The sequence below is a fragment of the Kitasatospora sp. NPDC036934 genome (genome assembly GCF_055608425.1).
This window is the reverse complement of the sequence record NZ_JBVJQR010000002.1, coordinates 109,711-222,628: the sequence shown is the minus strand read 5'-3', so window position 1 is coordinate 222,628 and position 112,918 is coordinate 109,711. Positions and strand designations below refer to the sequence as shown.

The window sequence follows — 112,918 nt, the reverse complement described above, 5'->3', positions numbered from 1 at the left end:
CTCCAAGACCCTTGCGGGCCTGGCCGTTTCGCTCGGCGAGCTGGTCGAGACCGCCCGGCAGGGCAAGACCTCGCCGGCCGACATGCAGGGCGGCACGGTCACCATCACCAACGTCGGCGTCTTCGGCGTCGACACCGGCACCCCGATCCTCAACCGGGGCGAGGCGGCCATCCTGGCCTTCGGCGCGGTCCGGGAGCTGCCGTGGGTGCACAAGGGCAAGGTGGTCCCGCGGCAGGTGACCACGCTCGCGCTCTCCTTCGACCACCGGCTGGTGGACGGGGAGTTGGGCTCCAGGGTGCTGGCCGACGTGGCCGGGCTGCTGGAGTTCCCGAAGCGCCTGATCACCTGGGGCTGACGCCCCGGGAGACGTGACGAAGGGGCCCTGTTCCGCACCGCCGTGCGGAACAGGGCCCCTTCGCCGTACCCGCCCGTCGACTACCGCTGGCGGCGCAGGCGACGGACGGCGAGCAGGACACCGGCCCCCAGCGCGAGCAGCGCGGCGGCGGAGGTGGCGAGGAAGGTGTCGGTCTCGGCGGCGCCGGTGTGGGCGAGTTCGGCGGTGCCGGCCGGGGCGGTGGTCGCCGGCGCGCTGGTCGCCGGTGCGGCGGTGGGCTGGGCGGCGGGGGCGGCGGTCTTGTCGGCAGCGGGCGCGGCGGGCGCGGCGGGCTTGGCCGGTGCGGGCTTGGCGGCCGGGGTCTGCCGGTCGGCCTTGGGGTGGGTGACCTTCACGGTGCGGTTGCCCCAGTACTCCAGCGTGGCCTTGTCGGTCTCGGCGTCCGTGACCAGCGTCATCGCGTTCAGGTCCTTCGGAGAGTCGGGGGAGAGCGAGACCCGGAACAGGAAGTCGGCGGCCCGGCCGTTGGCCAGCGGCTGCGCCAGCGAGGCGGTGTCGGCGTCGAGCCCGATGCAGCCCGCGTTGAGCTTGAGCGGCTTCCAGGCACCCTGCTGCATGACCTCGACCCGCACGTCCTTGGCGCGCAGCGGGGTGCCCCGCCCGGCGGACGACAGGCCGAAGCCCGGCGTGGCCGTGGCGACGTCGGCCCCGGTGAAGTTGGTCATCCCCACCCCGATCTCAATCCAACTACCGTCCGTGGCAAGGCTGTTGGCAAGGGGGGCGCGGAAGTCCGCGTTCGGGACGGTCGGCTGCCTGGTGGTGGGGTCGACCACCGGGGAGGTGCCGAACCGCGCGTCGCCGCAGGCCCAGGCGGTGTCGGTGGCGAGGAGCTGGACGCCGCCCGCGAGGACGGTGGTGGCGGCCAGGAGGGCGATGCGGCGGCGGCTGGACAAGGCGCGGTCGTTCTTCGCAGAACGGGTGATAGCGGACGTGCGCATGACGTGACTCCCCAGGGTCATGGGTCTGACGGTGTGTTGGGTGAAGACGACCGGCCCCGCTCCTCGTGAGCGGAAGCGCCCCCCGGCTCCGCCGGTCTCGCTCTCCGTGCCTTCATCCGTACAGACGCGCATCCTCCGCAGGGGTTGCAGGTGGCTCGAAAAGTTTTTTCGGGAGTCTTCGGCCGGGCTTCGGGATACTGCCGGAATGACGGATGAGCTGACGATTCGACCGGAGAAGACGGCGGCCGGGAGCGACGAACGCCGGTCCCTGCGGCGGGACGTGTCGGCGCCGGCGCTGCTGGCTGGGCTGGTCTGCGTGGTGGTGTCGTTCTCCGGACCGCTGGTGGTGGTGCTCGCGGCGGCCGCCGCCGGCCGGCTGGACCAGGCGCACACGGCGTCCTGGATCTGGGCGGTGGCGATCGGCAGCGGGGTGAGCGGCTTCGCGCTGAGCTGGTGGACCCGGACGCCGGTGATCACCGCCTGGTCCACCCCGGGCGCCGCGCTGCTGGTGACCAGCCTGGGCGACTACCCGTACCGGGAGGCGGTCGGGGCGTTCCTGGTGAGCGCGGCGGCGGTGACGCTGTTCGGGGTGACCGGCTGGTTCGGCCGGCTGATCGCGGCGGTGCCGGTGGGGATCGTGAACGCGATGCTGGCGGGCATCCTGTTCTCCTTCGGCGCCGGGATCTTCGGCGCGGTGCACGGTGCGCCGGTGCTGGTGGTGGGCAGCTTCGCGGCCTTCCTGCTGGCCAAGCGGTTCGCGCCGCGGTACGCGGTGCCGGTGGCGCTGGTGGTCGGCGGGGTGCTGGCGGCGCTGACCGTGGGGCTGCCGCTGCACCTGGGCTCGGGCGGGCCGACCGCACCGGTGCTGACGGTGCCGGCGTTCTCCTGGTCGGCGCTGGTGGGGCTGACGCTGCCGCTCGGCATCGTCACGCTGGCCTCGCAGAACGCGCCCGGGCTCGGGGTGATGCGGGCCTTCGGCTACCGGGCGGACGACCGGCTGCTGATCGGCTCGACCGGCGCGGTGTCGATGCTGATGGCACCGTTCGGCTCGCCGGGGGTGAACCTGGCGGCGATCACGGCGGCGATCTGCTCGGGCCCGGAGGCCCATCCGGACCCGCGCCGACGGTACGTCGCGGGGATGTCCTCGGGGGTGCTGTACGTGGTGGTGGGCAGCTTCGGCGGGCTGCTGGTCAGCCTGTTCACCGGGCTGCCGAAGGAGCTGATCGCGGTGATCGCCGGGGTCGCGCTGCTGGCCTCGTTGCAGGGCAGCCTGACGGCCGCGGTGGCCGAGGAGCGGGGGCGGGACGCGGCGGTGGTGACCTTCCTGGCGAGCGCCTCGGGGATGAGCCTGTTCGGCATCGGTTCGGCGTTCTGGGGGCTGCTCTTCGGGCTCGGGACGCACCTGGTGCTGGAGCTGGGGAGGCGGCCCCGGACGTGAGGCGCCGGGATTGATTGGTATCTCCGGCAGGACAGGGATCGTTCGGCCAGGTCGGTGACATTTTCTTCGGCCGGTGGGGGCGACACGCCGGTCCGGGTACGTCTCCGCTCCACCACCCGGGCGACACCGGGTGACCGGAGCCCCGAGGACGCACCCGTATGCCTGCTGGCAACCCTGGCCGTCTCGTCCGGAGTCTGGCCGCCCTCGTACTGGTGTCCACCGCCGTACTCCCCGCCGCCCTGGAACTCGTCGGCCCCTCGCCGTTCGGCGTGATCGGAGCCGGCACCCCCGCCGACCGGGCGCTGCCGCCGCACACCGTGCTCCGCGCCGACCAGCGGCTGCCCGCGGCCGCCCCGACCTTCGACATACGCCGCACCGGGGACCCGGCCAACCGGATCACCCTGGTGCTGCTCGGCGACGGCTACACGACGGACGAACAGGAGGCCTTCCGGCAGCAGGCCGACAAGGCCTGGCGCGCGCTGATGGATGTCGAGCCCTTCCGCACCTACCAGGGGTTCTTCAACATACGGCGGGTCGAGGTGGTCTCCCCCGTCTCCGGGATAGCCGAGACCGAGGGCCGAGGCCGCCACCCCGCCACACCGCTGGGCATGCACTTCTGGTGCGAGGGCACCGCCCGGCTGCTCTGTGCCGACGAGGGCGCCACCGCCCGCTACGCCGGGGACAGCGCCGGGCCGCAGTACCTGATAGCGCTGGCCAACTCGGTCGAGTACGGCGGCGCGGGGGGCACCGGGGTGACCACCCTGGCCGGGGGCAGTCCGGACGCCGGGCGGATCATCCAGCACGAGATCGGGCACACCGTGGGGGACCTCGGGGACGAGTACGACAGCGCCCCGGACGACGCCGACTACCCGAACCTCTCCACCCTCAACGCCGACGACATGCGCAAGAAGCAGACCAAGTGGTGGCGCTGGCTGGGCGCGGTGTCGCCCGACGGCGCCGGCACCGTCGGGGCGTACCGCAGTGCCAACGGCCTCTACCGGCCCACCCCCGACTCGGTGATGCGCACCCTCGGCAGCGCCTACAACCTGCCCTCCCGGGAGGCGATCATCGAGGAGCTGTACCGCAAGGTCCGCCCCACCGACGCCCCCTCGCCGCCGCCCGGCGAGGTCACCGGGCGCCCTCGGCTGGACGTCCGGCCGCTGCCGCTGACCGGCACCCGGCAGCTCCAGGTGGACTGGAAGGTGGACGGCGCCCCGGCCGCCCCGCAGGCCGTGGACGGCGGCCGGCTGGACACCGCCCTGCTGGACCTGCCCCCGGGCCGGACGGCGACCGTGACCGCGACCGTCCGGGACTCCACGGACTGGGTGCGGGACGAGGCCTTCCGGGACCGCTACATGACCCGGTCGGTGTCCTGGACGGTCACCGGCTGAGCGTCGCCGGCGCGGGTCCGTCGGCCAGGGCCGGCTGAAGGCCGGGGACGGCCGGGGTCGGAGTCCGCGAGGTCACACCCCCCGGATCTGGGCGTCCAATCATGGGATGACTAGTCTGGACGGACTATGACCGTGGAGCCCGCCCGTTCAGCCCCGCCCCTGCCCGTCCCCGCTCCCCGAGCCACCGCCGAGTCCCCGGCCACCGCCGAGTCCCCGGCCACCGCCGGGCTCCCCGCCGCCACCGCCCCCGCGCCGCCCGGCGGCCGCGCGGCCTGGCTGGCCTGGTCCATCGGCGTCAGCGTCTACATCCTGGCCGTCATCCACCGCACCAGCCTCGGCGTGGCCGGACTGGACGCCGCCGAGCGCTTCGGCATCGGTGCCTCGGCGTTGTCCACCTTCTCCATCCTCCAGGTGCTGGTGTACGCGGCCATGCAGGTCCCGGTCGGCCTGCTGGTCGACCGGTTCGGGCCGCGCCGGGTGCTGCTGCTGGGCGTGCTGCTGCTGAGCGCCGGTCAGCTGGCCTTCGCCTTCAGCTCCTCCTTCGCCCCGGCACTGGCCTCCCGGGCGGTGCTCGGCTGCGGCGACGCGATGACCTTCATCAGCGTGCTGCGGATCGCCGCCCGGTGGTTCCCGGCGGCGAAGAACCCGTTCGTCGCCCAGCTGACCGGCCTGGCCGGGATGGGCGGCAACCTGGTCACCACCGTGGTGCTCGCCCAGGCGCTGCACAGCGAGGGCTGGACGCACACCTTCGCGGCGATCGCGCTGCTCGGCGTGGCGGTGTTCGCGCTGGTCGCGCTCTTCCTCCAGGACACCCCGGCACAGCAGGAGCCGGTGCGGCCGGCGGGGGAGCGGCGGGAGCGGCCGAAGGTCCGCCGTCAGGTGCTGGACTGCTGGCGGGAGCCGGGCACCCGGCTGGGCCTGTGGATCCACTTCACCACCCAGTTCCCCGGCAACGCCTTCGGACTGCTCTGGGGCCTGCCCTACCTGGTCGAGGCCCAGGGGATGACCCGGGGCGAGGCCGGCGGGCTGCTGACCGTGCTGGTGCTCGCCAACATGAGCTGCGGCTTCGTCTTCGGCCGGCTGATCTCCCGGACGGCCCGGGCCCGGATGCCGATCGTGTTCGGCGTCCTCGCGGCCACCGGGCTCGGCTGGGCGCTGGTGCTGGCCTGGCCGGGCGGGCACCCGCCGTTCTGGCTGCTGGTCGGGATCATCCTGGTGATGGGGAGCAACGGCCCGGCCTCGCTGGTCGGCCTGGACTACGCGCGCGCCCGCAACCCGGTGGAGCGGCTCGGCACCGCCTCCGGGATCGTCAACATGGGCGGCTTCATCGGCACGATGATCACCCTGTTCGGCATCGGTGTGCTGCTGGACGCGCTCTCCCCGGCCGGCGCCGGGGCGTACTCGGCCGAGGCCTTCCGCTGGGCGTTCTGCTGGCAGTACGTCCCGCTGGCGCTGGGCACGGCGATGATCCTGCGGCTGCGCCGGAAGGTCGCAGCCGCCTCCTGAACCCCGGGCCTCAGACGGTGACCGAGAAGTTGGCCAGCACCCGCTCGGCCAGCTCCTTGTCGCCCTCGACGCCCACCGGGCCGGGCCGACCGCGGCCGCAGGCCAGCCGGACGTACGTCTCCCAGTCCATGGTGAGCTGGACGTCAGGGGCCAGGCTGATCGACTCGTCCACGACGCCGCGGCCGGCCGCGTCCACCCGGACGGTGCGCAGGAACTCCACCGGGCCGGTCACGTCCACCACCACGGCCGTCCCGGCCGGGGCGCCGGCGTTGTGGGCGACTGCCTTGGGCAGGAACTGCAGCAGGTAGTCCCGGGCGACCAGGGCGCCCGGGGAGTCCAGGTCGCCGGGGGTGTCCAGGGCCCGGCGGAGGTCCTGCTCGTGCACCCAGACGTCGAAGGCCCGCATCCGCAGCAGCTCGTGGTACGGGATGTCCCCGGCCAGCGGGCCGCCCGGCCAGCGGACCGGCTCCTGCGGCGTCTGCTTGGCGTTCCGCAGCGCGCGGGAGCGGCGGATGATCGTGTACTCCAGCTCGCTGGTCATCTCCAGCGCGGTGTGGCAGCGGCGCTTGTCGACCGGCAGTTCGACGTAGCGGGCGAACTCGGTGGTCACGTGGCGAAGGTCACGCGGCAGCGAGTGGATCGGGCGGGGATCGCCGAGCAGCTCGGACTCCACCGCGATCACGTGCGAGACGACGTCGCGGACCGACCAGCCGGGGCACTCGGTGGCCCGGTTCCAGGAGCCTTCGGGCAGGGGGGCGACCAGCTCCGATATGGCCTCGATGCTCTGCGTCCACGCCTCCGTGTAAGCCTGCACGGTCTGGTTGTCCGTCACGGGAATCTCCGGCCCTCCGTCAGCTTTCCTACGCTCCGCGCCCGGCCGTCGCTCTCGGCCGGGATGGCCGGCTTCCGGGCGCGCACGCTAACCGCACGTTACGCTGCCGGGAGACAGCTGGGCAGCGCTTTCGGGTGACGATCGTAGGTCTCTTGCCGTGGACGGTGGTACTGTGCGCGCTTCATTGATCCAACTCGCCGTCTCCGACGCCGAGCCGCCCGCCGAACGGCGGGCCCGGGCCGCGGCGCTGGTGCGGGCCCAACAGGGCGCCGACCTGGTGGTGCTGCCCGAGCTGTGGCCGCTCGGCGGCTTCGCCCACGAGCTCTGGTCGGACGGCGCCGAGACGCTGGACGGGCCCACCTCGGACGCGATGGCGGCCGCCGCCCGGGCCGCCGGGGTCTGGCTGCACGCCGGTTCGATCGTCGAACGCGACCCGGACGGTCCGATCTACAACACCTCGATGCTGTTCGCCCCCGACGGCGAGCTGGTGCACACCTACCGCAAGATCCACCGCTTCGGCTTCGACAGCGGCGAGGCGGTGGTGATGGGGGCCGGACAGGAGATCGTCACCGCGCCCACCGAGTTCGGCACCCTGGGCCTGGCCACCTGCTACGACCTGCGCTTCCCGGAGCTGTTCCGGGCGCTGCTGGACGCCGGCGCCCAGCTGCTGGTGGTCCCGGCGGCCTGGCCGGCCAAGCGGCGCGAGCACTGGACGCTGCTGGCCCGGGCCCGGGCGCTGGAGGAGCAGGCCTTCGTGCTGGCCTGCAACACCGCCGGGACGCACGCCGGGGTCGAGCAGGCCGGGCACAGCCTGGTGGTGGACCCGTGGGGCCGGGTGCTGGCCGAGGCCGGGCCGGACGAGCAGGTGCTGACCGTCGAGTTCGACCCGGCCGAGGTGGGCCGGGCGCGCGAGGACTTCCCGGTGCTGCGGGACCGCCTGCTGGGGATCCCGGCGCCGGTCCAGCGGTAGGCGCGGGCGGGGGCACGGCTTTCCGGAGGGTTGGTTCGTACCTGCTCCGGGCCGGTTTGAGAAGATGAGCACTCGTCGTGTTCCCCGCCGCCGGTCGGCCGGTCCGTCGCGGGTCGGCACGGCGGCCCGCCCGAGGAGGTCGCGCGCATGTCCGGCACCGGCGCCGGCGACACCCCCCGCCCCGTCATCCACCGCAACAGCCTGCGCGAGCAGATCGCCGGCGCGCTCCGCGAGGAGATGATGGCCGGCCGGCTGGAGGCCGGCCGGAACTTCACCGTCAAGGAGATCGCCGACCTGTACGGCGTCTCCGCCACCCCGGCCCGCGAGGCCCTGGTCGACCTCGGCGCCCAGGGGCTGCTGCGGGCCGAGCACCACCGCGGCTTCACGGTGCCGGAGCTGGACTGGGAGGACTTCCTGGAGATCTTCGAGTCCCGGGTGCTGCTCACCGACAGCTTCTACCGCCAGTTCTCCACCCGCCGGGCGCTGCCCGACCTCAGTCGGCTGCCCTCGCTGAGCCGCCGGGCCGACGCGGCCGTCCGGGCCGCCCGGGCCGGGAACCTGGACGTGATGGTGGGCTGCGACCGCCGGTTCTGGCAGGAGGTCTCCGCCCTGCTCGGCAACCGCCGGATCGGGGACTACCTGGACTGGCTGCGGGTGCAGTCCTGGATGTTCGCCGCGCCCTACCTGCGGGCGATGCCCACCCTGGCCGGAGTCTGCTGGGACCGCCACCCCGACCTGGTCGACGCGATCGCGACCCACGACCTGACCGGCGCGCACCGGATCGTCTGCGAGTACAACCTGTTCACCGTCCGGCTGCTGGCCGGGCTGGCCGGACGGCCGCTGGAGTCGGTGACGGTGCTCGGGCTGCTCACCGAGGTCGCCGACGGGGAGCCGCTGCCCGTCCCGGTCGAACCGCCGACGTCGCAGCCGGTCCAGCCGTCGGCCCAGTCGCCGGCCCGGCCGTCGGCGGAGCCCACGCCGGGTACGGGTACGGGTACGGGAACAGCGACGGGGACGGCCCGGTCCGGGCGGCCCCGGCGGAGCGACGAGGTCGGCCGCGAGCTGGGCCGGGAACTGGGTCTGGGCCTCGGCCTGGTGCCGCAGCCGCGCTGGGCGCCGCCGCACACCGGGTTCGGCCGGAAGCTGCCCGAGCCGCCCCCCGAGGCCCCGCGGGGACGGCCCGATCCGCACCCGGCTCCGGGCCGGTAGGGTGGGCGGGCGTCGAACCGGGCGCCCGCACGGGCCGTCCGGGTACCGACTCCGCCCCCGTCGTCGCCCCGCTCCCGCGGGCGATTCCCGCCGCCCGGAGAGGAACTGCCGGCCATGGCCTGCGACCTCTGGCTCGTCCCGCTGGTGGACGTGCTGAGCCACAGCCCCGACAACCCCTTCCGGGACGACCTCGCGCTCTACAACGCGGTGCTGACCTCACGCGGGCTGCCCGAGGTGCCGGTCTACCAGTTCGTTCCCGGGCTCAGCGGGGCGGTCGAACCGATAGCCGCCTTCGACTACGACTCGCTGCACTTCCTGCGCCGCGCCTACCTGTTGGGCCTCACCGGCCTGGACATCACCCCGGTCGACGCGCTCGGCGGCGACTACGAGCAGCTGCTGGAGATGTTCGAGAGCAGCGCCGAACAGTCCCACCTGGTCTGGCACTTCGACCACGCCGGCGCGTACGTCCCGATCGAGTTCCCGGCCCCGCTGGTGGACGACACCCTGCTCGCCTCCGGCGGCCCGCTCGGCTCCAGCCACGGGCTGCTGCGCGAACTCCAGGCCGTGGCACCGGCGCTGGGCATCGACCCGCTCAACCCGCCGGCCCCGACCCGGCCGCTCGGCCCGACCGGCCTGGAGCAGCCGTTCGGACCGCCGATCGACGACCTGCACCCCTTCGCCCGGGAGCGGCACGCCTGGTCGGGCCTGTACGCGGCGGCGACCCGCAGCCTCGCCCAGGGTTCGATGATCGTCTTCGCGTAGCGCGTCCCCGCTCCGGCCCGACACGCCCTAGCGCAGCGGCCCCTCCGGCGGCCGCTGGCGCGGCATGGTGGGCCTGGCCCCCGGCGGCGGCAGCACCCGCACCTGGGCGCCCACCCCGGGCTCGGTGCGCCCGCCCCACGTTCCCGCGGACTGGGTCGGCAGCTGGGTCATCGACGCGCGGAACTCCAGCATCCATTCCGAGGTCTCGGTGCGGACCATGTCCGAGACGTCCTCGCAGAACCGGCGCAGCACGCCCAGGCAGCGCTCGGCGGCCTCGCCCGCGGTGCCCTCGGTCGGGCCGAGCACCTCGCGCACGCACTCCGACGCCCAGTCGAACTGGAAGGCCTCCAGGCGGCGTTGCAGCGCCTGCGCGGTGGAGACGTCCCGCATCCAGCCGGAGGTGAGCCCGAAGACCCGGTCGGTGCCGTAGCAGGCGGCGGCGAGCGCGAGGCCGACGTAGCCCCAGCCGGCGCCGTGCGCGACGGTGCCGGTGAGCTGGACCAGCGGGGCGGTCACCCCGCCCACCGCGAAGCCGGCCGACCCGAACCGCAGCAGCCGGGCCCAGCGGCGCTTCCAGATCCGGTCCCGGCGGTACCACTCGATCGCCTCGACCGCCCGCTCCTCGGACCAGCGGTAGAGCTCCTCCAGTCGTTCGGCGGGCTCGCCCCAGTCCCCGAGCGGGAACTGGCGGGCGCTCAGATCGGTCCGGTGGCGGGTGGAGGCCCGCCGGGCCACGGCTGCGGCGGGCTGGTCCTCCTCACCGATCTCCTTGCCCCAGGCACTCTCCTCGGGCTGCATTTCCGGCTGGCTCACCTGTGGGGCTCCCTGTGGCGGGCGGGCGGCTGGGTCTGTCGGCGCATCGGCTGACATGACGTCTGCCGGTGGTTCTCCAACAGCACTTCTTACCGCCAAATGGCTGACCGTGGGTGCCCTTCATCGCTGATCGTTACCGGTTTCGGCCACCGGAACCCGAGGTGGGGCGGTTGCGGGGGGCGGCGAGATTTCACCCGTCCGAGCGAGGCGCCGGTGACCCGCCGTCCTGACCCGGACACCCACCGAGCACCAGGGGTCATCCTGATTTGGAGGATCCTCCTACGTCATCGGTGTACGGAGGGCCTTTCCTGGAGGATCCGACGGGACCGGAGAGCGGCCGGAACCGGCCACCGACTACGCTGCCTGGCGTGAAGGTCCTCGTCATCGGCGGCGGCGCCCGCGAACACGCCCTGTGCCGCTCCCTGTCCCAAGATCCCTCCGTGACCGAGTTGCACTGTGCCCCGGGCAACGCCGGTACGGCCCAAGTGGCGAAGGTCCACCCGGTCGACCAGCTGGACGGCGCGCAGGTCGCCGAACTGGCCGCGAAGCTCGGCGCCGACCTGGTGGTGGTCGGCCCGGAGGCCCCGCTGGTGGCCGGCGTCGCCGACGCCGTCCGCGCGGCCGGCATCCCGGTCTTCGGCCCCTCCGGTGCGGCCGCGCAGCTGGAGGGCTCCAAGGCCTTCGCCAAGGACGTGATGGCCGGCGCCGGCGTGCCCACCGCCCGCTCCTACGTCTGCACCACCGCCGAGGAGGCCGCCGAGGCGCTGGACGCCTTCGGCGCCCCGTACGTGGTCAAGGACGACGGCCTGGCGGCCGGCAAGGGCGTCGTGGTCACCTCCGACCGTGCCGCCGCGCTGGCGCACGCCGCCTCCTGCGAGCGCGTGGTCATCGAGGAGTACCTCGACGGCCCCGAGGTCTCGCTGTTCGCGATCACCGACGGCACCACCGTGCTGCCGCTGCAGCCCGCCCAGGACTTCAAGCGCGCCCTGGACGGCGACGAGGGCCCCAACACCGGTGGCATGGGCGCCTACTCGCCGCTTCCCTGGGCCCCGGCCGGGCTGGTCCAGGAGGTCCTGGACACCGTCCTCCAGCCCACGGTGGACGAGCTGCGCCGCCGCGGCACCGAGTTCTCCGGCCTGCTGTACGCGGGCCTGGCGCTCACCTCCCGCGGCACCCGGGTGATCGAGTTCAACGCCCGCTTCGGCGACCCGGAGACCCAGGTCGTGCTGGCCCGGCTGCGCACCCCGCTGGCCGGCGTGCTGCTGGCCTCCGCCACCGGCACCCTGGACCAGCTGGAGCCGCTGCGCTGGGACGAGGGGGCGGCCGTCACCGTGGTCGTCGCCTCCGAGGGCTACCCGGCCGCGCCCCGCACCGGCGACCCGATCGAGGGCCTGGCCGAGGCCGAGGCGGACGGCACCGCGTACGTGCTGCACGCCGGCACGGCGACGGACCAGGACGGCCGGGTGCTCAGCGCCGGCGGCCGCGTCCTGTCGGTCACCGCGACCGGCGCCGACCTGGCCGAGGCCCGCGACCGCGCCTACGCGGCCGTGGACCGGATCTCCCTCAAGGGCGGCCAGCACCGCACCGACATCGCGCTCAAGGCGGCCACCGCCTGAGGCCCCGCGCCCCTCGCGGCCCCCGTGCGAACCCCTCGCACGGGGGCCGCGCCATGGGGCCACGACACAGGCCCCGCGTCACGGGTCCTGCGCCATCGGGCCCGCGCTACGGGTCCTGCGCCACGCACGGCGCGGGCGAGCCCAAAAAATACAGCCCGGCAACCCACAGGGCGCAGCGCCCCCGGCGTTTCCGGGGTGGGGGTGGTCCGGCGGGCCGACTCACCGTTCGGCGGGCGGATTCCAGCCCATCGGGTGATAGCACCCGCATCCAGCTGACGTAACCGGGCGCTCGGCCTTATGGTGCGCTGGATCGCCGTGCGACGGGCCGTGCGCCTGGGTCGCCGCCGGGTAGCGGCGCGCCCGCGGGGGGATGCTGGACGGCGATCGGCCAGGCGGTCGCCCGGTGCTTCGCATCGGACCGGTCGTGGGCGTCCGGAAATCGGACGGCGTCACCGCAACGACCGGGCGGCGTCACCGGGACGAGTGGAAACCGGGCCGATCCGGAACACCCGCCCGGATCGGGGCGTCGAAAATGTCAGTAGCGCCACACAGCATGCACTGCCGGGGATCGGACACCTCCGCTTCCCGGTCGGAACTGATCGTTTCGAGTCGGCTCAGGGCCCGTAAGGGGCGCCCGAGGGCTCCGAAGGGGGTGCCGCACCGTATGGCCGTCGACACCGCGCGCGCTCACGCCCAAGCGGTCCTGCGGATCCGGGGCCTCGCTCTGGCCGCGGCCGTCCTGCCCGCCGCCGTCGCGGTGGTCCTGCTCGCGGGCCGGTTCACCGGCCGGATCGGGGCCGCCGGTTCCTCCGACGCCGTCGGCTGGGACGCCGCCCGCTGGGTGATATGCGTGGTCGCCGCGCTGACCCTGCTGGTGGCCGGGCTGACCGCCCGCGCCCTGCGCCGGGCCGTCCCGCCACGGACCCCGGCCGTACCGGTCGAGCGGGGCGCCGCCCCCGAGCTGTACCGGCTGATCGACGAACTGGCCGACCGGCTGGACGTCCCCGCGCCCTCCGCGGTGGCCCTCACCCCGGACTGCGACAGCTGGCTGGAGGACGTCGCGCCGCCCCGGCGCCCCCACGGACCTCGGCCGCACGCCGGGCCGCCCGCGCCGGTGCTGGTGATCGGCTCGCCCTTCCTGTGGTGGATGCGGGCCGGCGAGCTGCGCGCCCTGCTCGCCCCCGTGGTGGCCGGCACCGCCGCCTCCGCGGATCCGGAGATCGCCGCCGCCCGCCGCTTCCTGCGCAGCCTGGACGCCTGTCTGGACTCCGGCGCGGGCACCGCTCCCGGCTTCGGCGGCGGCACCCTGGCCGGGCCGCCCGCCCCGCCCCGCCGCGGCCCGGCCGGGTTCGCCGACCGGATCACCCGGCGGATCACCCGCCGGCTGCTGCGCGCCTGCCGCGGCCACTCCGCCGAGCTGGAGCGGGCGGTCGCGAGCTGGGCCTCCGAGCAGGCCCGGACGGTCGACTACGGCCTGCGGATCGCCGCCCAGGAACAGGTCGGCCTGGCCTACGCCGGCTGGGACCGGCTGCTCACCCGGGTCGCGCTGCCCGCCTGGCGGCTCGGCCGCCACCCGGTGCACCTGAACGCCGGCGTGGTCGCCGCACTGACCGAGCTGTCCCGCCGCGACCGGCTGGCCGACGGCTACGGCACCCGGCTCGGCGACCGCCCCGCCTGCGACCTGCTGGAGGAGCCCGGCGAGGTGGACCGGGCGGTCTCCCGGCTCGCCGCCGAGCTGTTCTTCGGCCGTCCGGCGGCCGGCGCCTGGCACGAGCTGGAGTGGGCCGACTACCCGGCCGGGGTGGTGGACGTCGGCTGGCGGGCCCGGGCCACCGGCCTGCAGTCCGCGCTGGACCGGCTGGCCCCGCAGTCCCGCCCGGGCGCCCCGACGCTCACCCGGCTGCTGCTCCGGCTCGCCGAGGGCGACGGCGAGCAGCTGGCGGCCGCCCTGGCAGCCCAGCTGGCCCGCACCACCGCCCCGGCCCCGCTGCTCGAACCCGACCGCACCGGCCGCGACCTGCTGGTCGACCACGTCACCGCGATGGTCTGCTGCGCCGCCGTGGACACCGCGGGTGGCGCGCCCGGCCTGGACTGGCTGGACGGCCCGGTGCTGCTGCTCGGCGGGGTCCGCCGCACCGACCTGGCCGGCCCGGTCGCCCAGGCCGTGGAGCAGGGCCAGGACGGTCCGCTGCGCGCCTGGCTGGACGCCGCCGAGGTCCGGCTCGAAAAACCCGTCCGCCTCTGACGTCGCAGCCGTCCCGGGCGGCGCTCGGAGCGCAGGCACGCGCCCCCGGGGGCTCCGGCCGCCGACCGTATCCGCAGGCCGGAGGCCCTGTCCTGACGGGCCGGAAGATTCCCGACACCAATTGCTACCGTGGGGTGACGGAGCGCCAGCGCCGTGTGGTGTATTAGACCGCACGCACATCCGGGGGGCACGTGCCAACCGGACGGAAGTGCACCTGGGAGGGGCGCGTGGGGACGGAACTCAACCGCCGCTGGGAGTCGGGCACGCACGCTTACAGCGTCTCCGACCCCTTCGGCCAGGGCCCGCTGCCCTGGCTGCGCAGCCCCGACCAGTACCTCGCAGGGGCCGAGGGCGCCGTGCCCTGGTACGTCTCGGTGGACGCGCCCGGCCAGCAGCCGCTGTCGGCCGGCGCGCGGACCAAGCCGCCGGTCGGCACTCCGCAGAGCTCCAACGACGTGGACCAGCAGATCAAGGGCTTCGCCTCGGCCGGGGTGGTCCGCCCCGGCGGCTCGGTGGACTTCCGGGTCACCGTCAACCCGCCCCGCGACTTCACCGTGAGCGTCTACCGGATCGGCCACTACGGCGGCGACGGCGCCCGCCACATGACCGACAGCCCCTTGGTGGCCGGCCTCGCCCAGCCCGCCCCGCTGGTGGTCGAGCGGACGGTCTCCTGCCACCACTGGTGGCACTCCTGGCGACTGCAGATCCCGGCGCACTGGCAGCCCGGCGCGTACGTCGCCGTGCTGACCACCGCCGACATGCTGCACCGCAGCCACATCCCGTTCACCGTACGGGACTTCGCCGACCAGGGGCGCACCGCCGAACTGCTCCTGGTGCTCCCGGACGTGACCTGGCAGGCGTACAACCTGTTCCCCGAGGACGGCCGCACCGGCGCCAGCCTCTACCACGCCTGGGACGGCCGGGGCGGCCTGGTCGGCGAGCCCGAGGCGGCCGTCACGGTGTCCTTCGACCGCCCGCACGCCACCGCCGGACTGCCGCTGCACGTCGGCCACGCGTACGACTTCATCCGCTGGGCCGAGCGCTACGGCTACGACCTCTCCTACGCCACCGCCACCGACCTGCACGCCGGCCTGGTGGACCCGGCCGAGCACCGCGCGCTGGTCTTCCCCGGCCACGACGAGTACTGGTCCGAGCCGATGAGACGGGCCGCCGAACGGGCCCGGGACGGCGGCACGTCGCTGGTCTTCCTGTCCGCCAACACCATGTACTGGCGGGTCGAGCTGACCGCCGCCGCCTCCGGCGAGCCCAACCGGCTGCTCAACTGCCGCAAGCGGCAGAAGGCCGGGCCGGGCAGCCCGGCCGCCGGGGTGCCCGGCGCGGCCAGCGCGCTGTGGCGGGACGCCGGCGAGCCCGAGCAGCACCTGCTGGGGGTGCAGTACTCGGGTCGGGTCGCCGCGCCGGTGCCGCTGGTCGCCCGGCACACCGGGCACTGGCTCTGGGACGGCACCGGGCTGCAGGAGGGCGACGAGCTGCCCGGCCTGGTCGCGGGGGAGGCCGACCGGTACTACCCGAAGGTCGCGCTGCCCGAGCACACCGAGCGGGTGCTGCTGGCCCACTCGCCGTACCGGGACCTGGCCGGCCGCACCCGCTACCAGGAGACCTCGCTGTACCGGGCGCCCAGCGGCGCGTACGTCTTCGCGGCCGGCACCTTCGCCTGGTCGCCCGCGCTGGGCCGCCCCGGGCTCACCGACGAGCGGGTCCAGCGGGCCACCGCCAACCTGCTGGACCGGCTCTGCAAGAACTGAGCCCCGGCTCCGCAGGAACCGGGCCCGGGCGGGCGTGAAAGACTGCGGGAGCAGTGACCTCCCCTTTCGCGGTGCCCCACGCCCGTGAACGACCCCTGAGGACTGAACACCTTGAGCGGATTTGTCACCAAGCCCGAGCCGGTGCTGGTACCCGGCCTGGTCCACCTGCACACCGGCAAGGTGCGCGACCTGTACCGCACCGAAGCGGGCGAGCTGGTGATGGTGGCCAGCGACCGGACGTCCGCCCACGACTGGGTGCTGCCGAACGAGATCCCGGACAAGGGCCGCGTCCTCACCCAGCTCTCGCTGTGGTGGTTCGAGCGGATCGCCGACATCGTCCCCAACCACGTGATCTCCACCGAGGTCCCGGCCGGCGCCCCCGCCGACTGGAAGGGCCGCACGCTGATCTGCAAGAGCCTGGAGATGATCCCGGTCGAGGCGGTCGCCCGCGGCTACCTGGCCGGCTCCGGCCTGACCGAGTACGAGCAGAGCCGCACGGTCTGCGGCATCGCCCTGCCGGAGGGCCTGGAGAACAGCTCCGAGCTGCCCGCCCCGATCTACACCCCGGCCCTCAAGGCCGAGGTCGGCGAGCACGACGAGAACGTCCCGTACGAGGAGACCGCCCGCCGGATCGGCGCCGAGCTGGCCAACCAGGTCCGCCGCACCACCCTGGACGTCTACGCCCGGGCCCGGGACATCGCCCGTGACCGCGGCATCATCCTGGCCGACACCAAGTTCGAGTTCGGCCTGCTGGACGGCGAGCTGATCATCGGCGACGAGGTGCTCACCCCGGACTCCTCCCGCTACTGGCCGGCCGACGACTACCGGCCGGGCCGCTCGCAGGCGTCCTTCGACAAGCAGCTGATCCGTGACTGGCTGGTCTCCCCGGCCTCCGGCTGGGACCGCTACAGCGAGCAGCCGCCGCCGGAGCTGCCGGCCGAGGTGGTCGAGCGGACCCGCGCCAAGTACATCGAGGTGTATGAGCGGCTGACCGGCACCAGCTGGGTCTGAGCCGCCCGGACGGCCCGCGGGTACGGCGTCAGATCCAGCCGTGCTCGCGGGCGATCCGCACCGCCGCGTGCCGGTTCTCCGCACCCAGCTTGGTGGCGGCCGAGGACAGGTAGTTGCGCACGGTGCCCTGGGACAGCGCGGCCCGCTCGGCGATCTCCGCGATCGGGGTGCCGTCCGCGGCCAGCTCCAGGACGTCCGTCTCGCGCGGGGTCAGCGGGGTCTCCCCGGCGCTGATCGCGTCCGCCGCCAGCTCCGGGTCCACGTACCGGCCGCCGGAGCGCACGGTGCGGATGATGCCGGCCAGGTCGGCCGCGGAGACGGTCTTCGGCAGGAAGCCGCGCACCCCGACCTCCAGCGCCCGCTTCAGGTAGCCGGGCCGGCCGTGGCCGGTGACGATCATGCAGCGGCAGTCCGGCAGCAGCCGGCGCAGCTCGGTGGCCACCTCGATGCCGTCCTTGCCGGGCATCTGCAGGTCCAGCACCGCGATGTCCGGCCGGTGCGACTGGGCCATCGCCAACGCCTCCGGGCCGGAGCCGGCCTGGGCGACCACCTCGATGTCGTCCTCCAGCGAGAGCAGCGCGGCCAGTGCGCCGCGGATCAGGTGCTCGTCGTCGGCGAGCAGGACGCGGACGGGGGCGGTGTTCTCGGTCATCGGGGCCTCTCTCAGCCTGGCAGCGGGACGGTGGCGAGCATCCGGAAGGTACCGGGCGCGGCGGTCGGGACGCTCAGTTCGCCGTCGTGGGCGGCCAGCCGCTCGCGCAGGCCGCGCAGTCCGGTGCCGCCGCCCTGGGAGGGCAGCGGCACGGCGGGCACCCCGTCGTTCTCCAGCTCCAGCACCGCTTGGCCGTCCCGCTGCCGCAGCCGGATCAGGCAGTGGGCTGCCTCGCTGTGCCTCAGCACGTTGGTGGTGGCCTCGCGGATCACCCAGCCGAGCACCGACTGCACGGGGTGCGGCAGCCGGTCGAGGTCCTCGCCGAGGTCGATCTCGCAGCTGACGTCGGCGGCGCGCAGTACGGCGCGGGCGCCGATCGCCTCGGCGTGCAGGTCCGCGGTGCGGTAGCCGCGGATGACGTCCCGGACCTCGCGCTGCGACTCCTGGGCGATCTTCTGCACCTCGGCCATCTGCTCGGCGGCCTCCGGGCGTCCTCGCCGGGCGAGCTGGACGGCGAGTTCGCTCTTCAGCGCGATGGTGGTGAGGTTGCGGCCCATCACGTCGTGCAGGTCGCGGGAGAACCGCAGGCGCTCCTCGGCTACGGCCAGCCGGGACTGCGCCTCGCGGGCGACGTCCAGCTCCCAGACGATGGCGGTGAGCCAGGCGAAGCTGCGGCAGGTGCCGACCAGGAGGAGGGCGCCGAAGACCGAACCGCAGACCCATCCGCAGGTGGTGGCGAAGCCGATTCCGGTCAGCAGCATTGCCGGGGCGATCGTGAACGGCAGAGCGATTCCGACGAGCGAGGCCCACCGCGACCGCAGGCCCACCCCCGTGGGGCCTGCGGTCGCTCCGACCAGGGCGGCGGCGATCACCGCGGTGAACGGCGGGCCGGGGTGGGTCGACAGCCCGTCGGAGGCCGGGCCGAGCAGCAGGACGATCCAGGAACCGGCCACGCTCAGAGCGCCGTTGACGATCAGCCACCGCCGGTACGTGCTGGGCCGTCCCAGGTAGTGGTCGAGCGAGGTCCGGTACGCCCGGAGGGTGACCAGCACGGAGGCCAGCGACAGGACCAGGCCGACCTGGGCGGTGGACGTGGCCCCCTGGATCCGCACGGCGGAGGCGCTGGCCAGCAGGTTCAGCGGCAGCATGAACCAGGCCATCAGGTAGAGCGACCAGCGGAAGTACAGCTCGGCGCGCTGCGGCTTGCCGTAGCCCCGCCAGCGTCGGATCGGCCCCCGGACCATCGAAGTGCTCCCCGTCTGATCACGATCGTGTCGCTGCCTTCATATCAGAGGTGGAACAGGGGGCCGATCATCTGGTTTCCCTCTCCCGCCCCAGGTCAGCGGCGCGGTTCCCAGCGGAAGTAGCGGACCGCGCCCCAGACCGCCAGGCCGAACCAGACCGTGCCGGTGACCAGGTGCGGTGCGGCGGCGCTCCAGCTGCCGAGGAAGTCGGTCGGGGAGGCCGAGCCGTCGGTGCCGAACCAGCCGACCCGGATCAGCTGGAAGGCCGGGGTGGTCGGCAGCAGGCGGCAGACGTCGGCCAGCTGCGAGGGCATGACCTCCAGCGGGACGAACAGGCCGGAGCCGAACTGCATGACCAGCATGACCGGCAGGGTGGTGATGCCCGCGCTCTCCACGGTCTTGGTGAAGGCGCTGGACAGCGCGGCCAGCGCGATCATGGTGGCCAGGGTGAGCACCAGGCCGGCCAGCATCAGCAGCGGGTTGACCGGCGCCGTCAGGTGCAGGCCGAGGCTGCCGCCGACCCCGATCAGGGCGGCCATCAGCAGGCCGAGGAGGAGCGAGGGGACGGCGGTGCCGAGCAGGATCTCCAGGTCCCCGGCCTCGCCGGTGCGCAGCCGCTTGAGCACCAGCTCACCGCGCCGCCCGACGTACGCGGCGGTCAGGTTGTAGTAGACGACGAAGGCCAGGATCATCCCGACCGAGCCGTAGACCAGCATCGAGTCGACGTCCAGCCCGGGGGTGTTCTCGGCCTGCTTCTTGAGCATTCCGCGCAGGGTGCCGATCAGCACGACCGGCATCACCACGGCGGTGAACAGCGCGGTGCGGTTGCGCAGCAGCAGGGTGGCCTCGGCGCGGCCGAGGGCGAACAGTCGGCCGGCGGTGGTGCTCGGGGCACCCGTGGCGGTGGCGGTGGCGGTGGTCATCGGGCGGATCCGATCAGGCGGCGGCGGGCGGGACGGGCGGCGGCGGGGACCTGCGGCGGGGCCTGGTGGGCGGCCTCGGAGGCGATGGCGAGGAAAGCCTCCTCCAGGGTGGCGCTGCGGGCGTCCAGGGCGCCGAGGGCGATCCCGTGGTGCCGGGCCCAGCCGAGCAGGTCGGTGAGGGTGTCCTGGAGGCCGGTGCTCTGCACGGTGACCTTGCGGCCGTCGACGGTGACCTCGGCCCCGGGCAGGACGGGCAGCGCGCTGCCGGTGAACTCGGGGAGCTCGAAGGTGATCCGGGAGGGCCGGCCGGCGATCACCTCGGCGACGGTGCCGGTGGTGACGACCCGGCCGCCGTGCATGATGGCCAGCCGGTCGGCGAGCTCCTCCGCCTCCTCCAGGTAGTGGGTGGTGAGCAGCACCGTGGTGCCCTGGGCGCGCAGTTCGCGCACCAGCCGCCAGACGGCGGCGCGCGCCTCCGGGTCGAGTCCGGTGCTGGGCTCGTCCAGGAACAGCACCTCGGGGCGGCCGAGCAGGGCCATCGCGAGGTCGAGTCGGCGCCGTTCGCCGCCGGACAGCTGCTTGACCCGGACGTCGGCGCGGTGGCCGAGGCCGACCAGTTCCAGGGCCTCCGCGACCGGGCGGGCGCCGCTGGTCATCCCGGCCCAGGTGCGGCCGGTCTCGGAGGCGGTGAGCTCGCCGGGGAAGCCGCCCTCCTGGAGCATGATGCCGATCCGCGGTCGGACGGCGGTGCGCTCCTTGAAGGGGTCACGGCCGAGCACCCGGACGGTGCCGCCGCCGGGCGCGGCCAGACCCTCGATGACCTCCATGGTGGAGGTCTTGCCGGCGCCGTTGGTGCCGAGCAGGGCGAACAGCTCGCCGCGGCCGACGGTCAGGTCGACGCCGCGGACGGCGTGGTACTCGGTGGCGCCGGTGCCGTAGCGACGGTGCAGGTCGGTGACCTCGATCACGCTGTCGCCGGGGTGGGCGGGCTGGCTCTTCTCCATGCCCCGAGCCTTCCGCGGGCCCGGCCGCGCGGGCAGTGCGCGCCGTCATGAATCGGCGGTGCGGATCCACGGGTCGGCGATGACAAATGTCATGGGGAGAGCGGGGAAGGAAGTGCGGGAATACGTCGAAGGCCCCCTCGATCGAGGGGGCCTTCGTGCTGGAGCGGACGACGAGATTCGAACTCGCGACCCTCACCTTGGCAAGGTGATGCTCTACCAACTGAGCCACGTCCGCAGGGTCAAACTATTGAGTTGTGCTGTGCTCGCGCACTGCGAGCGGACGACGAGATTCGAACTCGCGACCCTCACCTTGGCAAGGTGATGCTCTACCAACTGAGCCACGTCCGCATGGTGCCTGGTGGGGCACCCGCCGCCTCTTCGGATCTCTCCGTTGCGGCGACGAGGATTACTCTACAGCATCGTTCGGGGTGGTCGCCCCACCCTTTCGGTCCAGGCGGGCAGGGCGACCGGGGGCGGTGCCCCGACGGGATCAGTTCGCCTCGGCGAACGCCTCGTACACGTGCTTGGGGATGCGGCCGCGGGCCGGCAGTTCCATCCCGCGCGACAGGGCCCAGGCGCGCACGGCGGCCGGGTCCGGGGTGAGCGCGGTGCGGCGGAAGGACTTTCCGGTGCGGCTCTGGCGACGGCCGGCCGCAACGAACGGAGCGAGGGCCTCCCGCAGCTTTTCCGCGTTGTCCACGGACAGGTCGATCTCGTACGACTTCCCGTCGACGCCGAAGTGGACGGTTTCTGCGGCGGCGCCGCCGTCCAGGTCGTCGGAGAGCGTGACAACTACACGCTGAGCCATGGGTGTCAATCCTCTCGGGCAATTCGGCCGCCGGTTCGCGGAGTGCGACGGGTGGCCTGATGTGCACCAACTCGCGCAAGCGCATACGGGCAGGCCTGGTGGCCCGCCGGATACGCAGCACTTGCCGCGACAGGTGGCCCTATTCTGCACCCGAAGGGGGTCGAAATCGAAGAGTTCGACATTCTTTTCCGGATATTCACGAGTCTTCGCGGGACTGCGGGATACCGGAGTGCGGGACGGGCGGATCTGTCCCCAAGTGCCGTATTCGGGTGTTCTTCGCGCGTCGTGGTTCGGGCCCGCGAATCACCGGAAACGGGCCGGGTCTTGCGGGGGGTGGGGGTGCTGGATCCCTTGTGCCGTAAGGGTCCTGGGTCTACGCGCGTCACCCGCCCCGGCCAGCAATCCTGCCCCGAACGGCCGGTAGTCTGGAGTTCCCCCCGCCTCACCGAAGACACCACCGGGAGTGCCAGTGGCACGCGTCGTAGTCGACGTCATGCTCAAGCCGGAGATCCTCGACCCCCAGGGACAGGCGGTGCAGCGAGCACTGCCCCGTCTCGGATTCACCGGGATCGCCGACGTCCGCCAGGGCAAGCGTTTCGAGCTGGAGCTGGAGGGCCCGGTCGACGACGCCGCGCTCGCCCGTATCCGCGAAGCCGCCGAGACCTTTCTCGCCAACACCGTGATCGAGGACTTCACCGTCCGGGTCGAGGAGGCGGCGAAGTGACCACCCGCGTAGGCGTCGTCACTTTCCCCGGATCCCTCGACGACCGCGACGCCCAGCGCGCGGTCCGCCTGGCCGGCGCGGAGCCGGTCGCCCTCTGGCACCGTGACAAGGATCTCCACCAGGTCGACGCCGTCGTCCTGCCCGGTGGATTCAGTTACGGCGACTATCTGCGCTGCGGCGCGATCTCCCGCTTCTCGCCGGTGATGGACACCGTCATCGAGCAGGCCAGGCTCGGAATGCCCGTGCTGGGTATCTGCAACGGCTTCCAGGTGCTGTGCGAATCGCACCTGCTGCCCGGCGCGCTCACCCGGAACGACTCGCTGCACTTCATCTGCCGCGACCAGAAGCTGCGCATCGAGAACGCGGAGACCGCCTGGACCCGGGATTACGCGGCGGGCCAGGAAATCGTCGTCCCGCTGAAGAACGGCGAGGGCCGCTTCGTCGCCGACGCGCACGTCCTGGACGAACTCGAGGCCGAGGGCCGGGTCGTGGCCCGGTACCTCGACGTCAACCCGAACGGTTCGTACCGCGACATCGCCGGCATCACCAACGCCGCCGGCAATGTCGTCGGCCTGATGCCGCACCCGGAGCACGCCGTGGAGCCGCTCACCGGTCCGAGCACCGAGGGCCTGGGCTTCTTCACTTCCGTCCTGAAGCAGCTGGTGAACGCCTGATGAGCCTCGACACCGTCAAGAACGCCGAGCAGACCCCGGACGCCGCCCAGCCGTGGGCCGAACTCGGCCTGAAGCAGGACGAGTACGCGCGCATCCGGGAGATTCTCGGCCGCCGCCCGACCGGCGCCGAACTCGCGATGTACTCGGTCATGTGGTCCGAGCACTGTTCGTACAAGAGCAGCAAGGTCCACCTGAAGCAGTTCGGCGAGAAGAAGCCGGATTCGGACGCGATGCTCGTCGGCATCGGCGAGAACGCCGGTGTGGTCGACGTCGGCCAGGGCTACGCGGTCACCTTCAAGGTCGAGTCGCACAACCACCCCTCGTACATCGAGCCCTACCAGGGCGCGGCCACCGGCATCGGCGGCATCGTGCGCGACATCCTGGCGATGGGCGCCCGCCCGGTCGCCGTGATGGACCCGCTGCGCTTCGGTGCGGCCGACCACCCGGACACCCGGCGCGTGCTGCCCGGGATCGTCGCGGGCATCGGCGGCTACGGCAACTGCCTGGGCCTGCCGAACATCGGCGGCGAGGTCGTCTTCGACTCCTGCTACCAGGGCAACCCGCTGGTCAACGCCCTGTGCGTGGGTGTCATGAAGCACGAGGACATCCACCTCGCGCAGGCCTCCGGGGCCGGCAACAAGGTCATCCTGTACGGCGCCCGCACCGGCGGCGACGGCATCGGCGGCGTCTCGGTGCTGGCCTCCGAGACCTTCGACGACACCAAGCCGGCCAAGCGCCCGGCCGTCCAGGTCGGCGACCCGTTCCAGGAGAAGCTCCTGATCGAGTGCACCCTGGAGATCTTCCGGGAGAAGCTCGTCAAGGGCATCCAGGACCTCGGCGGCGCCGGCCTGTCCTGCGCCACCAGCGAGCTGGCCTCGGCCGGCTCCGGCGGCATGCGGATCGATCTCGACACCGTGCACCTGCGCGACCACACGCTCTCGCCGGAGGAGATCCTCATGAGCGAGTCGCAGGAGCGCATGTGCGCGATCGTCGAGCCCGACAAGGTCGCCCGCTTCCTGGAGATCTGCGAGAAGTGGGACGTCATCGCCAACGTCATCGGTGAGGTGACCGACGGCGAGCGCCTGGAGATCTTCTGGCACGGCGAGCTCGTGGTGGACGTGCCCCCGCGCACCGTCGCCCACGAGGGCCCGACCTACCAGCGCCCCTACGCTCGCCCGAGCTGGCAGGACGCGCTGCAGGCCGACGCCCCCACCGCCGAGCGGCTGGCCCGCCCGACCACCGGCGAGGGCCTCAAGGCCGATCTGCTGAAGGTCGCGAGCCACCCGAACCAGGCCTCCAAGTCCTGGATCACCGACCAGTACGACCGCTACGTGCTCGGCAACACCGTGCTCTCGCACGGCGAGGACTCGGGCATGATCCGGATCGACGACGAGACCAACCTCGGCGTCTCGGTCGCCACCGACGGCAACGGCCGCTACACCAAGCTGGACCCGTACACCGGCGCCCAGCTGGCGCTGGCCGAGTCCTACCGCAACGTCGCGGCCGGCGGCGCCAAGCCGCTCGCCGTCTCCGACTGCCTCAACTTCGGCTCCCCCGAGGACCCGGACGTCATGTGGCAGTTCGCCGAGGCGACCCGCGGCCTGGCCGACGCCTGCCTGGTGCTCGGCACCCCGGTCACCGGTGGCAACGTCTCGCTGTACAACCAGACCGGCGACGTCGCCATCCACCCGACCCCGGTGGTCGCGGTGCTCGGCGTCATCGACGACGTCACCCGGCGCACCCCGGTCGCCTTCGCCGAGGAGGGGCAGCTGCTCTACCTGCTCGGCGACACCGCGGACGAACTCGGCGGCTCGGCCTGGTCGCAGGTCGTCCACGACCACCTCGGCGGCCTGCCGCCCAAGGTGGACCTGGAGCGCGAGCGGCTGCTCGGCGACATCCTGATCGCCGCCTCGCGCGACGGCATGATCGACGCCGCGCACGACCTCTCCGACGGCGGTCTCGGCCAGGCGCTCGTGGAGAGCTGCCTCAAGGGCGGCCACGGCGCCCGGATCGTCGTGCCCGAGGGCACCGACCCGTTCGTCCTGCTGTTCTCGGAGTCGGCCGGCCGCGCCGTCGTGGCGGTGCCGCGCAGCGAGGAGCTCCGCTTCAACGACATGTGCACCGCGCGTGGCCTGTCGGCCACCCGGATCGGTGTCGTGGACGGCGACAGCATCGACGTCCAGGGGCAGTTCAGCGTCACGCTGGCCGAGCTGAAGGACGCCCACACCGGCGTCATCGAGGCCCTGCTGGCCTGATCGGCTGTTCCGAGGGGCGGGCGGTTCGTTCTGAACCGTCCGCCCCTCGGCGTATGTTGGGCCCCATGCCTGTCAAGTCCCGTACCTACCAACCGCAGAAGGTCCGCGCCGCGCTGGCCGCCCAGACCGGGGCGTTGCGTGCCGCCGTGGCGGGCCTCGCCGACGGGCAGTTGGACCTGCCGACCAGGCTGGGGGACTGGCGGGTGCGGGAGTTGCTCGCGCACCTGGCCGTCCAGCTGGAGTACCTCCCCGCGCACCTGGACGACCCGCTCCAGGGGCGCCCGCCGCTCGACCTGACGGGCTGGGTGGCGGCGGTCGGCACGGTGGCGCCGCTGCTGGACGAGCAGGCCCGGGAGCGGGCCGGGGCGGAGTTCGACGGGGACGCGGCCGCGGTCGCGGAGGCCTTCGGGCGGGCCGCCGACGCCCTGACCGGACTGCTCGCGCGGCCCGAAGCCGCCGACCCGGCGCGGCGGTTCGAGATCCGGCTGGGCTCGATGACGCTCGCCGACCTGCTGGTCACCCGGCTGGTCGAGACCGTGGTGCACGCCGACGACCTGGCCGAGGCCCTCGGCCTGGCCGCCTTCCCGCACGACCGCCAGGCCCTGGCCGCCGTCACCCGGCTGCTGGCCGACGCGCTGGCCGCCCGGGCGCCCGGCGGGGCGGTCGAGCTGCGGATCCCGCCGTACGCCGTCGTCCAGGCCGTCGAGGGCCCCCGGCACACCCGCGGAACCCCGTCCAACGTGGTCGAGACCGACCCGCTGACCTGGATCCGGCTCGCCACCGGCCGGGTACCGTGGGCGGCCGCGGTGGCGGACCACGAGGTGTCCGCCTCCGGCGAGCGCAGCGACCTGGGGGAGTACCTGCCGGTCCTTGGCTAGGACATGGTCAGCGCAGCTGCCCGGCCAGGTTCTCGGCGGTCTTGCGCAGGGGTTCGCCGGCCAGGGCAGGGTTCCGGTCGTCCTGGGCGGTGGTGTTCTGGTCGAGCATCAGCACCAGGTCGCCGTCGCCGTGCAGCGCGATCCGGGCGACGGCGGCCGTTCCCTGGCCCGGCGTGATCCTGGTCTGCCCGACGGAGGGGCGGTCGGTGGAGAACTGGGTGAGCTGATCCACGCTGAGCAGTCCGGCGCGCTGGATCGCGGGGAGCATCATGCTGACGCCGTAGTCGTTCTTCGGCACGGCCAGCAGTTCGAGGTCGACGGTGGACGGGCCGACCGTGTACGAGCAGGTGATCTGGGCGTTCGGTGGCGTGGCCGGCATCTCGGTCATGGTCGGCGGGTGGCTGACCGCCGACGGCCAGGGCTGGGCGGGCACGCCGTCGCCGGTGTTGCCGGTGACGGAACGCCCGTCCGTCACGGCGGGGGCGACGGTGCCGCTGATCCCGGCGGCGGCCGTCGCCTTCGCGAGGTCGAGGCCGAACGGGCAGCTGGTGGACTTGTTCTTCACCAGGTCCAGGGCGGTCGACCGGACCCGGTCGTAGGACAGTGGCCCGCCGCCCGGTCCGGTGCCGGACGAGGACGAGCAGGCGGCGGCGCCCAGGGCGATCCCGGCGGCGGCGAACACGGCGGTGAGCTTTCGGCGTTGGGCAGCGGTCATGACCGCAGGGTAGGCGCTGGTTGTGCCGGGGGATCGCCGAAGAGGTCTCAACTCCGTTCCGGTCCGTACCCCCTGGGGTCCGTCCGGCACGGTCCGCCGGACGGCCCCTAGGGGACGGCCGGGCCGCTCAGGTAGGTGCCCTCGGCCGAGTACGGCCAGGCGTTCGGCGCGCAGCCCTTGAGGCCGTAGATCTGCTGCATCATCGCGGGCGCGGGCTTGCCGGGGCCGGGGCAGGTCTCGTGCCCGTGGCCGATCCGGTGGCCGACCTCGTGGTTGATGATCAGCGCCCGGTAGTCGTCCAGCGGGCCGCTGAACTGGGGCGAACCGGTGTTCCAGCGCTTGGAGTTGACGAGCACCTGGTTGCCGACGTTGCAGTTGACCTCGCCGTGGGTGTCCAGGCCGGAGGCGCCGCAGATCTTGTCCACGGTGACCGGGGAGGCGATCTTCACGGTGAAGTCGTACGAGCCGCCGGCGACCAGCTGGAAGCCGTTCTTGCGGTCGTTGGTCCAGCCGCGGCGATCGCCGAGGATGCCGTGGATCTGGGCGGCGGCGGATGCGGCGTCGATGCCGATGCCGTCCTCGACCTCCACCCGGTAGCGGCGCACGGTGCCGCGGCCGACCGCCTTGGCGCTGGCGGGGGCGATGCTGAAGGTGCCCGAGCCCTTGGTGGGGCCGGGGTCCGGCGCGGTGGGCGTCGGGGTCGGCGTCGGGGTCGCCGTGGGCGCGCTGGTGGGTGTCGCCACCGCCGACGCGGTGCCGGGCGACTGTTCGGCGGGCGGGGCGACCCGGGCCTGGGTGGTGGCGGGGGTCGGAGTGTCCGTGGAGCCGTTCAGCGCGAAGGCCGCGACGCCCAGCAGGACGACGGAGGCGATCATTGCCGCGAGCATGCCAGGGCCGATCCTGCGGCGTGACCGGCGGCGTCTGTTGCGAGCGTTCTTGGGTGGAGTGGCTCGCCTGCGGGCGGATCTGGCTGCGGGCACGAGCCACACCCTGGCATGGCGAACGGGTGAATGTCCATATACCCGGTATGCAACCTCCCGGGCGAGCCGGGCGTTGCGCGGACCCCGGCCCCGTACCGGTCGAGCGGGCGCCCGATCACGGCCGGGCGGTTGACCCCAGGGCCCCGGATGGCAGACTGCACTCCATGGCGATTCACAAGAATCTTCTCGACGGCCCCGAACCGACCCTTCTGCCGGAGGACGAGCAGCCCTACCGGATGCTGGCGGAGGAGTCGGCCTCACCGACCCAGGTGGTCGCCGAATTCCCGGCCTTCTGCCTCGGCTGGGCCATGCTCGCCGACGACGCCTACGTGGCCGGCCGCCACGTCGAGTCCTACGCCTACGCCCGCACCGGCTACCACCGCGGCCTGGACGCGCTGCGCCGCGCCGGCTGGAAGGGCCACGGCCCGGTGCCGTGGGACCACCGCGGCAACCGCGGCTTCCTGCGCTGCCTGGCGGCGCTCGCCCGGGCGGCCGGCGCGATCAAGGAGACCGAGGAGGAGGCCCGCTGCTGGCAGTTCCTGAAGGACAGCAGCGCGGAGGCGTACACCGAGCTCAAGCAGTCGTCCGAGCTGTAGGGACCCGGACACGACCGTGCCCCCGGTGGATCATCCACCGGGGGCACGGTCGGTTCAGGCGCTGGTGACCTCAGGCGCCGTCACGTCAGACGCCCGTCACGTCAGACGCTTGTCACTTCAGGCGCTTGCCGGCCGAGCGCAGCTGCTCGGCGGCCTCGAACACGCGGGCGGCCATGCCGGCCTCGGCCAGCTTGCCCCAGGTGCGCGGGTCGTAGGTGTTCTTCTTGCCGACCTCGCCGTCGACCTTCAGCACGCCGTCGTAGTTGGCGAACATGTGGCCGGCCACCGGGCGGGTGAAGGCGTACTGGGTGTCGGTGTCCAGGTTCATCTTCACGACGCCGTTCTCCAGCGCGGTGGCGATCTCCTCGGCGGTGGAGCCCGAGCCGCCGTGGAAGACGAAGTCGAACGGGTCGGTCTTGCCGTACTGCTTGCCGATCGCGTCCTGCAGCTCGCGCAGCAGCTCCGGCTTCAGCACGACGTTGCCCGGCTTGTACACGCCGTGCACGTTGCCGAACGAGGCGGCCAGCAGGTAGCGGCCCTTCTCGCCCAGGCCCAGCGCCTCGGCGGTGCGCACGGCGTCGTTGACGGTGGTGTACAGCTCGTCGTTGATCTCGTGGGTGACGCCGTCCTCCTCGCCGCCGGTCGGGGTGATCTCGACCTCGAGGATGATCTTCGCGGCGGCGGCCTGGGCCAGCAGCTCCTGGGCGATCGCCAGGTTGTCGGCGAGGGTCTCGGCCGAGCCGTCCCACATGTGCGACTGGAACAGCGGGTTCTCGCCCTTGGCCACGCGCTCGGCGGACACCGCCAGCAGCGGGCGGACGTAGCCGTCCAGCTTGTCCTTCGGGCAGTGGTCGGTGTGCAGCGCGACGGTGATGTCGTACTTGGCGGCGACGATGTGGGCGAACTCGGCGAGCGCGACCGCGCCGGTCACCATGTCCTTGTTGTGCTGGCCGCCCAGGAACTCCGCGCCACCGGTCGAGATCTGGATGATCCCGTCGCTCTCGGCCTCGGCGAAACCACGCAGCGCGGCGTGCAGGGTCTGCGACGAGGTGACGTTGATGGCCGGGTAGGCGAACTTGCCCGCCTTGGCCCGGTCCAGCATCTCGTTGTAGACCTCGGGAGTTGCGATGGGCATGCGATCCGCTCCTGTCGGGTTGCGGCGTACGGACGGTGCTGTCCGACGCTGTGTACGCCTTCGTGACGACTCCGTGCCGGCCCGCCGACGCGCGGCGCTGCGGTGTGGCTCTCCGGCACCAAGGTTCGAGGCGACCTCCGCGGTAGGGCCCTGAGGGTGGTGGGCCGCCGCGGACCGGACGCCTGGGCCATCTTCCCAGACTCGTGCCCGCAGGTCAGCAGGAGCCCGCCTGTCGGGACGTCGCAGGGGACGGCTCGGCCGGAACCCGTCGGCCCGCCCGGACCGGGCCCGCGGGGCTTGGCCGGAAGTCGCCGGAAAGGTACGCCCGCTATCCTGCGCCCGTGGACTACAACCAGCTGGCCGTCAATCTGCTCGACGCCAAATCCCTGATCTCGTCCCTCGGCGCCATCGGGCTGATCGCGATCATCTTCGCGGAGACCGGCCTGCTGGTCGGCTTCTTCTTCCCGGGCGACTCGCTGTTGATCCTGGCGGGCGTCGCCGCCTCGAACGCGGCCTCCTCGGTGCTCGGCGACGGCGCGAAGCTGCCGATCGCGGTGCTGCTCGTCGGCTGCCCGATCGCGGCGGTCGCCGGAGCCCAGCTCGGGCACCTGATCGGGGCCAAGGTCGGACCGAGGATGTTCGACAAGCCCGACTCGAAGATCTTCCGCCGCGAGTACGTGGTGAAGGCGGAGGAGTACTTCAACAAGTTCGGCTCGGGCAAGGCCGTGGTACTGGCCCGCTTCATGCCGATCATCCGGACCTTCCTGAACCCGGTGGCCGGCACCCTGGAGATGCCCGCCCGGACCTTCTTCGTCTGGAACGTCATCGGCGGCGTGCTGTGGACCGAGTCCATGCTGCTGATCGGCTACTTCTTCGGCGACGCCCTCGCCCCGGTGATCGACAAGTACCTGATCCCGGCGGTGCTGCTGATCGTGCTGCTGTCGATCTCGCCGATCCTGGTCGAGGTCATGCGGGAGCGCCGGAAGAAGAAGGCCGGCCTGGTCGAGACCCCTGCCGCCGACGTGGCGCAGAGCGGCAGCGGGCGGCACCGGCGCGGCTGAGACCCCTGCTGCGGCCTCGACGGCCTTCGCAGCGTTCACGGTCTGCGCAGCGTCGACGGCCTCCACGGCGTTCACGACAGAGGGCCGGGCCCCGTTCCACGTGGTTTCACGTGAAACAGGGCCCGGCCCTTCGTGCTGTCCGGAGTCTCCGTACAGGTCAGAGGCCCAGGTCGTCCAGGGTGTACGCGGTCACGTACGCCAGGCCCTGCTCCTCGACGGCGGCCGCGCCACCGCGCTCGACGATCACCGCGACGCCGACCACCTCGGCGCCCGCCTCGCGCAGCGCCTCGACGGCGGTCAGCACCGAGCCGCCGGTGGTGGAGGTGTCCTCGACCGCCAGCACCCGGCGGCCCTTCACCTCGGGGCCCTCGATCCGACGCTGCAGGCCGTGCGCCTTGCCCGCCTTGCGGACCACGAAGGCGTCCAGCTTCCGTCCGCGCGCGGCGGCAGCGTGCAGCATCGAGGCGGCCACCGGGTCGGCACCCAGGGTCAGACCGCCGACGGCGTCGTACTCCAGGTGCGAGGTCGCGTCCAGCATCACCCGGCCGACCAGCGGGGCGGCCTCGCCGTCCAGCGTGATCCGGCGCAGGTCGACGTAGTAGTCGGCCTCCTTGCCGGAGGAGAGGGTGACCTTGCCGTGCACGACGGCCTTGTCCTTGATCTGTGCCAGCAGGGCGTCGCGGTCGTTGCTCATGAGCGTTCAGTCTAGGGCCTGAACGCTCGGGGGGTGCTCGCGACGAGGTCCTGTCGGCCGGACAGGGCCTAGCGTCGTCGCAGTGCCCTGACCAGCACCACGGCGCCGCCCAGCAGGGCCACCGAGCCGCCGATCACCCACGGCACCGCGCTGCGGCCACCCGCACCCGGCACCACGATGCCGCCGACCTCGCCGCCCCAGCGGGACGCCGCTCGGGCCCGCGCGCTGCGGGCCGGCAGCGCCGGGGCGTAGCGGCCCCGCGGCGGGGCGTGGTCCACCTCCTCGGCCGAACGGCCGACGATGCTGCGGCGGACCGGGCCGCTGAGCTCGGGCTCGTCCTCGTAGGCGAAGAGCGGCTCGACCGGGAGCTCCTCGGCCACCCCGTCCTGGGGGCCGCCGTCGCCGGCGTCCGCCTCGTCGTGCTCGTCGACGTCGTCCGCGTCGTCCTCGTCGTCGGCGGCCGAGCCGGTGGGGAGGCCGAAGCGCTCGGCGTCGGCGTCGGAGAAGGCGATCAGGTCCGAGAGGTCGTCGTCCAGGTCGTCGCCGGGCTGGTCCTGGCGGTCCTCGATGAAGACGATCTCGGCGTCCGTGTCGGTGTCGGTGTCGTTGTCGGTGTCGGCCGCGTCCCCGGCCTCGTCCGTCGTCCCGTCGGCGGGCTCCTCGTCGCCCTCGACCGGGGCGTCCGGGGAGGTGAGCGCGGCGGCGAAGCGCTCCAGCAGGCGGCGACCGGTGGCGTCGAGGGTCTCGGCGTCGAACTCGGTCAGCCGGCCGGTGGCGCTCAGGTCGCCGGTGAAGCGGATCGTCGCGGTGCCGTCCTCGGCGCCCTCCGCGACGCTGACCCGCACGGTGGCGGTCGCCTCGCCGTCGCCCCGGGCCTCCTGCCCCTCGGCGAGTACGGTCAGCACGCCGCCCCGGCCTTCGATCAGCGACAGCACACCCTTGTAGGTGATCGTGGAGCCGCCGATCCGCAGCTTCAGCCGCCCGCCGATCTCCTCCGCAAGCCCGGCCCCGACCGCGGCCGGCTCGGTGCTCAGCCCCGGCACACTCCGCGCCAGCAGCGCGGGATCCTGCAGGGCCTGCCGCACCAGCTCTGCGGACATCGGGACGACAACCTCATGCTCCATGCCACGGAGCCTACCGACTGCACCCGGCCCGGTCCCTACCCACCACCGCCCGACTTTCCCCACCCCACCAGCGCCCTCCACACCCCTGCGCCCCACGCCACCCACCCCGAACCCCGCCGGGGGTGTCCACCCGCCGCACCGGCCTCCCTCCGCTGCCAGACCCACCTCGGGCGGTCCCGTCAGCGGGGGCTCAGGAGGGTGAGTGGGGCCGGGGGGTGGGGCGGGCGGAGGGCGGTGAGGCGGGTGCTGGAGGCGTGGAGGGCGTCGGGGGTGAGGGCGCGGGGTGATGGGGCGTCGGGGGCGAGGGCGAGCGGGGGCGGGGTGGCGGCGGCGAGCAGGAAGTCCTGGGCGGTGTCCGGCGGGTCGGGGCGGCAGTCGGCGGTGGCGCTGCCCGGGACTGCGTACGGGGTGGTCCGCAGTCCGGCTGCCCGGAGGCCCGACTCGATCCGCCAGAGGCCGTCGTCGGCCCCGCCGTTCCCGCCGTTGACCTCGCCCTTCCCGTCGTTGACCTCGCTGTTCCCGCTGTTTCCTCCGGCGCGGACGGCGATCCGACCGCCGGGGGCCAGCAGCCGGGCGGCGAGGCCGTAGAACTCCTGGGAGTGGAACTTGACCGGTCCGCCGTCCGAGGGTGCGGGCAGGTCGGCGAGCACCACGTCGTACTCCTCGTCGGGGGCGCCGCGCAGCCAGGCCATCGGGTCGGCTGCGGCGGTGCGGACCCGGGGGTCGTCCAGGGAGTGGTCGCCGAGGGCGGCGAGCCCGCGGTCGGTGCGGGCGAGGCGGGGGAGTGCCGGGTCGGCGTCGACCAGCCGGACGCTGCGAACGCCCCGGTGCTTCAGCACCTCCCGCAGGGCGAGGCCGTCGCCACCGCCGAGCAGCAGGACCCGGGTGTCCGGCCCGGCGGCCATGGCGGGGTGCACGAGGGCTTCGTTGCCCCGGTACTCGTCGGGCCCGCAGACCGCGAGCCGTCCGTCCAGGTAGAGCCGGAGCGGGCCTTCGGCGGGGCCGGTGAGCACGATCTCCTGGTAGCGACTGCGGGTGGCGTAGCGGACCTGGTCGCCGTAGAGGGCGTGCCGGGCGGCGCGTTCGATCGCGTCGGAGCCGACGGCGGCGGCCGCGAGCAGGGCGAGGACGAGGGTGCAGCCGGCCCAGAGCAGCCGTCGTATCCGGGGGGCGGGTTCCTCGCGGAACAGCCAGAGCGCCACGGCCGCCCCGGCGACGGTGTTGACGGCCCCGGTGAGCAGCGCGCCGTCGCCGGGGCCGAGGAGGGGGAGGATGAGGAACGGGAAGGCGAGGCCGCCGATCAGCGCGCCGACGTAGTCGGCGGCGAACAGGTCGGCGACGGCACGGCCGGCGTCCTCGCGCCGGATCCGCTGGATGAGGGTCATCAGCAGGGGGATCTCGGCGCCGATCAGGATGCCGATCAGGCAGGTGAGGCCGACCATCGCGGCCTGGTAGCGGCCGATCCAGGCCCAGCAGGAGTAGAGGGCGAGGACGGAGAGTCCCCCGGTGAGCGCGAGGGCGCATTCGACCAGGGCGAAGGCGGTGGCGGGCCGGCTGGTGAGCCGTTTGGCGAGCAGGGAGCCGAGACCCATCGCGAACACCATGACGGAGAGCACGACGGACGTCTGGGTGACGGCGTCCCCGAGCAGGTAGTCGCCGAGCGCGACGAGTTCGAGTTCGTAGACGAGTCCGCAGGCCGCGCAGACGAAGGCGGCCAGCAGGACGGTCAGCCGGGCGAGCCGGGGGCGGGAGCGCAGCCGGGATCGACGGCGGGTGGGCAGGGGGGTGAGGCTTCGCCCGGGCCGGGGTGGGGTGCCGTCGTCGAGGTCCACTCGCGGGCGTGCGGGCGGACCGGCCGGATGGTTGATCACGAACAAACGCTAGGGGACGTGCGGGACGGATCGCTGCGCCCATCCGGCGGACAGCGAGGGCCGTCGGATTGACGAATCGTTCCTGCGTGCGATTCATAGGCTTGTGCCGGGTGGTGTATGACCCGATCGGCGATGCCGCCCTGGCTCTGGGCGCCCGGTCCGTCGGTGGTCACGCCCTCGACACCACCAGCGAGGAGCGGGTGCAGACCAGCTGCCCCTCCTGCGGGTAGGCGTGCCAGGTCCGCCAGAGCAGCCGGTCCGTACCGCCCTGGGTGACGAGCGCGGTGAAGGCGCTCGGGTCCCCCGGGAAGACTCCGGCGAGGCCGCGCGGGTGCCCTTCGACCAGGGCCAGCAGTTCCTGGGCGCGGGCCGCGAAGTCGTGCGGCGGCAGGGCCTCGATCCGGGCGGCGAACTCGTACTCCCAGCCGCCGACCTGCTTGGCCACCCGGGCGGGTAGCGGGGTGCGGCGGCCGGGCAGGCAGGCGACGGTCTCCAGGCACTCGCCGGGGCCGGCCGAGATCACCACCTGGTGCGAGGCGCCCAGCAACCGCAGCTGGAGGGTGCCGGAGGTGCCGGGGCGGTCGGTGTCGAGTCTCAGGTCGCGGACGGCGAGAGCGGGCAGCGGCTCGCCGCCGAGGCACCAGGCGAGGTCACCGGCGCGGGTGTCCGTGTAGGAGGTCTGCAGTGTGGTGAGCATGCTCGGCTCCGCGTTTCAGCTCCGTGCGCGCCCGCCGAGCAGCATCGAGTAGGCCTGGGCCGATGGCGAGGCTGTTCGTGGCTGTGCGGCCCTGGGCGCGGCCGACCGTGGAAGGAAGGATTCCGGCTGGAGATTCAGCAGCAGAGAAGCATGAATACGCCGGGTCCGTCGGTGATTTACCCAACTTTGTCAAGCATTCACCGTTTCGAGCACACCTGCTTCCCGGCTCTGATCGACCCGGTGTGCGACTCTGCACAGCGCGCGCCCCTGCAACCGGCCCGTGCGCCGTGTGCGCCGGTAGTGCGCTGTTCGCGCGCTACATGCGCCGCCGCCCTCGACACGCCGGGCGCGGACGGCCGCCCCGGCGTGCCGGACGGGTCGCCCGGTTTGCCTCAACGGCAGCAAAGAAGCCTGTCGCCCATGGAAGTTGAGAGCCGATCGGCACGGCAGCCGGGCCAGAATTGGACCCACCCAATGGGGGGCGCGCGAAACCTCTCCGAGCGCCGCCTGCGCGTACCGCACCCCTGGTGCACCCGACCCCTTTGCACAAACCGCCCCACCGCCGGGCTATGGGTGGCGACGGCCTGCCGGTGGTCGCGCCGGCGTGCTACGTCACGGCGCTCGTCCGGCACCTGTGCCGGACGATGTGATCGCCAACTCTTCGTGGTGAAAAGGCCATTGGGTCGGGCCGGCGGCGGAGGGTTCGCGGAACCGCCCCGCAGGGAGAAACACCTCATGGCACTCGCCGCGCATTCCGGGCTCATCGCCAAGTCGCTTGCTGCATAGGAAGGTTGGCTTCGCGCAAGCTGCGACTGGCGCAGCTCGGCGTACGCCGTCGCGGCACTGCCGGTCGGGCTGGTGGCCCTGCCGCTGCAGGTCCTCGCAGGTCTGCTCACCGGGGCGCTGTGGGCCGACGTCCTGGCCCGGGGGTGCTGCCCACCGGAGGGGTGGGGCGGGACGTGAGCCGGGCCAGTGGCGCTCCGACGCTCGTCGGCGCGCGGGCCGCGCACCTCGGGGTCGGGCTGCTCACCCTGGCGATCCTGCTGCCGGTGTTCCGGGTGCTCGTCGTCGCCCAGCGGCGGCTGGCCGTCCGTCTGCTCGGTGCGGCCGCAGGGGTCTGACGTGCCCAGGCGGTGGTCTTCGCCCACGAGGCCGGTCCGGCGGCCCGGGCGGCTGAGCGCGCTCTTCCACCGTGTGGTCGGTCAGAGCCGCCGCAGGCGGGTGACGGCCTCGGTGAGCACCTCGTCCTTCTTGCAGAAGGCGAAGCGCACCTGGCTGCGGCCCGCGTCGGGGTCGTCGTAGAAGACGGCGTTGGGGATGGCGACCACACCGCAGCGCTCGGGGAGGCCGCGGCAGAACTCGACGCCGTCCTTCTCGCCGAGGGGGGTGATGTCGGTGGTGACGAAGTAGGTGCCCTCGGGGGTGAAGGCTCGGAAGCCGGCCGCGGTGAGGCCGTCGAGCAGCAGGTCGCGCTTGCGGCACAGGTCGGTGCGCAGGGTGTCGAAGTAGCTGTCGGGGAGGCGGAGCGCCTCGGCGACGGCGTACTGGAAGGGGCCGGCGCTGACGTAGGTGAGGTACTGCTTGGCGGTGCGGACGGCGGAGACCAGGGCGGGGCTCCCGGTGACCCAGCCGACCTTCCAGCCGGTGAAGGAGAAGGTCTTGCCGGCCGAGGAGATGGTGACGGTGCGCTCGCGCATGCCGGGGAGGGCGGCGAGCGGGTGGTGGGTGGCGCCGAAGACCAGGTGCTCGTAGACCTCGTCGGTGACCACCAGCAGGTCGTGCTCGACGGCGAGGGCGGCGATGGCGGCCAGCTCCTCGGGGGTCAGGACGGTGCCGGTGGGGTTGTGCGGGGTGTTGATCAGCAGCAGCCGGGTGCGCGGGGTGATCAGGGCGCGCAGCTCGTCCAGGTCGGGGCGGAAGTGCGGGGCCCGGAGGGTGAGCGGGCGGCGGGTGGCACCGGCCATGGCGATGCACGCGGCATAGGAGTCGTAGAAGGGTTCGAGGGCGATCACCTCGTCGCCGGGCTCCAGCAGGGCGAGCAGGGCGGCGGCGATGGCCTCGGTGGCGCCGGCGGTGACCAGCACCTCGGTGTCCGGGTCGTACGACAGGCCGTGGAAGCGCTGCTGGTGCTCGGCGACGGCGGTGCGCAGCTCGGGGACGCCGGGGCCGGGCGGGTACTGGTTGCCGCGGCCCTCGCGCAGGGCCCGTACGGCGGCCTCGCGGACCTCCTCGGGCCCGTCGGTGTCCGGGAAGCCCTGGCCGAGGTTGATCGAGCCGGTGGCGGTGGCCAGGGCGGACATCTCGGCGAAGATCGTCGTGCCCATCCCGACCAGTCGGCGGTTCAGCAGCGGCCTGGTACCCATCGGTGGCTCCTCACGGCTCGTCGTCAGGGCCATCCTGGGGCAGCCGGGGGCGGGCGACAAGGACGGTCCGGCGGTGCGGGGGGTACGGAAACGCGAACGGCCCGGCGCCCGGCCGTGCCGGGGACCGGGCCGCAGGGGTGCGCGCCGGGGCCGGGATCAGGCCTCCTCGCCGTCCTCGCCCTCGCCGTCCTCGCCCTCGATCTCGTTCTGCAGCCCGAGGCGCTCGACGATCCACTGCTCGAAGCCGACCGCGGCCTGGGTCCAGTTCGCGGTGGTGGTGACGAAGTAGTCCAGGTTGACGCCGGTGCCGACGATCATCTGGGCCTCGCCGATCAGGCGGACCACGCCGTCCTCGTGGGTGTGGGTGTACACCTTGGGCCAGAGGGTCTCGCGGTTCCACTCGTCGATCAGGTCGAGGATCTCGCCCTTCTTCTCCAGCGGGTACGAGCGGTCGTAGAAGGCGCGCACCGCGAAGAGCTCCTTCTGCTCGCCGCGGAACATGTAGTAGACGCGGAAGCCCTCCCAGGGGGCGGTGAGGTCGCCCTCCTCGTCCACGACGTGCTTGAGCTGCATCTGGTCGAGCAGCTGGGTGACCAGGGCCTGGTCCGGGACGATGATCGGCGGAGGGCCGGCCGGCCGGCCGCCCTGGCCGCCGGGCTGGCCGCCCTGGGGTGCGCCGAACGACGGGATGGACGACGGGTCGATGCTCATGGGGGTCCTCTTCCTCAGTGCACGTGGTGGCCGGCAATGAGAGGCCGCCCTTTCCACCTCCCATCCTGCCTCATCGGGGGCTTCGCTCACAGGGGTGCCGGGGGGCGCGTCGATCTTCCTGCGGGGGCGTGCGGAGGTCGCCGTCGGCCGGGGTGCGCGGGGTCCGACCGGACTGTCGGGTCCCGGGCGGGTGGGTGAGCCAAGTCACGCGCCCGGCGGCCGGGTTCGGCTGCCGCGCGGGCCGGATGCGGTTAGCGTGCGACGGAACTCGCCGTTGGCAAAACCCTTTTGCCCCGGGTGAGTTGAGGTGATTTGGACCGATGGGGGGATCAGGGATGGAGCGTACGGTGACCGGGGAGGGCGCGTCGCTCGGGGCGCTGCTGCGGAACATCCGGCTGGACCGGGGGATGACGCAGGAGCGACTGGGCGAGGTGTCGGGGCTGAGTGTGCGGTCGATCCGCGACCTGGAGCGGGGGGTGTCCTGCCCTCGGGTGTCCACCCTGCGGCTGCTCACCCAGACCTGGAACCTGCCGGAGTCCCAGGGGGCCGAGCTGCACCGGCTGGCGCGGGCCTGGCGGGACCGCTCCCGGCGGCAGCAGCGCGGTACGGCGGGGTAGGGCGCGGCGGCGACAACGGCGGGGTAGGGCGGACCAGCGGACCAGCGGACCAGCGGACCAGCGGACCAGCGGACCAGCGGGCCAGGGCGCGGCACGGGCCGCCCCCTCGCGCGAGCGGGGAGGCGGCCCGGACACCGGTGCCTACTTCTCCAGCGGCCCCCGGCTACGGACGGTGAGCCGGTCGCCCTCGTCGTCCCGCTCGACCAGCACGGTGTCCCCGTCGTGCACCTGCCCGGAGAGGATCGCCCGGGCCAGCTGGTCGCCGATCGCGGACTGCACCAGCCGGCGCAGCGGGCGGGCGCCGTACGCCGGGTCGTACCCGGTGAGCGCCAGCCAGTCGCGGGCGGCGGCGGAGACCTCCAGGGTGAGCCGGCGCTCGCGCAGCCGCTCGCCGAGGCGGGCCACCTGGAGGTCGACGATCCGGCTGAGCTCGGCGGTGCCCAGCGGGTCGAAGACCACGATGTCGTCCAGCCGGTTGAGGAACTCCGGCTTGAACGCGGCCCGGACGGAGTCCAGCACCAGGGCCTTCTTCTTGTCCTCCGGGGTGGCCGGGTCCACCAGGTAGTGGGAGCCCAGGTTGGAGGTGAGGATCAGGATCGCGTTGCGGAAGTCCACCGTGCGGCCCTGGCCGTCGGTGAGCCGGCCGTCGTCGAGCACCTGGAGCAGCACGTCGAAGACCTCCGGGTGGGCCTTCTCCACCTCGTCCAGCAGCACCACGCTGTACGGGCGGCGGCGGACCGCCTCGGTGAGCTGGCCGCCCTCCTCGTAGCCGATGTACCCGGGCGGGGCGCCGACCAGCCGGGAGACCGAGTGCTTCTCGCCGTACTCGCTCATGTCGATCCGGACCATCGCCCGCTCGTCGTCGAACAGGAAGTCGGCCAGGGCCTTGGCGAGTTCGGTCTTGCCGACGCCGGTCGGGCCGAGGAACAGGAAGGAGCCGGTCGGGCGGTCCGGGTCGGCGATGCCCGAACGGGTGCGGCGCACCGCGTCCGATACGGCCTGCACGGCCTCCGCCTGGCCGATCAGGCGCCGGCCCAACTCGTCCTCCATGCGCAGGAGTTTGGCGCTCTCGCCCTCCAGCAGCCGACCGGCCGGGATGCCCGTCCAGGAGGCGACCACGTCGGCCACGTCGTCCGGGCCGACCTCCTCCTTGACCATCGAGGCGGAGGCGGCCCCAGGCTCGGTGTTCGCGGCGCGCTCCTGGGCCTCGATGAGCTCCGTCTCGGCGGCCGGGATCTCGGCGTACATCAGCTTGGACGCCCGCTCGAAGTCCCCGTCGCGCTGGGCCCGTTCGAGCGCTCCGTGCAGGTCGTCCAGCCGCTCCTTGAGCTCGCCGACCCGGTTGAGGCTCTTCTTCTCCTGCTCCCAGCGGGCCGTCAGCACGCTCAACTGCTCGTTCCGGTCGGCGAGATCGCGCCGCAGGCGGGCCAGCCGGTCGACCGAGGCAGGGTCCGACTCCTTCTCCAGGGCCAGCTCCTCCATCCGCAACCGGTCGACGGCGCGCTGGAGTTCGTCGATCTCCACCGGGGAGGAGTCGATCTCCATCCGCAGCCGGGAGGCCGCCTCGTCGACCAGGTCGATCGCCTTGTCGGGCAGGAAGCGGGAGGTGATGTAGCGGTTGGACAGGGTGGCCGCGGCGACCAGGGCGGCGTCCGCGATCTGCACCTTGTGGTGTGCCTCGTACCGGCCCTTGAGGCCGCGCAGGATGGCGATCGAGTCCTCCACGCTGGGCTCGCCGACCAGCACCTGCTGGAAGCGGCGCTCCAGGGCCGGGTCCTTCTCGATCCGCTCGCGGTACTCGTCCAGCGTGGTGGCGCCGACCATCCGCAGCTCGCCGCGGGCCAGCATCGGCTTGAGCATGTTGCCGGCGTCCATCGCGGAGTCTCCGCCGGCGCCCGCGCCGACCATGGTGTGCAGTTCGTCGATGAAGGTGACGACCTGGCCGTCGGAGGACTTGATGTCGTTCAGGACGGCCTTCAGCCGCTCCTCGAACTCGCCGCGGAACTTGGCGCCCGCGACCATCGCGCTGAGGTCCAGCGCGACCAGCCGCTTGCCGCGCAGCGACTCCGGGACGTCCCCGGCCACGATGCGCTGGGCCAGTCCCTCGACCACGGCCGTCTTGCCGACGCCGGGCTCGCCGATCAGCACCGGATTGTTCTTCGTCCGGCGGGAGAGCACCTGGACCACCCGGCGGATCTCGTGGTCACGGCCGATCACCGGGTCGAGCTTGCCGTCCCTGGCGGCCTGGGTGAGGTCGGTGCCGTACTTCTCCAGGGCCTTGTACGTCCCCTCCGGATCCGGCGAGGTGACCTTTCCGCTGCCCCGTACGTCCTTGAAGGCGGCCAGCAGCGCCTTGGGCGTCGCGCCCTGCTGCACCAGCAGCTCCGCGACGGCCCCGCCCTCGGCGGCCAGGCCCACCAGCAGGTGCTCGGTGGAGACGTACTGGTCGTCCAGGTCGTCCGCGCGCCTGCCGGCCTCGGTGAGCACTGCCAGGGTGTCCCGGGCGAGCTGGGGGGCGGCGACCGTCGAGCCCATCGCGCTGGGCAGCGCGGTCAGCTGGCGGCGCGCCTCGGCGTCGATCCGGGCCGCGTTCACCCCGACCGCCTCCAGCAGGGGCCGGGCGATGCCCTCGGGCTGCTCCAGCAGGGCGATCAGGATGTGCACCGGCTTGACGTCCGGGTTGCCGACCGCGCCCGCCTGCCGGATCGCGGCGGACAGGGCGTCCTGCGTCTTGGTGGTGAACTTGCTCGCGTCCACTGCTGGGGGATCCTCCCTCGTCGTCCTTCAGTACTGCTACATACAGCATGCACTAAGTTGAGTGTATTCCGCTCAACTTTTTGCCGAAGTCTTTTCGGCCGCCGGGCCTTCCGTGTCGGCCCCGCCGCTCAGGCCTTCCGCCTCGGGGACCGGCCGGGGCGGTGCCGGGTCAGCCCCAGCAGCTCCCGGGCCGGCCCGCCGGGCCGCTGCCCGGCCGGCCACACCGCCCGCAGCGGCCGCCGGAGGTCCAGCTCCTCCGCCAGCGGCACCTCCACCAGCCGCCGGGTGGCCAGCTCCTCCACCACCGCCAGCTCGCTCAGGCAGACCGGCCCCGCCCCGGTCATCGCCGCCGCCTTCAGCGCCGTGGACGAGGCCAGCTCCATCCGGGGCGGCACCGCGCCCCCGTACGGAGTCAGCGCCATCTCCAGCACCTCCCGGGTGCCCGAGCCCGGTTCGCGCAGCACCAGCGGGGTGGCCGCCAGCTCCGTCCCGGTCAGCGGGGTGCGGCGGCGGGCCCACCGGTGGTTGGGCGCCACCACGACCACCAGCCGGTCCGCCGCCACCACGGCACCGCCCAGCCCGGGCGGGGTGGACGGGCCCTCGACGAAGCCGAGGTCGGCGTCCCCGGCGAGCACGTGCCCGGCGACCTCCGCCGAGTTGGCCGTCCGCAGCGTCACCGCCGTCCCCGGACTGGCCTCGGAGAGCGCCAGCAGCCAGCCCGGCATCAGGTACTCGGCGACGGTCAGACTGGCCACCACCCGCAGCTTGGCGTCCCGCCGCTCGCGCAGCGCGTCGATCCCGGCGTCCAGCGCCTGCGCCGCCTCCACCACCTGCCTGGCCCACTCGACCACCAGCCGGCCCGCCTCGGTCGGCCGGCTGCCCCGGGGCGAGCGCTCCAGCAGCGGGACGCCGATCTGCCGCTCCATGCCCTTGATCCGGGCGCTCGCGGTCGGCTGGCTCACCCCCAGCTCGGCCGCCGCCCGGCCGACGCTGCCGAGCCGGGCCACCGAGAGCAGCAGTTCCAGGGCACCCAGTTCGGGGACGTGCGGGGAGAGGGGCATAGGTTCAGGCTATGCCCTCATAGAATCCGCGGCGCTACCGGAGGGTGGGCCGCTCGGCGACGGTGGATCCATGTCCATCTCGGCCGATGTCCGTCCACTCGCCCGCCGCCCCGCAGCCCCCGCCGACTCCACCGCCGCCCCGGCCGTTCCCGCCGGCTCCACCGGCGTTCAGGCCATCCCCGCGATCCCCGCCGCCGGCTCCCGGCTCTCCCGCTTCGACCTCTCCCAGCTCGGCCCCAACTGGTACGCCGCCGTGATGGGCACCGCGATCGTGGCCAACGGTGCCGCCGCCCTGCCGGTCCGGCTGCCCGGCCTGATCGGCTTCGGCGAGGTCATGTGGGCGCTCGGAGCGGCCGCCCTGCTGGTGCTGGCCGGCGCCCGGCTGGTGCACCTCACCCGGCACCGCGAGGCGGCCCGGACCCAGCTGCTGGACAACCCGGCCACCGCCGTCTTCTACGGCTGTCCGCCGATGGCGCTGCTGGCGGTCGGGCTCGGCACCCTGCTGCTCGGCTCGCGGGTCATCGGCACCGGCCCGGCCGTCGCCGTCGACGCCGTGCTGTGGGGCGTCGGCACGCTCTACGCGCTGACCGTCGCGGCCGGCATCCCGTACCTGATGATCACCCGGCACCGGGTGTCCGCCCTGGAGGCCAACCCGACCTGGCTGCTGCCCGTGGTCGCCCCGCTGGTCGCCTCCGCCTGCGGCCCGGCCCTCGTCCCGCACCTGCCCGCCGGAACGCCCCAGCAGACCCTGCTGTACGGCTGCTGGGCGCTGTTCGGGGTCGGCCTGCTGGCCACCCTGGTGCTGCTGCCGGTGGTGTTCACCGGGCTGTTCCACAGCAAGCTGCCCACCCTGGCGCTCACCCCCGCGCTGTTCCTGGTGCTCGGCCCGCTCGGCCAGTCCGTCACCGCGATCCACCAGCTCGCCGACGCGGCCCGCCCGGTGCTGCCCGCGCTGGCCCCCGTCCTGCTGCCGCTGGCCGAGCTGTACGGCGTCGCGGTGATCGGCGTCGCGATGCTCTGGCTGGCCGTCGCGCTCACCGCGAACCTGCGCGCCCGGCGGGCCGGGATGCCCTTCGCGATGACCTGGTGGGCGTACACCTTCCCGATCGGCACCTGTGTCACCGGCTCCGCCGCGCTCGCCAAGCACACCGGCTTCGGCGGCTTCACCGCCCTGACCGTCGGGCTCTACCTGCTGCTCGGCACCGCCTGGGTGCTGGCGGCGGGCGGTACGGCCGCCGGGCTGGTGCGCGGGCGGCTGCTGGCGCGCTGAACCGGGCCGGCACGGGCCCGGCTCAGCGGTGGACCCCGCCGGGCGGTTCTCGCCGGACGGTCCTCGCTGCTCATGAGCACGCGGCCGTTGCAGGAACGCGCAGCTATGGGATGACGGTGCACCGCCAATCGCCGCCCACCGCCCCCGCCCCCCGCTGGCCTCGACCTTTACCGGAATCCTGCCCGCCGCCCACGCCCCCGGGCCCACGACGGGATGCGGGAAGTTGCAATTGCGTGAACCTGCACTCTGGCGGCACTTGTCCACCGGCCGTCACGCTGTGAAGGTGGAGGCACGCCAGGCCGTCCGGGCACCGCAGCCCGATGGTGGTGATCCGCTCTTCAGAACTGACCGCGGGTGCAACATCCCGCGGCCGTGGAACGGGGGGGAAGAGCGCCGGCCGGGATCCATGTGTGGTGATGGAACCCGGGCCGGATCCGGCGAGGCGTTGCTGCTCCGCCTCGACGGAATCGCCCTGGCATTGGCGTACGACGGCGGCCCCCGGGAGCCCGTGTGCGACGGCACCGGACCCGGGGGCCCGCCGTCCGGCCGGGTAGCGTGAGACGCCCGGCCACCGGCACCCGCGGACCGTGCACCGCCACGGCGCGCGCGTACCGGCGGGGAGGCAACAGGGGAGAGCGTCCGGCAGGGAGAGTTACGACGTGACGGCGGAACCGGCGGACGCGCCGCACCAGGCGGGACCCGAGGGCGAGGAACCCGACGAGGCCGCCCGACAGCTCTACCTGGCGATCATCGCCGGAGGCGGCCGCATCCCGTTCGCCGACATCACCGACGCCGAGCGGACCGCGCTCCGCCAACTCCTCGACATCGGCCTGGTCATGGCCAACCGGCTGGACCGCTGCTACACCGCCGTCAGCCCGCGGTCCGTCAGCGACCGCCTCGGCGCCGAACTCCGCAGCGAGGCCACCCGGCTGCTGGTCCGCGCCGAGAACCTCCCCGGCGCCCTCGACGGCCTCACCCGCGCCTACGACGCGATGCCCCGCCCGTCCGGCCGCGCCGGCGGCGCCGTCTACGTCGAGGGCCACGTCCACATCCGCCAGCGGATCTCCCAACTGGTCTCCGACTGCCGCTCCGAGGTCCTCACCGCCCAACCGGGCCACCGGCCCGCCGACACCCTGCAGGTCGCCCTCGCCCAGGACGTCCAACTCCTCCAGCGCGGCTGCTCGCTGCGCACCGTCTACCAGCCGGTCGCGCTCGCCGAACCACCCGCCATCGCCTACGCCGAGCAGGTCACCCGGCACGGCTCGCAGATCCGGGTCCTCGACGAGCCCTTCCAGCGGCTGATCGTCTTCGACCGCAGCGTCGCCGTCATCTCCGCCAACGACGACAACAGCACCGCCGCCTTCATCAGCGACCCGGCCTCCCTCGCCTTCCTGATCGCCGGCTTCGAACGCGACTGGGCCCGCGCCGACACCGCCGAAGCCGCCGCCGCCCTCGGCCAGGGCCCCGCCCGCACCATCCCCGACCGGGTCGGCCGCCTGCTCGCCCGCGGCCTCACCCAACGCGCCGTCGCCACCCGCCTCGGCCTCAGCGAACGCACCGTCGCCGGCCACATCTCCCGCCTCCGCGACCGCTACGGCGCCCAGACCCTCTTCCAGCTCGGCTGGCTGATGAGAGGCGCCCGCGATGACCGATGAACCCGGCCCCGCCGAACGCGACCTCTACCTCGCCGCCGTCCGCGGCGGCGGCCGGCTGCGCCACGAGGACCTCGCCCCCGCCGACCGGCCCACCGTCGCCGCCCTCGTCGCCCGCGGCCTCCTCACCCCCACCGCCACCGGCTACACCGCCGCCAACCCGCGCGCCCTCGGGGACCGGCTCGGCGCCGAACTCCGGCTCCGCGCCACCCGGCTGCTCGTGCACGCCGAACGGCTCCCGGGCGCCCTCCTGCCGCTCTCCCACGCCTACGAGGCGCTCCGCCGGTCGGGCGGCCCGGCCGGCGGAGAACTCGACGACGGGTCCCTCCCCGCCACCCGGATCGACGGCCACACCGCCATCCGCCGACGCCTCACCGAACTCCTCGCCGACTGCAAGGAGGAGTTCCTCTCCGCCCAGCCCGGCCCCCGCCCCGCCGAACTCCTCCAACTGACCCTCGGCCAGGACCTCTCCCTGCTCCGCCGCGGCTGCACCACACGCACCCTCTACCAGCCCGCCACCCTCGACGACCCCGCCGTGCTGCACCAGATCGGCCTCCGCAGCCGCCAGGGCGCCCAGACCCGGGTGCTGGCCGAACCGTACGAGCGGATGCTGGTCTTCGACCGCTCGGTGGCCGTCATCCCCGCCGCCGAGGACCACAACTGCGTCGCCGTCCTCACCGACCCCGCCACCGTCGCCCACCTGGTGGCCCACTTCCACCGCGACTGGGCCCGCGCCACCCCCGCCGACCACCACCTCGGCGCCCCCCACCCCACCACCGTCCGCATCGGCCACCTCCTCGCCCGTGGCCTCACCCAACGCGCCGTCGCCACCCGCCTCGGCCTCAGCGAACGCACCGTCGCCGGCCACATCTCCCGCCTCCGCGACCGCTACGGCGCCCAGACCCTCTTCCACCTCGGCTGGCACCTCCGCGGAGACCGCCATGGCTGACCCCGCCGCCCTCCCCGACCCCACCGCCCGCGAGCTCTACCTCGCAATCCTCCGCGAGGGCGGCCACGTCCGCGCCGCCGACATCGGCCCGACGGACCGGGAGGCGCTCGGACAGCTGGTTGAACTCGGCCTTCTGGTACCGCAGTTGGTGGATAACGCGTACAGTGCGGTCGATCCCCGGTCGGTCGCCGAACGGATCAGTGCCGACATCCGCAGGGCGGGCGCCCGACTGCTGGCCGAAGCCGACCAGATCCCCGAGCAACTGCGCGACCTCACCCGTGCCTACGACACCGCACCCCGCTGCTATCCCGGCCGCGGCAGCGCCAGGATCATCACGGACAAGGCCGAGATCCGCCACGAAGTCGAGCAACTGACCCGGGAGTTCGCCAGTGAGGCGCTGAGTGCACAGCCGGGTGTCAGCCGTGACGCCGGCCAGCTGGCCGAATCCCTGGTCCGCACCCGCCGCTACCTCGAACGCGGTGGCGCCATTCGCTGCCTGTTCGAGCGCGGCGCCCGCACCGACGCCCCGGCAGTGGCCTACGCGGCGGCGGCCACCCGACTCGGCTGCGGGATACGAGTGCTGGACCGGCCGTTCAAACGCTTCATGGTCTTCGACCGCACCGTCGCCGTCATCCCCGCCGCCCCGGACAACAGCAGGGCCGCCATCGTCGACGACCCGCCGACGGTGGCGTTCATCGTGGACGCCTTCGAGCAACTGTGGCACCAGTCCGACACCGTCGACTGGAATTCCATGACGGACGGTTCACCCGATCCGGACACCCGCGACCAGATCGCCCGCCTCCTCGCCCGAGGCCTCACCCAGCGCGCCGTCGCCACGCGCCTCGGCCTCAGCGAGCGCACCGTGGCCGGCCACATCGCCCGCCTGCGCGAGCTGTACGACGCCGAGACCCTGTTCCAGCTCGGCTGGCACATGCGGGAGCCCGGACGGGGGAGTCCGGTGGGTGAGTTCGGCTCAGCCGGTGGCGGCGCCGGTCGGCCAGTAGCCGGGGAGGGCGGTCTGCTGCCGGGGGACGTTGAAGCGGTCGCCGGGGGCGGTCCAGAAGCCCTCGCGGAGGGAGAGCGCCATGCCGGCCCAGTCCAGGGCGGTCTCCACGGTGTGGTGGAGGGCCTCCTGGGACCAGGTGTCGTCGAAGACCAGCGGCAGGACGGGGGCGACCTGCTCGATGGTGGCGATCAGCGGGTTGTGGGTGATGGCCTCGTCGACGAGCAGGACGATCGGCTTCCGCAGCGCCGACGCCCAACCGAGTTCGAGGCTGACGCCGGCCGAGAGCGGGGCACCGACGTAGGCGAACACCAGGTCCGCGGACTGCAGCGCTCGGAAGTCGGAGGGGACCCGGGGCTCGGGCGCCCGGCCGGCGACGGTCCAGGCGTCGCTGTGGTGCGCGCTGTACACGGCGGCACCGCTGCGGAGCAGGGTGGTGCGGAGCGTCGTCAGCCGCGTCCGGCTGGCGAGCGTCACCACGCTGTCCGCGGGGCCGGTCAGCCGCATCAGCGGCGCGGCCAGGAACACACGTGCACGCCGACCCTCAGGGGCCTGGCTGTCGTTGTGACGCAGGTAGGGCTCGGTCATGTCGACTCCGGGGGAAGGCCGACCAGGGGAGAGTGCGTCGGCGAATGCGTTGGATTTGGGCTGCTCTGCGGCGTAATGCCGATGTTTGGTGAACGGCTGGTCATTTGACGGTACATTGGCAAGATGTGGCGTCTTGCCGGACCATTGGGAGCGAACTGATCGTCCATCGCATGGCGCCACCCCGTCCAGGTTCACGAGGTGGCATCTGGATGCCTGGCAGGGAGATGACGCACGCATGCGACAGGGGGGATGGCGTAGCTCCACGGCCATACGGCACTATGGGGGTGCGCGTTCCATGGCTGATGATTAGTTCGATACCTGGGTTTTGAGGGAAGTGGTTGGCTGATGTCTCGCATCCAACGGCACGTCCGAAGGGTCGTGCTCCCGGTTGTCATCGGTGCGGCGATGCTGGTGGCCGTGTGCTCCTCGCTCCCTCAGGAACGACACGTGAGCTCCGGGCACATTGCTGCGGTTGCACTCATCCAAAACGACATAAACTGGACGTGAGGTTCGTCGCCCCCAGGTCACGGGAAAGTGCGGTGGCGCCCGGGTGCGGCTGGTGACTCACGGTTGGATCGGGGCGTCTTGGGTCGCTCGTCCGAGAACGTAGCCCAGTTGGAACAGTGAATCCACGTTGTAGTCGTCTCGCATCTCCGCTATGTGGCGCGCCAGGGTTCTTTCGCTGATACCCAGACGGCGTGCGATGACGCGGTGGTTCGTTCCTTCAAGCAGTAGTTCGATGATCGTCTGTCGCAGCCTGGAGACGACCTCCTGTGGAACTGCCCGATTCCCGTCGAACTCAAGTGCGCGGGCCCAGTTGCGTTCAAATATCTCATCGGCGAGATATTTGATGACGGATTGATCATATATGAATGCCGCAAGGCCCATGTCATCGGCAACAGGAATTACAGCTATTCGGCGATCGATGATAATGAGTCTGGTGTAGGGCTCGTCCAGGGTGCGGAACTGTGAACCTGCCGCAGTCAAGGTGGTGACGTAGTCCCTGGTCGGCTGGTGATATCGCGTGCTCGCGTGGTAGATGGTTCTCATGCTGGCGCCGAGCCGGAGGACCGCAAGGTCGGGCTCGATGCTTGCTGCGAGGACCTCGGGCGGGCGAGGCCCGCCAGGCTGCATCGCGAGCGCTTCCACCAGTCCCTTTTCGGTGGACTGCCGGAGCCTCTGGTTTATGAGTGCTTTTCCGCGAACGTATTCGATCGGGCCGCCGATCTGGCTTGGCGAGTGAAATCCTTCGGCAAGTTCATTGAAATCCGTGGGGATCGATATAGCGCGGGACAGTAGATCCAGTGCCTGTCGCTGCCAAGTGAGGCTGAGGCTCATCGAAAGCTGTGCGGGGTCGACTGCCACGAACGTTCCGGGCTCATCGATATCGGGGACCAGTAGTCCGATCTCTGTCAGTTCTTTAAGTGCATCTGTGGCGGCATATTTATCGTCCTTGCGGATCGTCCTGCCGCGCCTCTGGCTGATGGCTAGGAAGAGCTCTCGGGCTGCGGGTGACAGGGTGCGAGATCCCTTCGCTGGAAGACCTGCCTGTTCCCGGCCGCTCATTTTTCTCTCCTTGCCATTTTCCGGACAAGATGGTTGGTGAAGCCCGTGGAATACGTGAATTCGACCGGCTCGGTGTGACCCTGCTGGTAGGCGAGGACCGTCCAGCGGACAGCCACTCTCTCACCACACGCCAGCCGCCGGCACCCCCCGAACAGGAGGGAGCCGGCGGCTGTGGTGCGGTCCGGGCCCCGGGTCAGCGCTTGGGGCGCCAGACGACGAGGGCGCTGGATTGCGGCGTGGGGGGCTGGTAGGGGACGAGGTCGCGGCGGTAGGAGGCGTGGACGGCGGCCTCGCGCTGCTGGAGGGCGGTGGCGGCGCCTTCGAGGGAGTCGACCAGTTCGGTGATGCGGGACTGGAGGGCGGTGACCTGGTTCTCCAGCTCGATGATCCGCTTGATGCCGGCCAGGTTGATGCCCTCGTCCTGGGAGAGCCGCTGGACCTCGCGCAGCTGCTGGATGTCGCGGGCGGAGTAGCGGCGGCCGCGGCCGGCGGTGCGGTCGGGGCAGACCAGGCCGAGGCGGTCGTACTGGCGCAGGGTCTGCGGGTGGAGGCCGGAGAGTTCGGCGGCGACCGAGATGACGTACACCGGAGTGTCCTCGGTGAGCACGTACTGCGGCGGGGCGGCGGCGCGGCGGGGCCGACGGGGGCCGTTGCCGGGCAGGCCCTCGCCGAGGCCGGGGCCGATGGGGCCGTTGGAGTCCATCGGGCCGTCGGCGCCCATCGGATTCATCGGGTTGAGGGGGTTCGGGGACATCTGGTCGTCACGCTCCCTTCGCCGCCCGGAAGAGAGCGGCTCGTGGGTCGTCGGAGGCGGTGGCCTCGCGGTACTGCTCCAGCGCGTTCAGCGCGTCGCCGGTGACGTGCTGCGGCACCACGACCTCGACGGTGACGAGGAGGTCGCCGCGGGTGCCGTCCTTGCGGGTGGCGCCCTTGCCGCGGGCGCGCATGGTGAGGCCGTTGGCGCTGCCCGGGGGGAGCTTGAGCTTCACGGCGGGGCCGTTCAGCGTGGGCACCTCGATGGTGGCGCCGAGGGCGGCCTCGGGGAAGGTGACCGGGACGGTGACGGTGAGGTTGTCGCCCTTGCGCCCGAAGACCGGGTGCGGGTCGACGTGCACGGTGACGTAGAGGTCGCCGGGCTGGCCGCCGCGTTCGCCCTGGGCGCCCTTGCCCTTGAGCCGGATCCGCTGGTCGGCCTGGACGCCGGCCGGGATGCGGACCTGCATGGTGCGGGCGGAGCTGGCCCGGCCGCTGCCGTGGCAGTCGGGGCACGGGTCGTCGACGATCATGCCGCGGCCGCGGCAGTCCTTGCACGGCTCGGAGAGCGCGAAGGCGCCCTGGCCGCGGCTGACGGTGCCGGCGCCGACGCAGGTCGGGCAGACCCGCGGGGTGGTGCCGGACTTGGCGCCGGTGCCGTTGCAGAGGCGGCAGGGGGCCTGGCTGGTCATCCGCAGCGGCACGGTCGCGCCGTCGACGGCCTCCTCGAAGGAGAGCGTCACTTCGGTCTCGACGTCGGCGCCGCGCCGGGGCTGGGCCTGCCGGGTACCGCCGCGGTTGAAGAGGCCGCCGAAGACGTCGCCGATTCCGCCGCCGCCCCCGCCGCCCTGGTTGCCGCTGAAGAGGTCGCCGAAGTCGAAGCCGTAGCTGCCGGTGCCGGGGCCGCCGGTGCGGAACCCGCCGTTGGCGAATAGGCTGCGGGCCTCGTCGTACTCCTTGCGGCGCTTCTCGTCGGAGAGGACGTCGTAGGCCTCGGAGATGTCCTTGAAGCGCTCCTCGGCCTTGGCGTCGCCCTTGTTCGCGTCGGGGTGGAACTCGCGGGCCAGTTTGCGGTAGGTCTTCTTGATCTCGGTGGCGGTGGCGTCCTTGGGCACGCCGAGGACCTTGTAGTAGTCCTTCTCCACGTAGTCCTTGCCACTCATGCGCCCACCTCGCTGAGCTCGGCAGCCGCGGAGCGGTACACGCACTTCAGAATGGTTCGCCCGCTGCGCTCGCTCACGGCTTCCGCCACCTCCCGATGTCCATCGTCACTGCGCTGTCAACAGCAGCCGAAAGAAGTGCTGTTGACAGCGCGCTGCGGAGTCGGCCGCCGTACTGGCCGGCGTACGACTCCGCAGCGCACTGGTTGTCAGCTGTCACAGGTTGTCAGCTGTCCGAGCCACCGTCGGACTTGTCCGGGTCGGCGGACTTGGCCTCGGCGTCCGGGCCGGGCGTCGTCTGGGTGCCGGGCTGGGGCTCGGCGACGGCGACCATGGCCGGGCGGATGATCCGCTCGCCGATGCGGTAGCCGGGCTGGAGGATCTGCACGCAGGTGTCCTCGGTGACGTCCGAGGAGTAGCTGTGCATCAGAGCCTCGTGCTGGGTCGGGTCGAAGGGCTCGCCCTCCTTGCCGAACTGCTGCAGGCCCAGCTTGGCGACGACCATCTCCAGGGAGTCGGAGACGGACTTGAAGCCGCCCGTCACCTCGCCGTGCTCGCGGGCGCGGCCGATGTCGTCCAGCACGGGGATCAGGGACTCCAGGATGTTGGAGACCGCGATCTCGCGGACTGTCAGCCGGTCGCGCTCGACCCGCTTGCGGTAGTTCTGGTACTCGGCCTGCAGGCGCTGCAGGTCAGCGGTGCGCTCGGCCAGCTCGCGCTTGGCCGCGGCGAGCTCGTCAGAGCCCTCGCCGGCACCGCCGGCCGCGGCCTCCTCGGCAGCCTTGATCACGGCTTCCTCGGCGGCGGAGTCGTCGCCGGGCTTACCGCCCTGCGGCTTGTCCGTCATGCCGACGCACCGCCCTTGGGCTTCTCGTCGTCCACGATCTCGGCGTCGACGACGTCGTCCTCCTTGGCGTGGGTGGACTCGCCGGCCGCGGCGGCACCGGCACCGGCGGCGTCGGCGTTGGCGTAGAGCGCCTGGCCGAGCTTCTGGGCGGTGGTGGAGACCTTCTCGGAGGCCTCGCGGATCTTCGCGATGTCCTCGCCCTTGAGGGCTTCCTTGAGCTCGCCGATGGCGGTCTCGACCTCGGTCTTGACGTCGGCGGGGAGCTTGTCGGAGTTGTCCGCGATGAACTTCTCGGTCGAGTAGACGAGCTGCTCGGCGGAGTTGCGGGTCTCGACGGCCTCGCGGCGCTTGTGGTCGTCCTCGGCGTACTGCTCGGCCTCGCGGCGCATGCGGTCGACCTCGTCCTTCGGCAGCGAGGAGCCGCCGGTGACGGTCATCTTCTGCTCCTTGCCGGTGCCGAGGTCCTTCGCGCCGACGTGCATGATGCCGTTGGCGTCGATGTCGAAGGTGACCTCGATCTGCGGCAGGCCGCGCGGCGCCGGCGGCAGGCCGGTCAGCTCGAACATCCCGAGCTTCTTGTTGTACGCCGCGATCTCGCGCTCGCCCTGGTAGACCTGGATCTGCACGGACGGCTGGTTGTCCTCGGCCGTGGTGAAGATCTCGGAGCGCTTGGTCGGGATCGTGGTGTTGCGCTCGATCAGCTTGGTCATGATGCCGCCCTTGGTCTCGATGCCGAGGGACAGCGGGGTGACGTCCAGCAGGAGGACGTCCTTGACCTCGCCCTTGAGGACACCGGCCTGGAGCGCGGCGCCGATGGCGACGACCTCGTCCGGGTTGACGCCCTTGTTGGCGTCCTGGCCGCCGGTCAGCTCCTTGACGAGCTCGGCGACGGCGGGCATGCGGGTCGAGCCACCGACCAGGACGACGTGGTCGATCTCGGAGAGCGAGATGCCGGCGTCCTTGATCACGTTGTGGAACGGGACCTTGCAGCGCTCGAGCAGGTCCGCGGTCAGCTGCTGGAACTGGGCGCGGGTGAGCTTCTCGTCCAGGTGCAGCGGGCCCTCGGCGGAGGCCGTGATGTACGGCAGGTTGATCGAGGTCTCGGAGGACGAGGACAGCTCGATCTTGGCCTTCTCGGCGGCCTCGCGCAGACGCTGCAGGGCCATCTTGTCCTTGGACAGGTCGACGCCGTGGCCGGACTGGAAGACCTTGACCAGGTGGTCGACGACGCGCTGGTCCCAGTCGTCGCCACCGAGGTGGTTGTCACCGTTGGTGGCCTTCACCTCGACGACCCCGTCGCCGATCTCCAGCAGGGAGACGTCGAAGGTGCCGCCGCCGAGGTCGAAGACCAGGATGGTCTGGTCGTCCTTGTCCAGGCCGTACGCGAGGGCGGCCGCGGTCGGCTCGTTGACGATGCGCAGGACGTTGAGGCCCGCGATCTCACCGGCCTCCTTGGTGGCCTGGCGCTCCGAGTCGTTGAAGTACGCCGGGACGGTGATGACGGCGTCGGTGACGGTCTCGCCCAGGTAGGCCTCGGCGTCGCGCTTCAGCTTCTGCAGCACGAAGGCCGAGATCTGCTGCGGGTTGAAGTCCTTGCCGTCGATGTTGATCTTCCACCCGGTGCCCATGTGGCGCTTCACCGAGCGGATGGTGCGGTCGACGTTGGTGACCGCCTGGCGCTTGGCCACCTCGCCGACCAGGACCTCGCCGTTCTTCGCGAAGGCGACGACGGACGGCGTGGTCCGAGCGCCCTCGGCGTTCGTGATGACGGTGGGCTCGCCACCCTCCAGAACGCTGACGACCGAGTTCGTCGTGCCGAGGTCGATGCCGACCGCGCGTGCCATCGTAGGTACCTCCACGGAAGAGTTGAGCTTTACGGGCTCAAGGATGCACGACTCGACGGGGGGCGTCAACAGGTATGAGTGCCAGTCGCTCAACTTTACTGAGGCCCCACGTGGCGCGGGTGGTGCCCGGCGCTCAGTGGCGGGGAGGGGGCGGTGGCGGTTGCGGTGGCGGGGTCGGTGGCGAGGGCGCGGGCCGCGGCGGTGCGGGCGACGGCGGCCGCGGACGGCCGGGGCGGCGGGCGTGCGGTCACGTGACTGCCGCCATAGCTTGGGAACCTTCTGGAGAACTGTTGCGCACCGGTAATGTCCGGGCCGTCGGCCCGGCAAGTTACCGACCAGTACAATCAGTTCGGAAAACCGCAGAACCGCAGAACCGCAGAACCGCAGACACTGCTCAACCGCAAGCCGCAGGAGACGGAGAGCGATGCAACTAGCAGCGATCGTCATCTCGCTGGTCACGTTCGTGATCGGCACCGCGCTCGCCCTCCGTGCGGCGTGGCACATCTTCAGGGTCGTGCTGACCGGCGCGCCGGACTCGACCCGCTTCGGGAAGCCCGCCCAGCGGGTCAAGACCGTCGCGACCGAGTTCTTCGGCCACACCCGGATGAACCGCTGGGGGATCGTGGGCATCGCCCACTGGTTCGTCGCGGTCGGCTTCTTCAGTCTGGTGCTGACCATCGTCAACGCGATGGGCCAGCTCTTCGACGCCGAGTGGGAACTGCCGATCATCGGCGACTGGATGATCTGGCAGCTCTTCGTCGAGCTCGTCGGCACCCTGACCACGCTGGGCATCGCCACCCTGATGGTGATCCGCCTGATGAGCCTGCCGTCCCGGTCGGGCCGCAAGTCCCGGTTCGCCGGCTCGATCGCCTGGCAGGCCTTCTACGTCGAGTACACGATCCTCGGCATCGGCCTGTGCATCCTGATGCTGCGCGCCCTGGAGGGCGCCCTGGCCGGCGTCGACTCGTACGGCCCGGAGCACCTGGTCTCGTACCCGATCACCTCCGCGCTGAGCGGGCTGTCGCACGGCACCCTGGAGAACCTGGTCTACCTGTTCGCGATGCTGAAGATCTGCATCTCGTTCGCGTGGGCGATCACCATCGGCCTCAACCCCTCGATGGGCGTGGCCTGGCACCGCTTCCTCGGCTTCTTCAACATCTACTTCAAGCGCGAGGACGACGGCGGCACCGCGCTCGGCGCGCTCCGTCCGATGACGAGCAAGGGCCAGCCGATCGACTTCGAGGACCCGGCCGAGGACGCCGTCTTCGGCGTCTCCCAGGTCGAGCACTTCTCCTGGAAGGGCATCCTCGACTTCTCCACCTGCACCGAGTGCGGTCGCTGCCAGTCGCAGTGCCCGGCCTGGAACACCGGCAAGCCGCTCTCGCCCAAGCTGCTGATCATGAGCCTGCGCGAGCACGCCTACGGCAAGGCCCCCTACCTGCTGGCCGGTGGCGGCAAGGACATGGAGGGCACCGAGCAGGCGACCGCCGAGCAGCTCAAGGACGTCCCGGCGGCCGCGCTGGCCGAGGCCGAGCGCCCGCTGATCGGCACCGCCGAGGAGAACGGCGTCATCGACCCGGACGTCCTGTGGTCCTGCACCACCTGCGGCGCCTGCGTCGAGCAGTGCCCGGTGGACATCGAGCACATCGACCACATCGTCGACATGCGCCGCTACCAGGTGATGATCGAGAGCAACTTCCCGACCGAGGCCGGGACGATGCTCAAGAACCTGGAGAACAAGGGCAACCCGTGGGGCATGGCCACCAAGGCCCGCCTGGACTGGGTCAAGGAGCTCAAGAAGGAGACCGGCATCGAGGTGCCGGTGATCGGCGAGGACATCGACCCCGCCGAGGTCGAGTACCTCTACTGGGTCGGCTGCGCCGGCGCCCTGGAGGACCGCGCCAAGAAGACCACCAAGGCCTTCGCGGAGCTGCTGCACACCGCCGGCGTGAAGTTCGCCATCCTCGGCAAGGAGGAGACCTGCACCGGTGACTCCCCGCGCCGCCTGGGCAACGAGTTCCTCTTCCAGATGCTCGGCGCGCAGAACGTGGAGACGCTGAACGCCGCGCTGGAGGACGCCCCGACCAAGCGGATCGTGGCCACCTGCCCGCACTGCTTCAACACCATCGCCAACGAGTACCCGCAGCTCGGCGGGCACTTCGAGGTGATCCACCACACCCAGCTGCTGCAGCACCTGATCGACGAGGGCAAGCTCGTCCCGGTGAACCCGGTCGAGGGACTGATCACCTACCACGACCCCTGCTACCTGGGCCGCCACAACAAGGTCTACAGCCCGCCGCGCGAGATCATGGACAAGGTCCCCGGTCTGCGCCAGCAGGAGATGCACCGGCACAAGGAGCGCGGCTTCTGCTGCGGCGCCGGCGGCGCCCGGATGTGGATGGAGGAGCGCATCGGCAAGCGGATCAACACCGAGCGCGTGGACGAGGCGCTGTCCCTCAACCCGGACATCGTCTCCACCGCCTGCCCGTTCTGCCTGGTGATGCTCTCCGACTCGGTCAACGGCAAGAAGAACGAGGGCGCGGCCAAGGAGCACCTCAAGGTGGTCGACGTGGCCCAGCTGCTGCTCGACTCGGTGAAGGCCACCCCGCCGGCCGAGGCCGAGGAGCCGGCGACGGTGGACGCGTAACCGCGACCGCTGTTCGACAGTTCTGCAACAACCGCCCGGCCCGGTGGACGCCGCCAACGCGCCCGCCGGGCCGGGCTTTTCGGTGCCCCGGGCGACGGCCGGCGGTACGGCGGGCGGACGGCGAGTGACGCTGATCGCACGACCGCCGGACGGGCATTCGGTCGGAAGGAAATACAGTAGGCGCCGGACCGGCGCGAGCCGGTCGACCCGTTCCAGGACGGGACCAGACCACCAACGGAGGTATCGGCCCGCCGGGCCGGGCCGCAGAGACCACAAGGGGAACAGCGCAGACCATGACCGAGGCGATCATGCTCGTCGGTGGTAAGGGCACGCGACTGCGTCCGCTGACCACCCACACTCCCAAGCCGATGCTGCCGGTTGCCGGTGTTCCGTTCATCGCGCACCAGCTGGCCCGCGCGGCCGCCGCCGGCGTCACCCGGGTGGTGCTGGCCACGTCCTACCTGGCCGAGGTGTTCGAGGACCACTTCCAGGACGGCACCCCGTACGGGATCGAGCTGGTCTACCTGACCGAGCGCGAGCCGCTGGGCACCGGCGGGGCCATCCGCAACGCCGCCTCCGGGCTGACCTGCGGACCGGACGAACCGGTCCTGGTCTTCAACGGGGACATCCTCTCCGGCCTCGACATCGCCGCCCTGCGGGACGGCCACGTGGCCGCCGGGGCCGACGTCACGCTGCACCTCACCCGGGTGGAGGACCCGCGGGCCTTCGGCCTCGTCCCCACCGACGCCGACGGCCGGGTGCTGGAGTTCCTGGAGAAGCCGGAGACGCCGGAGCAGATCGTCACCGACCAGATCAACGCCGGCTGCTACGTCTTCACCCGCTCCGTCATCGACCGCATCCCGGCCGGCCGGGAGGTCTCCGTCGAGCGCGAGACCTTCCCCGAGCTGCTGGCCACCGGCGCCCTGCTGCGAGGCGTCGTCGACACCTCGTACTGGCTGGACCTCGGCACCCCGGGCGCGTTCGTCCGCGGCTCGGCCGACCTGGTCCTCGGCAAGGTCGACTCCCCGGCCGTCCCCGGCCCGACCGGCGACGCCCTGCTGCTGCCCGGCGCCACCGTCCACCCCGGCGCGGTGCTCAGCGGCGGCACCGTGGTCTCCGCGGACGCGGTGGTCGAGGCCGGCGCCATCGTCGAGGGCAGCGTGATCCTGCCCGGCGCGCTGATCGGCCCGGACACCCTGGTGAAGGACTCGATCGTGGGCGCCTACGCAACCGTCGGCGACCGCTCGGCGCTGGACGGCGCGGTGATCGGCGACGGCGCGATCGTGGAGTCCGACAACGAGCTGCCCAACGGCATCCGGATCGCCTGCGGCACCCTGCTGCCGGTCGGCGCCGTCCGCACCACGGCCGGCCCGGGCGGCTGCCCGGCCGGCACCACCGCGGCCGCCGCGGTGCACGGGCCGTCGGTCAGCGCCCAGCGCTAGGACCCCTCCGCGCGGACGGCCGCCCAGGCGGGTTTCGGACCCGTTCGTCTCAGGCTCGCTGCAAACCGGCCCCGGCTTCGTCCGGGGCCGACGCGCACTGGGCCGGACGGGTACCTTCGGAGCGTGGCTGGTAATCGATACGACAGCGGTCAGGGCGCCGACCGTCCGCACGGCGGATGGCCGGCCCCTCCGCCGCCGCCGGCGGGGGCGCCCGGGGGGTACGGGCGGACGGACGGGCCCGTGGACGGGCCGGAGTACTTCACGTCCGCGCACCCGACGGTGGCGGCCGCCGGGCCGGGGACCCCCGGAGGGCCCGGAGGCACCGTCGGCGACGGGTACGACCCGTACCGGGCCGACCGGCCCGGCAACACCCAGGCCTTCCCGGTCGGCGACCCGTACCAGGGCGGCGACCCGTACGGCCCGCAGCACGGTCAGGACCACGGTCAGGACCACGGCTACGGCCGGTACGGACAACCCCCGGGCCCGGGCCACTACGGCGACGGCGGGTACGGGCAGCACCCGCCGTACGGCCAGCAGCCCCCGCCCCCGTACGGCGGCGGCCCGGACCAACAGCCCCCGTACGGCCAGGACAACGTCACCGTCTACCGCGCCGGCGGCCAGTCCGCCCCGCACGTCAGCGGGCCGCGGCCGCAGTGGCGCGAGCTGTTCGTCGGCATCTTCCGCACCCCGACCGCGATCTTCGACCGCACCCGGGACCACCAGGTCTGGCTGCCCGCCCTCACCGTCTCGCTGACGTACGGCGTGCTCGCGGTGCTCGGCATCGGGCTGACCCACGACGACATCGTCAACTCGACCTTCTCGGTGGCCCTGACCGGCCTGTGCGCCGCCGCCGTCGGTTTCACCGTGGCCGGCGCGGTCTTCGGCGCGGTCACCTACGCGCTGGCCCGCCAGCTCGGCGGCGACGGCCCGTGGAAGTCCACGGTCGGGCTGGCCGCGCTGATCGGCTGGCTGACTGACGCGCCCCGGCTGCTGCTCGACCTGGTGCTGCCCTCCGGCAGCATGGTCGTCCAGCTGGTCGGCTGGGCCACCTGGGGGCTCTGCGCGTACCTGCTGACCTGCATGGTCCGGCGGGTGCACGACCTGCCCTGGGGCAAGGCGGCGGCCGCCTCGGCGGTGCAGCTGCTGGCGCTGCTGGTGCTGATCAAGCTTCCGACACTGGGCTGATCAAGCTGATCAAGCTGCGCGCGCCGGGCTGATCGGGCTTTCGACCCCGGGCTGACCGGGCTCCCGGACCGGTGCCGGGGGCCGGCAGGCAGAATGGTGGGCGGATCCGGCCGGAAGGCCCGGGCCCGCCCACCCCCCGTCCTCCACCAGCGCCGGAGCCAGCCATGACCCTCCCCACCACCCACGTCAGCTTCCCGGCCGGGGCGGTGACCGGAGAGTCGCCGGTGCTGGCGGTGCACCCGCTGGCGGACGGTCGCTACGCGGTGGTGACCGCGGCCACCCCGTTCCACCCGCTCGACCACACCTGGCCCGACCAGCCGGCCGACCACGGCACCCTGACGGTCGACGGCACCGAACTGGCCGTGCTGGACTGCCTCACCGGCGCGGTCGGCCCGGACGGTGGCGCGCCGCTGGTCGGCGCCGAGATCCCGGTCAAGCGCGGGGACGAGGAGTGGTCCTGGCTGGTGCTGCACGTCCTCGCCGCCGACCCCGGAGACCTCATCGGCCGCACCGCCCTGCTCACCGTCGACGCCGGGCGCCGGGCCGCTCTGAGCGCCTCGCACAGCGGCTGCCACCTGCTCGCCCTCGCCCTCAACGCCGCGCTCGCATCGCGCTGGCGCAAGGACCCGGGCCGCTCGGACGCCTTCGGCAACCCCGACTTCGACAGCCTCGCGATGGCGAGCTCGGTGATGGACACCGAGGCCAGCACGGACACCTACCGGCTCGGCAAGTCGCTGAAGAAGAAGGGCTTCACCGTCGACGCCACCGAGGAGTTCCCCGCCCTCGCCGACGCCCTGCCCGCCCTCACCGAGGCCGTCAACGCCCGGCTCGCCGACTGGGTCGCGGCCGACGCCCCGGTCCGGATCGAGGTCCCCGGCCCGGAGCTGACCGCCCGCCGCCAGTGGCACTGCGAGCTGCCCGAGGGCGGCGCGCGGATCTTCTGCGGCGGCACCCACCTGCACCACCTGGGCGAGCTCGCCGAGCTGCGCACCGAGCTGCGGCTGTCCGAGGACGGCGCCGAGCTGGTCGCGATCACCAGCCCCAAGCGGGCCTGACCCCCCAGGCGGGCCCGACACCCCGCGCGAGTCCCGGAAACGCCACGGGCGGCCGACCCCTCGGAAGAGGGATGGCCGCCCGCCGTGCGTGCACTCCGCCGTGGTGCGGTCAGACCTCGCTGCGGTGGAAGTTCAGGTACGAGCGGGACGGCGTCGGACCGCGCTGGCCCTGGTAGCGCGAGCCGTAGCGCGCGGAGCCGTACGGGTGCTCCGACGGCGAGGAGAGCCGGAACAGGCACAGCTGCCCGATCTTCATCCCCGGGTAGAGCTTGATCGGCAGCGTCGCGACGTTCGACAGCTCCAGCGTCACGTGGCCGCTGAAGCCGGGGTCGATGAAGCCCGCGGTGGAGTGGGTGAGCAGGCCCAGCCGGCCCAGGCTCGACTTGCCCTCCAGGCGGGAGGCCACGTCCTCGGGCAGCGTGATGACCTCGTACGTCGAGGCCAGTACGAACTCGCCCGGGTGCAGGATGAACGCCTCGTCGCCGTCCGGCTCGACCAGCCGGGTCAGGTCCGGCTGCTCCTCGGAGGGGTCGATGTGCGGGTACTTGTGGTTCTCGAACACGCGGAAGAAGCGGTCGAGGCGCACGTCGATGCTCGACGGCTGGATCATCGCCGGGTCGAAGGGGTCGACGACGACCCGGCCCAGGTCGATTTCGGTCCGGATGTCCTTGTCAGAGAGCAGCACGCTTCGAGGTTACGTGCACGACGGGGCCCCGGACGAATCCGTCCGGGGCCCCAGGTGTCCTCCCGCCGGCCGTCAGGCCAGGAACTCGGCGGCCTCCAGCCGCATCGCCTGCGCCAGTTGGGCCGTCGACAGCTCCCGCACGTCGGCCAGCACCGAGCTCCGGAGCCGTCCGCACTGCGGACAACGGATCAATCGTCCGGGCCCGAGCCGCCCGGGACCGAGGTTCTGCATCGGGAACGTGGTGGTGCTGAACAGGTGCCCCTCGGCACAACGAACGACGGCGCGCTGCTCCATCGATCCCCTTCCCATCCCTAACCCAGTACTCACCCGTACTCATCGCGCCCCGGCGGCCAGGCCCCGGGACAGCGTCACATTAGGGGATGTTCCGGACATTCCACACCATGGCTCGCCGCCCCGACCCCGCACCCACCGGAGCACTCACACGCGGCCCAAACAGTACGCCTCCCACCCACCCCCGCCCGGCTCCGCCACGGCCTCGGGCCGGCCGTGCAACCACAGTCACGGATGGGGTACAGTGACACTGGATCGAGCGGTCTCTGACAGCTCATCAGGCGGGCGTAGTTTAATGGTAGAACATGAGCTTCCCAAGCTTAGAGCGCGAGTTCGATTCTCGTCGCCCGCTCCATATCGAAAGCCGCAGGTCATCTGACCTGCGGCTTTCGTGTTGTCCGGAGCAAGCTGCCCGGGGTCAGCCGGTGGGGCGGCCGGTGGGGCGGCCGGTGGGCATCACCAGGTCGTACTCGGCGTACCAGACGGACTTGGCGAGCAGCGGGTCGGCCAGCGCGGCGAAGAGGCCACCGAAGGCCTCGGTCCCCGTGAGGGCCTCGATGTTGCCCTGGATGAGCTTGAGCGTGTCGCCGTGGGCGAGGCGGTCGAGGGCCGCGCGTTCGTCCGCGCTCAGTACGACGTTGCGCTGGAGGAAGTCGTGCAGCACCGGTGGGGCCGCGTCCGGTACCGGCTGGTCGTTGCGGGTCCGGTCGTGGAGACCCGGTTGGCCAGGACCATCTGGTCGTCGCGCACCGGTCGGTCGATGACCTCGTCGGCTTCGGGGTCGCCCTCCGTCGCGGCCTGGTCGCCGGGCAGCACCCAGGAGGACTGCGGGGTTCGGCGGGGCCGGGCCGGCCCGTCGAGGGGGCGGTGTTCGGCCAGCAGCTCATCCGGCTGGGGCAGCAGCGTGCCGTACGGATCGAGGCGGGGCGAGGACCGGGCGAACGCCGCGACGGGCGACGACGCCCCGAGGGACTCCAGGCCGGCGGCGCCCAGCAGTACGGCGTGCCGCAGGCGGCCGCGTAGTAGCTGACCGAATTCGGTACCGCTCGCGGTGGTGCCGGCGGCGAGGATGCGGTCGAAGGCGTCCGGCGTCCGGCGTGGTCAGCTTCTCTGTATCCGACTCCATGTGAGAGAACCGTCAACTTGCGCTTGATATAGGCGAGTTGACCGCCGAAGCTGGCCGATACGGCCAGGTCCGCGGGAGTCGGGAGCGCTTGCCCCCAGGGCAGGACCGGAACGCCCGTCTCCGCGAGCAACTTCTTTGCGCCGGACTGGAAGGGGGACGATCCGGTGCAGGTGGCCAACACCTGAATGCGCAGATCCTCACGGAACAGCGGCAGTGCATCGAGCAGCCGCGTCGCCGCGGTCACGTTGTGGATGACCAGCTGGACTCGTCGGCACTGTCCGCGGGTGGCCCGTCGGGCCGCATCGGGCCCCACCGGTACGCGAACCCAGTGCTTCAGGTCCTCCGCCGCGTGACGATCCCGGCTCTTCCGTTTCGGGGCCTTGTGGCCGCCCGGTGCGGTCTTGTCGTCGGAGGTGCCGACGTACCGCGTCGCGGGTGAGGCCCCGGCGGTCCTTGGCGGGCCCCGGCGGCAGGAGAAGCAAGCGACACGGTGCGGATCGGTGGTTCGACTGCACCGCGCAGTGCGATCCAGGGTCGGCCACTTGCGGAACTGTCGGTGCCCGGCCACCGTCCAAGCAGTGACGGAATGCCTGCCCGGGTTGAACACCGGGAGGAGTACGGAGGGCCCTGTGCAGTCAGGTGGTGCCGAACTGAACCTCGGATGCCCGGACGGCTTTCGCGGCGGCGCGTCGGCCGCGCCGGACTGGTGGCCGGTGCTGGCCCCGGATGTGACGATTGGTCAACTCGACGCGGCGGAGCGCTGCGAGACCTTGCTCCAGGACACCATGGACGCCGTCCGGCCGGCCCCGGCCTGGCAGGAGACGGTGCCGCGGGCCGGGATCCGGCTGGCCGCCCCGGGGCGGCGCGGGCCCGAGGTGCTCTGGTACGTCACCCGGGGGCGGGACCTGCTCACCGTCGTATCACCGGGCCGGCGGCGGGAGTTGGCGGACGTGGTGGAGCGGCAGTGGCGGCGGCGCGGGTGGACGATCACCTCATTGAACGCCGGGCAGGACCGCCCCGGGGTGGCCGCCACCACGCCGGAGGGTTCTCGGCTGGTGCTGTGCTTCGGTGAGTTCGGTGACATCCGGTTGACCGCGAGTCTGCTCGGGGTGGCCTGTTCGGAGCGCATCCCCCGGCTGCCGGGGGCCGGCGAGCCCGACCCCGCGCCGCTGCCCCATGTGCACTGCGCCTATTGGAGCGCGCTGGTCTGACCGGGAGGGGAGCGGTTCCGGGGGAGGCGTGGAGCGAGTCCCCCCGGACCCGCTCCACGCCGCCTCGTCGCGCGGCTTCGGCGCTGCCGCTCCCCCCGACACCCTCCGGCAGCCCCGCCGTCCCCCCTGGCACCACCCTCCGGCGAGAGCGTCCGCACAGACCCCGGCGAGCCCCCACCCCCGGGGACGTCGTTGACCTCACGCTAACAAACCGCGTGGTTGGTTTGTCAATAGTGGGATCCACGAAAAATCCACAATCATGACGATCCGGTCGGGTCGGTGTGATGGGCGTCCCACCAGGCAGTTGTGGGTTCGTCAGGATGCCCTGCGGTCGTGCCGCACGCGCCGGGCGCGAGGGACGCCCGACCTGGAATCCGACATTCCATGCATGATGACAGCACGGAGTGACACCGCGCGAGTGCCCAGCGCAGTGACGGACCCGTCAATTCGGATGGTGACTGGTCCGGAGGGTGCCCGGTCCCGGCCGGGCGCCGTTCCGGAGGGCGCGCTCGGCGCTCAGCGCAGCAGTCGGCGCTCCTTGGCCACCGCCACCGCGCCCGCCCGGGTGTCCACGCCCAACTTGTCGTAGATCCGCCCCAGGTGGGTCTTCACCGTCGCCTCGCTGATGAACAGCGCCCTGGCGATCTCCCGGTTGCCCAGCCCCTGCGCCAGCTGTTCGAGGATGTCCTGCTCCCGCTCGGTGAGCTGCGGCGAGGGCGCCCGCATCTGCGCCATCACCCGGGAGGCGACCGGTGGCGAGAGCGCCGTCCGGCCCTGCGCGGCCGCGTGGACGGCGGCGAACAGTTCCTCCGGCCGTTCGGCCTTCAGCAGGTACCCGGTGGCGCCCGCGGCGATGGCCCGGGTGATGTCGGCGTCGGTGTCGTAGGTGGTGAGCACCAGGACGTGCGGGCCGCCCGGGGCGGCGGTGATCCGCCGGGTGGCCTCCACGCCGTCGATGCCGTCGCCGAGCTGGAGGTCCATCAGCACCACCTGCGGCGCCAGCCCGGCGGCCAGCGCGACCGCCTCCTCCCCGGTGCTCGCCTCGCCGACCACCTCGATGTCGCCCGCGCTGGCGAGCAGCGCCAACAGGCCCGCCCGGACCACCGCGTGGTCGTCACAGACCAGCAATCGGACGGGGGTCGCGTTCATCGGTGCTCCGATCGGTGCTCCAGGGGGATCGCGGCGGAGACGACGGTGCCCTCGCCGGGGGCGCTCTCCACGGTCAGCGTGCCACCCAGCTGCCGCAGCCGGGCGCGCATGGCGGACAGCCCGTACCCGCGGGCGCCGCCGGCGGCGCGCCGTTCGCCCGCGGCCGGGTCGAAGCCCTGCCCGTCGTCGGCGATGTCCAGGACGGCCTGGTCGCCCAGGAAGGACAGCGTGATCGCGGCCGCCGAGGCCCCGGCGTGCTCCCGGGCATTGGCCAGCGCGCCCTGGGCGATCCGCAGCAGCGCCGACTGCGCGGCCGCGGGCAGTGGGACGGGCGCGCCGTCCAGGTGGAAGCGGACCGGCAGCCCGCTCTCGGCGGACTCCCGCTCGGCCAGTGCCCGCAACGCCCGCTCCACGGTGCCGCCGTCGGCCAGCTCGGCCGGGGCGAGGTCGTGGACGAAACGGCGGGCCTCGGCGAGGTTGCGGGCGGCGACTGCGGTGGCGGTGCGGACGTGGGTACGGGCGGTCGCCGGGTCGGCCTCCCAGGTGCGGTCGGCGGCCTGCAGCAGCATCTGCTGGCTGGACAGCCCCTGCGCCAAGGTGTCGTGGATCTCCATCGCCAGCCGCTCGCGCTCGGCGAGGGTGCCCTCCCGCCGTTCGGTGGCGGCGAGTTCGCGCCGGGTGCGAACCAGGTCGGTGATCAGCGCCCGCTGCCGGGCGGCCTGCCGGGCCATGAACAGGAAGACCCCGGTGGCCAGCGCGGCCACCGCGGGCGGCAGCAGGACGAGGGTGGCGTCCGCGACGCCGGGCAGCCGGATCTCGGCGATCACCACCAGGAGCGTCAGGGCCGCCACCAGCGGGATCGCCGCCCCGGCGGGCAGCGCCCGCAGCGCGGTGTAGATCAGCGGGACGGCGCACCAGGCGAAACTCGGCGCCAGCAGCACCAGCACCACCCAGAGCGCGACCACCAGCGCCAGCGGCCACCGGCGCGGACGGCCCGGGGCGGCCGGGCAGCGGTGGTCGAGCCAGGAGGCGGCCGGCTGGGCGACGGCCAGTACGGCGCTCAGCCCGATCACCCAGGGGATCCCGGGGCTGCCGCCGTGGTGGGTGAGGTAGCGGCTGAGCGCCGCGGCGAGCAGCAGCAGGAAGGCGGAGTCCAGCAGCAGCGCCAGCCGGCCGGCGTCCGGGTCCCCGGCGTCGCGCCCGCCCAGGGGCCGGCCGGTGGACGGACGGGGCTGCTGCACGGGTGGCTCCTGGCGCTACGGGCTCGGCACGGTGCTCGGTCGGCCGCTCAGCGGTGCCGGCCGTGATCGGCCCACTGACCTGCGCCGATCCCTCGATGGTGACCTGTCCGGCCCGGTCCCGCATCAGCCGATCGGTTGACGGCGGCGTCCTCCATCATGCCCGGACGGTCGCACCGGGCCGTCGATGCCGCGCGCCCCGGTCCGGCCGGAGGATCGAAGCAGAGCCGGGCGGTCCCCCGCCGCCCGGCCCCGGACCGCTGCGGGCCCCGCGAACCCCGCAGAACCTCCTAGATCCCTGCGAACCCCGCAGAACCGCGCAATGCCCAGCAGAGTCCCGCAGGGCACCGCCGAACCCCGCCGAACCCCGCGATCCCGTTGAGTTGAGGAGCTGGACCATGAAGAAGACCTCCGTGCGCACCCGGGTGCTGACCGGCACCGTCGCCGTCGCCGCGCTCGCCGCCGCCGGCGTGGGCGCCGTCTCGGCCAGCGCCGAGACCGCCGAGACCGCGGCCGCGCCGGCCGCGGTGAAGGCCGACCCGCAGAACAAGGACCTCGCCCAGAGCACCGGACTGACCATCGACGCCGCCACCCGCGCCGCCCAGGCCGCCCTGGACGCGGCCACCAAGGCCGGCCAGCACGTCTCGGTCGCCGTGGTCGACCGGGACGGCGTCACCCGCGTCCTGCTCAAGGGTGACGGCGCCGGCCCGCAGGCCCCGGAGTCGGCCGAGCGCAAGGCCTTCACGGCGGTCTCCTGGAACGCCCCGACCTCGGAGCTGGCCAAGCGGCTGGCCCAGGCCCCGAACCTGAAGGACATCCCGGGCACGCTGTTCCTGGCCGGCGGCGCCCCGGTGCAGTCCAAGGGCGCCCCGGTGGCGGCGATCGGCGTGGCGGGCGCGCCCAGCGGCGACCTGGACGAGCAGTTCGCGCAGGCCGGCGTCGCCGCACTGGCGAAGTGACGCACCCCGGCCGGTCGGCCCGCGGGCGGGAGTTCCAGGACCCGCCCCAGGGCCGACCGGCCGGACGCGCCGTCCGGCCGTCCTCGGGCGGACTCCCGTCCCCACCAGCGGCTGTGCCCTCTGGGCCGACGGCCCACGGTGTCCTCGTTCGGGTGAACAAGGGAAGGGTCGCCGCAGAACAAGCGATGACCCTTTGAAAAGCCGGTGTCGTTGTCAGTGCCGCGTGGCAGGCTTCCCGGTATGACGGCGTGGACCCTCAACGACATCGAACGTGCGATCCGCTCCTCCTGGAGTCTGGACACCTGTGCGCCCGAGGACCTGGCCCACTGGCGTCCCGACAATCCCGCCCGCGGCCAGTGCGGCGTGACGGCCATGGTGGTGCACGACCTGCTCGGCGGCGAGCTGATGATGGGCGAGGTCCACGTCGACGGGGTCCGGACGGACCTCCACTGGTGGAACCGCTTCGCCACCGGCTTCGAGATCGACCTCACCCGTGAGCAGTTCGGCCCGAGGGAGCTGGTCGGCCCCGGCCGCCCGGTCGCCCGCCCGGCCCGCCCCGGCCGGCTCCAGGCCCAGTACGAGCTGCTCCGCCACCGGGTGGTCACCGAGCTGGAGCGCGGGGCCGCCGCGAGCCGGATCCGCCGCCCGGCCCGGGTCGCCTAGACCGCCGGACCGCCCGCGGCCCGCACCGCGCGCAGCCCGGATCCGCGCGCGGTCCGGATCCGTCCGCAGGTCGGAAGCGGCCGCAGCGCGCTCCCGGACCCGAACCTCCCCTGACGTACAGTCGGCTCGAACGAACCAACGTACGTACGGATGGCTACGGCGACGGGAGTGCGCGGATGAGCGGGTCGACGGTCGGTTTCGTGGGGCTGGGTGCGATGGGGCAGGGCATGGCTGGCAGCCTGCTCCGGGCCGGCCACGCCGTACGGGTCTGGAACCGATCGCCGGAGCCGGTGGCCGCCCTGGTGGCCCAGGGAGCCGAGGCAGCGGGTTCGCTCGCCGAGGTGTTCGCCGCCGACACGGTGGTCTCCATGCTGGCCAACGACCAGGCGTTCGAACGGCTGTTGCTGGACCCGGAGCTGCTGGCGGGTGCGAAGGCGACCCTGCACGTCAACATGGCCACCGTCTCGCTCGCGCTGGCCGGGCGTGCCGAGGAGCTGCACGTCGAGCACGGCATCGGCTACGTCGCCGCGCCCGTCCTCGGCCGGCCGCCGGTCGCGGCGGCGGGGAAGCTCAACATCCTGGTCGCGGGCGCGCCCGAGCTGCTGGACCGGGCCGGGCCGCTGTTCGCCGCGATGGGCGACCGCACCTGGCACTTCGGTGACCACCCCCGGCAGGCCAACACCGCCAAGATCAGCACCAACTTCCTGCTGGCCTGCGCGATCGAGTCGATGGCCGAGGCGTGCAGCCTGGCCGAGTCCCACGGCGTACGGCCCACCGACCTGGTGGAGATGCTCACCGGCACGCTCTTCCCCGGACCGGTCTACTCCGGCTACGGCTCGATGGTGGCCGAACGGCGCTACGAGCCGGCCGGGTTCCGGCTGCCGCTCGGCCTCAAGGACGTCGGTCTGGCCCTGGACGCCGGGGCCGCGCGCCATGTCCCGCTGCCGTTCGGCGGCATCCTGCGGGACGCCTTCCTGGACGCGCTGGCGCACGGCGACGGGGACAAGGACTGGGCCGCCGTCGCCGAGGTCGCCCGCCGCCGGGCCGGACTGCCGGAGCAGCCGTCCTCCTGACCGGCCGGAACCCGGAGCAGCCGTCCTCCTGACCGGCCGGAACCCGGAGCAGCCGTCCTCCTGACCGGCCGGAACTCTGACCGGCCGGAACCCGGACCAGCGCGTACGACCCCTGGTCGGGCGCGGGCGCGGAATACCCGGCGCACGGCGCGTGCTCGCACGTCTGTCCGCAGCACCCGACCGGGGGAGTACCGATGACCGACCAGTCGTCCGGCGCCGAGGCGCCACGCCGTTTCCTGTTCCTCGACGCCGGCTCGCGGGTCGGCGGCAACACCGAACAACTCGCCCGGCTGGCCGCCGAGTCGAGCCTGCCCGAAGGCGCGGAGCAGCGCTGGCTGCGGCTCGACGACCACCCGCTGCCGCCCTTCCAGGACCTGCGGCACACCGTTGACGGCCGCTACCCGGAGCCGGCCGGCCACGAACGGACCCTGCTGGAGGCCACCCTGGCGGCCACCGACCTGGTCTTCGTCGCGCCGCTGTACTGGTACACGATGCCGACCAGCGCCAAGCTCTACCTCGACTACTGGTCGGCCTGGTTCCGGGTGCCCGGGGTGGACTTCCGCGCCGGGATGCGCGGGCACACGCTGTGGGACGTGACCGTCCTGGCCGGCCCGGCGGACAAGGCCGAGCCGCTGCTCGGCACGCTGAAGCTGATCGCCGAGTACATGGGGATGCGCTGGGGTGGCGCGCTGATCGGCAACGGCACCCGCCCGGGGGACGTCCTGCGCGACGAGCAGGCGCTGATCGAGGCCAAGTCCTTCTTCGCGGGCTGACCGGTCCGATCGGCCGGGCCGCCCCGCCCCGCCCCGCCGCGACCCGATCGACTGCCCCGACCCGCCGCGACCCGATCGGACTGCCCGCCCCGTCGCGACCCGATCGACTGCCCCGACCCGATCCGACCGAGCCGACCCCACCGGCCCGGCGGGTCGGCTCCCCCCGCGCCGGCCGGCCGACGCATTCCGGCCACCCGGAGCCGTCCGGTACCGTCCTCCCGGACGTGTACCCGTCACCCTGTGGTCATCTCCGACGCGGCACAAAAGACCTACCACGGGATGGAGTTGGGCGATTCGGGCGCGTCCGCCCCGCCCGTACGTCACAACCTGGCACCTGCCTTCCGGAGTGGCTGGATCGTTCGGTACTCTCCGTCGGACTTTCAGCTTCGCGGGGGTTCGCGGCGTCCACGGCCGCCCCTCGCGCCCCGGGCCTCGCCCGGACACTTCCGTGAGGTCTTCTTGTCCATACGTCGCAGTCTTGCCCTGGCCGGCGTCGCCGCGCTCACCTCCTCGCTGGTGCTCACCGGCGCCCAGGGCGCCATGGCCGTCGGCTCCACCGGCGCCCCGTCCGCCGCCTCTCCGTCCGCCGCGGCCCAGGCCGAGCAGGCGAAGCACCAGAGCCTCGACCTCTCGGTGCGGGGCGTCCCGGACACCTTCGTCGCCGGCGGTGACGCCCGCGTCTTCTCCTACCGGATCCAGAACTCGACCAAGAACGACTTCGTCGCCTTCCCGCTGCTGAAGTTCAAGAACAAGGCCGGCACGCTCAAGGCGAAGGACCTCAAGGTCGAGTACCAGCTGCCGGCCGGCCTGCCCGGCGGCGGCACCTGGCGGACCGGCTCGATCGCGCCCGGCGGCGGTGACGGCGACGACAGCGCCGTGCTGATGCTGCTCGGTGGCGTGAACGACGGCGGCCCCGCCGACGACGCGCTGCTCTACCTCGCCCCGGGCAAGCGGATCGACATCGACGTCCGGGTCTCGTTCACCAAGGACACCCCGCTGGGCAAGGCCGGCGTCGTGCCGGTGGTCTTCTCGGCCAACGCCGACGACGAGTCCGACAACGGCCACTTCAGCTGCGACGGGATCAAGGGCGCCGGCTTCACCATCAAGGCCGGTGGCGGGGGCAAGCCCAGCCCGACCCCCACCCCGACCAAGACCGGCAAGCCGAGCCCGACCGCCACCGCGTCGCCCACGCCCACGTCCACGTCCACCGCGACGGGGACCCCCACCACCGCGCCGACCACCCCGGCGCCGACGACTCCGGCCCCGGGCACCGCCTCGCCGTCCGCCTCCCCGACCGACTCCGGCTCCGGCGCGGCCACCGCCCCGGCCCCGTCCGGCAGCAGCACCGACGTCCAGCAGCCGATCGACTTCCCGGTGGACGTACCGAAGGTCACCCCGCCGAAGATCACCCCGGCCGGCGTCACCAAGGCCAAGACCGCCGCCGACAGTGCGGACAAGACCCTCGCCACCACCGGTGGCGGTGACGACACCACCGCGATCGCGGCCGCCGGTGGCGCCGTCCTGGTCGCCGGCATCGGCACCCTCGTGGTGCTGCGTCGCCGCAAGTCGGGCCAGCAGAGCTGACCTGGCTCTGACCCCCGGGCGCTCCTTCCGAGCGCTCCCCGTGCCGCCCGGCCGTCCCCTGGGACGGACCTCCGGGCGGCACGGGCCGGTCTCGTCCGTCACATAGGATGTCCGGCCGGAGGGGGCGGAACGGCGGGGAGAGGTACAGGTGCGGGGAGAACGCACGGCACGGACCACCACCGATTACGAGTCCGCGACCGGTCGGATCGCGGGCCTTCCGCTTCGTCGGCACCACGTGCTGCTGACGGCGTGGACGGTGCTCTGGTTCTTCCTGGTGGAGCCCAGCGGAGGCTTCTCCTGGCACTACCTGCGCCAGGGCGAGCAGCTGCTGTTCAGCAGCCAGCCCGACGGCGGCCTCTCGCTCTACGCCCACCACCCCGAGTTGCAGATCGGCCCGGTCAGCCTGGCCGCGGCCCGGCTCACCGCCCCGTTCTCGCCGCACGTCGGCCAGCTGGTCGCGGAGGCGGCGAGCGCCGGGCTCGGCCTGGTGATGCTGGTGCTGATCGGCCGCACCGCCGCCCTGTACTACCTCGGTACTGGCATCAACCACCGTCGGCTCCAGCAGCGGCTGCTGATCGCCGGGCTGGCGTTCATCCCGATGTGGGTCGAGGTGTCGGTCCGCTTCGCGCACCTGGACGACGTCCTCGCGCTGTTCTTCACCACCCTGGCCGCGCACGCGCTGGCCCGCGGCAAGCCCGTCCAGGTCGCGGTCTTCCTGGCCCTGGCGGTGGATTCCAAGCCCTGGGCGATCGCCTTCGCCCCGCTGCTCCTGGCGCTGCCCAGGCCCGCCTGGCTGCGCACCGCGCTGTGGTTCTGCCTGCTGGTCGCGATCGCCTGGCTGCCGTTCTACCTGGGCAACCTGGACACCATGGCGGCGGCCAAGTTCACCATCCCGAACCAGCCCGCCTCGGCGCTGCGCTGGTTCGGGGTCACCGACCCGGCCACCCCCTGGTGGGACCGCCCGACCCAGTTCGCGCTCGGCATCGGCCTCGGCTGCGTGGCCGTCTGGCGCGGCCGCTGGCCGGCCGTCGTGCTGCTCGGCGCGGACGCCCGGATCCTGCTCGATCCGAGCGTCTACACGTACTACACGGCCTCGATCCTGCTCGGCACCCTGCTCTGGGACGCGGTCGGACAGAAGCGGCTGGTCCCGTGGTGGAGCTGGATCGCGCTGGCCGCGCTGTACGGCGGCACGCTGTTGCTGCCGTCCGACTCGGCCCGCGGCTTCGTCCGGCTCGCCTTCGTGGTGGTCTCCGCCGTGTACGTGCTGATCTGGCCCACCCAGAAGACCCGTCGGCCCCGGCCGTCGGCCCGGGGCGGCGGGGAGGGGCGCCGCTGGGCGGCCCGGCGGCGCGAGCGGGAGCTGGTCGACGCCTGAGCTCCCGGCCGCACGGCAGGTCCCCTGCTTCCCGCCGGTACGGCTTGACCCTCACGCGGCGTGAGAGTCGAGTCTGGTGGTCAGCACCAGGGAGGAGTTCCGGATGAACCAGGACGAGGGCTACCCGGTCGGCGCCGTGGCGAAGATCGCCAAGGTGACCGTCCGCACCCTGCACCACTACGACGAGATCGGTCTGCTGTCCCCCGCGGGCCGCACCCGGGCCGGCTACCGCCGGTACGTGGACGCCGACCTCGACCGGCTGCAGCAGATCCTGTTCTACCGCGAGCTCGGATTCCCCCTGGAGGAGATCGCGGCGATCCTGGACGACGAATCGGTCAGCCCGACCGAGCACCTCCGGCGGCAGCACCGCTTGCTGACCGACCGGATCAGTCACCTCCAGGAACTCGCCACAGCCGTCGAACACGCCATGGAGGCACGCAGGATGGGCATTCAGCTGACCCCGGAGGAGAAGTTCGAGATCTTCGGCGAGGGCTACCGCGAGGAGTGGGAGCAGGAAGCCGAGCAGCGCTGGGGCAACACCGAGGCCTGGGCCGAGTCCCAGCGCCGCACCGGCGGCTACGGCAAGGCCGACTGGCAGCGGATCCAGGGCGAGATGACCGAGCTCAACACCCGCCTGGCCGCGGCCGTCACCGCCGGCGAGCCCGCCGACGGCACGGTCGCCATGGACCTCGCCGAGGCGCACCGGCAGCACATCTGCCGGAACTTCTACGACTGCACGTTCACCATCCACCGCGGGCTTGCCCGCCTGTACGTCGAGGACCCGCGCTGGACCACCACCTACGAGGAAATCGCCCCCGGCCTGGCGCAGTGGCTGCACGACGCCATCGTCGCCAACGCCGACCGGCGCGGGAACGCGTAGCGGCACCACACCGGCGCGGGAACGCGTGGCGGCACCGCACCGGCGCGGGAACGCGTGGCGGCACCGCACCGGCGCGGGAACGCGTGGCGGCACCGCACCGGCGCGGGAACACGGAGCGCCGCTACGCCACCCCGCGCCCGAAGGAGCGCCGGTACGCGGTCGGAGAGGTGCGCATCACCCGGCCGAAGTGGTGGCGGAAGGTCGCGGCGCTGTCGAAGCCGACCGCCGCGGCGATCTCCTCCACCGTCCCCTCCGGCGACTCCAGCAGCGCCAGACTGGCCGCGATGCGCTGGGTGACGACCCAGCGCATCGGGCTGGTGCCGTTGCGGGCGGTGAAGTGCCGCAGGTAGGAGCGGTCCGACATCCGGGCGGCCCGGGCCAGCACGGAGACGGTCAGCGGGTCGGCGAGGTGGTCCAGCGCCCACTGCATGCTGCGGGCGATCCCGTCCTCGTCCTCCTCGACCGGGCGGACCGCCGCCTCGACGAACTGGGCCTGCCCGCCGTCCCGGTGCGGCGCCACCACGAAGCGCCGGGCCACGCTGTTGGCGACCTTCGCGCCGTGGTCCCGGCGGATCAGGTGCAGGCACAGGTCGATGCCGGCCGCACTGCCGGCGCTGGTCAGCACGTCGCCGTGGTCCACGTACAGCACGTCCGGGTTGACCCGCACCCGCGGGTAGCGCTGCTGGAGCAGTTCGGCGTACCGCCAGTGGGTGGTCGCCTCCTTGCCGTCCAGCAGTCCGGCGGCGGCCAGCGCGAAGGCGCCCGAGCAGATCGACACGATCCGGGCGCCGCGCTCGTGCGCCGTCCGCAGCGCCTCGACCAGGCCGGGGGACACTCCCCCGGTCTGGGGGTCGGTAGATGTCCCCGCACCGCCGAAGGCGTTGCGCACTCCGGGGACGATGACGGTGTCCGCCGCCGCGAGCTCGGCCAGCCCGTGCCGGGCGGTCAGCGCGAAGCCGCCCACCGCGTCCAGTGCCGTCCCCGGCCGGTCGGCGCACACCTTCAGTCCGTACCAGGGCGCGGCCAGCAGCCCGCTCAGCTCGGGCCGCGCCAGGCCGAACACCTCGACCACCACACCGAGCTCGAACGGCGCCATGCCCTCGAAGGCGTACACCGCGACGTCGTGCACGGGCTCCGGTCGCCGGCCGATGGTGACGGCCACCGGGCGGGGCGGCACCGGGCCCCCGGTGTTCTGCTCGGCCATGCGGACCCCCTGCTCACGGGTGGCGGAATCCCGGTGAGTGTAGCCGTCGCGGCCGCCCCGGAACTTTCTTCGAACCCCCTTGCAACCTCCACCCACGCCGCACGTCCATCACTACGGGGGCGGAGGGAACCGGGTCGGACGCGGCTGCGAGGATCTCCCCGATCACGATCTTGATCAGGTTGCCTGACGGTCCGGCGGACACGCCGTCACCGTCCCGGGGGAAAGCAGAGCCGCACATGTCCATGGCCATCGGGCCGTTCGCCGCGCCACGGCGGAGCCGTGGCGTCTCCGCCCGTGGAGTCCGTGGAGTCCGTGGAGTCCGCGGAGTGGTCGTCGCGCTGTTCGGCGCGCAGGAGGCCGGTGAGCCGGACTCCCCGCTCACCACCGACCAGCAGGCGGCGCAGCGCCGCTCCGGCTTCCGGCTCCTGCGCGGCGGCCGAAAGCCCGCGGAGGACCGGCCCACCCTGACCGACCTGTACCACGCCCACCGGCTGGGCCTGGTGCGGATGGCCGTCCTGCTGGTGGACCACCAGGACCTCGCCGAGGACGTCGTGCAGGAGGCCTTCACCCAGCTCTACCAGCGCCACGGCGAGCAGCTGGACGACCTCGACAACGCGCTCGGGTACCTGCGGACCTCGGTGGTCAACGGCGCCCGCTCGATGCTGCGCCGCCGCAGGACGGCCCGGGAGTACGTGCCCCCGCACGAGCCCGACGCCCCCTCCGCAGAGGACCACGCGGTGCTCAACGACGAGCACCGGCGAGTCCTGGTGGCCCTGCAGGAGTTGACCTCCCGCCAGCGCGAGGTGCTGGTGCTGCGTTACTGGTCCGACATGTCGGAGGCGCAGATAGCCGAGACCCTGGGGCTCTCCCGGGGTGCCGTGAAGTCCACCGCCAGCCGGGCCCTGGACGCCTTGGAAAAGCACCTGGAGAAGGTTCGATGACCGACGAGTTCCCCCGCCCGGGCGGCGGTGACGGCGACGGGCCGGCCGAGACCCCCACGGAACGGCTGCTCCGCGAGGCGATGAACGCCCGTACGTCCCTGATCACCGCCCACGACCTGCGCCCGGCCGCGCCCCCGAGGACCCGCGTGCGGCGGTTGCGCCCGGTGTACGCGGTCACCGTGCCGCTGCTCGGCCTGGCCGCCGCCGCGGCGATCGGCGTGGTCACCCTGCACGGCACCCCGGTCGCCAAGCAGGACGTCCCGCCGCCCCCGGCCGCCAGCGTGCCGGCCTCGCCCAGTCCGACGGCCGCCCCCAGCCCGACGGTCACCCCCACCGAGACCGGCTCCCCGACCGCCGCCCCGGCGACGGACGTGCCGCTCGCCGACGACACCCCGTCCTCGCCCCCGGTCACCACCGGCGCCCCGACCGGCTCGGGGGGGAAGCCGTACACCTTCCAAGGCGTCAAGTTCAAGGTGCCGAACGGGTGGCGGGTCGTGACCGCAGGTGACTACCACCTCTGCGTCCTGAGCCCGGGAGCGCCTCAGGACACGGACTATTCGAACTGCCAGACCTATGGTGTGGAGATCTCGGCGTTCGACGGGGAGGCACCGAGCTGGCCCGCGACGGGTTTCCTCGACACCAGTGCGGGCTGGGGCAGTCAGCCCTACTGTCCGGTCTGGGGCAACCCCCACGCGGCCGCTGCCGGTGAACTGAACAGCGTCGGCCCGGTCAAGAGCACGCCCACAGTGGCCGGTCGTGCCGCGCTCAAGTCGCAGTGGCAGGTGACCTGCGGTGAGGCCTCTTTCAGGCCCCAGATGTGGGCCCTGCCCAAGGACCAGGTGTTCGTGACAGCGGTTGGTCTCAAGTCCGACTATCAGTCCGGTCTGACGTCGATCGTCAGCAGTCTCGACCTGAGCGGCCGCCAGGCTCCGCCGACGGACGCCGACAAGAACGACATCGCGGTCAGCTTCGACGGCCTCGCGGACGGCCAGCAGCTGGTGGCGGGCAGCACGGCCGTCACCTTCTCGGTGACGTACCGGAACACCAGCCAGAACACCTACGGCAAGTTGGAGCCACTGGTCGTCACGGACGCCTACCCGGGCTCGCCGCCGGCGCAGGTCGTGTGGGGCGGCAACGACGGAAAGATGGAGCGCCTGGACGGCGGCACCTGGAACCAGGCGCCGATGTCACCGGGCAGCGACATGGGTTACGCGGTGGCGAACCCCGCGTCCGTCTTCTCCCTGGCCCCGGGGCAGAGCAGGAAGGTCACCTACCGGATGACGGTGGGCGGCGGCAACGGCCCCGGGAACATGCCGGTGAAGGCCCAGGTGGTGCTGCCCTACAGCGGAAGCAATCTGACCACGCTCGGCCACCAGGACATCACGGTCAAGATCACCAAGTGACACCGACGGGCCCGGCCTCCCCATCCGAGGGAGGCCGGGCCCGTCACCGTGCGGAGGCTCAGGCCAGCGAGGCCATCCAGGCCTCGACCTCGTCGGCGCGGCGCGGCAGGCCGGCCGAGAGGTTCTCGTTGCCGTCGGCGGTGACGAGGATGTCGTCCTCGATCCGGACGCCGATGCCGCGGTACTCCTCCGGGACGGTCAGGTCGTCCTGCTGGAAGTACAGGCCGGGCTCGACGGTGAGCACCATGCCGGGCACCAGCAGGGCGTCGACGTGCTCCTCGCGGCGGGAGTGGGCGCAGTCGTGGACGTCCAGGCCGAGCATGTGGCCGGTGCCGTGGAGGGTCCAGCGGCGCTGCAGGCCGAGTTCGAGCACCTTCTCGACGTCGTACGCCGAGGCGTCCAGCAGGCCCCAGGCGAGCAGCCGCTCGGCGAGGACGCGCTGCGAGGCGTCGTGGAAGTCGCGGAAGCGGGCGCCCGGCTTGACCGCGGCGATGCCGGCCTCCTGGGCGTCGTACACCGCGTCGTAGATCTTCCGCTGCAGCTCGGTGAAGGTGCCGTTGATCGGCAGGGTACGGGTGACGTCGGCGGTGTAGAGGGTGTGGGTCTCCACGCCGGCGTCCAGCAGCAGCAGCTCGCCGGGGCGCACGTCGCCGTCGTTGCGGACCCAGTGCAGGGTGGTGGCGTGCGGGCCGGCCGCGGCGATGGTGCCGTAGCCGACGTCGTTGCCCTCGACCCGGGCGCGGCGCCAGAAGGTGCCCTCGATCCAGCGCTCCGAGGTGGCGACGGCCTGGCCGAGCTCGCGGACCACGTCGGTGAAGCCGTTGACGGTGGCGTCGCAGGCGGCGCGCAGCTCGCCGATCTCCCACTCGTCCTTGACCAGCCGCAGGCCGCTCAGGAACTCCTTGAGCCCGGCGTCCTCATCGGCGTCCAGGACGTCGGCGAGCACGGCCTCCAGGCCGGCGTCGTAGCCGCGGACGATCCGGGTCGGCACGGCCGGGTCCTTGGCGCGCTCGGCCAGCTCCTCGGCGGCCTTGCGGACGTCGCGGGCGGGCAGGCCGAGCAGCTGCTCCTGCTCGCTCAGGCTGTGTCGGCGACCGACCCACAGCTCGCCGTAGCCGTCCAGCCAGAACTCGCCGTTCTCGCGGTCCGAGCGGGGCAGCAGGTACAGCGCGAACTCGTGGCCGGCGTCGCCGGTCGGCTCGCCGACCAGCACCGCGTCCTCGGTCTGGTCGCCGGTGAGGTGCACGTACTCGCTGGCGGCGCGGAAGTTGTAGTCGGTGTCGTTGGAGCGCACCCGCAGGTTGCCGGCCGGGACGACCAGTCGCACGCCGGGGTGGGCGGCGGACAGCGCGGCGCGGCGGGCGGCGGCGTACCGGGCCTGGGCGATCGGGGCGAGGCCGTGCAGCTCGGTGTCGGCCCAGCCGGACTTCATCGAGGCGGACAGCTCGTCCGAGATCTCGCCGTAGAGGCCGTTCTTGCGGCCCTTGAACTGCTGCGGCTCCTCGCCGCCCTCGGCCTCGGGGTTCTCGGCCACCGCGGGGGTCCGGTCCTCGGTCACGTGCAACGCCTCCTTGGGGGTGGTACCGCCGCCCTCGGGGGAGGTGTCGGGTCGCGACACGCGCGGGCGGCCGTGCGTCCATGGTACGGACGCCCGGCCGCTCGCCCGTCGGGGGTTCGTACGCCTACTCGAAGCGCGCGGCCAGCAGCATCAGGTCGTCGGTGGCCGGGGCGCGGTCCGGGAGGGGGCAGACGGACAGCAGGTGGGCGCAGAGCCGGTCCGGGTCGATCCGCACGTCGCGCGGGGCGTCGGCGGCGGCCCGGCGCAGGTTGGCCTGGCCGGCGTGCAGGGTCGGGCCGCACCGGCGGGCCAGGCCCTCGGTGTAGAGCAGCAGGGTGTCGCCGCGCTCGGCGGTGAACTCGACCCCGGGGGCCTCCCAGCAGGCCAGCATGCCGAGCGGGGCGGAGAGCGAGGTCTCGACGAACTCGGCGCCCTGCCGGCCGACCAGGACGGGCGGGCAGTGCCCGGCGCCGGCCAGGGTGATCCGGCGCTCCTGGGGGTCGACCCAGGCGTAGACGGCGGTGGCGGTGCGGGTCGGCTCGGTGGTCTTGAGTAGCAGTTCCAGGTCGCCGAGGACGGAGACCGGGTCCTCGCCCTCCAGCACCGCGTACGCCCGCAGCGCGGCCCGGACCCGGCCCATCGCGGCGGCCGCGCCGGGGGCGGAGGCGGGGCCGGCGCCGGGGCCGTCGCCGGAGACGGAGCCGACGGTGAGGCCGATGGTGCCGTCCGGCAGCGGGATGGCGTCGTACCAGTCGCTGCCGCTGGAGCGGTCCAGGCCGGCCGAGACGAGCCGGACGGCGAGCCGCAGCCCGGCGGCCTGGGGGAGGTGGTCGGGCAGCAGGCCGCGGCGCAGCGCCTCGGTGGTGCGCCGGGTGCGTTCGGCCTCCAGCTGCTTGGCGAGCAGCTGGGCGGCGATCTCGCTGTAGTGGCGGGCGAGTTCGCGCTGGCAGTCGGTGGGTTCGGCGGGCCGGTCGAAGAACCAGACGGCGGCGGCGAGCGGGCCGTCCTCGGCGGTGGCGAGCGGGAGGCCGTAGGCGCCGCCGAGGCCGAGGTGGACGGCGAGTTCGCGCAGCCGGCCGCCGATGTCCGGGTCGTCGGCGAGGTCGCGGGAGTGGAGCTGGTCGGGCCGGTCCTGCTCGCGCAGCAGCCGGGCGAGCAGGCTCTGTTCGGTCGGGACGGTCTCCAGGGCGCCGAGGCTGGCCCGGTCGAGGCCGAGGCCGACGGGCTGGCCGGAGCCGCCGCCGGGCAGCAGGGTGACCAGGACGCCGCGGCGGGCGCCGAGCAGGTCGGCGCCGGAGGCGAGGACGGCGTCCAGGGTGGCGGTGAGGCCGCGGGTGCGGGCGAGCCGTTCGGTGTGCTCGTGCAGGCTGGTGATATCGGACAGACGTCCGGCCAAACGGTCCTGCAGCGTGGTGGACGGGGCCGTGGTGCCCTCCGCGGTGTCGGCGAGGGCCGGCCGGCCGGGCGGGTCGAGGACGGTGAGCCCGCCTGCGCAGCCGGGTTCACCCGGCTCTGCGGTCGGCGTCGACGGGTGGGACGTCGACGGGTGGGACTTGGTCATGCCGCCACTCCTGACGCGGTGCTACGTGCCATGCGGAACCCCCAGATACGGCCGATGTGGAGCGAGCACGGCCAAAGGGCCCGTTTCGCCTCGATTCGCTACTACTCGTCATTGATCGACAGCAATGCCACCACTTCTACACAGGCCATTCGGGGCATGTCCAGATCCAGGACGACGCGGTGGCCGGTTCCACCTCGGAGCGACCCGGTCGGAGGGCGTGCACGGTTCGTGCGCGCGCCGGTCGCGGCCGCAGGCATGGAGCGAGCCGCGAGCGGGCAGAACGGATGGGACGGGCCGGGCGGCCGTCCGGATCGTATGTCCGCGCCGCCCGCGTTCCGGGCTGGCCGGAAGTCTCTCACTCGTACGGTGGAACCAAGCGCGCCCGGGCGGCGTCCATCCGGTCGCATACGGGATTCTCGTTCCAAGGGCTGTTCCAGTGCGCGGCCCTTCTCATGTCGTGCTCCACACCGTGCTCCACGTCGTAGCCGCGCCGTCCGCCATGCCGCCCGCCCCCGCTTCGCGCCGTCCGGGGCCGTGCCGTCGCGGGCCCGCGTGGCGAGTCCCGACGGACGTCGGTGGGGCGGAGCGAACCGAGCGGTCAGGGAAAGGAACGAGCGCCATGCGTGAGAACCCGAAGAGCCCGAAGAGCCGGTCGCAGGAGTCGCAGGAACCGCAGGAGTCGTCCGCCCGGCTGGAAGCGGCCCTGACGGCCGCCGTCGAACACCGCTGGCCGGTGGTGCCCGGCACGGTGCTGCGCGGCGGCCGTTGCTCCTGCGGGGAGCCGGACTGCCCGGTGCCCGGGGCCCACCCGCACGATCCCTCGCTGCTGGCCGCGACCACGGACGCCCGGATGGTCCGCTGGTGGTGGGAGCGGCAGAGCCCGGACGCGCCGGTGCTGGCCGCGACCGGTTCCGCGGTCTCGGCGGTCAGCCTGCCCGCGGCGGCCGGCGCGCGGGCGCTGGTCTACCTGGGCGCGCTGCGTCTGCCGCTCGGCCCGGTGCTCGCGATGCCGGGCCGCTACGCGCTGTTGGTGGCCCCGTACTCGCTCGACGCCCTGGGCGAGATGCTCGCCCAACTCCCCTGGGTTCCGGGTTCGTTGCGCTACCACGGGCCGGGCGGCTTCCTGCCGCTGCCGCCGGGGGGCGGGGCCGTCGGGGTCCCCCCGGCCGGAGGCTGGGGGAGGGTGCGCTGGGTGCTGGCGCCGCGACCGGCCGTGTCCGGTGGGGTCTGGTTGCCGCAGGTCGGGCCGCTGCTGGGGGAGTTGGTGGAGGCGACGGTCCGGCTGGACAGCGGGCGCTCGACGTACTGACTGATCGCCGGTTCGTGCCGGACTCCGGGCCCGGTGGTGCGGGGCGTTCCGGAAAACAAAAGATCCGGCCGCTGGCGACGGGGGATGCACCAGCGACCGGACTCTTTAGACAGTAACAAGGATCCGCGCTCGCGCCAATTTCCAAGACGCCCTCCAGGCCCGGAAATTGCGCTTCCATGGCGACAATGTGACGCGTATCACCCGGATCCAGCGCGCTTTAGTTCAAGGTGACCTGACGGTTCACCAGGTTGGCGCGGGCGCGCCGCTCCTCGGCGGTCAGCGGGGTCGGGTCGGCGAGCACGGCGGCGAGCCGCTCGCCGAACTCGGCGGCCGGCTTCTCGCAGTCGGTGGCGGTCATGGCGAGCGGGAGGTCCCACACCGGGACGGTCAGGCCGTGCGCGCGGAAGGAGCCGACCAGGCGGGTGTCCGCGCCGAGCGAGGCCTCGCCGGCGGCGTTCAGCCGGGCCAGCGCGTCCAGCAGCTGCTCCTCGGGCACGGTCATCACCCAGCGCAGGTGGTTCTTGTCCGGGGTGCCGCACCAGTACGCGGCGTCGACGCTCGCGAGCTTCTCGGTCGGGATGGCGGAGGCGTTGGCCCGCTCCAGCGAGGCGGCGACCTCGCCGCTGGCGGTCTCGGCGTCCTCCAGCCAGAACTCGAAGCCGGTGTGCACGGTGGGCGCGAACGCGGCGGTGGTGTCCAGCAGGTCCTGCAGGCGGCGGCCGCCCGGCACGGTCCGGCGGGCCGGGACGGGGCTGCCCGGCTCGGTGGCCAGGGCCAGCTCCAGGGCGTCCGCGAGGTCGCGGCTGAGGTCGCCGGAGGACGACTGGGTCTGCAGGCCCAGCAGGATCGAGCCGTCCGCGCGGCGCAGGGCCGGCCAGGCCAGCGGCAGCACGGTGGCCAGGGTCACCGACGGGACGTCGCCCTCGGCGGTCCCGGCCACCCCGGCGGCCAGCGTCAGCGGCACCGTGGCGGCGGGCACCAGCTCGCGCAGCGCGACCCAGTCCGCCTCGCCCGACAGGCCCTCGAACGGGCGGTGCACCAGCTCCTGCACCGCGTGCGAGGCCTCCCGGCCGTGGCAGGCCTTGTAGCGGCGGCCCGAGCCGCAAGGGCAGTCCTCGCGGGCCCCGACCACGGGGATCTCGCCCGTGACGGCGGTGGTGGACTGGCGCTGCGGCGCCTTCTTGGCGGCCTTCTTGCCCATGCTGCGGCTCTCCCGGGGACGGTGGTCCTTTTCACCGGGAAGCCTACTGACGTTCCACCGGCGTGCGGGAACGCGCTGGGGCGGATGCCGTGCGCCTGGGTGTCCGTCCTCCGGCTAGGGTCTGTCCGGCGGATCTCGCCGGGCGCACGACGCCGGGCATCCCGCCTGGACGCACGCCTGAATCGCCCACGTGCGCCAAGTACGAGGACGACTCGGGTGCACGCCCAGACGGGCGCCCAACGCCGCGCGCTGATCCGCCGCGATCCGCCGGACAGGCCCTACGCGCTGCGGGCGGTGTCACCCCCGGTGCGCCGGGCGTGCCGGGCACGGGCGGGCAGCGCCGCCCAGACCGTCACCTCGCCGGGCGCGTCCCGGACGCCCCAGTCGCTGGCCAGCTGGTCGACGATGGCCAGGCCGCGGCCGCCGCGCGAGGTCAGCGAGGGGCTGGCGGGCAGCGGCCGGGTGGCCGCGCCGCCGTCGGTGACCTCCAGGGTGAGCACGCCGTCGGCGTGCATCTGCCAGCGGACCAGCACGCCGCCGTCCGGCTCGGCCGCACCGTCCTCGTGCTCCCGGTCGCCCGGTGCCGGGTGCGTCCCGGAGGGGACGCCGACCAGCACCTGGTCCACCACCTCGGCCCGGGCGCTGCGGCCCAGGGCGGGCAGCGGGCCGAGCGGACGGGCGTATCGACAGGCGTTGCTCAACAGTTCGGAAAGGATCAGAACAGCATCATCGATGACCGGTTCCGGTATCTGCCGGTCACCCAGATCTCGACGCAGTCGGCGCCGTGCGACCCCGACACTCGCTGGGCCGTGCGGCACTGCCATGGTCGATGAAGTCGGCACTTCACGCGCCACCATCAACGCCACCCCCGGACCTCCTTCAGCGTATGCCGAGGGATGGATGCCCCTTGGTAATGCGTCGGAAACGACCGGCGGAGGATCCCGCGAGCCCATTTCGAGCGGCGCGACTCAGGGTCGACAAGAGGTCATTCCGTGCTCACCCTCCGTCGCCCGAAGGCAAGAATTCCGGCAATACCGTGCGCGGAAGGTTTGATTGCCGACCAGGGGGATCGGGTACGGCGGTGTTCCCGGAGGAGGATCACCGCCCGAGCTGCGCCAGTACCTCGGCGGGCCTGTTGGTGATGATCGCGGACACCCCGAGCTCCAGGCACAGTTCGACGTCGGCCGGCTCGTCCACCGTCCACACGTGCACCTCGTGGCCCAGCTCGCGCAGCCGGGGCACCAGCTGCGGCTTGGCCTTGATCAGTTCGATGCCCGGGCCGGCGATCCGCGCCCCGCCCGGCAGCGGCTGCCCCGGGCGGAGCCGGCCGAGCAGCGGCAGCATCCGTTCGATCAGGAACACCCGCCGGTAGTCGGGCGCGGCGGCGGCCACCCGGTTCAGCGCGATCGAGGAGAAGCTCATGATCCGGGCGGACGGGCGGTCGCCCTCCCGGACGGCGCTGATCTTGAACCGCTCCAGGGCCCGCAGCAGCTCGGCCTCGACCCGGCCGCGGAAGCGCACCGGGTGCTTGGTCTCGATCGCCAGGTCCACCGGGCGGCCGTAGTCCACCACCAGCTCCAGCAGCCGCTCCAGCCGCAGCACGCCGCGCAGCTCGGGGTCGGTGCTGGGCCGGCCGGTCTTCCAGGCGCCGAAGTCGTACGCCTCCAGCTCGGCCAGCGTCATCGCGGAGACGGTGCCCCGGCCGTCGGAGACCCGGCCGATCCGGCGGTCGTGCACGCAGACCAGGTGGCCGTCGGCCGTCACCCGGACGTCGCACTCGACGGCGTCCGCGCCCTCGTCGAGCGCGCGCCGGTACGCCGCGAGGGTGTGCTCGGGCATGGCGTGGGAGGAACCGCGGTGGGCGATCACCTGGACGGAGGGCGCGGTGCGCGCCGCGGCCGGGGGCAGGTCTGGGCTGGTCACGGCCTCCACGATAGGGGGCGCGGGTTACGCGGAGGCGAAGCCGGTCCCAACCTGCGGGGCCGGCTCCGCCTCCGGGGACTCGGCGGGATCCGGCGGGGACTCAGCCCCGCGCGGTGCGGCGGGTCAGCGGGGTGAGCGCCCAGGTGGCCAGCGCCGGCACCAGGAAGGCGAACAGCGAGGCGGAGGTCCACTGCTGCGGGGTGAAGTGCAGCGCCTCCTGGGCGGAGGTCCAGAAGTCCACCCACCAGTCGGCGACCGCGGTCGGCGCGATGAACTGGTAGACCGCGAAGCCCAGCACCCAGGGCAGCAGCATCAGCCAGCGGGACGGCGCCCGCTCGGAGAGGTCCCAGCCGTGCCGGCCGGCGCCGAAGAAGTAGTCCACCGCCAGCACCGCCAGCAGCGGCACGAAGACCGAGCCGATCAGGCCGAGGAAGTTGCTGTAGGTGTCGGTGAACCGGTCGATCCGCAGCGCCAGCACGGTGATCAGCACGCCGATCCCGCCGCTCAGCACCCGGCGGTCCACCCGCGGCAGTAGGTTCTGCAGCGACATCGCCGTCGAGTAGACGTTGGCGAAGGACTGGTCGGTCTCGCGCAGCACCAGCACCAGCAGGAACAGCCAGCCGGCCCAGACACCGAGGAAGGAGTCGAAGATCCGGTTCGGGTCGCCGTCGGACTGCAGCAGCGCCATCAGACCGAGCACGTAGCACCAGACCTGGGCGACGGTGTAGCCGGAGAAGCTGCCCCAGAACGCCGAGCGCGGGGTGCGCGAGTGCCGGGTGTAGTCGGCGGCCATCGGCACGAAGGAGATCGACACCGCGATCATCGCGTCGGTGGCGCCCAGGAAGCCGTGCCAGTTGCCCGCACCCGGGTCCGGCACGCCCTGGCGGCCCAGCTGGACGGTGAAGTACACCATCGCCACCGCGACCGCGCCGGCCACGAAGCGGCGCAGCACCGCGATCGAGCCCAGCGGCCAGATCGTCAGCGCGGTGGTCAGCGCGCCTGCGAGCAGCACGAACAGCCAGCGGTAGCCGGTGGTGTGGGCGACGGTCTGCGCGCCCGCCGAGATGGTCAGCAGCTCGAACACGCCCCAGCCGATGCACTGGACGATGTTCAGCACGGTCGGCAGGTAGGACAGCCGGGTGCCGAACAGGCCGCGCAGGTTGGCCATCGCCGGGGCGCCGGTCCGGGCGCCGATCAGCGCGGCCACGCCGAGCATCGCGGTGCCGACCGCCGTACCGGCCACGATCGCGGTCACCGCGGCCGCCAGCGACAGCTCGCTGCCCTTGGCGCCGAGCACGGTGGCGGCGGTGGAGAAGCCGATCAGGCTGACGCCGAGGTTCATCCAGAGCGCGAAGTGGTCCCGGAAGCGCAGGGTGCGCGGCGGCTCGGTGTCGAGGACCAGCGGCGCCTCGACCCGGTGGTCGAGCAGCGCGGTCGCGGCGGGGGCGGGGAAATCCTCGGACGCGGGCGCGCCCGGAGAAGAGGATGGCGAAGCAGGCGGCATGGCCGATACTCCCTACGCCGGCATTACCCGGACAGGTTCCGGCGGTCAGCGCCCCCTCGACGGCCCGCCGGTCACTCGCCTGGCGTACGGTCGACATGCGCACTCTCAGCCTGGTTGGTCCAAGCTCCCGCGTGTCAGTTTGGAGCGACAGGCTAACCGGCACGGGTACGAACGCCAAAGGCCGGTGGGTGCGCGGTCCGCATCGCGGGACGCCCGGCGGGGGTGGGGAGCCCGGTCGTCGGAGGCGGCTAAGGATTCTTATGAGTTCTTCAGAGGGGTCCTTACGGCAATCGAATCGTCGGTGCGAAAAACTATGGTCCTTGGTTCTGTCAGCTATGGAGGTCGTCCGTGAGCACCGAGCGCGAGGTTGGGCCCACCGGGCCGCAGGGGGAGCAGCCCGCCGGGGCCCCGGAGGCGGCGGCCGCCGTTTCCGACGGCACCGCTCAGGGCGGTCACAAGCCGACGATGGCGTTCAGCCGGGTTCCGGAGCCGGCCGCCGAGCCGGTGGCCGAGCCGACGGCGGCCGACGCCCCGGCCGAGGGCGCGCCCGCCGACAGCGGTCACCAGCCGACCATGGCGTTCAGCCGGGTCCCGGAGCCGGCCGCCGAGCCCGTGGCCCAGCCGGTCGCCGAGGCGGCGGACGCGGCTCCGGCCGGGGGCGGGCACAAGCCCACCGTCGCCTTCACCAAGGTCCCCGCGCCGGAGGCCCCGGCGGCGCCCGCCGCCGAGGAGCCGGCCGTCGACCCGGTCACCGGCTACATCGACGCCCCGCCGCCGGTCCTGCCGCCCGCGCCGCCCGTCGCCCCCGCCCCGGCCGTGGCGCCGGCCGCGCAGGCCCCCGCCCCGGCCGCGCCCGCGCTGCCGCCGGGCACCCCGGGCACCAACCCGTACGCGACCCCGAGCCACGGCGTGCCCGCCGCCGGCGCCCAGGAGGGCTACGGCGTCCCGGCCGCCAACGCGCAGGAGCCGTACGGCGCCCCGGGCGCCGGCGCGCCCGCGGCGCAGGGCCACCACCCCTTCGGTGCCGGCCAGCCGCTCGGCGGCTGGGGCGCCGGCCACGACGCCGGCTCCGGCGGCGCGGGCTACCCCGGCGGCCCGGGCGGCCCGCTCGGCTACCCGGCCGAGTACCCCGGCGGCCCGACCGGCCCCGGCGGCCCGCGCAAGAAGCGCGGCGGCCTGGTGGCCCTGCTCGCGGCCGTCGCGCTGGTCGCCGGCATCGCGGGCGGCGCGATCGGTGTGGTCGCCACCGACCACGCCAACAGCAGCCCCTCGGCGGACGACCACCGCAGCACCACCGTCCAGGCCAGCAACACCCAGAGGAACGAGCCCGCCCCCGGCTCGATCGCCGGCATCGCGCAGAAGGCGCTGCCCAGCGTCGTCACCATCAAGGCGCAGGGCAACGGCGAGTCGGGCACCGGCACCGGCTTCGTCTTCGACACCGAGGGCCACATCCTCACCAACAACCACGTGGTCGCGCCGACCCTCACCGGCAGCGGCGGCAAACTGACCGTCAAGTTCGCCGACGGCACCTCCTACAGTGCCTCGGTGCTGGGCCACGCCGAGGGCTACGACGTCGCCGTGGTGAAGATCGACAACCCGCCGAAGAGCAAGCTGGCGCCGCTGCCACTGGCCGACTCCGACAAGGTCAACGTCGGTGACGCCACCGTGGCGATCGGCGCGCCGTACGGCCTGGAGTCCACCGTCACCAGCGGCATCGTCAGCGCCAAGGACCGCCCGGTCGCCTCCGGCGACGAGACCGGCTCGCAGGCCTCGTACATGAACGCCCTGCAGACCGACGCCTCGATCAACCCCGGCAACTCCGGCGGCCCGCTGCTCGACTCCAGCGGCGCGGTGATCGGCATCAACTCGGCGATCCAGTCCAACGCCTCCGCCAACGGCCGGGCCGGCAGCATCGGCCTGGGCTTCGCCATCCCGATCAACCAGGCCAAGTGGGTCGCGGACACCCTGATCAAGACCGGTAAGCCGGTCTACGCCAAGCTCGACGTGCTGCGCAACGACGACTACAAGGGCGACGGCGCGCAGATCCAGACCAAGGACATCCAGGGCCAGCCGGCCGTCACCCCCGGCGGCGCGGCCGACAAGGCCGGCCTCAAGCCGGGCGACGTCATCACCAAGCTCGGCGGCGCCCCGATCGAGAACGGCCCCGCCCTGGTCAGCCGGATCTGGACGCACAAGCCGGGCGAGACCGTCGACGTCGAGTACACCCGCAACGGCCAGACCATGACCACCAAGGTCACGCTCGGCCAGCGGGACGGCGATCAGTGACCCCGGTGCACACGGAATCGTGTGCACCGAACCCCGCCGGACCCGTTAGGCTGACCTCCGCCTGGAGAGCTGCCCGAGCGGCCTAAGGGAACAGTCTTGAAAACTGTCGTGGCGTGACCCGTCACCGTGGGTTCGAATCCCACGCTCTCCGCTGGTAGGGGAACCACACCTGCTCAGGGCGGGTGCCGACATCGTTCGGCACCCGCCCTCGGTGTTTCCCCGCTCGGCCCGTCCGGCGGGCGGGCGGGCACCTCGGGCCGCTGGTGCCCGGTGGCGCGCCGGCCTCTCATCTCCCTTGGTTGCAGGAACTGTTGACGCTGCCGCAGGGCGTCGCTCACGCTGCGCCGTGCCCTCGCCACCCCGGCCGTGTGCCGGGCCCGGCCCGGGGGCGAGGCCCACTTGCCCGCCCCCGGCCCGGCGGGCAGAGTGCGGAGGTGGCGGCGGTGCGGTGGCGAGTGGAGGCGGCGATGGGTGATCTGACGGACCGGCTGGCGCAGGGACTCCCGGCCGGGGCGGTGGTGGTGGATCCGGATGTCACCGCGGCCTACAGCCATGACATGGCGGGCTTCTGCGCCGCCGGCGCGCCCGCCGTGGTGGTGTTCCCGGAGACGGTCGAGCAGGTGCAGCACGTGCTGCGCACCGCCACCGAGCTGCGGGTGCCGGTGGTGCCGCAGGGGGCCCGGACGGGGCTGTCGGGGGCGGCGAACGCGGTCGACGGGTGCATCGTGCTGTCGCTGGTGAAACTGGACCGGATCCTGGAGATCGACCCGGTGAACCGCGTCGCGGTGGTCGAGCCGGGCGTGGTGAACGCCGAACTCGCGCGCGCCGTAGAGGAGTTCGGACTCTGCTACCCGCCGGACCCGTCCAGCTGGGAGTCCTGCACGATCGGCGGCAACATCGGTACCGGCGCGGGCGGGCTGTGCTGCGTGAAGTACGGCGTCACCAGTGAGTACGTGCTCGGGCTGGACGTGGTGCTGGCGGACGGCCGGCTGATGTCCACCGGGCGCCGGACGGCCAAGGGGGTGGCCGGCTACGACCTGACCCGGCTGCTGGTCGGTTCGGAGGGGACGCTCGGGGTGGTGGTCCGGGCGGTGCTGTCGCTGCGGCCGGCGCCGGCCCCGCAGTTGGCGCTGGCGGCGGAGTTCCCGAGTGCGGACACCGCCGGTGCGGCGGTCTGCGCGGTGATGGCGAGCGGGCTGACGCCGTCGTTGATGGAGCTGATGGACGCGGTGTCCGTCCGGGCCGTCAACGAGCTGGGGCAGATGGGCCTGCCGGAGTCGACCCAGGCGCTGCTGCTGGTGGCCTTCGACGGGCCGGACCGGGAGGCCGGGCTGGCGCGGGTCGCGGAGCTGTGCCGGGAGGCCGGGGCGACCGAGGTGGTGCCGGCCGAGGACCAGGCGGAGTCCGATCTGCTGCTGGCGGCCCGGCGGCTGGCGCTGCCCGCGCTGGACCGCCTGGGCACCACGATGATCGACGACGTGGCGGTGCCGCGGTCCCGGCTGGCCGAGATGCTGAACGGCGTCGCGCGGATCGCGGAGCGGCACGCGCTGACCATCGGGGTGGTCAGCCACGCCGGGGACGGCAACACCCATCCGATCGTGATCTTCGACGGCGCGGATCCGGAGCAGGCGAAACGTGCCCAGCGCTCCTTCGACGAGATCATGGCGCTCGGCCTGGAGCTGGGTGGCACGATCACCGGCGAGCACGGGGTGGGGCTGCTCAAGCGGGACTGGCTGGCCCGTGAGCTGGGGCCGGTCGGGCTGGACCTGCAGCGGCAGGTGAAGGCGGTCTTCGATCCGCTGGGAATCCTCAATCCGGGCAAGATGGTCTGATTTTCAGAGCAACAGGATTCGTGGTCCCACCACCCTTTTCGCCATCGCTTTCTTGACCGTATTTTCCGTACGACTTTCTGATGGTCTGCACATGGCTGGAAAAGTCGACATGGAAGGGTGGTCGAACTTTTCTGGGGCGCGTTCCCTGGAGGTCTGCGCCGGGGTGGTGCGCTCGGTGGTTCGTGCGGCGCCGAAGCGCCGCTTCCCGGGACGTGCAAAGTCGCCGCCGCTCGGGTGTAGTACCAGCTCAGTAGCGGTGTGTCGGCGCCCTGTCCGAATCGACGCCCGTTATGCGCGGCTCGGGTGGATATCACGCTAACGGGCGAAAACTGCTCCGTCGGCTAGTGCTTTGTCGATTTGTTGCGGAAGTCTGTGACCCGGCGTCGCAGCCCGCAGGAGTTCGTCTGGCCGGCGAACCCCCGCATCCATGCTCGACCAATGCACGATTAACAGCTTATTTGGAGGCTCATATGGCTCGCTTCAACACCCGCCGGGTGTCCGGGATCCTGCTCGCCGCGCCGCTCGCGGCCGGCCTGCTGCTGGTGGGCGCCGGGGCCGCCGCCGCCGACAGCGGCGCGGGTGCCGCGGCCGGTTCCAACGCCGGCGTGGTGTCCAACACCGGCACCGGCAACGTGTTCGGCGGGGTCGACGGCAACTACGTCTCCACCCAGCAGACGGCCACCGGCTCCGGTGCCTCGAACCAGAACAACACCGTCGCGGTGAAGGACAACGCGGGCAACGTCCTGGCCGGCCAGGGGAACAAGAACGTCAACGTCATCTTCGCCCCGATCTTCCGCTGACCGCTTTCGGCACCACCGTCGGCGGGGGCGCCGGAGGTGGGTGGCCGTGGGTGAGCTGAGCACTGTCGAGGGCTCCGAAGGACAAGCGCATTGACCGGCCAGCGGAAAGGGTCGCCGCGAAACCGGCCTCGTGGGCGGTGCCGCCATCGGCACCGCCCACGAGTGTGTCCGGCGCCGGTCCGGACCCGCGCGCCGGTCCGGACCGGCCGCCTGTTCCCACCGGGTGCGGCCACGGGCGCGGCCACGGGCGCGCACCCGCGGCGTACCACCCCGTGCGAGCGGTCCGGATCCGTCCAACGAGGGCCCGAGCCCGGAGCCGTCGGTCCACGACGGTACGGTTGCGCTCCGACAGCGCTCCCACGTGGCCGGGCCCGGAACGGACGGCCCGGCCGGGGCGACGACCGCGGCAATCGGAAGGAAGGCGCGCGATGGCGGCGGAGGACGAGGGCCTGACCGGCCCGGACGGGGCCAGGCCCGCACCGGAGCCGCAGCCGGAGGCGTGCCCGGCGCCACTGGACGAGCGCCGGCCCGAACCGCGGTCCGTCCCCGAACTGCTGCTCGGCCGCCCGCCGATGGCCCGTCCGCTGCCCTCCTTCGACCACGAGGCCGCCCCCGCCGAGCCCGGCCCGCTGTTCCTGCACTGGCTCGCCACCGCGCTGGACGCCGGGGTGCTGGACCCGCAGGCCCTCACCCTCTCCACGGTCGATGCCGACGGCATGCCGGACGCCCGGGTGCTGGTGCTGCGCGACGTCGACGCGGCCGGCACCGGCTGGAACTTCTCCGCTGCCGCCGACAGCCCCAAGGGCCGTCAGCTCGCCCACCACCCGGCCGCCGCGCTGTCCGTCTACTGGCCGCAACTGGGCCGCCAGGTGCGGGTCCGCGGCACCGTCGAGCGGGCCGCCGATCTGGTCGCCGCCGCCGAGTTCGCCACCCGCTCGCCGGCCGCCCGGATCGGCGCGCTGGTCGGCCGGCAGAGCGAGCTGCTGGGCGGGCTGACCGAGTACGACGAGGCGGTGGCGGTCGCCCGGCGCCGGCTGGAGGCCACCCCGGACGCCGTCGCGCCCGGCCACGCGGTCTACACCCTGTGGGCGCACGAGGTGGAGTTCTGGCAGGGCGACGCCCAGCGCCGGCACGTCCGGCTGCGCTACACCCGCACCGGCCCGGTCCGTGCGCCGGAGTGGTCGCGCACCCTGCTCTGGCCGTAAGCGCGGTAAGCGCCGCAAGCGCGGTAAGGGCTGTAAGCCGTCGTACAGGCCGACGTCCGGGGCCGGGCCGGTCAGCGCGGCCTGGTCAGCGCCGCCCGGCCAGCGTGGCCCCCACGCTGGCCGCCACCACGCAGCCGATCCCGGCCAGCTGCGCCGCGCCCAGCAGCTGGCCGAGCACCACCAGCCCGACCAGCGCGCTGACCGCCGGCTCCAGGCTGACCAGCACGCTGAACACCCGCTGGGGCATCCGGCGCAGCGCCGTCATCTCCAGCGCGTACGGGAGCACCGGCAGCAGCAGCGCGACCCCGGCCGCCGAGGCGAGCAGCAGCAGCGGGGAGGCGCCGGGCGCGGTGAGCCCGTCCCAGGCCTGGCCGAGCCCGAACGGCGCGAGGGCCAGCGCGCCGACCGTCATCGACACCGCCAGGCCCTGGAAGCCCTGGAAGGTGGCGCCGACCTTGTCGGTGAACAGGATGTAGACCGCGTAGCAGGCCGCGGCGCCGAAGGCGTACAGCAGGCCGACCGGGTCGAGCGAGCCGCCGCCCTCCCCCTCACCGAGCAGGGTCAGCAGGAGGACGCCGACCCCGGCGAGCAGTGCCCAGAGCAGGTGGCTGGCGCGGCGGGCGAAGACCAGGGCGACCGCGAGCGGGCCGAGGAACTCGATGGTCGCGGCGGTGCCCATCGGCAGCCGGTCGATCGCCCCGGCGAACAGGAAGGTCATCCCGGCCGAGGCGACGCCGAGCAGCGCGGCCGCGGCGAGGTCGCGCGGGCGCTTGTCGCGCAGCCTGGGCCGGGTGACGGCGAGCAGGATGACCGCGGCGAAGCCCAGGCGCAGGAAGGTGGTGCCGCTGACCCCGAGCGGGCCGAACAGCGGTTTGGACAGCGCGATGCCGGTCTGCACCAGGAACATCGCGACCAGACACAGAAGCGGCGCCGGGATTCGCTCCGGGCGCCGCAGGGCCTTGCCGAACCGGCCGGTTCGGCCGGTTCGCACCCCGGGGGGCGCCGCGGAGCCGGGCTCCCCACCTCGTCGCCAGCTGCCCCGCTCGCCGGCAGGCTCGCCCTTGGGGGCGGGCGGCATGGCAAGGGCCTCGGCGACGGCGGCGGCCGAGGTGGGGACAGCGGTTTCGCTGCTGTGGGAGGTGGGCATGCTAACGAGTTTGCCGTAAGGAGTGACAAAGCAGCAAGCTCGTTACCAGAATCGGGACGGATGTGGACGGGCGCACCCGAAAGGGTGGTCCCGCAGGGCCCCTGCGGCGTGGTGGACGCGTTCGTCCGATGGTCCGTCAGTATCAAGGCCGGATGCGCTACCTCCGCCCGGCGGCCGTCCTGGCCGCCTCCCTCGTGCTCATGTTGGCCACCGACGGGACGGGCGTGAGCGCCGAAGCCTCCGCTCCCGCCGCCGCCGTCCCGCGCATCCGCACCGTCACGCTCCCCGACCGGATCGGCCCGCCCCGGTTCCGCGACAACTGGAGCGGCACCGCCTTCGACGCCTGCACCGCGCCCCCGGCCGAGACCCTGCGGGCTTGGCGCGCCGCCTCGCCGTACGGGGCGGTCGGCATCTACGTCAGCGGCTCCCAGCGCGGCTGTGCCCAGCCCCGGCTCACCGCGGACTGGATCCGCCAGGCGCGCGCGGCCGGCTGGCGCTTCCTGCCGGTGCACGTCGGCCTGCAGGCGCCGTGTGCCGACCCGAGCCGCAAGCCCAAGCGGATCGACCCGGCCAAGGCCGTCGAGCAGGGCCGGGACGAGGCCGGCGAGGCCGTGCGCGCGATGCGCTCGCTCGGGCTCGGCAAGGGCGGCCCGGTTTACCTGGACATCGAGGCCTACTCGATGCACGACGCCGCCTGCGGGCAGGCCGTGGTCGACTTCGCCCTCGGCTGGACCCAGGCCCTGCACTCGGCGGGCTACCGCTCCGGCCTCTACTCCAGCCTCGACTCCGGCGTCGCCGACCTGGCCGCCGCCGCCCGGGCCGGCAGCTCCCCGCTCCCCGACGCGGTCTGGTACGCCCGCTGGGACGATCACGCCGACACCGCCGGCGCCGGACCGCTCACTCCGGACCTCTGGCCCTCCCGCCAGCGCGTCCACCAGTACCGCGGCAACGCCCAGGAGACCTACGCCGGCCAGACCCTCACCATCGACCGCGACCAGGTCGACGGGCCGACCGCCGGCTGACCGCCCGTCGATAGGGTGGCCGCTCACCGAGCACCCAGGGGGCGGCATGACGAACGGCCAGGAACACCCGGGCGCGGCCGGTTGCGGCGGCGGCGCACCACGGCAGGATCCGTACGGGCCGAACCCGTACGCCCAGCCGGTGCCGCCCCAGCAGAACCCGTACGCCCAGCCGGTCCCGCCACAGCAGCAGCAACCAAGGCCGCGACCAGCTACCCAACCCCCTTGCCCCGCAAGCCAGTGCGCCCCCCAGGTGCGGCCCGTCGGCCCGCTGCCGCGCCGCAACCGCGCGGTGGTGCTGCTCCAGTTCCTCCTGCAGTGGATCTACGCCCCGCTCTGGATCCTCGGCCTGGTGGCCGTCTTCGCGGTCATCATCGCGGCCGCGATCTTCTCCAACTACGGCGGCGAGGGCCCCAGCTCCGACGGCTGGCTGAGGGTCAACCGCAGCTTCATCCCGCCGCGCCGCCTGCGGGCCGAGCTCACCGGCCGCCCCGAGGACTGGGAGCGCTACGTCACCCCGGTCCTGCGCCGCCGCATCGCCGCCGCCGAGGCTAACCACGCGGCCGGCGGCGGCGAGGTGCAGCTCGACCTCGGCCGCGAGGTGTCCGTCGGACTCGCGGTGCGGCTGTACCGGGGCCTCGGCGCGGACGGCGTGGCCCGGATCGCCGAGCGGTTCGGCTGGCAGGTGGCGCCGTCCGGCACCGACGCGGAGCGGGTCCGGCTGGTCCGCCGGTTCCCCGCCCCGGCCACGGTGGGCGCGCCCTCCCCGCAGGATCCGCCGGCGGCCCCGGGCACCCCGTGGGGGCCGCAGCCGGGCCGGTTCGCACCGCTGCTGCCGGTCATCTTCCTGCTCCAGCTGGTCTACGCCCCGGTGTACGGCCTGCTCACCTTCTGGGTGGACCGCCCCGAGCCCGACTACTGGGAGCGCTGGGGCGCCCGCTGGACGGTCGGCCCGCGCGCCTTCCGCGCCGAGTTCACCGGCAGCCCCGCCGCCTGGGACCGGCACGTCCGCCGGATCCTCAAGCGCGACGCCACCCGCGAACTGGGCCGCACCGCCGACAGCTACGGCCGGCTGCTCGCCCCGGACGGCACCTTCCTGCGCCGCATCCGGCTGCACCGCGCCACCTACCGCGGCGCCGGCGCCCAGCAGGCCCTGCGGATCGCCGCCGAGCAGGGCTGGGTCCTTGACCCGGCGTACGCCCCCGACCCGGCGAACTCGCTGCGCCTCTGCCGTCCCGACCACCGCTGAGCACCACCCCACGGGAGTGGCCGGGGGAGGTGGCGGGCGAAGTGCCGGGGGAGGAACCGGGCGAATCCGTGATCCGTGCAACGGGGCCGGGATGCTGACAGCAGGCGGACGGAACGGCACAATCGGGCACGTCCGCGCGCATTACCGCCCGGTAGGTGTGCCGCGGGAGTCGCCAGTGCCGCCAGGTCGAGGAGGACCCGTGTTCAGCACGATGCAGGACGTACCACTCACCGTCACCCGAATCCTGGAACACGGATCCACGGTCCACGCCCGTTCGACCGTCACCACCTGGGACGCCACCGGCCCGGTGGTCCGGACCTACGCCGAGGTGGGCGCCCGTGCCGCGCAGCTCGCCCACGCGCTGCGCGACGAGCTCGGCGTCACGGGGGACGACCGGGTGGCGACGCTGATGTGGAACAACGACTTCCACTTGGAGGCGTACCTCGCCGTCCCCGCGATGGGCGCCGTGCTGCACACCCTGAACCTGCGGCTGCCCGCCCAGCAGCTCTCCTACATCATCGACCACGCCGCCGACCGCGTGATCATCGTCAACGGCAGCGTGCTGCCGCTGCTCGCCGCCGTGCTGCCGGCCCTCGCGCCCACGCTGAAGCACGTCGTGGTGGCCGGCCCGGGCGACCGTTCGCTGCTGGCCGGCTTCGCGGGCGGCGTGCACGACTACGACGAGCTGATCGCCGGGCGGCCCACCGACTACCCGTGGCAGCGGGACATGGACGAGCGCCAGGCCGCCGTGCTCTGCTACACCTCCGGCACCACCGGCGACCCGAAGGGCGTGCTCTACAGCCACCGGTCGATCTACCTGCACTGCATGCAGGTCAACACCGGCGACAACTTCGCCTTCACCCCGCGCGACACCGCGCTGCCGGTGGTCCCGATGTTCCACGTGAACGCCTGGGGCATCCCGCACGCCGCCTTCATGTCCGGCGCCAACCTGCTCATGCCGGATCGTTTCCTCCAGCCCAAGCCGATGGCCGAGATGATCGCCGCCGTGCGGCCCACGGTCAGCGCCGCCGTCCCCACCATCTGGAGCGGCCTGCTGGACGAGCTGGACGCCGGCGACTACGACACCTCCAGCCTGCGCATGGTGGTCATCGGCGGCAGTGCCTGCCCGCCCTCGCTGATGAAGGCCTACGACGAGCGCCACGGCATCCGGGTGCTGCACGCCTGGGGCATGACCGAGACCTCCCCGCTCGGCTCCTTCGCCCAGCCGCCCGGCGGCCTCACGCCCGAGGAGGAGTGGCCGTACCGGATCACCCAGGGCCTCTTCCCGGCCTCCGTCGAGGCCCGGCTGATCGGCCCGGGCGGCGAGCGGATGCCGCACGACGGCGTCGCCGCAGGCGAGTTGGAGGTGCGCGGTCCGTGGATCGCCGCGGCCTACTACGGCGGCGCCGGGCAGGACCCGCTCCGCCCGGAGGACAAGTTCTCCGAGGACGGCTGGCTGCGCACCGGCGACGTCGGCACCATCACCGCCGACGGCTACCTGACCCTCACCGACCGGGCCAAGGACGTCATCAAGTCGGGCGGGGAGTGGATCTCGTCCGTCGAGCTGGAGAACGCTCTGATGGGCCACCCCGAGGTGGCCGAGGCCGCCGTGGTCGCGGTGCCGGACGAGAAGTGGGGCGAGCGCCCGCTGGCCACCGTGGTGCTGCGCCCGGGCGCGACCGCCGGGCTGAAGGAGCTGCGGGCCTTCCTGGCCGAGCGGATCGCCTCCTGGCAGCTGCCGGAGCGCTGGGCGATCGTCGAGTCCGTCCCGAAGACCTCGGTCGGCAAGTTCGACAAGAAGGTGATCCGGGCCAGCTACGCGGCCGACGAGCTGGACGTCACCACGCTCGGCAAGGAGTAGCGGACACGGCGGAGGGCCGGACCGTACGGTCCGGCCCTCCGCCGTGTCTCCGGGCGGTCGGCCCGTCGTGCTCCGGCCTCAGCCCGCGGCGGCGACGCCCGCCTCGCCCATCGCGCCGACCCGCCCGAGCAGGTCGACGATCCGGGACTGGACGTCCTCGCTGGTCGAGCGCTCGGCGAGGAAGAGCACCGCCTCGCCGGTGCGCAGCCGGGGCAGCTCGCGCGGGTCGAGGTCGACCGAGGTGTAGACCACCAGCGGGGTGCGGTGCAGCCGGTCGTTGGCGCGCAGCCAGTCCAGCAGGCCGATCCGGCGGCGGCGGATCTGGAACAGGTCCATCACCACCAGGTTGGGCTGCACGCTGCTGGCCCGGGCGACGGCGTCGTTCTCGTCCACCGCGTGCTCGACGTGCATGCCGCGCCGCTCCAGGCTGCTGATCATGGCGGCGGCGATGTCCGGGTCGCCCTCCACCAGCAGCACCCGCGGCGCGTGGTGCTCGCCGTCGCGCGGGGCGAGGGCGCGCAGCAGGACGGCCGGGTCGGCGCCGTACGCGGCGTCCCGGGTGGCCTGGCCGAGGCCCGCGGTGACCAGCACCGGGACCCTGCTGTTGAGCGCCGCGGTGCGCAGCGACTGCAGCGCGGTGCGGGTGATCGGGCTGGTCAGCGGGTCGACGAAGAGCGCCGCCGGGAAGGCGTTCGCCTGGGCGTCCACCTCCTCGCGGGAGCGGACGATCACCGGCAGGTAGCCGCGCGACTGGAGGGCCTGGTTGGTGGCCGGGTCCGGCTCGGGCCAGACCAGCAGCCGGCGGGTGTTGGCCAGTTCGCCGGACCCGGTCGGCGACTGCTCGGCGTCGGGCCGGTCGCTCCGGGCGGGCGGCAGTTCGGCCATCGGGCGCGGTACGGCCGGCGGCTGCGCCGGGGCGGCGGGCGCCGGGGCGCCGACCGGCCGCGGCGGCGCGAGTTCGGCCAGTCCGCTGCCGACCGGGCGCGGGGCGCTCTGCTCCTCGGCGGCGGGCAGCGCGGGCCGGGCGGGTTCCAACGCGCCGCCGCCGACCTGCGGTGCCGGGGGGGCGTCCGGTGCTGCGGGGCCGGGCGGCACGGAGAGCCGGCGGCGGCGGCCGGTCGGCGCGGTGGCGGGCTCGGCCGGGGCCGGGGCCGGGGCCGGACCGGCGGGCAGGGCGTGCTCCAGGCCGGGGTACACCGGGGCCTCGCCCACTCCGGGCAGCGCGAAGCCGCCCGAGGAGTCCTCGGCGGAGGGCAGCGCGCGCCGTCTGCGCGGCTTGGCCTCGCCGCCGTCCTCAGCGGGGGGCGCGGCGGGCTCCCCGGCGGTGGGGGCGGGGCCGAGCGCGAGCGGTTCGCGGCCGGCGGGCCGGTTCTGCTGCGGGCGTCCGCCCTCGACGGGCACGGCGTAGGCGGGGCCGGAGCGGCCGTCGTCCTTGCCCCACGGGTCGCGCTGGGCGGCTTCCGGGGCGCTCGGGCCGCGGCGGCCGTAGGCGGGGTCGTTGCCGGTGCCGTTCCACTGCTCGGGGACGGCCCGTTCGACCCGCGCGGGGGCGTTCGGCCACTGGTCGGCCGGGACGGCGGGGGAGGGCTCGGGGGCCGGGTTCTCGGCGGCGGGCCGACCGCGGCGGCCGCGGCGCTCGGCCGGGGGCTCCTCGGCGGGGGCCCGCTCCGGCTCGGCGGCCTCGCGGGCGGGCTGCCCCTCGGCGGCGGCCGCCGGGGTGTCGGGGGTGGCCGTGCTGGCGGTCCTGCTCGCGGTGGGCTCGGCGGCCTCGCCGCTGCTGGGCAGTTGCGGGATGCCCGGCAGTTCGGGCAGGACGGCGCTGTCGCTCTCCTTGGGCCGGTCCGAGCGGCCCTCGGCGGCGGCGCGTTCGGCGGCGGCCTTCGCGGCGACCGGGTCCAGCGGCAGCTCGACCACGTACGTGGTGCCGGCCTTGCCGGGCAGCTCGTGCGGCTGGAGCACGCCGCCGTGGCGCTCGACCACCGCGCGGGCTATCGGCAGGTGGACGGGGCTGCCGCCGACGCCGGGGCCGCGGATCTCGACCCGGGCGACGTCGCCGCGCTGGGCGGCGGCCAGGACGACGGTCGGCGGTTCGGCGGGCGCGGTGGGCGCGGGCGGGTTGCCCAGGCCGGGCACCGACAGTCCGGGGACGGCCAGGCCGGGGGAGGGGGCGGTGGGGGCGTCCAGGCCGAGGCCGGTGCCGCTGACGTCGGCGACCAGGTGGGCCAGCGCCTGGGCGAGCCGGCGCTCGTCGGCGATCACCTCGACCGCGGCGGCGTGCACCGAGAAGCGCACCCGGCCCGGGCCGACCAGTTCGCCCGCCTGCTCGACGGCCCGGCGCACCACCTTGTCCAGGCCGACCGGCACCTGCCGGGCGGCTTGGGGCCCGCTCTTGGCGTCCTTGCCGTCCTTGGCGTCCTTCGTGCCCTTGGCGGCGGACTCCTTGGCGTCCTTGCCCTCGGCCGGGCCGGCCTCCCCGGCCTCGGCGCGCTGGTGCTCCAGCACGTCGTCGATCAGCTTGCCGAACCGGCGGCACTCGTCGGCGAGTCGGCGCAGGGTCCAGTTGGCCTCCGGCCAGAGCTGCCCGGCCGGGTCGGCGGCGAGGGTGTCCAGCCGCTGGTTGAGCGCGCTCAGCGCGCCGCCGAGCTCGCCCTCCAGGACGGCGGTGAGCTGCTCGTTGCGGGCGATCAGGGCGAGTTCGCGGCTGCGGTCGGTGAAGGTCATCACCGCGCCGACCAGCTGGTCGCCGTCCCGGACCGGGGCGGTGGTGAGGTCGACGGTGACCGGCCGGCCGTCCTTGCGCCACAGCACGGTGCCGCGCACCCGGTGCTTGCGCCCGGAGGTCAGGGTGTCCAGCAGCGCGGACTCCTCCAGCGCCAGCGGGGTGCCGTCGGCCCGGGAGTGCTGGATCAGCGGGTGCAGCTCGCGCCCGCCCAGCTCGCTCGCCCGGTACTCCAGGATGTGCGCGGCGGCCGGGTTGACCAGCACGCAGCGGCCCTCGAGGTCGACCCCGAGCACGCCCTCGGCGGCGGCCCGCAGGATCATCTCGGTCTGCTTGTGCTGGCGGCGCAGCTCGGCCTCGACGCCGAGCCGTCCGGAGAGGTCGCGGACCAGCAGCAGGAGCAGGTCGGAGGACGAGGAGGCGCGCGGGCCCTCGCGGTACGGCTCGTACGGGGAGCGCCCGTAGCCTTCGCCGCCGTCGGTGGCGAAGTCGTTGCCGGAGACCTCGACCGGGAAGGTCGTGCCGTCGGTGCGGTGGGCGGTCATCCGGACCGGGCGGTCCAGGGCGTCGCCGTCGCGGGTGGCCGGCCGCATCGAGCCGGGGATCCGGCTGGGGTCGAACTCGGGCAGCAGTCCGAGCACGCCCATGCCGACCAGCGAGGTGCCGGGCGCCTGTAGCGCCTGGACCGCCGCGCTGTTGGCGTCCACCACCGTGCCGTTGCTGTTCACCAGCAACAACGCGTCGGGCAGGGCGTCGAGTATGGCGTCGAGGCGAGCAGCGCCTCGGATCGGCCTGCTGCTCACGTCGACAGGTCTCCTCGGCTCAGGGCAGCTCCTCCGGAGTCGGCAGTATCTCATTCTTCTTTGCGGCAGGGACGACCCGCCTAGTAACGTGGGCGGTGGTTGGTGCCGAGCCCCACGGTTGTGGCATCATCACTGACACACGGAACGGGTCCGCAGCGCGCGGGCGTGGTCCATGTGGGGAGGCTTCGCCTAGTCCGGTCTATGGCGCCGCACTGCTAATGCGGTTTCGGGGTTATTCCTGATCGAGGGTTCAAATCCCTCAGCCTCCGCAGTCCGGGGAGCCCCGTCGACGATCTCGTCGGCGGGGCTCCCCGCATGTCCGGGGCGTGACCGTCGGCCCGGCCGGAGCAGGCCGGGAGCCGGTTCGCCGCAGGCCGGAGGGGTCGGCTCAATCGATTTCGTCCTGCGTCGCAGGTCATGTAATGTTGTCCACGCAACGCCCCGGGGGCCACGGTTCACCAGGGCGAGCGCTCATAGCTCAACGGATAGAGCACTTGACTACGGATCAAGAGGTTGCAGGTTCGAATCCTGCTGAGCGCACCAACCTCCGCAAGATCGGGTTCGCCCGTTCCTTGCGCTCATAGCTCAACGGATAGAGCACTTGACTACGGATCAAGAGGTTGCAGGTTCGAATCCTGCTGAGCGCACCAGCGAGAAGCCCCCGGCCACCGGCCGGGGGCTTCTCCGTTTCCCGGCCCCGGCCCGGTTGTGACGACGGTCACCCCAGGTCGGTCCGGTTGATCCAGGGCACGTCCCGGTGGTCCAGGAACCAGTCCGAGCTGGTCAGCGGCCGGGCCCGGTTGAAGGTGGCCGGCACCGGGTCGTGGCGGACCAGCCCGGGGGCGGCGCCCAGGGCGAGGACCAGTCCGGCGAGTTCGGAGACCAGCTCCGGCGGGCCGGAGAGGTGGACCTCCCAACCGGTGAAGTCGCCCTGTCCGTGCAGGGTCCGGCGCAGCAGCGCGGTGGTGCCGTCGGGGCCCGCCGACCGGTCGGGGGCGGCGGTCAGCACCCGCAGCCGGGGGTTGCGGGTGAGCAGTCGCCGCACGGTGTCCAGGTCGTACTGCCCGGCCGCCGAGCGGGCCGCCAGCAGGACGGTCGCCTCCCGCTCCGGCTGTCCGGCGGTGAGCTGCTCCAGCAGCGCCTTGGTCTGCCCCCAGCCGCTGCCGGCGGCGACCAGCAACAGCGGCCGGTCCGGGGCGTCGGCGAGCACGGCCTCGCCGAGCGGCGGTCCGAGCCGCAGCAGTTCGCCGGGCATCACGTCCTCCACCAGGACGGGGCTGAGCAGTCCGCCGGGCACCCGCCGTACGTGCAGTTCCAGGCTGCCGTCCGGGCGCGGCGCGTTGGCGAGCGAGTACGGCCGCCAGACCCGGGGAGCCCTGGGGCTGCTGAGGGTGAGGTACTGGCCGGCCGTGAAAGGGTACGGGCGCATCGGCGCCAGGGTGAGCACGATCAGGTCGGGGGCGGCCCGGCGGCGGGTGGCGACCTCGGCCTCCCACCAGGCCGGGTGGTGCTCCGGGAGTTCGTCGGCAGCGCCGGTCATGATCCCGGCGATCAGGGCGTAGGCCTCGGTCCAGGCCCGCTCGGTCTCCGGCGTCCAGGAGTGGCCGGAGCACTGCCGCAGCGCGGCGATCAGGCTGGCGCCGACGGCGGGGTAGTGCTCGGGCGCGGCCTGGAACTTCCGGTGGTCGCGCCCGAGCGCCCGGAGGTACTCGGTGAGCTGCTCGGGCTCGTCCAGCCGCAGCACGATCCGGGTGAGCGCGGCGAACAGCCGGTCCCGTTGCTCGTGCAGTTGGGCGGGGAAGAGCGCCCGCAGCCCGGGGTTGTGGCTGAACAGGTGGGTGTAGAAGAAGGTGGTCAGATGGTCGGCCCGGCGCTCGACGACGGCGAAGCTGGCGCGGACGACCGCGGGGTCGAAGGCCACCGGCCGCCCCCGGCTAGGCCGACCGGGCTTCGGTGAGCGCCGCGGCCATGGTGTCGCTGACCACCGCGTAGACGGCGGTCCAGGCGGCCTCGGCCTCCGGGGTCCAGTCGTCGCCGGCGTAGTGGGCCAGGGTGGCGAGCAGGCTCACGCCGACGGCCGGGAAGTGCTCCACCAACGCGCCGTACCCGGCGTGCCGCGCGCCGAGGCCGCGGAGCAGCCCGAGCATGGTGTCGGTGTCCTCGAAGTGGGTGACGAGCGCGCCGAGGGCGGCGAACAGCCGGTCCCGCTGTTCGTCCAGGTGCTCGGCGAAGAGGGGGCGTAGAGCGGGATCGTGCTCGAACAGATGCCGGTAGAAGTATTCGGTGACGACGGGGCCGTGGGGCTCTACGGCCGCGAAACTACGCTTCACGAGTACGGGGTCCACAGTCACGGGTCCCGACTCTACTGACCGGGTGGCCAATTCGAACAGAGTTCCCCGATGAATGGTCAGGTACCGGACGCTGGTGCCCGCCTAATCAGCCGGAATTCCCCCTCCTCCGCCATTCGGGTGGGCTCGGCCGTTCGCGTGGGATCCATTACCGCCTAATGGATGAAATGCATCCGATTCGGGTACATCCCGTCCTGCCGCCCGGATGACCGCCAAACGGGTGGGACGCGGCCAAAAGCCCAGGTGTCGCAGTATGACCGGTCCGGGGTCGTGATTCCGTTTTTGTCGGATCTTGTGCCCAGACTGCCCGCCACCCCGGCAGCCGACCGTGAAGGAGAGCCGGATGAGCCGACAGTTCCCCCGCACAGCTGCCGCCCTGGCCGTTCTCACGGCCGGGGCGCTGACCGGTTGGAGCGCCCCGCTCTCGGCGGCACAGCAGTCCCCTGACGCCTGGTCGGGCGAGCACCGGGCGGTGCTGCCGTCCGGCCTCTCCGTCCAGCTCGACCTCACCGGAGCGGACGGCGCGGCCGTCACCGCCGAGCCCGGCCGGCTGGCCGACCGTTCCGGCGGGGGGCGGGCCACCGCGGTCTACGCGGACGGGAAGCGCCCCGGGGACGCCGCCCTGACCTTCGGCCTCACCCCCGACCAGCCGCGGACGGAAGGTTCCTGGCGCACCGTCGGAACCCTCCGGGTCGGCTTCTCCCGGCCGGTCCGCAACCCCCGGCTGCACCTCAGCGGACTGGCTGCGGTCGCCACCGGGACGTCCGGCACCACCAGCACCGCCGCCCGACTGACCCTCATCGGCGGTTCGCCCGCCGTCCCCACCCTGGTCGGGCGCACCGACTGGCCCGGCTGGACGGTCGACGGCGGCTCCCTCGCCCCCGCCGGGAGCGACGGCAGCATCGACGGCGCCGCCGGCTCCGCCGCCGAAGGCACCCTGGAACTCGCCGGGACGGTCCGCACCGCGGAGTTCCGGGTCGAGCAGCGCTCCACCGCGCGGGGCGGGAGCACCACCGCCCCGCCGCTCCTGCGCCAGGCCTACACCGTCACGGTGGACGAGGACCTCGGTACCGCGCCGCAGGCCTACGGCAACGCCTCGCACGTGGTCTCCGACCTGTTCCTGGGCGCCGACGCGGCCTCCCCGCCGCGCCGGGACCGGAGCCGGCCCGGCGGCAGCACGGGCGACGAGCCGCTGGTCGAGCTGGACCACGGCGCGGTCCGGCGCGGCAACCCCTTCGCCAGCACGGCAGCCGGCCCGCCGCCCCCCAAGCTCCAGCCCGGCCGCAGCGAGTACCAGGGCGCCGACCCGTCGATCGGCTTCCCCGACCAGGCCGCCATCGGCCGCTACTACCGGGTCACCGTCCCGGTGGCGGTGGGCGACCAGCCCGCCACCCTGGCCGGCTGGATCGACTTCGACCACAGCGGCCGCTTCGACCCCGCCGACCGGGTGCAGACCGAGATCCCGGCCGGCGCCGACACCGCGACCCTGGAGTGGACCGTCCCGGTCGGCGCGGCCTCCGGCGAGACCTGGGCCCGGCTGCGGCTCGGCCGCGACACCAGCCAGCTCGTCCCCTCCGGCGGCTTCGCCGACTCGGGGGAGGTCACCGACCAGCGGATCAAGCTGACCGTCGGTGCCGCCCGGCCCGAGATCGCCGAGCCCGTCGACGGCACCGTGCTGGCCGAGGCCCGCCCGCAGATCCGCGGCGAGGGCGCCGTCGCGGGAGCCTCGGTGGAGGTCCGGGACGGCGACGCGACGCTCTGCCGGGCCAAGGTCGAACGCGGCGGCGACTGGTCCTGCCGCCCCGGCAGCGCGCTCGCGGCCGGGCCGCACGCCCTCACCCCGGTGGAGACCACCAGCGGGGGCGTGGTGCTGCGCGGCGAGCCGGCCAAGGTCACCGTGAAGACCACGCCGCCGACCGCCCCCGTGCTCACCCTCCCCGCGTACACCAATGATCCCGGGCTGCAGCTCACCGGCACCGGCGAGGCCGGCAGCACCGTCTCGGTCACCGACAGGTCCACCACCTCCGAACTGTGCAGCAGCGCCGTCCGGACCGCCGGCGAGTGGTCCTGCCTGCCGGTCGAGAACCTGGCGGACGGCAGCCACCAGCTCACCCCGGTCGCCGTCGACGCCGCCGGGAACCGGACGTCCGGGCAGCCGGTCGCCCTGGTCGTGGACACCGTGCCGCCGGACAAGCCGGTGCTCACCTCCCCGGCCTCCGGCGAGGTGCTGCGGGCCGGCCGGCCGAAGCTCACCGGGCTGGCCGAACCCGGCGCGAACGTGCTGGTCACGGCGGCTCCGGCGGCGGGCTCCGGCGACCGGACGGTGCTCTGCGGGGCCACGGCGGCGCTGGACGGGAGCTGGAGCTGCACCGCCAACCGGGACGTGGCGGACGGGGAGCAGTGGCTGACGGTCACGGTGACCGACCGCGCGGGGAACGGGACTTCGGCGGATCCCGTGCGGGTGCGGGTGCAGGCGGTCGTGGCGCCCGGTCCGGTGGCCTCTTCGAGTCCGGTGGCGTCGGCGACCCCATCCGCGACTCCATCCGAGACCGCGTCGGCGTCGGCCTCGGCTTCGGCGTCGGTCAGTGCAACGCCCGGTGCCACGGCGTCCGTTGGGGCGAGTGTGAGTCCGAGCGTGAGGCCGGGCACGAGCCCGAATGCCGGTCCGAGCGCGACGGCGTCGGTGGGGGCCTCGCCGAGACCCTCCGGTGCGCCGGAAGCGCCCTCGGCGGCGCCCACGGTCGGGGGCGGGTCGCCGAGCCCGACCGAGGTCCCGGCGCTCCGGCCGATCCCCCCGGGGCTGCTGCCGATCACCGTCCCGCCGGCCGTGCCGCCGGTGGTCGGGGCCCCGGTGAAGCCCTCGGCGCCGGTGCCGCCGGTGCCGTCCGTCCCTGCGACTCCTGCTGTTCCGACGCCATCCACCGCCCCCGGCTCCTCGGGCCGTCCGACAGTCCCGTTCGTTCCCGCCGTCTCGGCCCCGTCGTCCGGCGGTGCCGCCCCGTCCCCGGGGGTCCCGTCGACCGTCGCCGCCGAGCCGCTGTCGGCCGCTGACCGGGGCGAACCCCGGACGGGCGGGACCGCCGCCCGTCTGCTGCCCGCACCCCCGCTCGAGGGGGCGGCGGCCGGCCGGCCCCGGGAGGCCCGCTGGCACGGCCTGCTCGCCGGGGTGCTGCTGGTGCTCGCCGGGATCGGGCTGATCACCCGCCGGGTGTTCGCCCGTGGATCCGGTGCCCGACGGCGCTGACCTGCGCCGAACCGTCCCGACTGTCCGCTCATGTGCCTGCGCGTCAGGTCAGCTGTGGCGATTCGTCAGTAAATGTCGACACACCTCGGCTCAAATGTCGCATTTGATGACGTATGAACTTAGCCTGACTTTGGCACTGCCCGTCAGATCCGGGCCGCCCGTTGCGCGACACACCAGACCCAGAGGATCCGTGCATGGACGTCACCCGCGATTCTTCGCAGCGACCCGAGAACCTGCCCAAGTCGTTCCCGCCGGTCTTGCCGGAACGTTCCGCCTCCGGCGCCAGCCCGCTGGCCAAGGTCTCGACCGGCAAGGCCGCCAAGGCGGCGGGACCGGTCGACGCCGGTCCGGCGACCGCTCCGCTGGCGGTCGTCCCCGGTCCGTCCCCGGCCGACGCCGCCGACCTGCGGGACCCGCTGGAGGTGGCCGCCCCGGAGACCGTCGAACTCCCCGAGGCCGGCCAGGCCGGAGCTCCCGCCGCCGCCACCTCGCGCCGCCCCCCGCGGGCGGACCAGGCGCTGCGCGAGCACACCGCCGGCGCACTGCCGGGCTGGGTCGCGCTGCTGGTGGTGCTGCTCGGCCTGGCCGGCGTGGTGTACGTGCTGCTGCGCACCGGCGTCATCCCGCGCTGGGACGCCCTGCCCGAACTGCGCGGCCCCGCCGCCCTGGCCAGTGGCCGGGCCGAGGTGGACGCCCAGGCGATCGCCGGGGCCAGCGCGGCCGGTCTGCTGGTGGTGTGCGCGCTGGCCGGCCTGCTGGCCAACGCCGGCGGTGAGACCCGGGTGCTGACCCGCTGGGGCCGCTACCGGGGCACGGTGCGCCGGACCGGGCTGGTCTGGGTCTACCCGCTGCTGCGCCGCCGCCGGGTCGACGTGCGGCTGCGGCACTGGCGCAGCGAGCCGGTCAAGGTGGTCGACCGCACCGGCACCCCGATCATCGTCCGGCTGCTGATCGTCTGGCGGGTCAAGGACACCGCGCGGGCGCTGCTGGCGATCGAGGACCACGAGAGCTACCTGCGCGAGCAGGTCCAGGCGGTGCTCACCCGCACCGCCTCCATCCTGCCGTGCGACAGCAACGCGGCCCCCGGGCCGGCCCTGCGCGACGGGCAGTGGTTCGCCGACGAGATGACCCGGGCGCTGGCCGCCGAGGCCGCCCCGGCGGGCCTGGAGGTCTACTCGGTGCAGCCGCTGGCGCTGGACTACGCGCCCGAGGTGGCCGAGTCGATGCGCCGCCGCCGGCTCGCCGACCTCGACGCGGGCCTGCGGACCGTGCTGGTCGACGACGCGGTGGAGGCGGCGGCGCTGGCCGTCCGCCGGCTGGAACGCGCTACCGCGCACGAACTGGACGAGGCCGCCCGCAGCGCGCTGATGGAACAGCTGCTGGTCGCCTTCGTCGCCCCGGCCGGAGTGGCCGCCTCGGTACCGCCCCCGGCCGCCCGTGCCGGGCGGAAGGAAGGACGACCCGCATGAGGATAGCCACCGGCGCGTACGCCGAACCGGGCACCGGCCCAGACGCCGACCCCGGCCTGATCGGCTTCGAGGAGCGCCTCGGCAGCATCCCCCCGATCACGGGCTGCGGCTGCCCGAACTGCGCCGCCCGGCCGCGCACCGCCCGCGCCGCCGTGGCGGGCGGCGGCAGCCGAATACACCGGGCCGTGCGGAGCACCTGCCTGGCCACCACCGTGCTGGCGGGCGCCGGCGCGGTCGGCCTCACGGCGGGAGCCGGATCCGCGCACGCCGCGGCCGGCAAGCAGGGCTGGGACGGGTCGAAGTACTGGTTCAGGAACGGTGCCGGTGAGTGGCGCTGGACCAGTCACTACGACGTCTACGTCAGCCGCACCGGGAAGTCCGGCGGCTCCTCCGGATCCGCCGGCCAGGCCGTCTCGAACGGCTCGGCCTCCTCCTGGGGCCCGCGCCAGGGCTGGGACGGATCGAAGTACTGGTTCAAGAACGGTGCCGGTGAGTGGCGCTGGACCAGCCACTACGACGTCTACGTCAGCCGCACCGGGAAGTCCGGCGGCTCCGGCGGTTCGGACCAGGCGTCCGGCCAGTCGGACAGCCGGCCCCCGCGGGGCGGCTCGTCGTCCACCGGGAGCACCGAGTCGGCCGTCGACTACGCGCTCGCCCAGCTGGGCAAGCCGTACGTCTGGGGCGGCAACGGCCCGTCCGGATACGACTGCTCCGGGCTGGTCCAGCAGGCCTACCGGCGCAGCGGGATAAGCCTGCCGCGGGTGGCCGACGACCAGTACGCGGCCACCACGCCGATCAGCGCGGGGCAGCTGCGCCGCGGTGACCTGGTGTTCTGGTCGGACAGCGGGCGGGCCTCGGGGATCCACCACGTGGGGATCTACCTGGGCGGCGGCACGTTCGTGGAGGCGCCGCGGCCGGGAAAGACCGTCCGGATATCGACGCTCGACTCCGGCTACTACCCGACCCACTTCGGGCGGCCGTAGCCGGGAAGCACCCGGGGCCCCCGACAACACACCGCTGTCGGGGGCCCCGGCGCGGCATCAGGCGGAGGCCGCGTCCAGCAGTGCGGTCTGCTCGGGGGCGAGCTTCAGCGTGGCGCCGGCCAGCAGCGGGGGCAGCTGGTCGACGGTGCGGGCGCTGGCGATCGGGGCGGCGACCGTCGGGCGGGCGGCGAGCCAGGCCAGGGCGACCCCGGCGGGTTCGACTCCGTGCTCGGCGGCCACCGCGTCCAGGGCCGCCAGGACCCTGGGGCCGCGCGGCTCGGCCAGGTAGCGGGCTGCGCCCTCGGCCCGGGCGCTGTCGACCCCGGCGCCGCCCGGACGGTACTTGCCGGTCAGGAAGCCGGAGGCGAGCGCGTAGTAGGGCACGGTGGCCAGGCCGTGCTGGGCGACCACGTCGGCCAGCGGGCCCTCGAAGGTGTCCCGGGAGACCAGGTTGTAGTGCGGCTGGACCGCGACGTACTTGGCCAGGCCCTCGCGCTCGGCGAAGGCGAGCGCCTCGGCGAGCCGCTCGGCGGAGATGTTGGAGGCGGCGACCGCCCGGACCTTGCCGGCGCGGACCAGCTCGTCCAGGGCCGTCACGAACTCCTCGACCGGGGTGTCGTCGTCCCGGTGGGTGTAGTACAGGTCGATGTGGTCGACGCCGAGGCGCCGGAGCGAGCCCTCCACCGAGGCCTTGATGTTGGCCGCGCCCAGGCCGTTCGCCTCCGGGTGCGCGCCGACCTTGGTGGCGATCACGATCGAGTCCCGGTTGCCCCGGCTGCGCAGCCAGTCGCCGATCACCGTCTCGGACTCGCCGCCGACGTTGCCGGGGGCCCAGGCCGAGTAGACGTCGGCGGTGTCGATGAAGTTGCCGCCTGCGGCGGCGTAGGCGTCCAGCACCGCGAAGGACTGCTGTTCATCGGCCGTCCAGCCGAAGACGTTGCCGCCGAGGGAGAGCGGGTGGACGGACAGGTCGGAGGTGCCGAGGCGGACCCGGCTCTGGTTTCCGGTCATGATCCCAGTCAACCCGCTTGCGCGGCAGCGCATTCCGTCGGTCACACGGATTTCACGATCCGGTCGTACCGCCGTCGTACGGGCGGGTGGCGTGTTCATCCCAGGAGGGGTCCGGGGTGTGCCTGAGGTGGGCGGATTCGTTAGAGTCCGTGCCATGGCTGACAACGACTACGACCCCGCCGGTAGCACCCAGATGTTCCGGGCGTTCGTCGACGAGACCCCGGCGCCCCAGGCACCGGGCTCCGTCTCCACCTACGGCAGCAGCAACAACGGCAGTCGCACCGGCGTGATCGCGCTGGTCGCCGTCGTCGTCCTGGCCGTCCTGGGCGCCGTCGTCTGGCTGGCGGTCAAGTGACCGTCGCGCGGGTGGCCCTGGTGGGGGTCACCCGCGCGACGTGCGGCTCCGGCCTCAGCAGGGCTTGCGCCAGGCGTTGAGGTCGAGCTTCTTCTGCATCGAACTGAAGCCCAGCGCCTTGGTCTTGGCGCAGAACCGGTCCGTGTCGAGCTTGTACTCGACGTGGAAGACCGCCTTGCCCGCCTTGATGAAGGGTGAGACCCGGTCGCACTCGTCGAACTGCGAGCACTCCTCGTTGACCGCGAAGTCGAAGTCCGGCAGCAGCGCGGGGATCTGGTCCAGGTCGTTCTTCAGGCCGATGGCCAGACCGCGTTCGTGGGCGAGCTGGGCCAGCATCCGGTTGTACTTGAGCTGGTCATCGGGGGTCAGCGGGAAGCCGCTGTTCTGGTTGTAGGCCTCGATGGTGTCCGGCTCGATGGCGTCGAAGCCCTTGCTCTTGCACATGTCGAAGCGGGTCGCCATCAGGGGCTTCAGCTGGTCGAGCTTGCGGATGTCGAACCACTTCTCGCCCTTCCAGCCGGTGTCCGAGCCCTGGAGGGACTTGGCGAATGCCGCGGAGTCGGGGCGGAAGTCCTCCCAGGAGCCGGCGTTGACGTAGCAGATCACCTTGCGGCCCTTGGCGTGCAGCGCGGCGACCACCGAGGCGTCGTTCTCGAAGCCGTCGATGTCGTAGACCGGCACGTCCACCGACTGGTCCACCGTGCCGCCGAGCTGCCACTGCCAGGCCAGGCCGGGGGTGGGCTGCCAGCGGGCGCCGGCCGGCGGGGTGGTGGTGCCGGGCGGGGTGGTGCCGGGCGGGGTGGTGGTGCCGGGCGGGGTGGTGCCGCTCGGGGTGCCCGGGGCCGAGGTGGTACCGGGGTCGGTGGGCGTGGTGGTGCCGGGGACGCTCGGCGCGGTGGCCGTGGGCGAGTTGCTCTGGTTGCCGTCGGCCGAATCGTCGTCCTCCGAGCCGGAGCTGCTGCACGAGCTGACCAGCAGGGCGGTGGCGGTGGCGAGGGCCAGGGCGGCCGGCATCAGCCGGGTACGGCGGTTCACGGTACTCGAACTCCGGATCGGGTCAGGTCAGTTCAGCGGCGGTCAGGCCGTACGGCAGGGTGCGCCAGGGGTTCTCCCCGGTTCCCGGTACGGCGCAGCCGACGCCGGCCCGTCGGGCGGCGATCAGTGCGGAGGCGTCCTCGGCGGACTCGGCCGGGACGTCGTAGACCAGGTGGCAGAAGCGGGAGGCCGCGTGCCGGCCGGTCCACAGCGGCAGCGTCATCGCGCGGTACGTGTCCCAGTCGCCCTCGAAGGTGACCAGCAGGTCGGCCAGGCCGACTTCGGCGTACCCAGGGTCCGGGTGCTCGCCGTGGCCGAACACCACGGTGCCGCAGCCGGCCGCCCGGGCCGCCGTCGCGAGGCGCCGGTAGTGCGCCAACGCGCCGGGGTGGGTGGCGACTTGGTCGAGGTAGACGCCCGTGATGCCGTGCCGCTGACGATATGTCAAGATGTCGGCGACCACGGCCGCGTGGGGCCGCCGGCCGTAATCGGTGTCGGCGTACCCGACCAATGGCAGGCCGGCCGCCCGGAGTTCGTCGGCGGCCTCGGCGAAGACGTGGTCCGGTACCTCGCCCGGGCCGTCCGCGAGGTTGAGCACCACGGCGGCGATCCGGGCGGGGTCGGCGGCGGCGACCGCCCGCCAGGCCGCCGGGTCCACCGCGGGGTGGACGTACAGCGGCACCAGCAGGCGGCCGTCGGGAGTGGTCCCGGCGGTCATGCGACCACCGGGGTCGGGGCGGGCTCGGCGGTGCTGAGCCACAGGTCGCGCAGGGTGTCGGCGAGCTCGGTCTCCGGGTGCCAGCCGAGGGCCCGGGCGGCGGCCGACACGTCGGCCTGCTGCCAGGAGACCGCGGTCGAGCGCTCGGAGCCCGCTCCGCTCTCGTCGATCCGGCCGGTGAAGCCGGACGCCGCGACCAGGCCATCGGCGACCGCCCGGACCCGCTGGGCGCGACCGGTCGCCAGGTTGAGCACCCGGGGGAGCGGGCCGTCGACGGTGGCGGCCAGGCCGATCGCCCTGGCGATGTCCCGGGCGTCCACGAAGTCCCGGTAGGCGGAGAGGTCCCCGACCGTGACCACGGCGTCGGCGCCCTCGGGCGCCACCCGGCGCAGCTCGGCCGCCAGCCGGCCGGGCAGCGAGCCCGCCGGGGCACCCGGACCGACCGGGTTGAACACCCGCAGCACCACCGCGTCCAGCGGCGAACCGGCCACCGCGAGGGAGCCGGCCAGCTTGGTCGCGCCGTACACGCCGACCGGGCGGGCGTCGGACTGCTCGGAGAGCGACTCGCCCTCGTCGCAGACGCCGTACTCGCCGGCCGAACCGATGTGCACCAGACGGGCCTTCGGGGCGCCCAGGGCGAGTGCCTCGCAGAGCACCGCCGGGCCGCGGGCGTTCACCTCGGCGAGCTTGACCGCGCTGCCGGCCACCGCCCCCGCGAGGTTGATCACCACGTCGGGAGCCAGCGCGGCCAGCTCCTCGCCGAGCGGGCCGGCCTCGGCGATGCCCAGATCCAGCCGGAGGTCGTGGGTGGGCCGCCGGCCCGCGGA

At 73.3% G+C, this 112,918-nt stretch carries 94 protein-coding genes, 7 tRNA genes and 1 pseudogene (2 of these 102 running past the window's edge); 55 read left to right on the top strand and 47 right to left on the bottom strand.

Features of this window, described 5'->3' with window-relative positions:
• A protein-coding gene (locus ACZ7BZ_RS03770) for a dihydrolipoamide acetyltransferase family protein (RefSeq protein WP_470356959.1) crosses the window boundary here: on the top strand, positions 1-355 show its 3' portion. 1,100 nt of this gene lie to the left of the window's left edge; 355 of the gene's 1,455 nt are visible here — the last part of the coding sequence; its start codon lies off the left edge, out of view; its stop codon occupies positions 353-355.
• Positions 356-435: 80 nt separating this feature from the next.
• On the opposite strand, the gene ACZ7BZ_RS03765 is transcribed toward ACZ7BZ_RS03770, so the two are convergent.
• The gene (locus ACZ7BZ_RS03765; protein WP_470356958.1) at positions 436-1,332 is read right to left on the bottom strand and encodes a hypothetical protein; all 897 of its coding nucleotides are present in this window, start codon (positions 1,330-1,332) and stop codon (positions 436-438) included.
• A gap of 205 nt (positions 1,333-1,537) precedes the next feature.
• Here ACZ7BZ_RS03765 and ACZ7BZ_RS03760 point away from each other — a divergent pair, with 205 nt between their 5' ends.
• The 3 genes from ACZ7BZ_RS03760 (at position 1,538) to ACZ7BZ_RS03750 (ending at position 5,667) form a co-directional block, all read left to right on the top strand.
• Complete coding sequence (locus ACZ7BZ_RS03760) at positions 1,538-2,770, top strand: benzoate/H(+) symporter BenE family transporter (protein ID WP_470356957.1); 1,233 nt, start codon at positions 1,538-1,540, stop codon at positions 2,768-2,770.
• A 158-nt stretch (positions 2,771-2,928) separates the two neighbouring features.
• Positions 2,929-4,161, top strand: a complete 1,233-nt coding sequence (locus tag ACZ7BZ_RS03755; protein WP_470356956.1) for a M64 family metallopeptidase — start codon at positions 2,929-2,931, stop codon at positions 4,159-4,161.
• 126 nt (positions 4,162-4,287) lie between these two features.
• Positions 4,288-5,667, top strand: coding sequence for an MFS transporter (locus ACZ7BZ_RS03750; protein WP_470356955.1), 1,380 nt, complete (start codon positions 4,288-4,290; stop codon positions 5,665-5,667).
• Positions 5,668-5,677: 10 nt separating this feature from the next.
• On the opposite strand, the gene ACZ7BZ_RS03745 is transcribed toward ACZ7BZ_RS03750, so the two are convergent.
• A complete protein-coding gene (locus ACZ7BZ_RS03745; protein ID WP_470356954.1) occupies positions 5,678-6,499 on the bottom strand; it encodes a maleylpyruvate isomerase family mycothiol-dependent enzyme in 822 nt (273 codons plus the stop codon).
• A 172-nt stretch (positions 6,500-6,671) separates the two neighbouring features.
• Here ACZ7BZ_RS03745 and ACZ7BZ_RS03740 point away from each other — a divergent pair, with 172 nt between their 5' ends.
• The 3 genes from ACZ7BZ_RS03740 to ACZ7BZ_RS03730 all read left to right on the top strand — a co-directional run bounded on the left by ACZ7BZ_RS03740 (position 6,672) and on the right by ACZ7BZ_RS03730 (position 9,440).
• On the top strand, positions 6,672-7,469 hold the full coding sequence (locus tag ACZ7BZ_RS03740; RefSeq protein ID WP_470356953.1) for a carbon-nitrogen family hydrolase: 798 nt from the start codon (positions 6,672-6,674) through the stop codon (positions 7,467-7,469).
• Between the two features lie 147 nt (positions 7,470-7,616).
• Positions 7,617-8,678, top strand: coding sequence for a GntR family transcriptional regulator (locus ACZ7BZ_RS03735; RefSeq protein ID WP_470356952.1), 1,062 nt, complete (start codon positions 7,617-7,619; stop codon positions 8,676-8,678).
• A 114-nt stretch (positions 8,679-8,792) separates the two neighbouring features.
• A complete protein-coding gene (locus ACZ7BZ_RS03730; protein ID WP_380454200.1) occupies positions 8,793-9,440 on the top strand; it encodes a hypothetical protein in 648 nt (215 codons plus the stop codon).
• A 27-nt stretch (positions 9,441-9,467) separates the two neighbouring features.
• Here ACZ7BZ_RS03730 and ACZ7BZ_RS03725 read toward each other — a convergent pair whose 3' ends face one another.
• Positions 9,468-10,253, bottom strand: a complete 786-nt coding sequence (locus ACZ7BZ_RS03725; RefSeq protein WP_380454202.1) for an SLATT domain-containing protein — start codon at positions 10,251-10,253, stop codon at positions 9,468-9,470.
• A 368-nt stretch (positions 10,254-10,621) separates the two neighbouring features.
• Here ACZ7BZ_RS03725 and purD point away from each other — a divergent pair, with 368 nt between their 5' ends.
• The 4 genes from purD (at position 10,622) to ACZ7BZ_RS03705 (ending at position 16,891) form a co-directional block, all read left to right on the top strand.
• On the top strand, positions 10,622-11,869 hold the full coding sequence (purD, locus tag ACZ7BZ_RS03720) for a phosphoribosylamine--glycine ligase (protein ID WP_470356951.1): 1,248 nt from the start codon (positions 10,622-10,624) through the stop codon (positions 11,867-11,869).
• Positions 11,870-12,533: 664 nt separating this feature from the next.
• Positions 12,534-14,114, top strand: a complete 1,581-nt coding sequence (locus tag ACZ7BZ_RS03715) for a M48 family metalloprotease (RefSeq protein ID WP_470356950.1) — start codon at positions 12,534-12,536, stop codon at positions 14,112-14,114.
• A 227-nt stretch (positions 14,115-14,341) separates the two neighbouring features.
• Positions 14,342-15,880, top strand: coding sequence for a N,N-dimethylformamidase beta subunit family domain-containing protein (locus ACZ7BZ_RS03710; protein ID WP_470356949.1), 1,539 nt, complete (start codon positions 14,342-14,344; stop codon positions 15,878-15,880).
• A gap of 111 nt (positions 15,881-15,991) precedes the next feature.
• Positions 15,992-16,891: a phosphoribosylaminoimidazolesuccinocarboxamide synthase gene (locus ACZ7BZ_RS03705; protein ID WP_470356948.1), complete on the top strand. Its 900-nt coding sequence runs from the start codon at positions 15,992-15,994 to the stop codon at positions 16,889-16,891.
• 28 nt (positions 16,892-16,919) lie between these two features.
• Here ACZ7BZ_RS03705 and ACZ7BZ_RS03700 read toward each other — a convergent pair whose 3' ends face one another.
• From ACZ7BZ_RS03700 to ACZ7BZ_RS03670, 7 genes are all read right to left on the bottom strand, one after another.
• On the bottom strand, positions 16,920-17,543 hold the full coding sequence (locus ACZ7BZ_RS03700; protein ID WP_380454211.1) for a response regulator: 624 nt from the start codon (positions 17,541-17,543) through the stop codon (positions 16,920-16,922).
• A gap of 11 nt (positions 17,544-17,554) precedes the next feature.
• Positions 17,555-18,787 (bottom strand): sensor histidine kinase, encoded by a 1,233-nt coding sequence (locus tag ACZ7BZ_RS03695; RefSeq protein ID WP_470356947.1) that lies wholly within the window; start codon positions 18,785-18,787, stop codon positions 17,555-17,557.
• Positions 18,788-18,882: 95 nt separating this feature from the next.
• Positions 18,883-19,710 carry an ABC transporter permease gene (locus ACZ7BZ_RS03690; RefSeq protein ID WP_470356946.1) on the bottom strand — a complete coding sequence of 276 codons (828 nt, stop codon included), beginning with the start codon at positions 19,708-19,710 and terminating at the stop codon, positions 18,883-18,885.
• On the bottom strand, positions 19,707-20,714 hold the full coding sequence (locus tag ACZ7BZ_RS03685; protein WP_470356945.1) for an ABC transporter ATP-binding protein: 1,008 nt from the start codon (positions 20,712-20,714) through the stop codon (positions 19,707-19,709). Before ACZ7BZ_RS03685 ends, ACZ7BZ_RS03690 begins: the two co-directional genes overlap by 4 nt.
• Before the next feature lie 159 nt (positions 20,715-20,873).
• A tRNA-Gly gene (locus ACZ7BZ_RS03680) sits at positions 20,874-20,949 on the bottom strand.
• A 40-nt stretch (positions 20,950-20,989) separates the two neighbouring features.
• Positions 20,990-21,062, bottom strand: a tRNA-Gly gene (locus tag ACZ7BZ_RS03675).
• Positions 21,063-21,204: 142 nt separating this feature from the next.
• Positions 21,205-21,522, bottom strand: coding sequence for a histone-like nucleoid-structuring protein Lsr2 (locus ACZ7BZ_RS03670; protein ID WP_030056585.1), 318 nt, complete (start codon positions 21,520-21,522; stop codon positions 21,205-21,207).
• A 469-nt stretch (positions 21,523-21,991) separates the two neighbouring features.
• Between ACZ7BZ_RS03670 and purS the strand changes: the two genes are divergently transcribed.
• From purS to ACZ7BZ_RS03650, 4 genes are all read left to right on the top strand, one after another.
• Positions 21,992-22,246, top strand: coding sequence for a phosphoribosylformylglycinamidine synthase subunit PurS (purS, locus tag ACZ7BZ_RS03665; RefSeq protein WP_030278336.1), 255 nt, complete (start codon positions 21,992-21,994; stop codon positions 22,244-22,246).
• Entirely contained in the window at positions 22,243-22,920 is a 678-nt protein-coding gene (purQ, locus tag ACZ7BZ_RS03660; protein WP_465739813.1) for a phosphoribosylformylglycinamidine synthase subunit PurQ, read from the top strand. Before purS ends, purQ begins: the two co-directional genes overlap by 4 nt.
• A complete protein-coding gene (purL, locus tag ACZ7BZ_RS03655) occupies positions 22,920-25,175 on the top strand; it encodes a phosphoribosylformylglycinamidine synthase subunit PurL (RefSeq protein WP_470356944.1) in 2,256 nt (751 codons plus the stop codon). The genes purQ and purL overlap by 1 nt, the downstream gene beginning before the upstream one ends.
• A gap of 65 nt (positions 25,176-25,240) precedes the next feature.
• Positions 25,241-26,053, top strand: coding sequence for a maleylpyruvate isomerase family mycothiol-dependent enzyme (locus ACZ7BZ_RS03650; RefSeq protein WP_470356943.1), 813 nt, complete (start codon positions 25,241-25,243; stop codon positions 26,051-26,053).
• A 7-nt stretch (positions 26,054-26,060) separates the two neighbouring features.
• On the opposite strand, the gene ACZ7BZ_RS03645 is transcribed toward ACZ7BZ_RS03650, so the two are convergent.
• The gene (locus ACZ7BZ_RS03645; protein WP_470356942.1) at positions 26,061-26,768 is read right to left on the bottom strand and encodes a hypothetical protein; all 708 of its coding nucleotides are present in this window, start codon (positions 26,766-26,768) and stop codon (positions 26,061-26,063) included.
• A gap of 107 nt (positions 26,769-26,875) precedes the next feature.
• Positions 26,876-27,655: a DUF3152 domain-containing protein gene (locus ACZ7BZ_RS03640; protein ID WP_470356941.1), complete on the bottom strand. Its 780-nt coding sequence runs from the start codon at positions 27,653-27,655 to the stop codon at positions 26,876-26,878.
• Between the two features lie 257 nt (positions 27,656-27,912).
• Between ACZ7BZ_RS03640 and ACZ7BZ_RS03635 the strand changes: the two genes are divergently transcribed.
• A complete protein-coding gene (locus ACZ7BZ_RS03635) occupies positions 27,913-28,344 on the top strand; it encodes a DUF3151 domain-containing protein (RefSeq protein ID WP_380454229.1) in 432 nt (143 codons plus the stop codon).
• 112 nt (positions 28,345-28,456) lie between these two features.
• Here ACZ7BZ_RS03635 and fbaA read toward each other — a convergent pair whose 3' ends face one another.
• Positions 28,457-29,479 (bottom strand): class II fructose-bisphosphate aldolase, encoded by a 1,023-nt coding sequence (gene fbaA / locus ACZ7BZ_RS03630; RefSeq protein ID WP_188307415.1) that lies wholly within the window; start codon positions 29,477-29,479, stop codon positions 28,457-28,459.
• A gap of 341 nt (positions 29,480-29,820) precedes the next feature.
• Here fbaA and ACZ7BZ_RS03625 point away from each other — a divergent pair, with 341 nt between their 5' ends.
• Positions 29,821-30,540 carry a DedA family protein gene (locus ACZ7BZ_RS03625; protein ID WP_380454231.1) on the top strand — a complete coding sequence of 240 codons (720 nt, stop codon included), beginning with the start codon at positions 29,821-29,823 and terminating at the stop codon, positions 30,538-30,540.
• Positions 30,541-30,697: 157 nt separating this feature from the next.
• Here the strand turns inward: ACZ7BZ_RS03625 and pyrE are convergent, their stop codons facing one another.
• From pyrE to ACZ7BZ_RS03605, 4 genes are all read right to left on the bottom strand, one after another.
• Positions 30,698-31,234 (bottom strand): orotate phosphoribosyltransferase, encoded by a 537-nt coding sequence (gene pyrE, locus ACZ7BZ_RS03620; RefSeq protein ID WP_470356940.1) that lies wholly within the window; start codon positions 31,232-31,234, stop codon positions 30,698-30,700.
• A 68-nt stretch (positions 31,235-31,302) separates the two neighbouring features.
• Complete coding sequence (locus tag ACZ7BZ_RS03615; RefSeq protein WP_470356939.1) at positions 31,303-32,358, bottom strand: SRPBCC family protein; 1,056 nt, start codon at positions 32,356-32,358, stop codon at positions 31,303-31,305.
• Between the two features lie 179 nt (positions 32,359-32,537).
• The gene (locus ACZ7BZ_RS03610) at positions 32,538-34,229 is read right to left on the bottom strand and encodes a polyamine aminopropyltransferase (protein WP_470356938.1); all 1,692 of its coding nucleotides are present in this window, start codon (positions 34,227-34,229) and stop codon (positions 32,538-32,540) included.
• 169 nt (positions 34,230-34,398) lie between these two features.
• Entirely contained in the window at positions 34,399-34,926 is a 528-nt protein-coding gene (locus ACZ7BZ_RS03605; protein WP_465739804.1) for a DUF2617 family protein, read from the bottom strand.
• 959 nt (positions 34,927-35,885) lie between these two features.
• Here ACZ7BZ_RS03605 and ACZ7BZ_RS03600 point away from each other — a divergent pair.
• Positions 35,886-36,047: a hypothetical protein gene (locus ACZ7BZ_RS03600; protein ID WP_470356937.1), complete on the top strand. Its 162-nt coding sequence runs from the start codon at positions 35,886-35,888 to the stop codon at positions 36,045-36,047.
• 81 nt (positions 36,048-36,128) lie between these two features.
• On the opposite strand, the gene ACZ7BZ_RS03595 is transcribed toward ACZ7BZ_RS03600, so the two are convergent.
• Complete coding sequence (locus tag ACZ7BZ_RS03595) at positions 36,129-37,289, bottom strand: pyridoxal phosphate-dependent aminotransferase (protein ID WP_470356936.1); 1,161 nt, start codon at positions 37,287-37,289, stop codon at positions 36,129-36,131.
• 156 nt (positions 37,290-37,445) lie between these two features.
• On the bottom strand, positions 37,446-38,000 hold the full coding sequence (locus ACZ7BZ_RS03590) for a type III secretion system chaperone family protein (protein WP_380454241.1): 555 nt from the start codon (positions 37,998-38,000) through the stop codon (positions 37,446-37,448).
• A gap of 335 nt (positions 38,001-38,335) precedes the next feature.
• Here ACZ7BZ_RS03590 and ACZ7BZ_RS03585 point away from each other — a divergent pair, with 335 nt between their 5' ends.
• A complete protein-coding gene (locus tag ACZ7BZ_RS03585) occupies positions 38,336-38,617 on the top strand; it encodes a helix-turn-helix domain-containing protein (protein ID WP_465739801.1) in 282 nt (93 codons plus the stop codon).
• A gap of 141 nt (positions 38,618-38,758) precedes the next feature.
• On the opposite strand, the gene clpB is transcribed toward ACZ7BZ_RS03585, so the two are convergent.
• Together clpB and ACZ7BZ_RS03575 are read right to left on the bottom strand one after the other, a co-directional pair.
• Positions 38,759-41,374, bottom strand: a complete 2,616-nt coding sequence (gene clpB, locus ACZ7BZ_RS03580; RefSeq protein WP_470356935.1) for an ATP-dependent chaperone ClpB — start codon at positions 41,372-41,374, stop codon at positions 38,759-38,761.
• 128 nt (positions 41,375-41,502) lie between these two features.
• Positions 41,503-42,435, bottom strand: coding sequence for a LysR family transcriptional regulator (locus tag ACZ7BZ_RS03575; RefSeq protein WP_470356934.1), 933 nt, complete (start codon positions 42,433-42,435; stop codon positions 41,503-41,505).
• Positions 42,436-42,505: 70 nt separating this feature from the next.
• Here ACZ7BZ_RS03575 and ACZ7BZ_RS03570 point away from each other — a divergent pair, with 70 nt between their 5' ends.
• The 4 genes from ACZ7BZ_RS03570 to ACZ7BZ_RS03555 all read left to right on the top strand — a co-directional run bounded on the left by ACZ7BZ_RS03570 (position 42,506) and on the right by ACZ7BZ_RS03555 (position 48,005).
• On the top strand, positions 42,506-43,705 hold the full coding sequence (locus ACZ7BZ_RS03570; protein WP_470356933.1) for a TDT family transporter: 1,200 nt from the start codon (positions 42,506-42,508) through the stop codon (positions 43,703-43,705).
• Positions 43,706-44,364: 659 nt separating this feature from the next.
• Positions 44,365-45,360, top strand: coding sequence for a LuxR family transcriptional regulator (locus ACZ7BZ_RS03565; RefSeq protein WP_380454250.1), 996 nt, complete (start codon positions 44,365-44,367; stop codon positions 45,358-45,360).
• On the top strand, positions 45,350-46,306 hold the full coding sequence (locus ACZ7BZ_RS03560; RefSeq protein WP_470356932.1) for a helix-turn-helix transcriptional regulator: 957 nt from the start codon (positions 45,350-45,352) through the stop codon (positions 46,304-46,306). Before ACZ7BZ_RS03565 ends, ACZ7BZ_RS03560 begins: the two co-directional genes overlap by 11 nt.
• On the top strand, positions 46,299-48,005 hold the full coding sequence (locus tag ACZ7BZ_RS03555; RefSeq protein WP_470356931.1) for a helix-turn-helix transcriptional regulator: 1,707 nt from the start codon (positions 46,299-46,301) through the stop codon (positions 48,003-48,005). The genes ACZ7BZ_RS03560 and ACZ7BZ_RS03555 overlap by 8 nt, the downstream gene beginning before the upstream one ends.
• A gap of 456 nt (positions 48,006-48,461) precedes the next feature.
• On the opposite strand, the gene ACZ7BZ_RS03550 is transcribed toward ACZ7BZ_RS03555, so the two are convergent.
• The 6 genes from ACZ7BZ_RS03550 to ACZ7BZ_RS03525 all read right to left on the bottom strand — a co-directional run bounded on the left by ACZ7BZ_RS03550 (position 48,462) and on the right by ACZ7BZ_RS03525 (position 54,318).
• Complete coding sequence (locus ACZ7BZ_RS03550) at positions 48,462-49,463, bottom strand: helix-turn-helix domain-containing protein (RefSeq protein ID WP_470356930.1); 1,002 nt, start codon at positions 49,461-49,463, stop codon at positions 48,462-48,464.
• Positions 49,464-49,656: 193 nt separating this feature from the next.
• A complete protein-coding gene (locus ACZ7BZ_RS03545; protein ID WP_465740029.1) occupies positions 49,657-50,166 on the bottom strand; it encodes a heat shock protein transcriptional repressor HspR in 510 nt (169 codons plus the stop codon).
• A 58-nt stretch (positions 50,167-50,224) separates the two neighbouring features.
• Positions 50,225-51,379, bottom strand: coding sequence for a molecular chaperone DnaJ (dnaJ, locus tag ACZ7BZ_RS03540; RefSeq protein WP_380454262.1), 1,155 nt, complete (start codon positions 51,377-51,379; stop codon positions 50,225-50,227).
• Positions 51,380-51,602: 223 nt separating this feature from the next.
• Positions 51,603-52,223: a nucleotide exchange factor GrpE gene (gene grpE, locus ACZ7BZ_RS03535; RefSeq protein WP_380454264.1), complete on the bottom strand. Its 621-nt coding sequence runs from the start codon at positions 52,221-52,223 to the stop codon at positions 51,603-51,605.
• Entirely contained in the window at positions 52,220-54,067 is a 1,848-nt protein-coding gene (dnaK, locus tag ACZ7BZ_RS03530) for a molecular chaperone DnaK (protein WP_350506620.1), read from the bottom strand. Before dnaK ends, grpE begins: the two co-directional genes overlap by 4 nt.
• Before the next feature lie 95 nt (positions 54,068-54,162).
• Positions 54,163-54,318: a hypothetical protein gene (locus tag ACZ7BZ_RS03525; protein WP_470356929.1), complete on the bottom strand. Its 156-nt coding sequence runs from the start codon at positions 54,316-54,318 to the stop codon at positions 54,163-54,165.
• 173 nt (positions 54,319-54,491) lie between these two features.
• Between ACZ7BZ_RS03525 and ACZ7BZ_RS03520 the strand changes: the two genes are divergently transcribed.
• From ACZ7BZ_RS03520 to ACZ7BZ_RS03505, 4 genes and pseudogenes are all read left to right on the top strand, one after another.
• Positions 54,492-56,714 carry a (Fe-S)-binding protein gene (locus ACZ7BZ_RS03520; protein ID WP_470356928.1) on the top strand — a complete coding sequence of 741 codons (2,223 nt, stop codon included), beginning with the start codon at positions 54,492-54,494 and terminating at the stop codon, positions 56,712-56,714.
• A gap of 293 nt (positions 56,715-57,007) precedes the next feature.
• A pseudogene (gene manB / locus ACZ7BZ_RS03515) lies at positions 57,008-58,072 on the top strand (mannose-1-phosphate guanylyltransferase); the annotation flags it as partial.
• A gap of 324 nt (positions 58,073-58,396) precedes the next feature.
• Complete coding sequence (locus tag ACZ7BZ_RS03510) at positions 58,397-59,341, top strand: Yip1 family protein (RefSeq protein WP_470356927.1); 945 nt, start codon at positions 58,397-58,399, stop codon at positions 59,339-59,341.
• A gap of 164 nt (positions 59,342-59,505) precedes the next feature.
• A complete protein-coding gene (locus ACZ7BZ_RS03505; protein ID WP_470356926.1) occupies positions 59,506-60,396 on the top strand; it encodes an alanyl-tRNA editing protein in 891 nt (296 codons plus the stop codon).
• Positions 60,397-60,505: 109 nt separating this feature from the next.
• Here the strand turns inward: ACZ7BZ_RS03505 and dcd are convergent, their stop codons facing one another.
• Positions 60,506-61,081, bottom strand: a complete 576-nt coding sequence (dcd, locus tag ACZ7BZ_RS03500; RefSeq protein ID WP_380454272.1) for a dCTP deaminase — start codon at positions 61,079-61,081, stop codon at positions 60,506-60,508.
• 72 nt (positions 61,082-61,153) lie between these two features.
• A complete protein-coding gene (locus tag ACZ7BZ_RS03495) occupies positions 61,154-61,375 on the bottom strand; it encodes a hypothetical protein (protein WP_188304334.1) in 222 nt (73 codons plus the stop codon).
• Positions 61,376-61,653: 278 nt separating this feature from the next.
• On the opposite strand from ACZ7BZ_RS03495, the gene ACZ7BZ_RS03490 reads away from it, so the two are divergent.
• Positions 61,654-61,727: transfer RNA gene (locus tag ACZ7BZ_RS03490), tRNA-Gly, on the top strand.
• A 63-nt stretch (positions 61,728-61,790) separates the two neighbouring features.
• On the opposite strand, the gene ACZ7BZ_RS03485 is transcribed toward ACZ7BZ_RS03490, so the two are convergent.
• On the bottom strand, positions 61,791-62,036 hold the full coding sequence (locus ACZ7BZ_RS03485; protein ID WP_470356925.1) for a hypothetical protein: 246 nt from the start codon (positions 62,034-62,036) through the stop codon (positions 61,791-61,793).
• Positions 62,037-62,239: 203 nt separating this feature from the next.
• Between ACZ7BZ_RS03485 and ACZ7BZ_RS03480 the strand changes: the two genes are divergently transcribed.
• Both ACZ7BZ_RS03480 and ACZ7BZ_RS03475 read left to right on the top strand, forming a co-directional pair.
• Positions 62,240-62,395 (top strand): hypothetical protein, encoded by a 156-nt coding sequence (locus tag ACZ7BZ_RS03480; RefSeq protein WP_470356924.1) that lies wholly within the window; start codon positions 62,240-62,242, stop codon positions 62,393-62,395.
• 732 nt (positions 62,396-63,127) lie between these two features.
• Positions 63,128-63,709 carry a hypothetical protein gene (locus ACZ7BZ_RS03475; protein ID WP_470356923.1) on the top strand — a complete coding sequence of 194 codons (582 nt, stop codon included), beginning with the start codon at positions 63,128-63,130 and terminating at the stop codon, positions 63,707-63,709.
• Positions 63,710-64,225: 516 nt separating this feature from the next.
• Here ACZ7BZ_RS03475 and ACZ7BZ_RS03470 read toward each other — a convergent pair.
• A complete protein-coding gene (locus ACZ7BZ_RS03470; protein ID WP_470356922.1) occupies positions 64,226-64,858 on the bottom strand; it encodes a response regulator in 633 nt (210 codons plus the stop codon).
• On the bottom strand, positions 64,855-66,099 hold the full coding sequence (locus ACZ7BZ_RS03465) for a sensor histidine kinase (protein WP_470356921.1): 1,245 nt from the start codon (positions 66,097-66,099) through the stop codon (positions 64,855-64,857). Before ACZ7BZ_RS03465 ends, ACZ7BZ_RS03470 begins: the two co-directional genes overlap by 4 nt.
• Positions 66,100-66,494: 395 nt before the next feature.
• On the opposite strand from ACZ7BZ_RS03465, the gene ACZ7BZ_RS03460 reads away from it, so the two are divergent.
• The 7 genes from ACZ7BZ_RS03460 (at position 66,495) to ACZ7BZ_RS03430 (ending at position 73,403) form a co-directional block, all read left to right on the top strand.
• Positions 66,495-67,055 carry a GlcG/HbpS family heme-binding protein gene (locus tag ACZ7BZ_RS03460; protein WP_470356920.1) on the top strand — a complete coding sequence of 187 codons (561 nt, stop codon included), beginning with the start codon at positions 66,495-66,497 and terminating at the stop codon, positions 67,053-67,055.
• 240 nt (positions 67,056-67,295) lie between these two features.
• On the top strand, positions 67,296-67,718 hold the full coding sequence (locus ACZ7BZ_RS03455) for a YunG family protein (RefSeq protein ID WP_470356919.1): 423 nt from the start codon (positions 67,296-67,298) through the stop codon (positions 67,716-67,718).
• A gap of 176 nt (positions 67,719-67,894) precedes the next feature.
• The gene (locus ACZ7BZ_RS03450) at positions 67,895-68,791 is read left to right on the top strand and encodes an NAD(P)-dependent oxidoreductase (RefSeq protein ID WP_470356918.1); all 897 of its coding nucleotides are present in this window, start codon (positions 67,895-67,897) and stop codon (positions 68,789-68,791) included.
• Positions 68,792-68,985: 194 nt separating this feature from the next.
• Complete coding sequence (locus tag ACZ7BZ_RS03445; RefSeq protein ID WP_470356917.1) at positions 68,986-69,564, top strand: flavodoxin family protein; 579 nt, start codon at positions 68,986-68,988, stop codon at positions 69,562-69,564.
• A gap of 459 nt (positions 69,565-70,023) precedes the next feature.
• A complete protein-coding gene (locus ACZ7BZ_RS03440) occupies positions 70,024-71,148 on the top strand; it encodes an LPXTG cell wall anchor domain-containing protein (protein ID WP_470356916.1) in 1,125 nt (374 codons plus the stop codon).
• A gap of 148 nt (positions 71,149-71,296) precedes the next feature.
• On the top strand, positions 71,297-72,523 hold the full coding sequence (locus ACZ7BZ_RS03435) for a hypothetical protein (RefSeq protein WP_470356915.1): 1,227 nt from the start codon (positions 71,297-71,299) through the stop codon (positions 72,521-72,523).
• Positions 72,524-72,626: 103 nt separating this feature from the next.
• Complete coding sequence (locus tag ACZ7BZ_RS03430) at positions 72,627-73,403, top strand: MerR family transcriptional regulator (protein WP_470357167.1); 777 nt, start codon at positions 72,627-72,629, stop codon at positions 73,401-73,403.
• A 121-nt stretch (positions 73,404-73,524) separates the two neighbouring features.
• Here the strand turns inward: ACZ7BZ_RS03430 and ACZ7BZ_RS03425 are convergent, their stop codons facing one another.
• The gene (locus tag ACZ7BZ_RS03425; RefSeq protein ID WP_470356914.1) at positions 73,525-74,607 is read right to left on the bottom strand and encodes a helix-turn-helix domain-containing protein; all 1,083 of its coding nucleotides are present in this window, start codon (positions 74,605-74,607) and stop codon (positions 73,525-73,527) included.
• 425 nt (positions 74,608-75,032) lie between these two features.
• On the opposite strand from ACZ7BZ_RS03425, the gene ACZ7BZ_RS03420 reads away from it, so the two are divergent.
• Both ACZ7BZ_RS03420 and ACZ7BZ_RS03415 read left to right on the top strand, forming a co-directional pair.
• Entirely contained in the window at positions 75,033-75,548 is a 516-nt protein-coding gene (locus tag ACZ7BZ_RS03420) for an RNA polymerase sigma factor (RefSeq protein ID WP_470357166.1), read from the top strand.
• Positions 75,545-76,951 carry a hypothetical protein gene (locus ACZ7BZ_RS03415; protein WP_470356913.1) on the top strand — a complete coding sequence of 469 codons (1,407 nt, stop codon included), beginning with the start codon at positions 75,545-75,547 and terminating at the stop codon, positions 76,949-76,951. The genes ACZ7BZ_RS03420 and ACZ7BZ_RS03415 overlap by 4 nt, the downstream gene beginning before the upstream one ends.
• 58 nt (positions 76,952-77,009) lie before the next feature.
• On the opposite strand, the gene ACZ7BZ_RS03410 is transcribed toward ACZ7BZ_RS03415, so the two are convergent.
• Together ACZ7BZ_RS03410 and ACZ7BZ_RS03405 are read right to left on the bottom strand one after the other, a co-directional pair.
• Positions 77,010-78,509, bottom strand: coding sequence for an aminopeptidase P family protein (locus tag ACZ7BZ_RS03410; protein ID WP_470356912.1), 1,500 nt, complete (start codon positions 78,507-78,509; stop codon positions 77,010-77,012).
• 124 nt (positions 78,510-78,633) lie between these two features.
• The gene (locus ACZ7BZ_RS03405; RefSeq protein ID WP_470356911.1) at positions 78,634-80,070 is read right to left on the bottom strand and encodes a PP2C family protein-serine/threonine phosphatase; all 1,437 of its coding nucleotides are present in this window, start codon (positions 80,068-80,070) and stop codon (positions 78,634-78,636) included.
• 619 nt (positions 80,071-80,689) lie between these two features.
• On the opposite strand from ACZ7BZ_RS03405, the gene ACZ7BZ_RS03400 reads away from it, so the two are divergent.
• Positions 80,690-81,379 (top strand): bifunctional DNA primase/polymerase, encoded by a 690-nt coding sequence (locus ACZ7BZ_RS03400; RefSeq protein WP_470356910.1) that lies wholly within the window; start codon positions 80,690-80,692, stop codon positions 81,377-81,379.
• Positions 81,380-81,596: 217 nt separating this feature from the next.
• Here the strand turns inward: ACZ7BZ_RS03400 and ACZ7BZ_RS03395 are convergent, their stop codons facing one another.
• The 4 genes from ACZ7BZ_RS03395 to ACZ7BZ_RS03380 all read right to left on the bottom strand — a co-directional run bounded on the left by ACZ7BZ_RS03395 (position 81,597) and on the right by ACZ7BZ_RS03380 (position 86,007).
• Positions 81,597-82,580 carry a DUF5926 family protein gene (locus ACZ7BZ_RS03395; RefSeq protein ID WP_380454306.1) on the bottom strand — a complete coding sequence of 328 codons (984 nt, stop codon included), beginning with the start codon at positions 82,578-82,580 and terminating at the stop codon, positions 81,597-81,599.
• A gap of 278 nt (positions 82,581-82,858) precedes the next feature.
• Positions 82,859-83,446 (bottom strand): ATP-binding protein, encoded by a 588-nt coding sequence (locus ACZ7BZ_RS03390; protein WP_470356909.1) that lies wholly within the window; start codon positions 83,444-83,446, stop codon positions 82,859-82,861.
• A 232-nt stretch (positions 83,447-83,678) separates the two neighbouring features.
• On the bottom strand, positions 83,679-84,503 hold the full coding sequence (locus ACZ7BZ_RS03385) for a glycerophosphodiester phosphodiesterase family protein (protein WP_470356908.1): 825 nt from the start codon (positions 84,501-84,503) through the stop codon (positions 83,679-83,681).
• Positions 84,504-84,603: 100 nt separating this feature from the next.
• Entirely contained in the window at positions 84,604-86,007 is a 1,404-nt protein-coding gene (locus ACZ7BZ_RS03380) for a purine-cytosine permease family protein (protein ID WP_380454312.1), read from the bottom strand.
• A 348-nt stretch (positions 86,008-86,355) separates the two neighbouring features.
• Here ACZ7BZ_RS03380 and ACZ7BZ_RS03375 point away from each other — a divergent pair, with 348 nt between their 5' ends.
• The 5 genes from ACZ7BZ_RS03375 to ACZ7BZ_RS03355 all read left to right on the top strand — a co-directional run bounded on the left by ACZ7BZ_RS03375 (position 86,356) and on the right by ACZ7BZ_RS03355 (position 92,130).
• Positions 86,356-88,293 (top strand): S1C family serine protease, encoded by a 1,938-nt coding sequence (locus ACZ7BZ_RS03375; protein WP_470356907.1) that lies wholly within the window; start codon positions 86,356-86,358, stop codon positions 88,291-88,293.
• Between the two features lie 63 nt (positions 88,294-88,356).
• Positions 88,357-88,444: transfer RNA gene (locus ACZ7BZ_RS03370), tRNA-Ser, on the top strand.
• 316 nt (positions 88,445-88,760) lie between these two features.
• The gene (locus ACZ7BZ_RS03365; protein ID WP_470356906.1) at positions 88,761-90,125 is read left to right on the top strand and encodes an FAD-binding oxidoreductase; all 1,365 of its coding nucleotides are present in this window, start codon (positions 88,761-88,763) and stop codon (positions 90,123-90,125) included.
• Between the two features lie 470 nt (positions 90,126-90,595).
• Positions 90,596-90,925 (top strand): hypothetical protein, encoded by a 330-nt coding sequence (locus ACZ7BZ_RS03360; protein ID WP_470356905.1) that lies wholly within the window; start codon positions 90,596-90,598, stop codon positions 90,923-90,925.
• Positions 90,926-91,353: 428 nt separating this feature from the next.
• The gene (locus ACZ7BZ_RS03355) at positions 91,354-92,130 is read left to right on the top strand and encodes a pyridoxal 5'-phosphate synthase (protein WP_470356904.1); all 777 of its coding nucleotides are present in this window, start codon (positions 91,354-91,356) and stop codon (positions 92,128-92,130) included.
• Positions 92,131-92,215: 85 nt separating this feature from the next.
• Here the strand turns inward: ACZ7BZ_RS03355 and ACZ7BZ_RS03350 are convergent, their stop codons facing one another.
• Positions 92,216-93,277 carry an EamA family transporter gene (locus ACZ7BZ_RS03350; RefSeq protein WP_470356903.1) on the bottom strand — a complete coding sequence of 354 codons (1,062 nt, stop codon included), beginning with the start codon at positions 93,275-93,277 and terminating at the stop codon, positions 92,216-92,218.
• A 152-nt stretch (positions 93,278-93,429) separates the two neighbouring features.
• Between ACZ7BZ_RS03350 and ACZ7BZ_RS03345 the strand changes: the two genes are divergently transcribed.
• From ACZ7BZ_RS03345 to ACZ7BZ_RS03335, 3 genes are all read left to right on the top strand, one after another.
• Positions 93,430-94,299: a DUF1906 domain-containing protein gene (locus ACZ7BZ_RS03345; protein WP_470356902.1), complete on the top strand. Its 870-nt coding sequence runs from the start codon at positions 93,430-93,432 to the stop codon at positions 94,297-94,299.
• A gap of 46 nt (positions 94,300-94,345) precedes the next feature.
• Positions 94,346-95,545, top strand: a complete 1,200-nt coding sequence (locus ACZ7BZ_RS03340; protein ID WP_470356901.1) for a hypothetical protein — start codon at positions 94,346-94,348, stop codon at positions 95,543-95,545.
• A 199-nt stretch (positions 95,546-95,744) separates the two neighbouring features.
• Positions 95,745-97,406, top strand: a complete 1,662-nt coding sequence (locus tag ACZ7BZ_RS03335) for a long-chain fatty acid--CoA ligase (protein WP_470356900.1) — start codon at positions 95,745-95,747, stop codon at positions 97,404-97,406.
• A gap of 78 nt (positions 97,407-97,484) precedes the next feature.
• On the opposite strand, the gene ACZ7BZ_RS03330 is transcribed toward ACZ7BZ_RS03335, so the two are convergent.
• A complete protein-coding gene (locus tag ACZ7BZ_RS03330; protein ID WP_470356899.1) occupies positions 97,485-100,928 on the bottom strand; it encodes a PAS domain-containing protein in 3,444 nt (1,147 codons plus the stop codon).
• Between the two features lie 178 nt (positions 100,929-101,106).
• Between ACZ7BZ_RS03330 and ACZ7BZ_RS03325 the strand changes: the two genes are divergently transcribed.
• The 3 genes from ACZ7BZ_RS03325 (at position 101,107) to ACZ7BZ_RS03315 (ending at position 101,578) form a co-directional block, all read left to right on the top strand.
• Positions 101,107-101,197: transfer RNA gene (locus ACZ7BZ_RS03325), tRNA-Ser, on the top strand.
• A 198-nt stretch (positions 101,198-101,395) separates the two neighbouring features.
• Positions 101,396-101,471: transfer RNA gene (locus tag ACZ7BZ_RS03320), tRNA-Arg, on the top strand.
• A 31-nt stretch (positions 101,472-101,502) separates the two neighbouring features.
• A tRNA-Arg gene (locus tag ACZ7BZ_RS03315) sits at positions 101,503-101,578 on the top strand.
• Between the two features lie 68 nt (positions 101,579-101,646).
• Here the strand turns inward: ACZ7BZ_RS03315 and ACZ7BZ_RS03310 are convergent.
• A complete protein-coding gene (locus ACZ7BZ_RS03310; RefSeq protein WP_470356898.1) occupies positions 101,647-102,849 on the bottom strand; it encodes a globin domain-containing protein in 1,203 nt (400 codons plus the stop codon).
• Between the two features lie 13 nt (positions 102,850-102,862).
• On the bottom strand, positions 102,863-103,258 hold the full coding sequence (locus ACZ7BZ_RS03305) for a globin domain-containing protein (RefSeq protein ID WP_470356897.1): 396 nt from the start codon (positions 103,256-103,258) through the stop codon (positions 102,863-102,865).
• Positions 103,259-103,619: 361 nt separating this feature from the next.
• Between ACZ7BZ_RS03305 and ACZ7BZ_RS03300 the strand changes: the two genes are divergently transcribed.
• The 3 genes from ACZ7BZ_RS03300 (at position 103,620) to ACZ7BZ_RS03290 (ending at position 108,972) form a co-directional block, all read left to right on the top strand.
• Positions 103,620-106,520: an Ig-like domain-containing protein gene (locus ACZ7BZ_RS03300; RefSeq protein WP_470356896.1), complete on the top strand. Its 2,901-nt coding sequence runs from the start codon at positions 103,620-103,622 to the stop codon at positions 106,518-106,520.
• Between the two features lie 257 nt (positions 106,521-106,777).
• Positions 106,778-107,989 carry an SPFH domain-containing protein gene (locus ACZ7BZ_RS03295; protein ID WP_470356895.1) on the top strand — a complete coding sequence of 404 codons (1,212 nt, stop codon included), beginning with the start codon at positions 106,778-106,780 and terminating at the stop codon, positions 107,987-107,989.
• Positions 107,986-108,972, top strand: coding sequence for a C40 family peptidase (locus ACZ7BZ_RS03290; RefSeq protein WP_470356894.1), 987 nt, complete (start codon positions 107,986-107,988; stop codon positions 108,970-108,972). Before ACZ7BZ_RS03295 ends, ACZ7BZ_RS03290 begins: the two co-directional genes overlap by 4 nt.
• Positions 108,973-109,029: 57 nt before the next feature.
• Here ACZ7BZ_RS03290 and ACZ7BZ_RS03285 read toward each other — a convergent pair whose 3' ends face one another.
• Positions 109,030-109,983 carry an aldo/keto reductase gene (locus ACZ7BZ_RS03285; protein WP_470356893.1) on the bottom strand — a complete coding sequence of 318 codons (954 nt, stop codon included), beginning with the start codon at positions 109,981-109,983 and terminating at the stop codon, positions 109,030-109,032.
• 154 nt (positions 109,984-110,137) lie between these two features.
• On the opposite strand from ACZ7BZ_RS03285, the gene ACZ7BZ_RS03280 reads away from it, so the two are divergent.
• Positions 110,138-110,338 carry a hypothetical protein gene (locus ACZ7BZ_RS03280; RefSeq protein ID WP_380461002.1) on the top strand — a complete coding sequence of 67 codons (201 nt, stop codon included), beginning with the start codon at positions 110,138-110,140 and terminating at the stop codon, positions 110,336-110,338.
• A gap of 54 nt (positions 110,339-110,392) precedes the next feature.
• Here the strand turns inward: ACZ7BZ_RS03280 and ACZ7BZ_RS03275 are convergent, their stop codons facing one another.
• The 3 genes in view from ACZ7BZ_RS03275 to ACZ7BZ_RS03265 are tightly spaced (at most 22 nt apart) and all read right to left on the bottom strand, a layout consistent with a single transcriptional unit that may run on beyond the window.
• Positions 110,393-111,373 carry an endo alpha-1,4 polygalactosaminidase gene (locus tag ACZ7BZ_RS03275; RefSeq protein WP_470356892.1) on the bottom strand — a complete coding sequence of 327 codons (981 nt, stop codon included), beginning with the start codon at positions 111,371-111,373 and terminating at the stop codon, positions 110,393-110,395.
• Between the two features lie 22 nt (positions 111,374-111,395).
• Complete coding sequence (locus ACZ7BZ_RS03270; protein ID WP_470356891.1) at positions 111,396-112,091, bottom strand: spherulation-specific family 4 protein; 696 nt, start codon at positions 112,089-112,091, stop codon at positions 111,396-111,398.
• Positions 112,088-112,918 carry the 3' portion of an NAD-dependent epimerase/dehydratase family protein gene (locus tag ACZ7BZ_RS03265; protein WP_470356890.1) on the bottom strand. The gene runs 87 nt beyond the window's last position, so only the last 831 of its 918 coding nucleotides appear in the window; its start codon lies off the right edge, out of view; it ends in the stop codon at positions 112,088-112,090. The genes ACZ7BZ_RS03270 and ACZ7BZ_RS03265 overlap by 4 nt, the downstream gene beginning before the upstream one ends.

Coding starts and splice junctions, on each gene's coding strand:
- ACZ7BZ_RS03765 (WP_470356958.1), bottom strand. CDS start 1,332: ATGCGCACGTCCGCTATCACCCGTTCTGCGAAGAACGACCGCGCCTTG.
- ACZ7BZ_RS03760 (WP_470356957.1), top strand. CDS start 1,538: ATGACGGATGAGCTGACGATTCGACCGGAGAAGACGGCGGCCGGGAGC.
- ACZ7BZ_RS03755 (WP_470356956.1), top strand. CDS start 2,929: ATGCCTGCTGGCAACCCTGGCCGTCTCGTCCGGAGTCTGGCCGCCCTC.
- ACZ7BZ_RS03750 (WP_470356955.1), top strand. CDS start 4,288: ATGACCGTGGAGCCCGCCCGTTCAGCCCCGCCCCTGCCCGTCCCCGCT.
- ACZ7BZ_RS03735 (WP_470356952.1), top strand. CDS start 7,617: ATGTCCGGCACCGGCGCCGGCGACACCCCCCGCCCCGTCATCCACCGC.
- ACZ7BZ_RS03730 (WP_380454200.1), top strand. CDS start 8,793: ATGGCCTGCGACCTCTGGCTCGTCCCGCTGGTGGACGTGCTGAGCCAC.
- ACZ7BZ_RS03715 (WP_470356950.1), top strand. CDS start 12,534: ATGGCCGTCGACACCGCGCGCGCTCACGCCCAAGCGGTCCTGCGGATC.
- ACZ7BZ_RS03700 (WP_380454211.1), bottom strand. CDS start 17,543: ATGACCGAGAACACCGCCCCCGTCCGCGTCCTGCTCGCCGACGACGAG.
- ACZ7BZ_RS03695 (WP_470356947.1), bottom strand. CDS start 18,787: ATGGTCCGGGGGCCGATCCGACGCTGGCGGGGCTACGGCAAGCCGCAG.
- ACZ7BZ_RS03690 (WP_470356946.1), bottom strand. CDS start 19,710: ATGACCACCGCCACCGCCACCGCCACGGGTGCCCCGAGCACCACCGCC.
- ACZ7BZ_RS03685 (WP_470356945.1), bottom strand. CDS start 20,714: ATGGAGAAGAGCCAGCCCGCCCACCCCGGCGACAGCGTGATCGAGGTC.
- ACZ7BZ_RS03670 (WP_030056585.1), bottom strand. CDS start 21,522: ATGGCTCAGCGTGTAGTTGTCACGCTCTCCGACGACCTGGACGGCGGC.
- purL (WP_470356944.1), top strand. CDS start 22,920: ATGAGCCTCGACACCGTCAAGAACGCCGAGCAGACCCCGGACGCCGCC.
- ACZ7BZ_RS03650 (WP_470356943.1), top strand. CDS start 25,241: ATGCCTGTCAAGTCCCGTACCTACCAACCGCAGAAGGTCCGCGCCGCG.
- ACZ7BZ_RS03645 (WP_470356942.1), bottom strand. CDS start 26,768: ATGACCGCTGCCCAACGCCGAAAGCTCACCGCCGTGTTCGCCGCCGCC.
- ACZ7BZ_RS03640 (WP_470356941.1), bottom strand. CDS start 27,655: ATGCTCGCGGCAATGATCGCCTCCGTCGTCCTGCTGGGCGTCGCGGCC.
- ACZ7BZ_RS03635 (WP_380454229.1), top strand. CDS start 27,913: ATGGCGATTCACAAGAATCTTCTCGACGGCCCCGAACCGACCCTTCTG.
- fbaA (WP_188307415.1), bottom strand. CDS start 29,479: ATGCCCATCGCAACTCCCGAGGTCTACAACGAGATGCTGGACCGGGCC.
- pyrE (WP_470356940.1), bottom strand. CDS start 31,234: ATGAGCAACGACCGCGACGCCCTGCTGGCACAGATCAAGGACAAGGCC.
- ACZ7BZ_RS03615 (WP_470356939.1), bottom strand. CDS start 32,358: ATGGAGCATGAGGTTGTCGTCCCGATGTCCGCAGAGCTGGTGCGGCAG.
- ACZ7BZ_RS03605 (WP_465739804.1), bottom strand. CDS start 34,926: ATGCTCACCACACTGCAGACCTCCTACACGGACACCCGCGCCGGTGAC.
- ACZ7BZ_RS03595 (WP_470356936.1), bottom strand. CDS start 37,289: ATGGGTACCAGGCCGCTGCTGAACCGCCGACTGGTCGGGATGGGCACG.
- ACZ7BZ_RS03590 (WP_380454241.1), bottom strand. CDS start 38,000: ATGAGCATCGACCCGTCGTCCATCCCGTCGTTCGGCGCACCCCAGGGC.
- ACZ7BZ_RS03585 (WP_465739801.1), top strand. CDS start 38,336: ATGGAGCGTACGGTGACCGGGGAGGGCGCGTCGCTCGGGGCGCTGCTG.
- ACZ7BZ_RS03575 (WP_470356934.1), bottom strand. CDS start 42,435: ATGCCCCTCTCCCCGCACGTCCCCGAACTGGGTGCCCTGGAACTGCTG.
- ACZ7BZ_RS03570 (WP_470356933.1), top strand. CDS start 42,506: ATGTCCATCTCGGCCGATGTCCGTCCACTCGCCCGCCGCCCCGCAGCC.
- ACZ7BZ_RS03560 (WP_470356932.1), top strand. CDS start 45,350: ATGACCGATGAACCCGGCCCCGCCGAACGCGACCTCTACCTCGCCGCC.
- ACZ7BZ_RS03555 (WP_470356931.1), top strand. CDS start 46,299: ATGGCTGACCCCGCCGCCCTCCCCGACCCCACCGCCCGCGAGCTCTAC.
- ACZ7BZ_RS03550 (WP_470356930.1), bottom strand. CDS start 49,463: ATGAGCGGCCGGGAACAGGCAGGTCTTCCAGCGAAGGGATCTCGCACC.
- ACZ7BZ_RS03545 (WP_465740029.1), bottom strand. CDS start 50,166: ATGGACTCCAACGGCCCCATCGGCCCCGGCCTCGGCGAGGGCCTGCCC.
- dnaJ (WP_380454262.1), bottom strand. CDS start 51,379: ATGAGTGGCAAGGACTACGTGGAGAAGGACTACTACAAGGTCCTCGGC.
- grpE (WP_380454264.1), bottom strand. CDS start 52,223: ATGACGGACAAGCCGCAGGGCGGTAAGCCCGGCGACGACTCCGCCGCC.
- dnaK (WP_350506620.1), bottom strand. CDS start 54,067: ATGGCACGCGCGGTCGGCATCGACCTCGGCACGACGAACTCGGTCGTC.
- ACZ7BZ_RS03520 (WP_470356928.1), top strand. CDS start 54,492: ATGCAACTAGCAGCGATCGTCATCTCGCTGGTCACGTTCGTGATCGGC.
- ACZ7BZ_RS03505 (WP_470356926.1), top strand. CDS start 59,506: ATGACCCTCCCCACCACCCACGTCAGCTTCCCGGCCGGGGCGGTGACC.
- ACZ7BZ_RS03495 (WP_188304334.1), bottom strand. CDS start 61,375: ATGGAGCAGCGCGCCGTCGTTCGTTGTGCCGAGGGGCACCTGTTCAGC.
- ACZ7BZ_RS03470 (WP_470356922.1), bottom strand. CDS start 64,858: ATGAACGCGACCCCCGTCCGATTGCTGGTCTGTGACGACCACGCGGTG.
- ACZ7BZ_RS03460 (WP_470356920.1), top strand. CDS start 66,495: ATGAAGAAGACCTCCGTGCGCACCCGGGTGCTGACCGGCACCGTCGCC.
- ACZ7BZ_RS03455 (WP_470356919.1), top strand. CDS start 67,296: ATGACGGCGTGGACCCTCAACGACATCGAACGTGCGATCCGCTCCTCC.
- ACZ7BZ_RS03450 (WP_470356918.1), top strand. CDS start 67,895: ATGAGCGGGTCGACGGTCGGTTTCGTGGGGCTGGGTGCGATGGGGCAG.
- ACZ7BZ_RS03445 (WP_470356917.1), top strand. CDS start 68,986: ATGACCGACCAGTCGTCCGGCGCCGAGGCGCCACGCCGTTTCCTGTTC.
- ACZ7BZ_RS03430 (WP_470357167.1), top strand. CDS start 72,627: ATGAACCAGGACGAGGGCTACCCGGTCGGCGCCGTGGCGAAGATCGCC.
- ACZ7BZ_RS03425 (WP_470356914.1), bottom strand. CDS start 74,607: ATGGCCGAGCAGAACACCGGGGGCCCGGTGCCGCCCCGCCCGGTGGCC.
- ACZ7BZ_RS03415 (WP_470356913.1), top strand. CDS start 75,545: ATGACCGACGAGTTCCCCCGCCCGGGCGGCGGTGACGGCGACGGGCCG.
- ACZ7BZ_RS03405 (WP_470356911.1), bottom strand. CDS start 80,070: ATGACCAAGTCCCACCCGTCGACGTCCCACCCGTCGACGCCGACCGCA.
- ACZ7BZ_RS03400 (WP_470356910.1), top strand. CDS start 80,690: ATGCGTGAGAACCCGAAGAGCCCGAAGAGCCGGTCGCAGGAGTCGCAG.
- ACZ7BZ_RS03395 (WP_380454306.1), bottom strand. CDS start 82,580: ATGGGCAAGAAGGCCGCCAAGAAGGCGCCGCAGCGCCAGTCCACCACC.
- ACZ7BZ_RS03380 (WP_380454312.1), bottom strand. CDS start 86,007: ATGCCGCCTGCTTCGCCATCCTCTTCTCCGGGCGCGCCCGCGTCCGAG.
- ACZ7BZ_RS03365 (WP_470356906.1), top strand. CDS start 88,761: ATGGGTGATCTGACGGACCGGCTGGCGCAGGGACTCCCGGCCGGGGCG.
- ACZ7BZ_RS03360 (WP_470356905.1), top strand. CDS start 90,596: ATGGCTCGCTTCAACACCCGCCGGGTGTCCGGGATCCTGCTCGCCGCG.
- ACZ7BZ_RS03355 (WP_470356904.1), top strand. CDS start 91,354: ATGGCGGCGGAGGACGAGGGCCTGACCGGCCCGGACGGGGCCAGGCCC.
- ACZ7BZ_RS03350 (WP_470356903.1), bottom strand. CDS start 93,277: ATGCCCACCTCCCACAGCAGCGAAACCGCTGTCCCCACCTCGGCCGCC.
- ACZ7BZ_RS03345 (WP_470356902.1), top strand. CDS start 93,430: ATGCGCTACCTCCGCCCGGCGGCCGTCCTGGCCGCCTCCCTCGTGCTC.
- ACZ7BZ_RS03340 (WP_470356901.1), top strand. CDS start 94,346: ATGACGAACGGCCAGGAACACCCGGGCGCGGCCGGTTGCGGCGGCGGC.
- ACZ7BZ_RS03300 (WP_470356896.1), top strand. CDS start 103,620: ATGAGCCGACAGTTCCCCCGCACAGCTGCCGCCCTGGCCGTTCTCACG.
- ACZ7BZ_RS03290 (WP_470356894.1), top strand. CDS start 107,986: ATGAGGATAGCCACCGGCGCGTACGCCGAACCGGGCACCGGCCCAGAC.
- ACZ7BZ_RS03285 (WP_470356893.1), bottom strand. CDS start 109,983: ATGACCGGAAACCAGAGCCGGGTCCGCCTCGGCACCTCCGACCTGTCC.
- ACZ7BZ_RS03280 (WP_380461002.1), top strand. CDS start 110,138: ATGGCTGACAACGACTACGACCCCGCCGGTAGCACCCAGATGTTCCGG.
- ACZ7BZ_RS03270 (WP_470356891.1), bottom strand. CDS start 112,091: ATGACCGCCGGGACCACTCCCGACGGCCGCCTGCTGGTGCCGCTGTAC.